106 protein-coding genes and 1 tRNA gene (1 of these 107 only partly in view) are annotated in these 113,169 nt (G+C 71.3%); 50 read left to right on the forward strand and 57 right to left on the reverse strand.

Annotated features, from left to right (window positions below):
- The 4 genes from ACZ56V_RS00005 to glgB all read left to right on the forward strand — a co-directional run.
- On the forward strand, positions 1-1,090 hold a 1,090-nt coding region (locus ACZ56V_RS00005), incomplete at its 5' end, for an alpha-amylase family glycosyl hydrolase (RefSeq protein ID WP_468937983.1).
- Complete coding sequence (treS, locus tag ACZ56V_RS00010; RefSeq protein WP_468937986.1) at positions 1,087-2,787, forward strand: maltose alpha-D-glucosyltransferase; 1,701 nt, start codon at positions 1,087-1,089, stop codon at positions 2,785-2,787. The genes ACZ56V_RS00005 and treS, both read left to right, overlap by 4 nt.
- A 97-nt stretch (positions 2,788-2,884) precedes the next feature.
- Positions 2,885-4,303 carry a maltokinase N-terminal cap-like domain-containing protein gene (locus ACZ56V_RS00015; RefSeq protein ID WP_467381538.1) on the forward strand — a complete coding sequence of 473 codons (1,419 nt, stop codon included), beginning with the start codon at positions 2,885-2,887 and terminating at the stop codon, positions 4,301-4,303.
- 40 nt (positions 4,304-4,343) lie between these two features.
- Positions 4,344-6,755, forward strand: a complete 2,412-nt coding sequence (glgB, locus tag ACZ56V_RS00020) for a 1,4-alpha-glucan branching enzyme (protein ID WP_468937989.1) — start codon at positions 4,344-4,346, stop codon at positions 6,753-6,755.
- A 3-nt stretch (positions 6,756-6,758) separates the two neighbouring features.
- Here the strand turns inward: glgB and ACZ56V_RS00025 are convergent, their stop codons facing one another.
- From ACZ56V_RS00025 to ACZ56V_RS00040, 4 genes are all read right to left on the reverse strand, one after another.
- Positions 6,759-9,035, reverse strand: a complete 2,277-nt coding sequence (locus ACZ56V_RS00025) for a HelD family protein (protein ID WP_468937992.1) — start codon at positions 9,033-9,035, stop codon at positions 6,759-6,761.
- 143 nt (positions 9,036-9,178) lie between these two features.
- Entirely contained in the window at positions 9,179-9,493 is a 315-nt protein-coding gene (locus ACZ56V_RS00030) for a thioredoxin (protein WP_104631750.1), read from the reverse strand.
- A gap of 11 nt (positions 9,494-9,504) precedes the next feature.
- Positions 9,505-9,903 carry a MerR family transcriptional regulator gene (locus tag ACZ56V_RS00035; RefSeq protein WP_398917008.1) on the reverse strand — a complete coding sequence of 133 codons (399 nt, stop codon included), beginning with the start codon at positions 9,901-9,903 and terminating at the stop codon, positions 9,505-9,507.
- Positions 9,904-10,048: 145 nt separating this feature from the next.
- Positions 10,049-11,446, reverse strand: coding sequence for a cation:dicarboxylate symporter family transporter (locus ACZ56V_RS00040; RefSeq protein WP_468937996.1), 1,398 nt, complete (start codon positions 11,444-11,446; stop codon positions 10,049-10,051).
- 155 nt (positions 11,447-11,601) lie between these two features.
- Here ACZ56V_RS00040 and ACZ56V_RS00045 point away from each other — a divergent pair, with 155 nt between their 5' ends.
- Positions 11,602-13,272 carry a sensor histidine kinase gene (locus ACZ56V_RS00045; RefSeq protein ID WP_468937998.1) on the forward strand — a complete coding sequence of 557 codons (1,671 nt, stop codon included), beginning with the start codon at positions 11,602-11,604 and terminating at the stop codon, positions 13,270-13,272.
- Positions 13,269-13,958 (forward strand): response regulator, encoded by a 690-nt coding sequence (locus ACZ56V_RS00050; protein ID WP_468938000.1) that lies wholly within the window; start codon positions 13,269-13,271, stop codon positions 13,956-13,958. Before ACZ56V_RS00045 ends, ACZ56V_RS00050 begins: the two co-directional genes overlap by 4 nt.
- Before the next feature lie 126 nt (positions 13,959-14,084).
- Here ACZ56V_RS00050 and ACZ56V_RS00055 read toward each other — a convergent pair whose 3' ends face one another.
- Entirely contained in the window at positions 14,085-14,624 is a 540-nt protein-coding gene (locus tag ACZ56V_RS00055) for a hypothetical protein (RefSeq protein WP_468938003.1), read from the reverse strand.
- Between the two features lie 268 nt (positions 14,625-14,892).
- On the opposite strand from ACZ56V_RS00055, the gene ACZ56V_RS00060 reads away from it, so the two are divergent.
- The 6 genes from ACZ56V_RS00060 (at position 14,893) to ACZ56V_RS00085 (ending at position 20,942) form a co-directional block, all read left to right on the forward strand.
- A complete protein-coding gene (locus ACZ56V_RS00060) occupies positions 14,893-15,297 on the forward strand; it encodes an effector-associated constant component EACC1 (RefSeq protein ID WP_399942993.1) in 405 nt (134 codons plus the stop codon).
- Positions 15,294-16,748, forward strand: coding sequence for a caspase family protein (locus ACZ56V_RS00065; protein ID WP_468938007.1), 1,455 nt, complete (start codon positions 15,294-15,296; stop codon positions 16,746-16,748). The genes ACZ56V_RS00060 and ACZ56V_RS00065 overlap by 4 nt, the downstream gene beginning before the upstream one ends.
- Before the next feature lie 208 nt (positions 16,749-16,956).
- A complete protein-coding gene (locus tag ACZ56V_RS00070) occupies positions 16,957-18,339 on the forward strand; it encodes an extracellular solute-binding protein (RefSeq protein ID WP_468938010.1) in 1,383 nt (460 codons plus the stop codon).
- Positions 18,336-19,280 (forward strand): carbohydrate ABC transporter permease, encoded by a 945-nt coding sequence (locus tag ACZ56V_RS00075; protein WP_398917024.1) that lies wholly within the window; start codon positions 18,336-18,338, stop codon positions 19,278-19,280. The genes ACZ56V_RS00070 and ACZ56V_RS00075 overlap by 4 nt, the downstream gene beginning before the upstream one ends.
- A 1-nt stretch (position 19,281) precedes the next feature.
- Positions 19,282-20,148 carry a carbohydrate ABC transporter permease gene (locus ACZ56V_RS00080; RefSeq protein WP_467381557.1) on the forward strand — a complete coding sequence of 289 codons (867 nt, stop codon included), beginning with the start codon at positions 19,282-19,284 and terminating at the stop codon, positions 20,146-20,148.
- Between the two features lie 80 nt (positions 20,149-20,228).
- On the forward strand, positions 20,229-20,942 hold the full coding sequence (locus tag ACZ56V_RS00085) for a helix-turn-helix domain-containing protein (RefSeq protein ID WP_468938015.1): 714 nt from the start codon (positions 20,229-20,231) through the stop codon (positions 20,940-20,942).
- A gap of 38 nt (positions 20,943-20,980) precedes the next feature.
- Here the strand turns inward: ACZ56V_RS00085 and ACZ56V_RS00090 are convergent, their stop codons facing one another.
- Entirely contained in the window at positions 20,981-22,006 is a 1,026-nt protein-coding gene (locus ACZ56V_RS00090) for an ATP-dependent 6-phosphofructokinase (protein WP_398917030.1), read from the reverse strand.
- A 177-nt stretch (positions 22,007-22,183) separates the two neighbouring features.
- Here ACZ56V_RS00090 and pta point away from each other — a divergent pair, with 177 nt between their 5' ends.
- The 3 genes from pta (at position 22,184) to pyk (ending at position 26,999) form a co-directional block, all read left to right on the forward strand.
- The gene (gene pta, locus ACZ56V_RS00095) at positions 22,184-24,277 is read left to right on the forward strand and encodes a phosphate acetyltransferase (protein ID WP_467381559.1); all 2,094 of its coding nucleotides are present in this window, start codon (positions 22,184-22,186) and stop codon (positions 24,275-24,277) included.
- Positions 24,274-25,494: an acetate kinase gene (locus ACZ56V_RS00100; protein WP_398917033.1), complete on the forward strand. Its 1,221-nt coding sequence runs from the start codon at positions 24,274-24,276 to the stop codon at positions 25,492-25,494. Before pta ends, ACZ56V_RS00100 begins: the two co-directional genes overlap by 4 nt.
- Before the next feature lie 74 nt (positions 25,495-25,568).
- Positions 25,569-26,999 carry a pyruvate kinase gene (pyk, locus tag ACZ56V_RS00105; protein ID WP_356360602.1) on the forward strand — a complete coding sequence of 477 codons (1,431 nt, stop codon included), beginning with the start codon at positions 25,569-25,571 and terminating at the stop codon, positions 26,997-26,999.
- A gap of 76 nt (positions 27,000-27,075) precedes the next feature.
- Here the strand turns inward: pyk and ACZ56V_RS00110 are convergent, their stop codons facing one another.
- The 4 genes from ACZ56V_RS00110 to ACZ56V_RS00125 form a co-directional block, all read right to left on the reverse strand.
- Entirely contained in the window at positions 27,076-28,494 is a 1,419-nt protein-coding gene (locus tag ACZ56V_RS00110; protein ID WP_468938019.1) for a hypothetical protein, read from the reverse strand.
- On the reverse strand, positions 28,484-29,137 hold the full coding sequence (locus ACZ56V_RS00115) for a DUF6114 domain-containing protein (protein ID WP_467381563.1): 654 nt from the start codon (positions 29,135-29,137) through the stop codon (positions 28,484-28,486). The genes ACZ56V_RS00110 and ACZ56V_RS00115 overlap by 11 nt, the downstream gene beginning before the upstream one ends.
- A 117-nt stretch (positions 29,138-29,254) precedes the next feature.
- Positions 29,255-29,887 carry a DUF6230 family protein gene (locus ACZ56V_RS00120; protein WP_398917039.1) on the reverse strand — a complete coding sequence of 211 codons (633 nt, stop codon included), beginning with the start codon at positions 29,885-29,887 and terminating at the stop codon, positions 29,255-29,257.
- Between the two features lie 651 nt (positions 29,888-30,538).
- A complete protein-coding gene (locus ACZ56V_RS00125) occupies positions 30,539-31,516 on the reverse strand; it encodes a tetratricopeptide repeat protein (RefSeq protein ID WP_468938023.1) in 978 nt (325 codons plus the stop codon).
- Between the two features lie 253 nt (positions 31,517-31,769).
- Between ACZ56V_RS00125 and ACZ56V_RS00130 the strand changes: the two genes are divergently transcribed.
- Entirely contained in the window at positions 31,770-32,426 is a 657-nt protein-coding gene (locus tag ACZ56V_RS00130) for a TetR/AcrR family transcriptional regulator (RefSeq protein ID WP_468938026.1), read from the forward strand.
- A gap of 92 nt (positions 32,427-32,518) precedes the next feature.
- On the opposite strand, the gene ACZ56V_RS00135 is transcribed toward ACZ56V_RS00130, so the two are convergent.
- From ACZ56V_RS00135 to ACZ56V_RS00155, 5 genes are all read right to left on the reverse strand, one after another.
- A complete protein-coding gene (locus tag ACZ56V_RS00135) occupies positions 32,519-34,219 on the reverse strand; it encodes an acyl-CoA mutase large subunit family protein (RefSeq protein ID WP_467381568.1) in 1,701 nt (566 codons plus the stop codon).
- A gap of 93 nt (positions 34,220-34,312) precedes the next feature.
- Entirely contained in the window at positions 34,313-34,654 is a 342-nt protein-coding gene (locus tag ACZ56V_RS00140; RefSeq protein ID WP_059301499.1) for a DUF3817 domain-containing protein, read from the reverse strand.
- 88 nt (positions 34,655-34,742) lie between these two features.
- Positions 34,743-35,252: a MarR family winged helix-turn-helix transcriptional regulator gene (locus tag ACZ56V_RS00145; RefSeq protein ID WP_059301498.1), complete on the reverse strand. Its 510-nt coding sequence runs from the start codon at positions 35,250-35,252 to the stop codon at positions 34,743-34,745.
- An 88-nt stretch (positions 35,253-35,340) separates the two neighbouring features.
- Positions 35,341-35,634 carry an MTH1187 family thiamine-binding protein gene (locus tag ACZ56V_RS00150; RefSeq protein WP_030187368.1) on the reverse strand — a complete coding sequence of 98 codons (294 nt, stop codon included), beginning with the start codon at positions 35,632-35,634 and terminating at the stop codon, positions 35,341-35,343.
- Positions 35,631-35,975, reverse strand: coding sequence for a DUF3817 domain-containing protein (locus ACZ56V_RS00155; protein ID WP_104631658.1), 345 nt, complete (start codon positions 35,973-35,975; stop codon positions 35,631-35,633). Before ACZ56V_RS00155 ends, ACZ56V_RS00150 begins: the two co-directional genes overlap by 4 nt.
- Positions 35,976-36,159: 184 nt before the next feature.
- Between ACZ56V_RS00155 and ACZ56V_RS00160 the strand changes: the two genes are divergently transcribed.
- From ACZ56V_RS00160 to ACZ56V_RS00175, 4 genes are all read left to right on the forward strand, one after another.
- Positions 36,160-36,792 (forward strand): AIM24 family protein, encoded by a 633-nt coding sequence (locus ACZ56V_RS00160; RefSeq protein ID WP_104631659.1) that lies wholly within the window; start codon positions 36,160-36,162, stop codon positions 36,790-36,792.
- A gap of 1 nt (position 36,793) precedes the next feature.
- Positions 36,794-37,444, forward strand: a complete 651-nt coding sequence (locus ACZ56V_RS00165; RefSeq protein ID WP_104631660.1) for an AIM24 family protein — start codon at positions 36,794-36,796, stop codon at positions 37,442-37,444.
- Positions 37,441-38,217, forward strand: coding sequence for an AIM24 family protein (locus tag ACZ56V_RS00170; RefSeq protein ID WP_104631661.1), 777 nt, complete (start codon positions 37,441-37,443; stop codon positions 38,215-38,217). The genes ACZ56V_RS00165 and ACZ56V_RS00170 overlap by 4 nt, the downstream gene beginning before the upstream one ends.
- A gap of 101 nt (positions 38,218-38,318) precedes the next feature.
- Positions 38,319-38,795, forward strand: coding sequence for a MarR family winged helix-turn-helix transcriptional regulator (locus ACZ56V_RS00175; RefSeq protein ID WP_003973592.1), 477 nt, complete (start codon positions 38,319-38,321; stop codon positions 38,793-38,795).
- 25 nt (positions 38,796-38,820) lie between these two features.
- On the opposite strand, the gene ACZ56V_RS00180 is transcribed toward ACZ56V_RS00175, so the two are convergent.
- Both ACZ56V_RS00180 and ACZ56V_RS00185 read right to left on the reverse strand, forming a co-directional pair.
- Entirely contained in the window at positions 38,821-40,236 is a 1,416-nt protein-coding gene (locus ACZ56V_RS00180; protein ID WP_468938033.1) for an ATP-binding protein, read from the reverse strand.
- Positions 40,233-40,901 carry a response regulator transcription factor gene (locus tag ACZ56V_RS00185; protein ID WP_121702465.1) on the reverse strand — a complete coding sequence of 223 codons (669 nt, stop codon included), beginning with the start codon at positions 40,899-40,901 and terminating at the stop codon, positions 40,233-40,235. Before ACZ56V_RS00185 ends, ACZ56V_RS00180 begins: the two co-directional genes overlap by 4 nt.
- Positions 40,902-41,025: 124 nt before the next feature.
- On the opposite strand from ACZ56V_RS00185, the gene ACZ56V_RS00190 reads away from it, so the two are divergent.
- Positions 41,026-41,742, forward strand: a complete 717-nt coding sequence (locus ACZ56V_RS00190; RefSeq protein WP_468938036.1) for a PepSY domain-containing protein — start codon at positions 41,026-41,028, stop codon at positions 41,740-41,742.
- On the opposite strand, the gene ACZ56V_RS00195 is transcribed toward ACZ56V_RS00190, so the two are convergent.
- From ACZ56V_RS00195 to ACZ56V_RS00205, 3 genes are all read right to left on the reverse strand, one after another.
- Positions 41,678-42,970: an MFS transporter gene (locus ACZ56V_RS00195; protein WP_468938039.1), complete on the reverse strand. Its 1,293-nt coding sequence runs from the start codon at positions 42,968-42,970 to the stop codon at positions 41,678-41,680. The two genes, ACZ56V_RS00190 and ACZ56V_RS00195, sit on opposite strands and share 65 nt — an antisense overlap.
- A 240-nt stretch (positions 42,971-43,210) precedes the next feature.
- On the reverse strand, positions 43,211-44,167 hold the full coding sequence (gene meaB, locus ACZ56V_RS00200; protein WP_467381576.1) for a methylmalonyl Co-A mutase-associated GTPase MeaB: 957 nt from the start codon (positions 44,165-44,167) through the stop codon (positions 43,211-43,213).
- Positions 44,168-44,210: 43 nt separating this feature from the next.
- Positions 44,211-45,416 carry an acetyl-CoA C-acetyltransferase gene (locus ACZ56V_RS00205; RefSeq protein WP_356360575.1) on the reverse strand — a complete coding sequence of 402 codons (1,206 nt, stop codon included), beginning with the start codon at positions 45,414-45,416 and terminating at the stop codon, positions 44,211-44,213.
- Positions 45,417-45,565: 149 nt separating this feature from the next.
- Between ACZ56V_RS00205 and mce the strand changes: the two genes are divergently transcribed.
- The 7 genes from mce (at position 45,566) to ACZ56V_RS00240 (ending at position 55,490) form a co-directional block, all read left to right on the forward strand.
- The gene (gene mce / locus ACZ56V_RS00210; RefSeq protein WP_030187341.1) at positions 45,566-46,006 is read left to right on the forward strand and encodes a methylmalonyl-CoA epimerase; all 441 of its coding nucleotides are present in this window, start codon (positions 45,566-45,568) and stop codon (positions 46,004-46,006) included.
- Positions 46,007-46,240: 234 nt separating this feature from the next.
- Complete coding sequence (scy, locus tag ACZ56V_RS00215) at positions 46,241-50,221, forward strand: polarized growth protein Scy (protein ID WP_467381578.1); 3,981 nt, start codon at positions 46,241-46,243, stop codon at positions 50,219-50,221.
- Between the two features lie 207 nt (positions 50,222-50,428).
- Positions 50,429-51,361, forward strand: a complete 933-nt coding sequence (locus ACZ56V_RS00220) for a coiled-coil domain-containing protein (protein WP_052840645.1) — start codon at positions 50,429-50,431, stop codon at positions 51,359-51,361.
- A gap of 109 nt (positions 51,362-51,470) precedes the next feature.
- On the forward strand, positions 51,471-52,463 hold the full coding sequence (locus tag ACZ56V_RS00225) for an ABC transporter ATP-binding protein (RefSeq protein WP_398912900.1): 993 nt from the start codon (positions 51,471-51,473) through the stop codon (positions 52,461-52,463).
- A gap of 2 nt (positions 52,464-52,465) precedes the next feature.
- Positions 52,466-53,236, forward strand: coding sequence for an ABC transporter permease (locus tag ACZ56V_RS00230; RefSeq protein ID WP_198601372.1), 771 nt, complete (start codon positions 52,466-52,468; stop codon positions 53,234-53,236).
- A 134-nt stretch (positions 53,237-53,370) separates the two neighbouring features.
- On the forward strand, positions 53,371-54,624 hold the full coding sequence (locus tag ACZ56V_RS00235; RefSeq protein WP_467381582.1) for an ABC transporter ATP-binding protein: 1,254 nt from the start codon (positions 53,371-53,373) through the stop codon (positions 54,622-54,624).
- A complete protein-coding gene (locus ACZ56V_RS00240) occupies positions 54,621-55,490 on the forward strand; it encodes an ABC transporter permease (protein WP_356360565.1) in 870 nt (289 codons plus the stop codon). The genes ACZ56V_RS00235 and ACZ56V_RS00240 overlap by 4 nt, the downstream gene beginning before the upstream one ends.
- 8 nt (positions 55,491-55,498) lie before the next feature.
- Here ACZ56V_RS00240 and ACZ56V_RS00245 read toward each other — a convergent pair whose 3' ends face one another.
- The gene (locus ACZ56V_RS00245) at positions 55,499-55,831 is read right to left on the reverse strand and encodes an ATP/GTP-binding protein (RefSeq protein WP_104631672.1); all 333 of its coding nucleotides are present in this window, start codon (positions 55,829-55,831) and stop codon (positions 55,499-55,501) included.
- Between the two features lie 255 nt (positions 55,832-56,086).
- On the opposite strand from ACZ56V_RS00245, the gene ACZ56V_RS00250 reads away from it, so the two are divergent.
- Positions 56,087-57,115: an LLM class flavin-dependent oxidoreductase gene (locus tag ACZ56V_RS00250; RefSeq protein ID WP_398912905.1), complete on the forward strand. Its 1,029-nt coding sequence runs from the start codon at positions 56,087-56,089 to the stop codon at positions 57,113-57,115.
- An 82-nt stretch (positions 57,116-57,197) separates the two neighbouring features.
- Here the strand turns inward: ACZ56V_RS00250 and ACZ56V_RS00255 are convergent, their stop codons facing one another.
- Positions 57,198-57,590: an SCO5389 family protein gene (locus ACZ56V_RS00255; protein WP_030402715.1), complete on the reverse strand. Its 393-nt coding sequence runs from the start codon at positions 57,588-57,590 to the stop codon at positions 57,198-57,200.
- A gap of 277 nt (positions 57,591-57,867) precedes the next feature.
- On the opposite strand from ACZ56V_RS00255, the gene nucS reads away from it, so the two are divergent.
- Positions 57,868-58,539, forward strand: coding sequence for an endonuclease NucS (nucS, locus tag ACZ56V_RS00260; RefSeq protein ID WP_059301477.1), 672 nt, complete (start codon positions 57,868-57,870; stop codon positions 58,537-58,539).
- 82 nt (positions 58,540-58,621) lie between these two features.
- Here nucS and ACZ56V_RS00265 read toward each other — a convergent pair whose 3' ends face one another.
- The 4 genes from ACZ56V_RS00265 to ACZ56V_RS00280 form a co-directional block, all read right to left on the reverse strand.
- Positions 58,622-61,246 carry an ATP-binding protein gene (locus ACZ56V_RS00265; protein ID WP_398912907.1) on the reverse strand — a complete coding sequence of 875 codons (2,625 nt, stop codon included), beginning with the start codon at positions 61,244-61,246 and terminating at the stop codon, positions 58,622-58,624.
- A 233-nt stretch (positions 61,247-61,479) separates the two neighbouring features.
- Positions 61,480-61,803: an STAS domain-containing protein gene (locus tag ACZ56V_RS00270; protein ID WP_030187305.1), complete on the reverse strand. Its 324-nt coding sequence runs from the start codon at positions 61,801-61,803 to the stop codon at positions 61,480-61,482.
- A 187-nt stretch (positions 61,804-61,990) separates the two neighbouring features.
- Entirely contained in the window at positions 61,991-62,839 is an 849-nt protein-coding gene (locus ACZ56V_RS00275; RefSeq protein WP_467381585.1) for a 3-hydroxyacyl-CoA dehydrogenase family protein, read from the reverse strand.
- A gap of 136 nt (positions 62,840-62,975) precedes the next feature.
- Positions 62,976-63,617 carry a TetR/AcrR family transcriptional regulator gene (locus ACZ56V_RS00280; protein WP_468938052.1) on the reverse strand — a complete coding sequence of 214 codons (642 nt, stop codon included), beginning with the start codon at positions 63,615-63,617 and terminating at the stop codon, positions 62,976-62,978.
- A 94-nt stretch (positions 63,618-63,711) separates the two neighbouring features.
- On the opposite strand from ACZ56V_RS00280, the gene ACZ56V_RS00285 reads away from it, so the two are divergent.
- The 3 genes from ACZ56V_RS00285 to ACZ56V_RS00295 are packed head-to-tail and all read left to right on the forward strand — an operon-like array spanning position 63,712 to position 65,847.
- Complete coding sequence (locus ACZ56V_RS00285) at positions 63,712-64,494, forward strand: ABC transporter ATP-binding protein (protein ID WP_398912914.1); 783 nt, start codon at positions 63,712-63,714, stop codon at positions 64,492-64,494.
- A 17-nt stretch (positions 64,495-64,511) separates the two neighbouring features.
- The gene (locus ACZ56V_RS00290) at positions 64,512-65,261 is read left to right on the forward strand and encodes an ABC transporter permease (RefSeq protein WP_356360551.1); all 750 of its coding nucleotides are present in this window, start codon (positions 64,512-64,514) and stop codon (positions 65,259-65,261) included.
- A gap of 13 nt (positions 65,262-65,274) precedes the next feature.
- Positions 65,275-65,847, forward strand: coding sequence for a cob(I)yrinic acid a,c-diamide adenosyltransferase (locus tag ACZ56V_RS00295; protein WP_468938056.1), 573 nt, complete (start codon positions 65,275-65,277; stop codon positions 65,845-65,847).
- Here ACZ56V_RS00295 and ACZ56V_RS00300 read toward each other — a convergent pair.
- Positions 65,844-66,524, reverse strand: coding sequence for a hypothetical protein (locus tag ACZ56V_RS00300; protein ID WP_468938059.1), 681 nt, complete (start codon positions 66,522-66,524; stop codon positions 65,844-65,846). The genes ACZ56V_RS00295 and ACZ56V_RS00300 overlap by 4 nt on opposite strands.
- 152 nt (positions 66,525-66,676) lie before the next feature.
- On the opposite strand from ACZ56V_RS00300, the gene ACZ56V_RS00305 reads away from it, so the two are divergent.
- From ACZ56V_RS00305 to ACZ56V_RS00315, 3 genes are all read left to right on the forward strand, one after another.
- Positions 66,677-67,873, forward strand: a complete 1,197-nt coding sequence (locus ACZ56V_RS00305) for a sensor histidine kinase (RefSeq protein WP_398912919.1) — start codon at positions 66,677-66,679, stop codon at positions 67,871-67,873.
- A complete protein-coding gene (locus tag ACZ56V_RS00310) occupies positions 67,870-68,511 on the forward strand; it encodes a response regulator (protein WP_468938063.1) in 642 nt (213 codons plus the stop codon). The genes ACZ56V_RS00305 and ACZ56V_RS00310 overlap by 4 nt, the downstream gene beginning before the upstream one ends.
- A 147-nt stretch (positions 68,512-68,658) precedes the next feature.
- Positions 68,659-70,485: a glycoside hydrolase family 18 chitinase gene (locus tag ACZ56V_RS00315; protein ID WP_398912923.1), complete on the forward strand. Its 1,827-nt coding sequence runs from the start codon at positions 68,659-68,661 to the stop codon at positions 70,483-70,485.
- Between the two features lie 92 nt (positions 70,486-70,577).
- Here the strand turns inward: ACZ56V_RS00315 and ACZ56V_RS00320 are convergent, their stop codons facing one another.
- From ACZ56V_RS00320 to ACZ56V_RS00445, 26 genes are all read right to left on the reverse strand, one after another.
- A complete protein-coding gene (locus ACZ56V_RS00320) occupies positions 70,578-71,027 on the reverse strand; it encodes a DUF2550 domain-containing protein (protein ID WP_467381597.1) in 450 nt (149 codons plus the stop codon).
- Between the two features lie 142 nt (positions 71,028-71,169).
- Positions 71,170-71,544: a F0F1 ATP synthase subunit epsilon gene (locus ACZ56V_RS00325; protein ID WP_030187277.1), complete on the reverse strand. Its 375-nt coding sequence runs from the start codon at positions 71,542-71,544 to the stop codon at positions 71,170-71,172.
- Between the two features lie 131 nt (positions 71,545-71,675).
- On the reverse strand, positions 71,676-73,112 hold the full coding sequence (gene atpD, locus ACZ56V_RS00330; protein WP_398912927.1) for a F0F1 ATP synthase subunit beta: 1,437 nt from the start codon (positions 73,110-73,112) through the stop codon (positions 71,676-71,678).
- Positions 73,112-74,029: a F0F1 ATP synthase subunit gamma gene (locus ACZ56V_RS00335; RefSeq protein WP_356360536.1), complete on the reverse strand. Its 918-nt coding sequence runs from the start codon at positions 74,027-74,029 to the stop codon at positions 73,112-73,114. The genes atpD and ACZ56V_RS00335 overlap by 1 nt, the downstream gene beginning before the upstream one ends.
- A gap of 21 nt (positions 74,030-74,050) precedes the next feature.
- Positions 74,051-75,640 (reverse strand): F0F1 ATP synthase subunit alpha, encoded by a 1,590-nt coding sequence (atpA, locus tag ACZ56V_RS00340; protein WP_398912930.1) that lies wholly within the window; start codon positions 75,638-75,640, stop codon positions 74,051-74,053.
- Positions 75,641-75,809: 169 nt separating this feature from the next.
- Entirely contained in the window at positions 75,810-76,625 is an 816-nt protein-coding gene (locus tag ACZ56V_RS00345; RefSeq protein ID WP_468939326.1) for a F0F1 ATP synthase subunit delta, read from the reverse strand.
- A 5-nt stretch (positions 76,626-76,630) separates the two neighbouring features.
- Entirely contained in the window at positions 76,631-77,173 is a 543-nt protein-coding gene (locus ACZ56V_RS00350) for a F0F1 ATP synthase subunit B (RefSeq protein ID WP_398912932.1), read from the reverse strand.
- 50 nt (positions 77,174-77,223) lie between these two features.
- Positions 77,224-77,463, reverse strand: coding sequence for an ATP synthase subunit c family protein (locus ACZ56V_RS00355; protein WP_005311859.1), 240 nt, complete (start codon positions 77,461-77,463; stop codon positions 77,224-77,226).
- Between the two features lie 74 nt (positions 77,464-77,537).
- Positions 77,538-78,359 (reverse strand): F0F1 ATP synthase subunit A, encoded by an 822-nt coding sequence (atpB, locus tag ACZ56V_RS00360; protein WP_104631692.1) that lies wholly within the window; start codon positions 78,357-78,359, stop codon positions 77,538-77,540.
- Between the two features lie 225 nt (positions 78,360-78,584).
- Positions 78,585-79,019, reverse strand: a complete 435-nt coding sequence (locus tag ACZ56V_RS00365) for a hypothetical protein (RefSeq protein WP_030187255.1) — start codon at positions 79,017-79,019, stop codon at positions 78,585-78,587.
- 261 nt (positions 79,020-79,280) lie between these two features.
- On the reverse strand, positions 79,281-80,582 hold the full coding sequence (locus ACZ56V_RS00370) for an MraY family glycosyltransferase (protein ID WP_467381601.1): 1,302 nt from the start codon (positions 80,580-80,582) through the stop codon (positions 79,281-79,283).
- 130 nt (positions 80,583-80,712) lie between these two features.
- Entirely contained in the window at positions 80,713-81,969 is a 1,257-nt protein-coding gene (locus tag ACZ56V_RS00375) for a serine hydroxymethyltransferase (protein ID WP_467381603.1), read from the reverse strand.
- Between the two features lie 66 nt (positions 81,970-82,035).
- Entirely contained in the window at positions 82,036-82,716 is a 681-nt protein-coding gene (locus tag ACZ56V_RS00380; protein WP_358742204.1) for an arsenate reductase/protein-tyrosine-phosphatase family protein, read from the reverse strand.
- Entirely contained in the window at positions 82,713-83,360 is a 648-nt protein-coding gene (locus ACZ56V_RS00385) for an L-threonylcarbamoyladenylate synthase (protein ID WP_059301456.1), read from the reverse strand. The genes ACZ56V_RS00380 and ACZ56V_RS00385 overlap by 4 nt, the downstream gene beginning before the upstream one ends.
- A 56-nt stretch (positions 83,361-83,416) precedes the next feature.
- Positions 83,417-84,262, reverse strand: coding sequence for a peptide chain release factor N(5)-glutamine methyltransferase (gene prmC / locus ACZ56V_RS00390; protein ID WP_104631696.1), 846 nt, complete (start codon positions 84,260-84,262; stop codon positions 83,417-83,419).
- Positions 84,263-84,313: 51 nt separating this feature from the next.
- The gene (gene prfA / locus ACZ56V_RS00395) at positions 84,314-85,390 is read right to left on the reverse strand and encodes a peptide chain release factor 1 (protein ID WP_398912939.1); all 1,077 of its coding nucleotides are present in this window, start codon (positions 85,388-85,390) and stop codon (positions 84,314-84,316) included.
- Positions 85,391-85,499: 109 nt separating this feature from the next.
- Positions 85,500-85,721, reverse strand: a complete 222-nt coding sequence (gene rpmE, locus ACZ56V_RS00400) for a 50S ribosomal protein L31 (RefSeq protein ID WP_015657814.1) — start codon at positions 85,719-85,721, stop codon at positions 85,500-85,502.
- A gap of 173 nt (positions 85,722-85,894) precedes the next feature.
- Entirely contained in the window at positions 85,895-87,043 is a 1,149-nt protein-coding gene (locus tag ACZ56V_RS00405; protein WP_468938073.1) for an LCP family protein, read from the reverse strand.
- Positions 87,044-87,389: 346 nt separating this feature from the next.
- The gene (locus ACZ56V_RS00410) at positions 87,390-89,180 is read right to left on the reverse strand and encodes a trypsin-like serine protease (RefSeq protein ID WP_468938074.1); all 1,791 of its coding nucleotides are present in this window, start codon (positions 89,178-89,180) and stop codon (positions 87,390-87,392) included.
- 214 nt (positions 89,181-89,394) lie between these two features.
- The gene (rho, locus tag ACZ56V_RS00415) at positions 89,395-91,467 is read right to left on the reverse strand and encodes a transcription termination factor Rho (RefSeq protein WP_468938077.1); all 2,073 of its coding nucleotides are present in this window, start codon (positions 91,465-91,467) and stop codon (positions 89,395-89,397) included.
- A 429-nt stretch (positions 91,468-91,896) separates the two neighbouring features.
- Entirely contained in the window at positions 91,897-92,826 is a 930-nt protein-coding gene (gene thrB / locus ACZ56V_RS00420) for a homoserine kinase (protein WP_398912946.1), read from the reverse strand.
- Between the two features lie 316 nt (positions 92,827-93,142).
- Positions 93,143-94,201 (reverse strand): threonine synthase, encoded by a 1,059-nt coding sequence (gene thrC / locus ACZ56V_RS00425; RefSeq protein WP_059301448.1) that lies wholly within the window; start codon positions 94,199-94,201, stop codon positions 93,143-93,145.
- 6 nt (positions 94,202-94,207) lie between these two features.
- Positions 94,208-95,500 carry a homoserine dehydrogenase gene (locus ACZ56V_RS00430; protein ID WP_198601373.1) on the reverse strand — a complete coding sequence of 431 codons (1,293 nt, stop codon included), beginning with the start codon at positions 95,498-95,500 and terminating at the stop codon, positions 94,208-94,210.
- A 170-nt stretch (positions 95,501-95,670) separates the two neighbouring features.
- The gene (gene lysA / locus ACZ56V_RS00435; RefSeq protein WP_356360503.1) at positions 95,671-97,062 is read right to left on the reverse strand and encodes a diaminopimelate decarboxylase; all 1,392 of its coding nucleotides are present in this window, start codon (positions 97,060-97,062) and stop codon (positions 95,671-95,673) included.
- A gap of 18 nt (positions 97,063-97,080) precedes the next feature.
- Positions 97,081-98,133, reverse strand: a complete 1,053-nt coding sequence (gene nrtL, locus ACZ56V_RS00440) for an ArgS-related anticodon-binding protein NrtL (RefSeq protein WP_398912949.1) — start codon at positions 98,131-98,133, stop codon at positions 97,081-97,083.
- Between the two features lie 124 nt (positions 98,134-98,257).
- Positions 98,258-98,773 (reverse strand): response regulator, encoded by a 516-nt coding sequence (locus tag ACZ56V_RS00445; protein WP_398912951.1) that lies wholly within the window; start codon positions 98,771-98,773, stop codon positions 98,258-98,260.
- Between the two features lie 131 nt (positions 98,774-98,904).
- Between ACZ56V_RS00445 and ACZ56V_RS00450 the strand changes: the two genes are divergently transcribed.
- A tRNA-Arg gene (locus ACZ56V_RS00450) sits at positions 98,905-98,976 on the forward strand.
- A gap of 222 nt (positions 98,977-99,198) precedes the next feature.
- Here ACZ56V_RS00450 and ACZ56V_RS00455 read toward each other — a convergent pair.
- The gene (locus ACZ56V_RS00455) at positions 99,199-99,630 is read right to left on the reverse strand and encodes a nitroreductase family protein (protein ID WP_468938082.1); all 432 of its coding nucleotides are present in this window, start codon (positions 99,628-99,630) and stop codon (positions 99,199-99,201) included.
- A gap of 38 nt (positions 99,631-99,668) precedes the next feature.
- Here ACZ56V_RS00455 and ACZ56V_RS00460 point away from each other — a divergent pair, with 38 nt between their 5' ends.
- Entirely contained in the window at positions 99,669-99,989 is a 321-nt protein-coding gene (locus ACZ56V_RS00460) for an Lrp/AsnC family transcriptional regulator (protein WP_468938085.1), read from the forward strand.
- An 8-nt stretch (positions 99,990-99,997) separates the two neighbouring features.
- On the opposite strand, the gene ACZ56V_RS00465 is transcribed toward ACZ56V_RS00460, so the two are convergent.
- Together ACZ56V_RS00465 and ACZ56V_RS00470 are read right to left on the reverse strand one after the other, a co-directional pair.
- On the reverse strand, positions 99,998-100,837 hold the full coding sequence (locus ACZ56V_RS00465) for a patatin-like phospholipase family protein (RefSeq protein WP_468938087.1): 840 nt from the start codon (positions 100,835-100,837) through the stop codon (positions 99,998-100,000).
- A gap of 101 nt (positions 100,838-100,938) precedes the next feature.
- Positions 100,939-102,762, reverse strand: a complete 1,824-nt coding sequence (locus ACZ56V_RS00470) for an FAD-dependent oxidoreductase (protein ID WP_468938089.1) — start codon at positions 102,760-102,762, stop codon at positions 100,939-100,941.
- 276 nt (positions 102,763-103,038) lie between these two features.
- Here ACZ56V_RS00470 and ACZ56V_RS00475 point away from each other — a divergent pair, with 276 nt between their 5' ends.
- The 11 genes from ACZ56V_RS00475 to ACZ56V_RS00525 all read left to right on the forward strand — a co-directional run bounded on the left by ACZ56V_RS00475 (position 103,039) and on the right by ACZ56V_RS00525 (position 111,934).
- Positions 103,039-104,241: a SchA/CurD-like domain-containing protein gene (locus ACZ56V_RS00475; protein ID WP_467381621.1), complete on the forward strand. Its 1,203-nt coding sequence runs from the start codon at positions 103,039-103,041 to the stop codon at positions 104,239-104,241.
- A 149-nt stretch (positions 104,242-104,390) separates the two neighbouring features.
- Complete coding sequence (locus tag ACZ56V_RS00480) at positions 104,391-104,861, forward strand: cupin domain-containing protein (RefSeq protein WP_030190098.1); 471 nt, start codon at positions 104,391-104,393, stop codon at positions 104,859-104,861.
- On the forward strand, positions 104,858-106,129 hold the full coding sequence (locus tag ACZ56V_RS00485; RefSeq protein ID WP_398912962.1) for a beta-ketoacyl-[acyl-carrier-protein] synthase family protein: 1,272 nt from the start codon (positions 104,858-104,860) through the stop codon (positions 106,127-106,129). Before ACZ56V_RS00480 ends, ACZ56V_RS00485 begins: the two co-directional genes overlap by 4 nt.
- Positions 106,126-107,400 carry a ketosynthase chain-length factor gene (locus ACZ56V_RS00490; RefSeq protein WP_468938093.1) on the forward strand — a complete coding sequence of 425 codons (1,275 nt, stop codon included), beginning with the start codon at positions 106,126-106,128 and terminating at the stop codon, positions 107,398-107,400. The genes ACZ56V_RS00485 and ACZ56V_RS00490 overlap by 4 nt, the downstream gene beginning before the upstream one ends.
- A gap of 68 nt (positions 107,401-107,468) precedes the next feature.
- A complete protein-coding gene (locus ACZ56V_RS00495; protein ID WP_356360487.1) occupies positions 107,469-107,738 on the forward strand; it encodes an acyl carrier protein in 270 nt (89 codons plus the stop codon).
- A gap of 1 nt (position 107,739) precedes the next feature.
- Positions 107,740-108,219 carry an SRPBCC family protein gene (locus ACZ56V_RS00500; protein ID WP_468938096.1) on the forward strand — a complete coding sequence of 160 codons (480 nt, stop codon included), beginning with the start codon at positions 107,740-107,742 and terminating at the stop codon, positions 108,217-108,219.
- Positions 108,220-108,251: 32 nt separating this feature from the next.
- Positions 108,252-108,587, forward strand: coding sequence for a TcmI family type II polyketide cyclase (locus ACZ56V_RS00505; RefSeq protein WP_011030169.1), 336 nt, complete (start codon positions 108,252-108,254; stop codon positions 108,585-108,587).
- A gap of 254 nt (positions 108,588-108,841) precedes the next feature.
- Positions 108,842-109,741 (forward strand): DUF3152 domain-containing protein, encoded by a 900-nt coding sequence (locus tag ACZ56V_RS00510; RefSeq protein WP_468938099.1) that lies wholly within the window; start codon positions 108,842-108,844, stop codon positions 109,739-109,741.
- Between the two features lie 72 nt (positions 109,742-109,813).
- Entirely contained in the window at positions 109,814-110,248 is a 435-nt protein-coding gene (locus ACZ56V_RS00515; RefSeq protein ID WP_104631726.1) for a PPOX class F420-dependent oxidoreductase, read from the forward strand.
- A gap of 154 nt (positions 110,249-110,402) precedes the next feature.
- A complete protein-coding gene (locus ACZ56V_RS00520) occupies positions 110,403-111,149 on the forward strand; it encodes a DUF4142 domain-containing protein (RefSeq protein ID WP_356360477.1) in 747 nt (248 codons plus the stop codon).
- Between the two features lie 200 nt (positions 111,150-111,349).
- Positions 111,350-111,934 carry a hypothetical protein gene (locus ACZ56V_RS00525; protein WP_468938103.1) on the forward strand — a complete coding sequence of 195 codons (585 nt, stop codon included), beginning with the start codon at positions 111,350-111,352 and terminating at the stop codon, positions 111,932-111,934.
- Between the two features lie 57 nt (positions 111,935-111,991).
- On the opposite strand, the gene ku is transcribed toward ACZ56V_RS00525, so the two are convergent.
- Positions 111,992-113,077 (reverse strand): non-homologous end joining protein Ku, encoded by a 1,086-nt coding sequence (ku, locus tag ACZ56V_RS00530; RefSeq protein WP_468938105.1) that lies wholly within the window; start codon positions 113,075-113,077, stop codon positions 111,992-111,994.
- Positions 113,078-113,142: 65 nt separating this feature from the next.
- Here ku and ligD point away from each other — a divergent pair, with 65 nt between their 5' ends.
- Positions 113,143-113,169, forward strand: the 5' end (the start) of a protein-coding gene (gene ligD, locus ACZ56V_RS00535; RefSeq protein WP_398912976.1) for a non-homologous end-joining DNA ligase. It continues 855 nt past the right edge of the window; 27 of the gene's 882 nt are visible here — the first part of the coding sequence; it begins with the start codon at positions 113,143-113,145; its stop codon lies beyond the right edge, outside the window.

Consider the following 113,169-nt stretch of genomic DNA (forward strand, 5'->3'; position numbering starts at 1 on the left):
CGGCCTGGAGATCGCCCTCGACTTCGCCCTCCAGTGCTCCCCCGACCACCCCTGGGTCCACAAACACCCCGACTGGTTCCACCACCGCCCCGACGGCTCGATCGCCCACGCCGAGAACCCGCCCAAGAAGTACCAGGACATCTACCCCATCGCCTTCGACGCCGACCCCGAAGGACTCCACGCCGAAACCGTGCGCATCCTGCGCCTGTGGATGGACCACGGCGTGCGGATCTTCCGCGTCGACAACCCCCACACCAAACCCGTCGCCTTCTGGGAACGCGTCATCGCCGACGTCAACGGCTCCGACCCCGACGTCATCTTCCTGGCCGAGGCCTTCACCCGCCCCGCGATGATGCACACCCTCGCCCAGATCGGCTTCCAGCAGTCCTACACCTACTTCACCTGGCGCAACACCAAGCAGGAACTCACCGAGTACCTCACCGAACTGTCGGGGGAGGCCGCCGCCTACATGCGGCCCAACCTCTTCACCAACACCCCCGACATCCTGCACGCCTACCTCCAGCACGGCCACCGCCCCGCCTTCGAGGTCCGCGCCGTCCTCGCCGCCACCCTCTCCCCCACCTGGGGCATCTACAGCGGCTACGAACTCTGCGAGAACACCCCCCTGCGCGAAGGCAGCGAGGAATACCTCGACTCGGAGAAGTACCAGCTCAAACCCCGCGACTGGGCCACCGCCGCCCGCGAGGGCACCACCATCGCCCCCCTCATCACCCGCCTCAACACCATCCGGCGCGAGAACCCGGCTCTCCGCCAGCTGCGCGATCTGCACTTCCACCCCACGGACAAGGAGGAGGTGATCGCCTACTCGAAGCGGCAGGGATCGAACACGGTTCTGGTGGTCGTGAACCTCGACCCCCGCCACACCCAGGAGGCCACGGTCTCGTTGGACATGCCGCAACTCGGCCTGGACTGGCACGAGTCGGTGCCGGTGCGCGACGAGCTGACCGGCGAGACCTACCACTGGGGCAGGGCCAACTATGTGCGCCTGGAGCCGGGCCGTACGCCCGCGCACGTCTGCACGGTTCTGCGACCGTCCCACCCGCAGATCGGAGGGTCACCCATCACATGATCGTCAACGAGCCCGTGCCGGACACCTTCGAGGACACCCCCGCCAAGGACCGCGACCCGGACTGGTTCAAACGAGCCGTCTTCTACGAGGTCCTCGTCCGCTCCTTCCAGGACAGCAACGGCGACGGCGTCGGCGACCTCAAGGGCCTGACCGCCAAGCTGGACTACCTGCAATGGCTGGGCGTGGACTGCCTGTGGCTCCCGCCCTTCTTCAAGTCGCCGCTGCGCGACGGCGGCTACGACGTCTCCGACTACACCGCCGTCCTGCCCGAGTTCGGCGACCTGGCCGACTTCGTGGAGTTCGTGGACGCCGCCCACCAGCGCGGCATGCGCGTGATCATCGACTTCGTCATGAACCACACCAGCGACCAGCACCCGTGGTTCCAGGAGTCCCGCACCAACCCGGACGGCCCCTACGGCGACTACTACGTCTGGGCCGACGACGACAAGCAGTTCCAGGACGCGCGGATCATCTTCGTCGACACCGAGGCGTCCAACTGGACCTACGACCCGGTGCGCAAGCAGTACTACTGGCACCGCTTCTTCTCCCACCAGCCGGACCTCAACTACGAGAACCCGGCCGTGCAGGAGGAGATGATCTCCGCGCTGAAGTTCTGGCTGGACCTGGGCATCGACGGGTTCCGCCTGGACGCGGTGCCGTACCTCTACCAGGAGGAGGGCACCAACTGCGAGAACCTCCCGGCCACGCACGCCTTCCTGAAGCGGGTGCGCAAGGAGATCGACGCGCAGTATCCGGACACGGTGGTACTGGCGGAGGCCAACCAGTGGCCGGAGGACGTGGTCGACTACTTCGGCGACTTCGCGGCCGGCGGCGACGAGTGCCACATGGCCTTCCACTTCCCGGTCATGCCCCGCATCTTCATGGCGGTCAGAAGGGAGTCGCGCTACCCGGTCTCCGAGATCCTCGCCAAGACCCCCGCGATCCCGTCCGGCTGCCAGTGGGGCATCTTCCTGCGCAACCACGACGAGCTGACCCTGGAAATGGTCACCGACGAAGAGCGCGACTACATGTACGCGGAGTACGCCAAGGACCCGCGCATGCGCGCCAACATCGGCATCCGCCGGCGCCTGGCCCCGCTGCTCGACAACGACCGCAACCAGATCGAGCTGTTCACCGCCCTGCTGCTGTCCCTGCCGGGCTCGCCGATCCTCTACTACGGTGACGAGATCGGCATGGGGGACAACATCTGGCTCGGCGACCGCGACGCGGTCCGCACCCCGATGCAGTGGACGCCCGACCGCAACGCGGGCTTCTCCTCGTCCGATCCGGGGCGCCTGTTCCTGCCCACGATCATGGACCCGGTCTACGGCTTCCAGGTGACGAACGTCGAGGCGTCCATGGCCTCGCCCTCGTCCCTGCTGCACTGGACCCGCCGCATGATCGAGATCCGCAAGCAGAACGTGGCCTTCGGCCTGGGCACCTACACCGAGCTGCCCTCCTCCAACCCGGCGGTCCTTGCCTTCCTGCGGGAGTACGGGGACGACCTGGTGCTGTGCGTCCACAACTTCTCCCGGTTCGCACAGCCCACGGAGCTGGACCTCAGCGCCTTCGGCGGACGCCATCCGGTCGAGCTGTTCGGCGGGGTCCGCTTCCCGGCCGTCGGTGACCTGCCGTACCTGCTGACCCTGGGCGGTCACGGCTTCTACTGGTTCCGGCTGCGCAAGGACGCCGTCTAGATACCGGCCCCGTCCCCGGGCGAGGCGGTTTCCACCGTTCCGCCCGGGGCACGCATCAGTAACCACCCCGACGATCCCGGGGAAAGGACGCGACGCCATGTCGGAAGCCGTCATACGCACCGATACGAGCCCTCCGGGCCTCCTTGCGTCACTTGATCCGCTGCTGCGGGAGTGGCTGCCGCGGCAGCGCTGGTTCGCCGGCAAGGGGCGCCCGGTCACCGGCTTCTCGCTGGTCGCGGCCACCGAACTGCTCCCGGCCGACTCTCGCCTCGGCCTCCACCACGTGCTGGTCCGCGCCCACCAGCCGCACACGCCCGCCGGTGGCGCGGCCGAGGAGCCCGGCGATTGCTACCAGCTCCTGATCGGCACGCGCGAGGCGTTGCCGCCCCGGCTCGCGCCCGCGCTGATCGGGCATGTGACCGAGGGCCCGGCGGCCGGACGCACCGCCTACGACGCCCTGTACGACACCCGCCCCGCCGAGGTGCTGCTGGAGGCGCTGCGCACGCGGGCCCGTATCGGCGCTCTGCGCTTCGAGCGCGGGGAGCCGGAGCCGGGACAGGAGATGCGCACGGGCGGGATACGCGGCGGGCTGGTGCCGCGGCTGATGACCGCCGAGCAGTCCAACTCGTCGGTCGTGTACGGAGATACGTTCATTCTCAAGCTGCTGCGGCGGATCGTGCCCGGCGTCAATCCCGACCTGGAGCTGCCGCTGGCCCTGGCCCGGGAGGGCTGCCCCCGGGTGCCGGCCCCGGCGGGATGGATGATGGCCGACCTGGCCGACGGGTCCTGGGTGCTGGGCGTGCTCCAGCCCTATCTGCAGGGTGCGACCGACGGCTGGGAGCTGGCGCTGCGCGAGCTGGCCAAGGGCGAGGACTTCGTCGCCGAGGCCCGGGCGCTGGGGCGGGCCACCGCCGAGGTGCACACCGCGCTGGCCCGCGCGCTGCCGACCGTCACCCTCGGCCACACCCAGGCGCGGCAGCTCTCCGACGGCATGATCGAGCGGCTGGAGGAGGCCGCGCAGGCGGTACCCCTGCTGCGGTCGTACGCACCCGCGCTGCGGACGGCGTTCACCGCGCTGGCCGACCTGGCCGCGGAGGGCCGCACCTGGACCGCGCAGCGCGTCCACGGCGACCTGCACCTCGGCCAGTGCCTGCGCTCGCCCGACGGGGAGTGGTCGCTGATCGACTTCGAGGGCGAGCCGGCGAAACCCCTGGCCGAGCGCCGGCTGCCGCAGCCGGCGGCGCGGGACGTCGCCGGGATGCTGCGCTCCTTCGACTACGCCGCCCACTCGGCCGAGGTACGCGTGCCGGGCTGGGCCGAGTCCTGCCGGGCCGCGTACTGCACCGGGTACGCGGAGGCCGGCGGCCGGGACCCGCGCACCGATCCGGTGCTGCTGCGCGCCTACGAGACGGACAAGGCGGTCTACGAGGTCCTGTACGAGGCCCGGCACCGTCCCGACTGGCTCCCCGTGCCCCTGGCGGCGGTGCGCCGCCTGTCCGTGCCCGAGCCCGCATGACGCCCACGCCCGCTCCCACTTCGCCCAGGAGGCCCCGCCCGTGACCCCCCGCCCCTCGTCCAGCGGCCCCGACCCGAAGAAGACGACCGGGAAGAAGACAGCCGGGAAGGAGACGGCCAAGGCCGCGAAGAAGGCAGTCACCAAGAAGGCAGTCACGAAGAAGGCCGTCGCCAAGAAGACGGCCCTCAAGAAGGCGGCCCCGACGAAGACCGCGCCCGGGGCGGGGTCGGCAGCCGCCGTCGCCTCCCCCGAGACCGAGGGCGCCGTCTCCCCCGCGCTGGACGCCGGCGACCGGGAGCGGCTGCTCTCCGGCACGCACCACGATCCGCACGCGGTGCTCGGCGCCCACCGGGTGCCCGGCGGGGTCGCGTTCCGCGCGTTCCGGCCGTACGCCCTGGCGGTGACCGTGCTGTCCGGGGAGCTGCGGGTCGAGCTGCACGACGACGGTGACGGGTTCTTCTCCGGTCTCGTGCCGCTGGACGAGGTCCCGGTCCACCGGCTGCTCGTGACGTACGAGGGGACGGTCCAGGAGGCCGAGGACCCGTACCGCTTCCTGCCCACCCTGGGCGAGCTGGACCTGCACCTGATCGGCGAGGGGCGGCACGAGCAGCTGTGGCGGGCGCTCGGCGCGCACCCGACGACGCGGGACGGGGTGGCGGGCACCCGGTTCGCGGTGTGGGCACCGAACGCGCGCGGGGTCCGGGTGGCCGGCGGCTTCAACTTCTGGGACGGTACCGGCCACCCGATGCGCTCCCTCGGCCCGACCGGGGTGTGGGAGCTGTTCCTGCCCGGCGTCGGCGCGGGCGAGCTGTACAAGTTCGAGATCACCCGGCCCGACGGCTCCCGCACCTTCCGCGCGGACCCGCTGGCCCGCCGTACGGAGGTGCCGCCCGCCACGTCCTCCGTCGTGCACGCCTCGGACTACACGTGGGGCGACGAGGAGTGGCTGGCCCACCGCGCGGACGCGCCCGCGCACGAGGCGCCGATGTCGGTGTACGAGGTCCACCTGCCGTCCTGGCGTCCCGGCCTGACCTACCGCGAGCTGGCGGAGCAGCTCCCCGCCTACGTCGCGGACCTGGGCTTCACCCACGTCGAGCTGATGCCGGTCGCCGAGCACCCCTTCGGCGGCTCCTGGGGCTACCAGGTCACCGGCTTCTACGCGCCCACGGCCCGGCTCGGCGACCCCGACGACTTCAAGTACCTGGTCGACCGGCTGCACCGGGCCGGGATCGGTGTGCTGATGGACTGGGTGCCGGCGCACTTCCCGCGCGACGACTGGGCGCTGGCCCAGTTCGACGGGCGCCCGCTGTACGAGCACTCCGACCCGCTGCGGGCGGCGCATCCGGACTGGGGAACGCTGGAGTTCGACTTCGGCCGCCGGGAGGTGCGCAACTTCCTGGTGGCCAACGCCGTGTACTGGTGCGAGGAGTTCCACATCGACGGCCTCCGCGTGGACGCCGTCGCCTCGATGCTGTACCTGGACTACTCGCGCGAGCCGGGCCAGTGGACGCCGAACGAGCACGGCGGCCGGGAGAACCTGGACGCGGTGGCGTTCCTCCAGGAGATGAACGCGACGCTGTACCGGCGGGTGCCCGGCGTCGTGACGGTGGCGGAGGAGTCGACGGCCTGGGACGGGGTCACGCGGGCCACGCACCACCAGGGGCCGAGCGGCTTCGGCGGACTGGGCTTCGGGCTGAAGTGGAACATGGGGTGGATGCACGACTCGCTCGAGTACATGAGCCGCGAGCCGGTGCACCGCAAGTACCACCACGGCGAGCTGACCTTCTCCATGGTGTACGCGTACAGCGAGAACTACGTGCTGCCGATATCGCACGACGAGGTGGTGCACGGCAAGAAGTCGCTGGTGTCGAAGATGCCCGGTGACTGGTGGCAGCAGCGTGCCAACGAACGGGCGTACCTGGGCTACATGTGGGCCCACCCCGGCAAGCAACTGCTGTTCATGGGACAGGAGTTCGCCCAGGGCGCGGAGTGGTCGGAGGCGCACGGCCCCGACTGGTGGCTGCTGGACCCGGAGTACGGGGCGGCGGCGGACCACCGGGGCGTGCGCGACCTGGTGCGGGACCTGAACACCGTCTACCGGGCCACGCCCGCGCTGTGGCGGCGCGACACCCATCCCTCCGGGTTCGCCTGGGTGGCCGGGGACGCCGCCGAGGACGACGTACTGGCCTTCCTGCGCCTGGACGCCGACGGCACCCCGCTGCTCGCGGTGTCGAACTTCGCCCCGGTGGTCCGCTCCGGCTACCGCCTCGGCGTTCCCGACGACGTCCCGGCCTGGCACGAGGTGCTCAACACCGACGCCGCCCGGTACGGCGGCGGCGACGTGGTCAACCCGGACCCGGTCAAGCCGGAGGCGCAGGGGTGGCACGGCCGCCCGGCGAGCATCCGCCTGACCCTGCCGCCCCTGGCGACGGTGTGGCTGCGCCCGGCCTGACCGTCAGCCCGCGTCGCCCGCGTCCACCAGCCCCTTCGGCAGCGGCTCGCTGTGCAGGACGGCGAGGCGCTGGGTGGCGCGGGTGAGGGCGACGTACAGGTCGCTGGTGCCGTAGCGGCCGGGCTCGACGACCAGGACGGAGTCGAACTCCAGGCCCTTGGACTGGCGCGGGTCCAGGAGGACCGTCTTCCGCGTCAGATCCGGCTCGGCGCCCGCCGTCACGCCGTCGAGCCGGGACGCGAGAGCCCGGTGCAGCTCGCGCGGGGCGATGACGGCGAGGCGACCCTCCTCAGGGGCCAGTTCCCGGGCCGCCTCGGCGACGGCGGCCGGGAGGTCGCCGGTGGCCCGGACCCAGGGGCGTACGCCCGTCGAGCGCACCGAACTCGGCGGCGTGAACTCCGGGTCCTCGGCACGGACCACGGCCGCCGCCAGGTCCATGATCTCGGCCGGGGTGCGGTAGTTGACGCCCAGGCGGGTGTGCTCCCAGCGGTCCTCGACGTAGGGGGCGAGGATCTTCGACCAGGAGCCGACACCGGCGGCCTCCGCGGTCTGCGCCGGGTCGCCGACCAGGGTCATGGAGCGGGTCGGGCAGCGGCGCATCAGCAGCCGCCAGGCCATCGGGGACAGCTCCTGCGCCTCGTCCACGATGATGTGCCCGAAGGCCCAGGTGCGGTCGGCCGCCGCGCGCTCGGCGGCGCTGCGGTGGTCGTCCTCCTCCTGGCGCTCGGCGAACCGCTCGGCGTCGATGATGTCGTGCGCGGACAGGACCTCGGCGTCCTCCTCGTCCTTGTCCTCGAACTCGTAGGTCCGGGACGCGTACGACACGTCCAGCACGCCCTGCGCGTAGGCGATCTGCTCCTCGCGCTCGCGTTCGGCGCGGGAGCGGGCGATCCGGTCGTCCACGCCGAGCAGTTCGGCCGCCTCGTCCAGCAGGGGCACGTCGGCGACGGTCCAGCGCCGGGTGACCGGGCGGCGGACGGCGGCGGCGTCCTCGGCGGGAAGGAATGCCTCGGGGGCGGCGAGGAGGTCGGCGACCAGGCGCTGCGGGGTGAGCCTGGGCCACAGCCGGTCGATGGCGGACCAGACCTCGGGGTTCTCGGCGAGTTCGTCGCGGATCTGGGTGATGTCGCTGGGGTCGAGGAGATTGCCGCCGTCGTAGGGGTCGGTGCCGATGCGCTCGGCGACCATGTCGGTCAGGGTGTTGAGGATGTGGCCCTCGAAGTGCTCGCGGGCCGCGTTGTGCGGCAGCTTCGCGGCCCGGGTGCGCTCGCGGGCGACGTTGACCAGGTCGTCGTCCAGCATGAGGATCTCGCGGTCGTGCTCGATCGCGATGACCGGGTCGGGCAGCGCCTGCCGGTCGCGGACCGCCTCGGCGAGCACGTCGGCCATGCCGGCCCGGCCCTTCACGGCCGCCGCCTCGGGGGTGTCCGCGGCGGTGGCCTTCACGCCGGGGAACAGCTCGCCGACGGTGGCGAGGAGCACGCCGGTCTCGCCGAGCGAGGGCAGCACCTCGCCGATGTAGCCGAGGAAGGCCGGGTTGGGGCCGACGATGAGGACGGCGCGCTTGGCGAGCAGTTCACGGTGCTCGTAGAGGAGGTAGGCGGCGCGGTGCAGGGCGACGGCGGTCTTGCCGGTGCCGGGGCCGCCCTCGACGACCAGGACGCCGCGGTGCGGGGCGCGGATGATGCGGTCCTGGTCGGCCTGGATGGTCTGCACGATGTCGCCCATGCGGCCGGTGCGCGCGGAGTTCAGCGCGGCGAGCAGCACGGCGTCGCCGGAGGGGTCCTCGTGGCCGGTGCGCCTCTCGTCGCCGAGGTCGAGGATCTCGTCGTGCAGCGCGGTGACCGTACGGCCCTCGCTGGTGATGTGCCGGCGGCGGCGCAGCCCCATCGGGGTGTGGCCGGTGGCCAGGTAGAAGGGGCGGGCGACACCGGCCCGCCAGTCGATGAGGACCGGGGTGCGTTCGGCGTCGTCGGCGCGGAGTCCGATGCGGCCGATGTGGTGGGCCTGCCCGGAGGTGAGGTCGATCCGGCCGAAGCAGAGGGAGCCGTCCACCGCGTTGAGCGCGGCGAGCAGCCCGGAGCGCTCGGCGACCAGGATGTCCCGCTCCAGGCGGGCCTGCTGGGGGGTGTTGCCCTGCGCGAGCGCGTCGGTGACGGAGTCCTCGGCGTCGCCGCGCAGCGCGTCCACGCGCGCGTACAGTCCGTCGATGAATTCCTGCTCGTGCAGCAATTCATCGTCCGGAAATTCGGTGTTTGACAATTCCACTCCCGGCCGCATATACTGTGCCTACTGAACTTCTTCGCGACCTCATTTTTCTGAAGTCACGAATCAATGAATATACGCAGAGAAATCCCCCGAGCGCAATTGCTCGGGGGATTTTTTCGTGTGCCGACGGGTGCCGACCGGTCTGCCGGGCCCGGTCAGAGCACGTCGGCCAGTTCCTCCAGGAGCCGCCGCTTGGGCCGGGAGCCGACCATCGACTTCACCGGCTCGCCTCCGCGGAACACCATGAACGTCGGCATCGACAGCACCTTGTACGCGTTCGTGGTCGCCGGGTTCCGGTCGACGTTCAGCTGCACCACCCTCAGCCGGTCGCCCTCCTCCTCGGCCAGCGCGCCGAGCACCGGCGCCATCTGCCGGCAGGGCGGGCACCAGTCGGCGGTGAACTCCACCAGCACGGGCAGGTCCGACCCGATCACCTCCGTCGCGAAGTCCGCGTCCGTCACCTCGGGCACCCCGCTGGTCTTCATCCGTGTCCTCCCAGTTCGCACTTGGGCTCCGGACCCCCCGGAGCCGCCGCCTCGGCCCGCGTCAGCTGCGCGGCGACCTGCGCGCGCACCGACGTGAGCTGCTCGATCAGCGTGTCCAGCTCGCCCAGCTTGCGCCGGTAGACCACCAGGGACGCCGGGCAGGAGTCGCCCTCGGGGTGCCCGGCGCGCAGGCACTCCACGAAGGGGCGGGTCTCCTCCAGGTCGAACCCGAAGTCCTGGAGGGTCCTGATCTGCCGCAGCAGCTTCAGGTCGTCCTCGTCGTAGGTGCGGTAGCCGTTGTCGCCCCGCCGCGCGGGCAGCAGGCCCCGCGACTCGTAGTACCGCAGCGTCCGCGTGGTGGTCCCGGCCCGTGCGGCCAGCTCGCCGATTCGCATGCCGACGAACGTAAGCCTTGACCCGGACGTCAAGGCAAGAAGCCCCGCGCCGGGGGGAGGGCGCGGGGCTTCTTCGGGGGGCCGGGCGGCTGAGCAACGGGGGGAGCACCTCAGCCGCCCGGCGTACGGGGGCGTCGTACGGACGTCAGGCCTTCGCCAGCTCCTTCTCGCCGCCCTGCTCGGGCAGGTGGTCCGGCGCGTCCTCGCCGCCGGCGGTGCCGTGGCCGTCGTCGAGCAGCGTCTTCTCGTCGAACGGGGCCCGGCCGGCGAGCACCTCGTTCACCCGGTCCTTGTCGATCTCCTTGGTCCAGGTGCCGATGAGGACGGTGGCGACGGCGTTGCCGCCGAAGTTGGTCAGGGCGCGGGCCTCGCTCATGAAGCGGTCGATGCCGACGATCAGGCCGATGCCGTCCACCAGGGCGGGCTTGTGCGACTGCAGGCCGCCGGCCAGCGTGGCGAGACCGGCGCCGGAGACACCGGCGGCGCCCTTGGAGGCCACCAGCAGGAAGAGCAGCAGCGGGATCTGCTCGCCGATCGACATCGGCGTACCCATGGCGTCCGAGATGAACAGCGAGGCCATGGTCATGTAGATCATGGTGCCGTCGAGGTTGAACGAGTAGCCGGTCGGGACGGTGATGCCGACCACCGGCTTGCTGACACCCAGGTGCTCCATCTTCGCGATGAGGCGCGGCAGCGCCGACTCCGACGAGGAGGTGGACAGGATCAGCAGGAACTCGCGGCCCAGGTACTTGAAGAGCGAGAAGACGTTGATCCCGGCCACGACGCGCAGCACCGTGCCCAGCACCAGGAAGAGGAAGAGGAAACAGGTGACGTAGAAGCCGAGCATCAGCACGGCCAGGCTCTTGAGCGCGTCGACGCCGGCCGAGCCGGTGACGGCGGCGATGGCGCCGAAGGCACCGACCGGGGCCGCCCACATGATCATCGCCAGGACGCGGAAGACCAGCCGCTGGATGTGCTCGATGCCGCGCAGCACGGGCTGGCCGGCGTTGCCCATGGCCTGCAGCGCGAAGCCGCAGAGCAGGGCGACCAGCAGGGTCTGCAGGACCTCGCCCGCGGTGAACGCCGAGACGATCGTCGTCGGGATGATGCCGATCAGGAAGTCGACGGTGCCCTTGGCCTCCGCGTCGACCTGTGCCTGGCCGGTCTCCTTGACGGCGTCGGTGACCGCGAGGCCCGTGCCGGGGTCCAGGATGTTGCCGACGATCAGGCCGATGGCGAGCGCCACCAGCGACATCACCAGGAAGTAGACGAGGGCGATGCCCCCGACCGCGCCGACCTTGGCGGCCTTGCGGACCGAGCCGATGCCCAGCACGATCGTGCAGAAGATGATCGGCGAGATCATCATCTTGATCAGGTTCACGAAGCCGGTGCCGAGCGGCTTCAGCTCGGTGGCGAAGTCCGGGGCGATCAGACCGACGGCGATACCGAGGGCGACCGCGATGATCACGGCGATGTAGAGATAGTGCGTGCGGTCGCGCTTGGCTTTGGGTGCGGCAGGTGCCGTAGCGGCGTTGCTGGTCACGGCTGCCCTCCTTGACGGCGTCGTCGGTACTCACCGGCGTGCGGCTCACGTCCGGGGGTTTGTATCGGGGATGCGGTGACTATCTCCCGGCGTGTGAGCGCGGTCACCCTTGCGTTCATTTAGTTCACAATCCAGCCACGAGGGAGACTGGCGGCATGCACCTCCGTGTCCCGAGACCCCGGAGCCTGGCCGGGCAGCTCTTCGCCATGCAGGCCGTACTGATAGCGGTCGTCGTGGTCGGCTACGCGCTGTTCAGCTACATCAGCGACCGGGGGCAGGCGGAGGAGGCGGCCGGGCGCCAGGCCAGGGCGGTGTCGCTGGCGATCGCCGACTCGCCGTCCGTGGCGGAGGCGATCCGCACCCCGGACCCGACGGCGCGTCTCCAGCCGTACGCGGTGCGGGTCATGCGGGACACCGACGTGGACTTCGTGACGATCATGAACCCGCAGGGCATCCGCTGGACCCACCCCAAGCCGAACCAAATCGGCCATCCCTTCCAGGGCCACATCGAGCGCGCGCAGCGGGGCGAGACCTTCACCGAGACCTACACGGGCACGCTCGGCCCCTCGGTACGGGCGGTCGCACCGATCACGGACGACGGCCGGATCGTCGGCCTCGTCTCCGCCGGGATCAAGGTCGAGGAGATCAGCAAGCGGGCGCGGGAGCAGCTCACGGCCCTGACGGGGGTGGCGGCCGGGGCGCTGCTGCTCGGGGCGGTCGGTACGTACGTGATCAACGCGCGGCTGCGCCGGCACACGCACGGGATGAACGCGGACGAGCTGAGCCGGATGCACGACTACCATCAGGCGGCGCTGCACGCGGTGCGGGAGGGGCTGCTGATGCTGGACGGGCAGTACCGGGTCGCGCTGATCAACGACGGCGGACGGGAGTTGCTCGGCGTGCGCGGTGACGTGGTCGGCGCCTCGGTCGCGGACCTGGGGCTGCCCTCGCAGCTGACGGGGGCGCTGCTGGCGTCGGAGCCGCGGGTGGACGAGGTGCACCTGGCGGCGGAGCGGGTGCTGGTGGTGAACACCTCGCCGGTCTCCGGCGGTGAGCACCGGGGCACGGTGGTGACGCTGCGGGACGTGACCGAGCTGCAGTCGCTGACGGGCGAGCTGAACTCGGAGCGCGGTTTCACGCAGGCGTTGCGGTCCCAGGCGCACGAGGCGGCGAACCGGCTGCACACGGTCGTCTCGCTGATCGAGCTGGGGCGGGCGGAGGAGGCCGTGGAGTTCGCGACGGCGGAGCTGGAGCTGGCGCAGGCCCTCACCGACCAGGTGGTGGCGGCGGTGAGCGAGCCGGTGCTCGCGGCGCTGCTGCTGGGCAAGACGGCGCAGGCCAACGAGCGGGGAGTGGAGCTGGTGGTGTCGCAGGACAGCCGACTGGACGACGGACTGCTGCCGCCGTCGCTGCCCGCCCGGGACCTGGTGACGATCCTGGGCAACCTGGTGGACAACGCGGTGGACGCGGCGCAGGGGGCGGCGCCGTCGCGGGTGACGGTGGCGGCGTACACGGAGGCCTCCGGTGCCGGCGGCTCCGAGCTGGTGCTGCGGGTGTCGGACACCGGCGCCGGGGTCGATCCCGCCCATGCCGACCTGGTCTTCCAGCGGGGCTTCTCGACCAAGCCGGCCGGCGAGGGCGGACGCGGCCTGGGCCTCGCGCTGGTCCGGCAGGCGGTACGGCGGCACGGCGGCAGCCTGACCGTGGCGGAGGCGGAGGCCGGCGGCGCTCGCTTCGAGGCACGGCTGCCGCTGGGCGACGCCGGGGGGCGCGGGGCGACACCGGCCACCACGGCGGGCAGACCGGGCGCCGGGGGCGCCGTATGAGCACCGCCGAGCAGCCCATCCGGGTCCTGGTCGTCGAGGACGACCCGGTCGCCGCGGACGCGCACGTCATGTACGTCGGCCGGGTGCCCGGGTTCATCGCCGTCGGCAAGGCCCACACGGGCGCGGAGGCCCGGCGGATGCTGGACCGTACGCCGGTGGACCTGCTCCTGCTCGACCTGCACCTGCCGGACGTGCACGGTCTCCAGCTTGCCCGTTCGCTGCGGGCGGCGGGGCATCACACCGACGTGATAGCGGTGACGTCGGCGCGGGACCTGACGATGGTGCGCGAGGGGGTGTCGCTGGGCGTCGTCCAGTACGTGCTGAAGCCGTTCACCTTCGCCACCCTGCGCGACCGGCTGGTGCGCTACGCGGAGTTCCGGGGCACGGCCGGAGAGGCCAGCGGCCAGGACGAGGTGGACCGCGCCCTGGCCACCCTGCGCGCCCCCGGCCCGGCGGCCCTGCCCAAGGGCCTGAGCGGCCCGACCCTGGAACGGGTGACGGGCGCGCTGCGCGGCTCGGCCGAGGGCCTCACGGCGGCCGGGGTCGCCGAGGTGGTGGGCATCTCCCGCATCACGGCCCGCCGTTACCTGGAGCACCTGGTCGACGCGGGCCGGGCGGGCCGGAGCCCGCAGTACGGGCAGGTGGGGCGCCCGGAGCTGGTGTACCGGTGGGCGCGGGGCCGGTGAGCCGTGCCGCCCTGCGGGCCTGCGGGCCTGCTCGGCGTCTCCGGCCGGGTCGGGTACGGCCCCGTCACGGCTTCCACCCCTTCCACCGTGCCACCCCGTGCGTACGGCCTCCCGCCTGCGGGGCGCTCACGCCGCCTTCGCGTACCACACGACCTGCGCGGCGAGCCCCGCCACGGCGAGCGCCTCCAGCACCGAGAGTGCGACGAGCAGGGCACCGGCGTCCCCGTTCGCCCAGAAGACGGCCAACGCCGCCAGCGGTACCGCGCAGAACGCCGTCAGGTCGATCACGGTCTGGATCGTCTTCCGGGACCGGCGCCGGGTGTCGGTCCGGTGGTACGCCTCCCACCCGAAGGTCGCGAACCCGCCGCCGTGCGCCGCGAGTTCGGCCAGCTTGGGCCCCAGGTCGTCCCGGACGTAGAGCCCGATCGCCGAGATCTTCTCGTCGTTGACGAGGTAGGTCCACCCGAGGACGAGGCACACCGGCGGCAGCGCGAGGAGCATCGAGGGCTGCTCGGCCTGTGCCGTGGCCGCGATGACGGCGGCCACGACGGCGAGCGTCACGTAGAGGAGGTTGTCCCGGAACCCGATCCTCGCCCTCTGCTCGCTCTTCACGCTCTCGTACTCGGCGAGCAGCAACTGCCCGACCGTGACGTCCCGTTCCGGCACTCGAATCCCTTCTCCCAGCGGTGGCTCATGACTATGCCGGGCACCCGCGTCGAGAAGGGCCGGCTCCCCGGCAGTCCCTCGGTCCGAGCCGGCCGACTGGACGCCCTGGTGGTCCCGGGCATGCTTGCAAAACAGTCATGTCGGCCAAGCGCGGCCCCCTACCCTGTCCCTGATGACACGGGGTATGCAGATGAACGGACCAACCACACGAGCGTCATGCCACTCGCCTTCTCTCTCGCAACCCCGGTAGGGACAGTAGGGAGCCGTCATGCACATCGAGATCGCGGTCGCAGCGAACGACAGTACGGTCATTCATGACTTGTACTACTGGTTCCGTCAAGACGACGATATTTGGCGTCACGCGGAGATGCGGCTGCGGCCGTCGCAGACGAGCGGCACCATGGGAGCGGCCGAGACCATCGACATGGTCCTCAGCCACGGCTTTGACTTGGCGACTCTAGTACTGAGCTATGCCACATGGCGTGCCGGACGTCCGGCGGCCCCTCCGACAACGATCACCGTTGATGATGTGTCGGTAACGACGCAAAGCTCTTCGGAGGAGGAAGTGCGCCGTATCGTGAGTCTGCTGCGGTCTGCATCGCCCGCGACGTCTACGGACGACGGCAGCGCTGGACAGCAACAGGGACAGTCCGCGTCCGGGGATGCCGGATGAGTCTGCCGGACCCCACCAGATCTCGGGCGGTACTGATCGGAGTGGACAGCTATCGTCACCTCGACGATTTACCCGCGGTGAGTAACAACCTCAAGAGACTTGCCGCGCTGTTGAGGAAACCCGAGGTCTGGGGCCTGCCAAAGGATCACTGCGTTCTGCTTCACAATCCTCCCTCGTCCGAGAGGGTTCTCGACGCGGTCCACGAGGCAGCCTCCGAGGCCCGTGAGGCTTTTGTCGTGTACTTTGCGGGCCACGGACTGCTGTCCCAGAACTTGGAGCTGCAGCTTGCCCTGTCGGGGTCCGAGCCAGGTAGACGGATGTACCGGGGCGTTGCCTACGACGCTCTTCGCTCGGAGGTCCTGGAGTGCCGCGCATGGAGCAAGGTCGTCATTCTGGACTGCTGCAACAGTGGGAACGCACTGGCCGGCATGGGCACCCAAGACACTGTCGCGGATCAGACGGCAGTGGACGGGACGTATGTGATCACCGCGTCCCCCAAGGGAAAACCGGCCATGGCCCCGGTCGGGGAGAAGTTCACGACCTTCACCGGCGAGTTGGTGAAGGCTATCGATGAAGGCGTCCCCGACGCCGACAGCCTGCTGGACATGGAGTCCCTTTTCCGGCATGTCCGCCACGAACTGATCGCAAGAGGGCTGCCAAAGCCGCAGAAGCGTGCGGGAAACGACGGGCATCGGATCACCCTGTTCCGCAACCGCTGGGCCGGTCGCCCACGTCCTGCGGCGGATACGGGACCGAGGGGCGGATCACTGCGAACAGTCCCGCGGTCCGGTGTCACGGCCGGGTCGGGCGCCCTGGCGGGCGTCACCTCCTTCCGTGCTGACGACGGAAGTCTTCGCCGGGAAGATCTACAGCAGGACCGAAAGCCGGAAGCACCTTCCGACACCTCTCAGAGATCCCCGCGCAGGGGATTGGCGGCATGGATCGAAAAGCCGGTGGGCACTGCGGTACTCGGGGGCGGGGTGATTCTTCTTCTCGCAGGCCTTCTCGTGGCCGCGATGCTCATGCCGGGCAAAAGCTATGGAGACCTTCGATACCAAGGGGGCGACAAACCGGAGGGTGACGAGGGCGGATGCTATGGCATCAGCTACGGTGGCGGCACCGGAGAGCAATGCCACAAGGCCACTTGGGCTTGGCAACTGCCCCCCGGCAAGTCGATAAGGGCGACGTTTAGATTCGAATCGCCTAAGTCCGATCGAGACCTCGTGGGGAAGATTCAACTAAAGGACAGTTGCGGGGCTGCCGTAGAGTGGTCTCTTTCCGCTGATTCGACCCGGGTGGCCGCGGACGATCGGACCATTGAGGACACCCCGGTAGAACACTCTGCCCCTTTGCCGGAAAAGACCAAGCAGGTGGTGCTCGCCGCACGACGCGTCGACACCGACTCCTGTACCGCCACACTTGAGTGGAAAGGGGTGTACCTGGATTCGTAACACCGTATCGCCGTCGCCGGACAGGAGGACCGCTGCCTCACCGACACGGGCGGAGCGCTCCACGCCCTCGTCCGGGACGTCCTGGCCGGCAGGCCGATCACCCCCTCCGGGGGCAATCCTGCGCACACGCATTGACCTGACTAGACCACTCCTCTTACGTTCGCCACGCAGCCGTCCAGGCCACAGCGTCGTGTGCCCGTAGGAGGTCATGCCCGTGCGCCCCACCGTCCGGTTCACCGCCCTGTTCACCCTCACCGCGCTCGCCTCCACCTCGCTCGCCGCCTGCGGGAGCGGCTCCGGCAGTGATCCGGACACGGTGAAGGTCTCTTTCAAGCAGTCGACGGACAACTCCATCAAGGTGATGGACACCTACCTCGGCGACATCAAGAAGCAGTTCGAGAAGGCCAACCCGGGGAAGAAGGTCGAGCTGGTGCCGATCAAGGCGCCGGACTCGGAGTACTACACCAAGCTCCAGCAGATGCTCCGCTCCCCCAAGACCGCCCCCGACCTGGTCTACGAGGACACGTTCCTCATCAACTCGGACATCACCAGCGGGTACTTGAAACCGCTCGACGACTACCTGGCCGAGTGGAAGGACTGGGACCAGTTCATCGGCACGGCGAAGGCCGCCGCGAAGGGCGAGGACGGGAAGACGTACGGCGTTCCGGACGGGACGGACACCCGGGGCCTGTGGTTCAGCAAGGAAGTGTTCGCCAAGGCCGGGCTGCCCGCCGACTGGCAGCCGAAGACCTGGGACGAGGTCCTCGACGCCGCCCGCACCATCAAGGAGAAGGTGCCGGGCGTCACGCCGATCAACGTCTACACGGGCAAGCCCGCCGGCGAGGCGGCCACCATGCAGGGCTTCGAGATGCTGCTGTACGGCACGGGCGCGGGGGACGGCGGCTCCGATCCGCTGTACGACAAGGGGAGCAAGAAGTGGATCACGGCGGGGCAGGGGTTCGAGGACTCCCTCTCCTTCGTCGAGACCGTGTACAAGGAGAAGCTCGGTCCCGAGGTCTCCGACGCACTCGACCCCAACTTCGGCACCAAGGTGCGCGGTGAGCTGCTGCCGCAGGGCAAGCTCGGGATCGCGCTCGACGGCTCCTGGCTGCCGCAGGACTGGCTGGAGGGCAGCGGGCACGAGTGGCCCGAGTGGTCGAAAGAGCTGGGTCTCGCCGCCATGCCCACGCAGAACGGGCAGGCTCCCGGCAGGGTGAGCATGTCCGGCGGGTGGACCTGGTCCATCCCGGCCAAGGCGGGCAACCCCGACCTGGCCTTCGACTTCATCAAGACGATGCAGACCAAGGCCAACGCCCAGAAGTGGTACGTCGCCAACTCCGGCATCTCGGTCCGTGCGGACGTCGCGAAGGATCCCGCGTACGTCGACGCCCAGCCCGGCATCAAGTTCTTCACCGACCTCGTCGCCGACACCCACTACCGGCCCGCCTACCCGGCGTACCCGAAGGTGTCCGTCGCCATCCAGGAGGCGATGGAGGGCGTGACGACCGGCGACATGTCGGTCGAGGAGGCGGCGCGCGGTTACGACGAGGCGCTCAAGGAGGCCACCGACAACCAGGTGGTGAGCAAGTGACGGCGGCCCCGCCGGAGCAGGCGGAGCGCGGGGTCCGCAAGGCCCCGGTGTCCCCGGCCGTCTCCGGCGGCCGGTCCGGCGGCGTCCGCCGTTCCCTCTTCCGCGCCCTGCCCCTCTCCCCCGCCGTCGTCCTGCTGCTGCTCTTCCTCGCCGGCCCGATCGTCTACTGCGTGGTCATCGCCTTCACCGACCTCCAGCTCACCGGTCAGGCCCAGGAGTCCTTCGTCGGGTTCGACAACTTCACCCGTGCCTTCAAGGACGAGGCGTTCCTCAACGCCGTATGGCTGACCCTGGTGTTCACCGTGCTGTCCTCGCTGATCGGGCAGAACACCCTGGGGCTCGCCCTGGCCTCGCTGATGCAGCGGGCCTCGAAGCCGGTCCGCACGCTCACCGGTGGCATCGTTGTCACGGCCTGGGTGCTGCCGGAGGTGGTGGCGGGCTTCCTGCTCTACGCCTTCTTCCGGCGCGAGGGCACCCTCAACGCCATCCTGGACTGGCTCCATCTGCCCTCGCAGAACTGGCTGTTCACGCTGCCGATCCTGGCGGTGTCCTTCGCCAACGTGTGGCGGGGCACGGCGTTCTCGATGCTGGTGTACTCGGCCGCGCTGAACGAGATCCCCAAGGAGGTCACCGAGGCCGCCGAGGTCGACGGCGCGAGCGGCTGGCGCCGGATGTGGCACATCACGCTGCCGATGATCCGGCGCTCCATCGGCACCAACCTCATGCTCAACACCCTGCAGACCCTGTCGGTCTTCGGGCTGATCTGGGTGATGACGCGGGGCGGGCCGAGCGGCAAGAGCCAGACGCTGCCGCTGTTCATGTACGAGCAGGCCTTCCAGAACAGCCTGATCGGGTACGGCACGGCGGTGGCGCTGCTGCTGTTGCTGATCGGCTCGCTGTTCTCGGTCGTGTACCTGCGCCTGCTGCGCACGGAGGTCTGACATGGCGTCCACGGTCACGTCCCGTACATCCCGCCGCACCCCCTCCTCCCGGCGCAACCGGCGGCGGGCGGCCGCCGACGCCGGGCTGCTGGTGGTGGCCGCGGCCTTCGTGCTGCCGCTGGCCTGGGTGGTGCTGTCCGCCCTCGACCCGCACGCGAGCCTGCGCGTGAAGGTGCCCGACGGGGTGACGCTGGAGAACTTCGACGCGATCCTCACCCCGGAGATCACCTTCACCCCGCTGCTCAACAGCCTGATCCTGTGCGGCGGCGCGACCCTGCTGACGGTGGTGTGCGCGGCGCTCGCGGCGTATCCGCTCTCCCGTTTCCGGTCCCGGCTGAACCGGCCGTTCCTGCTCGGCATCCTGTTCGCGACCAGCCTCCCCATCACGGCGATCATGGTGCCCGTCTACGCCCTGTTCGTGCGGGTCAACATGATCGACACCATGCAGGGGACGATCTTCTTCTTCGCCGCCTCGCAACTGCCGTTCGCCATCTGGCTCATGAAGAACTTCATGGACGGCGTGCCAAAGGAACTGGAGGAGGCGGCGTGGACGGACGGGGCGTCGTCGTTCCAGTCGCTGCTGCGGATCGTGCTGCCGCTGATGGGGCCCGGGGTGGCGGTGGTGACGGTGTTCTCGTTCGTGATGATGTGGGGGAACTTCTTCGTCCCCTTCATGCTGCTGCTCTCCCCGGACCAGATGCCGGCCTCGGTCAGTATCAACGACTTCTTCGGCAACCGGGGCATGGTGGCGTACGGGCAGCTGGCGGCGTTCTCGATCGTCTACTCGACGCCGGTCGTGCTGCTCTACGTGCTGATCTCCCGGCGGCTGGGCGGCGGCTTCGCGCTGGGCGGGGCGGTGAAGGGGTGAGCGCTCCCCGGTCCGTACGTTCCTACAATCCGTATCGCTGGCCGAACAGCCCGTAGTCAGCACCGCCTCGGCCCCCTACGGTGTGGCGCGTGCGCCGACCCTCACCCGGCCCGAGCCAGTCGGGCCCCCCGTTCAACGCCCTCGCCGCCCGTCGGCTGCGTGCCGCCCTCAACATGGGGCCCGAGCACGTCGCCCACGGCATACGGGTCTCGTACGGCCTGCCGTACGTCGGCCCCGACCTCGTCATCGCCTGGGAGCGGGGGACGGCGTCCCCCGAAGGCCCCGAGCTGACCGCGCTCGCCGGGGTGCTGTGGTGCTCGCCCGGTGAGCTGATCGGCCGGCCGCAGTCCCTGCGCGAGCACCGCGTGGCCCGCGGCCTGGCGCCCGAGGACGTGGCACGTGCGGTCGGGCTCGGGCTCCCGGCCTACCTGCGGATGGAGGATGCGGACGACTGGCGCGGCACCGACCGTCAGTCGGCCCAGCTCGCCGACGTGCTCGGTCTGACGCTGCCCGACTTCGTGACCGTCACCGGGCGCGAGGAGAAGCTGGCCGACCTGCTGACGAGTGCGGTGACCACCCGCTGGCAGGGCTGTGTGCGCCCGATCGCCAAGCTGGCGCCACTGGACCGGCGCGTCCTGGAGAACGTCCTCCAGGTGCTGCACCAGGACTACCAGGGGCGCATGACCGCCACCCTCAGCTGGGGCGGCGGCGCCCCCGACTCGAGTGCCGGGGGCCGGGACTTCCTGGACCGGATCGTGGAGCACTTCTGGTCGGCGGTCGAGAGACACCCGTAGGCACCCGAAGGCACGGCCGGCGGGAGGACGGCCGGGGTCTAGAAGACCGACTCCGCCTCGTCCATCCGGTCCTTCGGGACCGTCTTCAGCTCGGTGACCGCCTCCGCCAGCGGCACCATCACGACCTCCGTGCCGCGCAGCGCCGTCATCCGGCCGAAGTCGCCCCGGTGCGCGGCCTCCACCGCGTGCCAGCCGAAACGGGTGGCGAGCACCCTGTCGTACGCGGTGGGCACGCCGCCGCGCTGGACGTGGCCGAGGATGACCGGCTTGGCCTCCTTGCCGAGCCTGCGCTCCAGTTCGAAGGCGAGCGCGGTGCCGATGCCCTGGAAGCGCTCGTGGCCGAACTTGTCGATGGCGCCCTTGCCGTAGTCCATGGAGCCCTCGGCGGGGTGAGCGCCCTCGGCGACGCAGACGACGGCGAACTTCTTGCCGCGGGCGAAGCGCTCCTCGACCATCTTGACCAGGTCGGCGGGGTCGAAGGGGCGCTCGGGCAGGCAGATGCCGTGGGCGCCGGCCGCCATGCCGGACTCCAGGGCGATCCAGCCGGCGTGCCGGCCCATGACCTCGACGACCATCACGCGCTGGTGGGACTCGGCGGTGGTCTTGAGGCGGTCCATCGCCTCGGTCGCGACGCCGACCGCCGTGTCGAAGCCGAAGGTGCGGTCGGTGGAGGAGATGTCGTTGTCGATGGTCTTCGGCACGCCGACGACGGGGAGGCCGGCGTCGGACAGCATCCGGGCGGCCGTGAGCGTGCCCTCGCCGCCGATCGGGATCAGGGCGTCGATGCCGAAGTTCTGGATCATGTCCGAGGCGTTCTCGCAGGCCTCGCGGAGCCGGTCGCGCTCCAGGCGGGAGGAGCCGAGGATGGTGCCGCCGCGGGCCAGGATGCCGCTGACCGCGTTGAGGTCCAGGGTGCGGTACCGGCCGTCCAGCAGTCCGGCGTAGCCGTCCTCGAAGCCGATGACCTCGTCGCCGTAGTTGTCGACCGCTCGGTGCACGACCGACCGGATCACTGCGTTCAGGCCGGGGCAGTCGCCGCCTGCGGTGAGAACTCCGATACGCATCGTGCTGTGTCTCCTGCTCGCTGTTGACACCGGTGAGCCGATTCAATTGTTTCACGGCCCGGACGGCGGTGGACGCTGACGGGCGCCTTAACCGTCGCCAGAGGTACTGTCAAGAGGGTTCCGCCCACCCGCTCAGCCCGACGAAAAACGCTCACCCCGACGAAACGGAGAGCACGCGTGACGCGCAGCGTGTACGTGACCGGTATCGACCGCGGCGACGGCCGCCAGGTCGTCGAGCTGGGGGTCATGGAGCTCCTGACCCGGCAGGTCGACCGGGTCGGCGTCTTCCGTCCCCTGGTGCACGACGGGCCCGACCGGCTCTTCGAGCTGCTGCGCGCCCGCTACCGGCTCGCGCAGGACCCCGCCACGGTCTACGGCATGGACTACCAGGAGGCCTCCCTCCTCCAGGCCGAACAGGGCGTGGACGAGCTGGTGTCCGCGCTGGTCGACCGCTTCCACCTGGTCGCGCGGGACTACGACGTCGTGCTCGTGCTCGGCACCGACTACGCCGACACCCAGTTCCCGGACGAGCTGTCGCTGAACGCGCGGCTCGCCAACGAGTTCGGCGCCTCGGTCCTCCCCGTCGTCGGCGGCCGCAAGCAGAGCGCCGAGTCCGTGCTCGCGGAGACCCACAACGCCTTCCGCGCCTACGACGGCCTCGGCTGCGACGTGCTGGCCATGGTGACCAACCGGGTGGCGCGCGAGGACCGGGACGAGATCGCCGAGCGGCTGGCGCACCGGCTGCCGGTGCCGTGCTGGGTGGTGCCGGACGAGCCCGCCCTGTCCGCGCCGACGGTCTCCCAGATCGCGCACGCCCTGGGCGCCCGGGTGGTCCTCGGCGACGACTCCGGGCTCGCCCGCGACGCGCTGGACTTCGTCTTCGGCGGGGCCATGCTGCCCAACCTGCTCGGCGCCCTGACCCCGGGCTGCCTGGTCATCACCCCCGGCGACCGCGCCGACCTGGTGATCGGCACGCTGGCCGCGCACAGCGCCGGCACCCCGCCGATAGCCGGCGTCCTGCTGACCCTGAACGAGGTGCCGGGGGAGGGCATCCTCACCCTCGCCGCCCGGCTGGCCCCCGGCACGCCGGTGCTGTCGGTGACCGGCAACAGCTTCCCCACCGCCGAGCGGCTGTTCTCCCTGGAGGGCAAGCTGAGCGCGGCCTCCCCGCGCAAGGCGGAGACCGCCCTCGGCCTCTTCGAGCGGTATGTGGACACCGCCGAGCTGAACCGGCGGGTCTCCGCCCCGAGCAGCGACCGCGTCACGCCGATGATGTTCGAGCACAAGCTGCTCGAACAGGCCCGCTCCGACCTGCGCCGGGTCGTCCTGCCGGAGGGCACCGAGGAGCGGGTGCTGCACGCGGCGGAGGTGCTGCTGCGCCGGGGCGTGTGCGAGCTGACGCTGCTCGGCCCGGTCGAGCAGATCCGCAAGAAGGCCGCCGACCTCGGCATCGACCTCGGCGGCGCCCAGCTGATCGACCCGGCCGCCAGCGAGTTGCGCGACTCCTTCGCCGAGAAGTACGCCGCCCTGCGCGCCCACAAGGGCGTGACCGTGGAGCTGGCCTACGACGTGGTCTCCGACGTGAACTACTTCGGGACGCTGATGGTGCAGGAAGGGTTCGCCGACGGCATGGTGTCGGGGTCCGTGCACTCGACGGCGGCGACCATCCGCCCGGCCTTCGAGATCATCAAGACCAAGCCGGACGCCGCCATCGTGTCCTCCGTCTTCTTCATGTGCCTGGCCGACAAGGTGCTGGTCTACGGCGACTGCGCGGTCAATCCGGACCCGGACGCGGAACAGCTCGCGGACATCGCCGCCCAGTCCGCGTCGACGGCGGCGCAGTTCGGCGTGGAGCCCCGGATCGCGATGCTGTCGTACTCGACGGGCACGTCCGGTTCCGGCGCGGACGTCGACAAGGTGCGCGAGGCCACCGAGCTGGTCCGCTCGCGCCGCCCGGACCTCAGCATCGAGGGCCCGATCCAGTACGACGCCGCGGTCGAGCCGTCGGTGGCCGCGACCAAGCTGCCCGGCTCGGCGGTCGCCGGGCAGGCCAGCGTGCTGATCTTCCCCGACCTGAACACCGGCAACAACACCTACAAGGCGGTGCAGCGCTCGGCCGGCGCCATCGCGGTCGGCCCGGTCCTCCAGGGCCTGCGCAAGCCGGTCAACGACCTGTCCCGGGGCGCGCTCGTGCAGGACATCGTCAACACCGTCGCCATCACGGCGATCCAGGCCCAGCAGTCCCCCAGTGAGAAGGCGTCCGACCAGTGACCGGCACCCGTGTCCTCGTTCTCAACTCCGGCTCGTCGTCGGTGAAGTACCAGCTGATCGACATGCGCGGCGGCGAGCGCCTCGCCGTGGGCCTCGTCGAGCGGATCGGCGAGGAGACCTCGCGGCTGAAGCACACGCCGGCCGCCGGCGGCGGCCGTGAGTGGAGCGGGGCCGTCCCGGACCACGAGGCGGCGCTGAAGGCCGTGGCGGCCGAGCTGGCCAAGGACGGCCTCGGCCTGGACTCGCCGGAGCTGGCCGCGATCGGACACCGGGTGGTGCACGGCGGACTGAAGTTCACCGAGCCGACCGTCGTGGACGACGCCGTGCTCGCCGAGATCGAGCGGCTGGTGCCGGTCGCCCCGCTGCACAACCCGGCCAACCTCACCGGCATCCGGACCGCGCAGGCGCTGCGCCCCGACCTGCCGCAGGTCGCCGTCTTCGACACGGCCTTCCACACGACGATGCCGGAGTCCGCGGCCCGCTACGCGATCGACGTCGAGACCGCCGACGCGCACCGCATCAGGCGCTACGGCTTCCACGGCACCTCGCACGCGTACGTCTCCCGCGAGACCGCGCGGCTGCTGGGCAAGGCACCCGAGGACGTGAACGTCATCGTGCTGCACCTGGGCAACGGGGCGTCCGCCTCGGCGGTGCGGGGCGGGCGGTGCGTGGACACCTCCATGGGACTGACGCCTTTGGAGGGGCTCGTGATGGGTACGCGCTCGGGAGACATGGACCCGGCCGTCATCTTCCATTTGATGCGTGTTGGGGGAATGTCCGCCGACGAGATCGACACTCTCCTCAACAAGAGGAGCGGTCTGATCGGACTGTGCGGCGACAACGACATGCGGGAGATCCGCCGCCGTGTCGACGCCGGCGACGAACGGGCGCGGCTGGCCTTCGACATCTACATTCACCGGCTCAAGAAGTACATCGGCGCCTATTACGCCGTTCTCGGACGCGTGGACGCCGTGGCGTTCACGGCCGGGGTCGGGGAGAACTCGGCGCCGGTGCGGGAGGCGGCCGTGGCGGGCCTGGAGGGGCTGGGTTTGGCGGTCGACGGCGGGCTGAACGCCGTACGCGGCGACGAGGCCCGGCTGATCTCGCCCGCGGGGGCGCGGGTGGCGGTGGCGGTGGTACCGACGGACGAGGAAATGGAGATCGCGACACAGACCTACGCGCTGGTAAATGAATCGGGGAATCCCCATCTCACCTGAGCGGCATCCCGCCCTTTTGTATTTTCCGCCAGACGGAATATTCCGCGCCGAAACAAACCGATAGGATGGCACCCATGCGCCGTTCGAAAATCGTCTGTACCCTCGGCCCCGCGGTCGACTCCCACGAGCAGCTCGTCACGCTGATCGAAGCCGGCATGAACGTGGCCCGCTTCAACTTCAGCCACGGCACCCACGCCGAGCACCAGGGTCGTTACGACCGGGTGCGGGCCGCCGCCAAGGAGACGGGCCGGGCCATCGGTGTCCTCGCCGACCTCCAGGGCCCGAAGATCCGCCTGGAGACCTTCGCGGAGGGCCCCGTCGAGCTGGTGCGCGGTGACGAGTTCACCATCACCACCGACGACGTCCCCGGCGACCGGACGATCTGCGGCACGACGTACAAGGGCCTGCCCGGTGACGTCACCAAGGGCGACCAGGTGCTCATCAACGACGGCAACGTCGAGCTGAAGGTCACCGAGGTCGAGGGCCCCCGGGTGAAGACGATCGTCATCGAGGGCGGCGTCATCTCCGACCACAAGGGCATCAACCTGCCCGGCACGGCGGTCAACGTCCCCGCGCTGAGCGAGAAGGACGTCGAGGACCTCCGCTTCGCGCTGCGCATGGGCTGCGACATGGTCGCCCTCTCCTTCGTCCGGGACGCCAAGGACGTCGCCGACGTGCACCGCGTCATGGACGAGGAGGGCCGCCGCGTCCCCGTGATCGCCAAGGTGGAGAAGCCCCAGGCGGTCGAGAACATGGAGGACGTCGTGATGGCGTTCGACGGCGTGATGGTCGCCCGTGGCGACCTGGCCGTCGAGTACCCGCTCGAGAAGGTCCCCATGGTGCAGAAGCGCCTCATCGAGCTGTGCCGGCGCAACGCCAAGCCGGTGATCGTGGCGACCCAGATGATGGAGTCGATGATCACCAACTCCCGTCCGACCCGCGCCGAGGCCTCCGACGTGGCCAACGCGATCCTGGACGGCGCCGACGCGGTCATGCTGTCCGCCGAGTCGAGCGTGGGCGCGTACCCGATCGAGACCGTCAAGACGATGTCGAAGATCGTCACCGCCGCCGAGCAGGAGCTGCTCTCCAAGGGCCTCCAGCCGCTGGTGCCGGGCAAGAAGCCGCGTACGCAGGGCGGTTCGGTGGCCCGGGCCGCCGCCGAGATCGCCGACTTCCTCGGCGGCAAGGGCCTGGTGGCCTTCACCCAGTCCGGTGACACCGCCCGCCGGCTCTCGCGCTACCGCGCCTGCCAGCCGATCCTCGCCTTCACCACCGACGAGTCCACCCGCAACCAGCTGGCGCTCAGCTGGGGCGTGGAGCCGCACGTGGTGCCGTTCGTGAACACCACCGACGAGATGGTCGACCTGGTGGACCAGGAGACGGCCCGCCTGGGCCGGTTCAACGACGGCGACGTCGTCGTGATCACCGCCGGTTCGCCCCCCGGCGTGCCCGGCACCACCAACATGGTCCGGGTCCTGCACCTGGGCGAGACGCGGCGCGGCTGACCGCCCCCTCACCCGTCGTACGCGCCGAGGGCGCCCCCTGCGACAGGGGGCGCCCTCGGGCGTGGTGCGGGCGTGCTCAGTCGGTCGTGTACTGGTGCAGCCCCGGGACGTGCAGCGTGCCGCCGAACTGGCCGGCCTGGACGACCGTCACCTTGGTGAAGTAGATCAGCGGGATGTCCAGCGGCGGCGGGTTCTCCGGGTCGAAGGTGATCGGGATCAGCCCGAGCAGGTTGCCCGAGATGCTCTCGGTGTACATCACCGTCTCGCCGTCGCGGATCGTGGACGTGGAGCCCTTGGCCGCCTGCACGTGGTAGGTCTTGCCGGCCTGCTCGTCCTTCACCGTCTGGTGGAGGTCGCCGATGTCGGTGCCGTTGGAGATGACGTACTTCAGCACCTTCTTGGTGGTGCCGTTGGCCGTCCTCACCTCGACGACGCCCTTGTAGGAGGCGCCCTTCAGCAGCAGCGAGCTGGCGTTGAGGTACCACGGGTCGTCGGGCAGCGGCGCCTTGTTGTCGACTCCGCCCTCCTCGTCGGTGGCGACCGGGCAGTCCTCGGCGTCCTTGCCGGCCTCGTCGGCGCTCTCGGAGGCGCTGGGGTCGGGCGTGGCGGTCGCGTCCTCCTTGGCCTTCTCCGCGTCCTCCTTGGCCTTCTCCGCGTCCTCCTTGGCCTTGTCCGCCGCCTTCTTGGCCGCCTCGGCCGCCTTGTCCACCGTGTCCGCGGTGTCCTCGGCCGCCTTCGACGCCGTGTCGGTCACACCCTCGACGGCGTCCTTCGCGGTGTCGGTGACCGTGTCGGTCGTGTCCTTCAGCGCGTCGGACGCGTCGCCCGCGCCCTGGGACGCCGACGGGGTCGGCGTGGGGCTCGGGCTCTCCTCGGCCTTCTTGCCGCCGGTGAAGATGCCCTCGATGGCGTCGCCGAGGCCGTCCAGCAGCCCGCCCTTGTCCTCCGACTCGGAGGGGGACGGCTCGGTGCCGTCCGAACCGGACGCCTCCTGGCTCTGCGCCGCGGAGGGGCTCGGGGCGGGGGCGTCCTGCTCGTCCTTGGCGCCCTTGTCGTCGGAACCTGAATCCGGCGAAGAGGAGTCGTCCTTGTCCGAACCGGCGTCCGTGCCCCGGTCCCCGGTGGAGGCCGCGGGGTCGGGCTCCTTCGTGTCGTCCTTGCCGTCGTCGGCCCCGTCGGTCGCCGAGGGCGAGGGGGTGGGCGAGGCCGACGGGTCCTTCTCGGCGTCCTCCAGGGCCGCCACGCAGTCCTTGTACTCGTCGGCCGTCAGGCTGTTGGAGGGCGGCGCCGCGTCGTTGCCGTCGGCGAGGGCGAGCGTCGGCGTGAACCCCATCCCCATGAGGACGGCCGTGGGCATCGCCGCGATGGCTATCGCCTTGCCGGCCGGCATGTGAAACCTGGTGAACAACGGCTTCTTGGGTGCCGCGTGGCGCGGCCCGGTTCTCACACGGGACGACTCCACGTCAGTCCCGCGGGTCACCTCGTCAGCCGGCACTGTGCCTCCCGTTCGCCCCGTTGGCCGGGCTCGTTCCTGACAGATCGTGCGCCCCCGGTGCCCTGAAGGCCTGGGAGGGCTCCCCGTCGTCCATCCCGCCCCGCGGCCCCGGCACCGCGGGGCCGGACGCCTGGGTTCCGGGCCCCGGGAAGCCGGGGAACGCGGTGTCGTCGGCCGCGGTACCCGGGACCGCGCCCTCGGGGGCGCCGTCCGTGCCCTTGCCCTCCAGCGGCGGCTCGGCCTGGGGCGGTTCGCCCGGCACCCACGACACGGCCATCGCTCCGCCGACCAGCGCGAGCAGGAAGCCGATGAGGAAGCCGCCGAGGTTGGACACGGGGATGGAGACCAGCGCCAGCAGAATCGCCGCCACACCCGCGAAGACGCGGATGTGCTTCTGGAACCACAGGCTGACGCCCAGGACGACCAGCAGCACACCGATGATCAGGGACCCGGAGCCCGCGGTGGTGGCCATCGCGAGGGTCAGGTGACCGATCTGGAGGTTGGCGTACGGGAAGTAGGCGATGGGGAGTCCGCCGAGCGCGATGAACAGGCCGGCCCAGAACGGCCGCCCGCCTCGCCAGGCACGGAACTGCAGCCTACGGCGGGTGAACTGGCCGGCTGCTGCAGGAGTCTCGGCGCTCATGGAAAACAGCTCCCTGGTACGGCTTTGCTGTGGTGGAGATGTGGGCCGCACGTGAAGGCACGGCCGGAGAGTGGACGGGCGGGGGCGCCACCGGCTCCCCCGCCCGTCAGCGAGTGCTTAGTAGCACTCCTTGACACCCTTGGACAGCGACATCTTCAGACCGCTGAGCTTGAAGGTTCCGGCGGTGGTCGCCCACGCCGTCTGCTTCACGTTCTTCAGCGTGGCCGAGTCGGCCTGCTGCGCGAACCCGTACGGGTTCGCCGTGTCGCCCTTCTTGATGCCGGGACCCTTGCTGGCGTCCTTGGCCGCCACACCGATGTCGATGCCGCGGAACGTGGCATCGGCCGAGAGGTCCTCGACGTCGATGTACAGGTTCTCGGCCTCGACCGGCTTCTCACCGCCGCCCGCCTTCAGCATGAGGCTGACCGAGCCGATGAGCGGGATGTCCGGGGTGACCACGGACTGGCACATGTTCCTGATCGACGCGGACTTGAACGCCGAGACGGCGACGGGGTGAGCCGTCTTCTCGCCCTTCAGCGTGTAGCCCGAATCGATCGCCCCGTACTGGGAGAAGCCCGTGCCGTCGAGCTGGTCCGCCGTCACCTTGAACGACTGGCCGGAAACGCTGAACGACGCCGCGAGAGCGCCCTGCGCGAGGGCGACACCTATCGCAGCCGTGGCGGCAACGCTGGGCACCATGACCACAGCGAACCGCTTCCATCTGGTCCCGCCACGCACCTGGGACTCCATATTTCCTCCTTCTCGGACGTACATCTCCTGGCCTCGGCCGGCCGCCGGTTCGGCGGCGCGGTCTGGCAGGGATGGGAGAAGTGCTACGTCCTCGGGAAGGAGAGCGCCCGCACTCGGCGGCACGTACAACGCGCCCGAATAACCGGCGATCACCCCCGAGCGACAACCACTGGTCGCGCCTGACACGCATCACGCACAACCCTGCTGGACAGGCTTCGCCGGATGAGCGAAGACCCCCCTGCCCAAGGGCCGGCGTCACTGTCGCCGACCCTGCTCGGTGGGGACCCAGGAACCCCCGCCACCCGACCGGCTGTCGGGGTACGGGAATGGACCGAGCGTCGCCGATCGTGGTGCATTCTCGCCGTCGACACAAGGGGGTTCGTTACTGGCTAGTAGCGGCCGGGTAACGGCGGGACGACACACCGGTCCCGAACGGCGACGCTGGGTGTGCCATGAGGGCAGAACAAAACTGTTGATCGATGGACAGAGTCCGACAGATCGACGCTGCTGACTTACTGGCAGTAACAGCGGTCGCGATTACCAAGTTTTGGTAAAGCGCGGCCGCAGTGACGCCCCTTCGACAGGTCCTTCACACCCGCCACACGTCGATGGCGTTTAGAACGCAGACCCCGACGCGGACTGGAACGCGGACTAGAACAGGGCGCGGGCGAGTGCCCGGCGCGCCGCGGTCACCCGCGGGTCGTCGGCACCGACCACCTCGAACAGCTCCAGCAGCCGCAGCCGTACGGCGTCCCGGTCGTCGCCGGCCGTGACGCGCACCGTGTCGATGAGGCGACCGAAGGCGTCCTCCACGTGACCGCCCACCAGATCCAGGTCGGCGGCGGCGATCTGCGCCTGGGCGTCGCCCGGCTTGTCGGCCGCTTCCCGACGGACCTTCTGAGGATCGGCGTCCTGCACCCGCTGGAGCAACTCGGCCTGGGCCAGGCCCAGTTTGGCCTCGGTGTTGCCCGGCTCCTCGGCCAGCACGTTCTTGTACGCCCGGACGGCACCGCCCAGGTCACCCGCGTCCATCGCCTGCACGGCGGCGTCGAGAGCCGCGTCGTGCGGTCCGGCGGGGCGCTCCGGGGCGGCGGGCCGCTCGGCGCCCGGCTCCGCCTCGGGGTCGACGACGAGACCGGTCAGGCCGAAGCGCTCCTCGCCGACCTGCACCAGCTGGTCCAGGGTCTGGCGGATCTGCGCCTCACCGGCGGCCCCCTGGAAGAGCGGCAGCGCCTGTCCGGCGACGACCGCGAACACGGCGGGGATGCCCTGGACGCCGAACTGCTGCATCAACATCTGGTTGGCGTCGACGTCGATCTTGGCGAGGAGGAAGCGCCCGTTGTACTCGACGGCGAGCCGTTCCAGGACCGGGCTCAACTGCTTGCAGGGCTCGCACCACTCGGCCCAGAAGTCGATGACGACCGGGACCTCGGTGGACCGCTGCAGGACCTCGCTCTCGAAACCGGCCTCGTCGACGTCGATGACGAGGTCGGCCGGGGAGACGGCTCCCGTACCGCCCTGACGGGCCGCCTGGGCGCGCGCCTGCTCCGCCTTCGCCTTGGCCTCCTGGGCCTGCTTCACCGCGGCGAGGTCGACGACCCCGCTCATGGACATGTTCCGTGGCTGCATGGGTCTATCCTCCCCCGTACGGCGCGCGCGTGTGAAAACCGGGTCGAAAGCCCGCCCGGATGTGTGCTGTTCGGTGTGTGGCCTGTTCGGCGCCGGGTCCCCACCCCACGCCCGTGGTCGTCGCTGGGGCGCGGGCGGACCCGCGCTTTCGCTACGACTCGTAGCGTAATGCCAGGACGGCCCGCCGGAACACCCCGCCGCGGTGATCTGTCTCACCACCGACCGCGTGTTACCCGCCGGTTAAGGTCGGGGGATGCAGAGCAGCACCCCCGCCGGCCGTGCCGGGCGCCCGCGCAGTGCCGCGGCGGACACCGCGATCCTGGCCGCGACGCGGGCCGCGCTGGTCGACCTCGGCTGGTCGAAGCTCACCCTGGGAGACGTCGCCACGCGGGCCGGGGTTGCCAAGACGACGCTCTACCGCCGCTGGGCGGGCAAGAACGAACTGGTCGTGGACGCGGTGGCGGAGCTCTTCGACGAGCTGGAACTGCCCGACCGCGGCTCCCTCGCCGCCGACATCGAGGGCGTGGTGCTCCAGTTCGCGGCGATCCTGGCGCGCCCGGAGGCCAGGAGCGGTCTGATGGCGGTGGTCGCGGAGTCCACGCGGGACGACGCGCTGCGCGAGCGCATCCGCACCTCGATCGTCGAGCGGCAGAAGCGCCTGGTGCTGGAGGGCAGGGCGCGGGCCCAGACCCGGGGCGAGCTGCCGCCGGAGCCGGACGCCGCGGAGGCGGCCCGTACCGTGGACCTGATCTTCGACATGGTCGCGGGAGCGGTGGTGCACCGCACCCTGGTCAGCGCGCAGGCCGCCAACGCGGACTGGGTACGCGGCTTCACCCAGGTGTTGCTGTGGGGGCTCGCCTCCCGGCCGCCGGAGTCGGACGACGGGGAGCGGGTGACGGGTGGCGGGTGACCTCTAGACCGACCGAGTCGGGTGGTGGGTGGGCATAGGCCCGGGGGTCCAGGGGGCGGAGCCCCCTGGAACGGCCACTACGGCGCCGGCGCCTAGAACCCCGCCGGCTCGGTGTACACCCCCCACTCGTCCCGCAGCACCCCGCAGATCTCCCCCAGCGTCGCCTCCGCCCGCACCGCGTCCAGCATCGGCTCGATCATGTTCCCCCCGGACCGCGCCGCGGCGAGCATCGCGTCCAGCGCCCCGCGCACGGCCGCGTCGTCGCGGGCGGCCTTGCGCTCACCCAGGACCCGCACCTGCTCGCGCTCGACCTCGTGACTGACCCGCAGGATCTCCAGGTCGCCGGTGACGGAGCCGGTGTGGACGTTGACGCCGACCACCTTCTTGTCGCCCTTCTCCAGAGCCTGCTGGTAGCGGAAGGCCGACTCGGCGATCTCCCCGGTGAACCAGCCGTCCTCGATACCGCGCAGGAGGCCGGAGGTGATCGGGCCGACGGGGTGCTGCCCGTCCGGGTGGGCCCGCAGCCCCCGCTCCTTGATCTGCTCGAAGATCTTCTCCGCGTCGGCCTCGATGCGGTCCGTCAACTGCTCGATGAACCAGGAACCGCCCAGCGGGTCGGCGACGTTGGCGACGCCGGTCTCCTCCATCAGCACCTGCTGGGTGCGCAGGGCGATCTCGGCGGCCTGCTCGCTGGGCAGGGCGAGGGTCTCGTCGAGCGCGTTGGTGTGCAGCGAGTTGGTCCCGCCGAGCACGGCGGCCAACGCCTCCACGGCGGTCCGTACGACGTTGTTGTACGGCTGCTGCGCGGTCAGCGAGACCCCGGCGGTCTGGGTGTGGAACCGCAGCCACTGCGCCTTGTCGGTCTGCGCCCCGTACACGTCCCGCATCCAGCGGGCCCAGATCCTGCGCGCGGCGCGGAACTTGGCGATCTCCTCGAAGAAGTCGAGGTGCGCGTCGAAGAAGAAGGAGAGGCCGGGGGCGAAGACGTCGACGTCCAGCCCCCGCGACAGCCCCAGCTCCACGTACCCGAAGCCGTCGGCCAGCGTGTACGCCAGCTCCTGCGCGGCCGTCGCCCCGGCCTCGCGGATGTGGTAGCCGGAGACCGACAGCGGCTTGTACGCGGGGATGCCGGCCGCGCAGTACTCCATCAGGTCGCCGATCAGGCGCAGGTGGGGCTCCGGCTGGAAGAGCCACTCCTTCTGCGCGATGTACTCCTTGAAGATGTCGGTCTGCAGCGTGCCGTTGAGCACGGACGCGTCGACGCCCTGCCGCTCGGCGGCGACCAGGTACATGCAGAACACGGGCACGGCGGGCCCGCTGATCGTCATGGAGGTCGTCACGTCGCCGAGCGGGATGTCCTTGAACAGGACCTCCATGTCGGCGGCCGAGTCGATGGCCACCCCGCAGTGCCCGACCTCGCCCAGCGAGCGCGGGTCGTCGGAGTCGCGGCCCATCAGCGTCGGCATGTCGAAGGCGACCGAGAGCCCGCCGCCGCCGTTGCGGAGGATCATCTTGTAGCGCTCGTTGGTCTGCTCGGCATTGCCGAACCCGGCGAACTGCCGGATGGTCCACGTACGCCCCCGGTACCCGGTCGGATACAGGCCGCGGGTGAAGGGGTACTCACCCGGCCAGCCGATCCGCTCGAAGCCCTCGTACTCGTCCCCCGGCCGGGGCCCGTACACCGGCTCCACGGGGTCTCCGGAGAGCGTGGTGAAGTCCGCGTCGCGCTTGCGCGCCGCGTCGTACCGGGCCTGCCAGCGAAGGCGGCCCTCTTCTATGGCGTGAGCGTCCATACCCTCGAATTTACTAGGACGTCCAAGTACATGTCGATGGGGTACCGCCGTACGGGTGTCCGTACGGCGGTGGGACGGCTCGTGAGGAGCCGGTTACGCCTTGACGGGGGCGGGCGCCTCGGTGGCGGCGACCTTCGCGTCCAGCTCCCGGCTGATCCGCCGCTCCACGAAGAAGGCGGCCGTCGGCACGGTCCCCGCGAGCAGCACCCAGAGCTGCTTCTTCACCGGCCACTTCGCCTTGGACCCCAGGTCGAAGGCGAAGACGAGGTAGATGACGTACAGCCAGCCGTGGGCGATGCTGACGACCTGGGTGAAGTCGGCGGCGCCGCCCAGATCCAGGACGTACTTCGCGATCATGCCGAGGCACAGCGCGATCAGCAGCACTCCGGTGACGTACGCCATGACCCGGTAGCGGGTCAGCACGCTCTTTTTCATGGCTCCGAGCGTAACCGCCCGTTTCGCGCGATCTTCGACCGGGTCGGGCGACTCGCCGGGCTCGGCCGACCCGCCCGGCCCCCCTCGCTCAGTCCTCCTTGAAGTCGCCCGCGGCGACCCGCAGCGGGCGGAGCATCGCGAAGATCTCGCCGCACTCCTCGGCGTCGTACGCGCCCAGGCCGAAGTCCATCGCCATCAGGTCGCGGGTGGCCGCCTCGACGACCTCGCGGCCCTTGTCGGTGATGGTGGCCAGCGTGCCGCGGCCGTCGTTGGGGTTGGGGCGCTTGGCCACCAGTCCGGAGCGCACCAGCCGGTCGACGGTGTTCGTCACGGAGGTGGGGTGCACCATCAGACGCTCGCCGATCTTGGACATCGGCAGTTCGCCCGACTTGGAGAAGGTGAGCAGCACCAGCGCCTCGTACCGCGCGAACGTCAGCCCGTACGGCTTGACCACGGCGTCGACCTCGCCCAGCAGGATCTGCTGGGCCCGCATGATCGAGGTGATCGCGGCCATCGAGGGCACACCGCCCCAGCGCTGTGCCCAGAGTTCGTCGGCTCGGGCGATGGGATCGAAGGAGAGACTGAGGGGCTTCGGCACGGCAAGAGACCTTACCGGCCGGTCACATGCCGGTCAGCCCCGTCTCGCCTTTCGATACCACCGCCCGCGCGAGGGTGCTCGCCGGGGCTCATCCGGCGAGGTGGCGCTCGACCGTCTCGACCTTCGACGTGAGGCCGTCCGTCACACCGGGGCGGATGTCCGCCTTGAGGACCAGGGAGACCCGCGGCGCCCGGGCCTCGACGGCGGCCACGGCCCGCCGGACGACGTCCATGACCTCGTCCCACTCGCCCTCGACGGAGGTGAACATGGCGTCGGTGCGGTTCGGCAGCCCGGACTCGCGGACCACCCGGACGGCGTCGGCGACGTACTCCCCCACGTCCTCGCCGACGCCGAGCGGCGTCACGGAGAAGGCGACGATCATGCGTTGACGATCCCTTCCTGGCGGGCGCGGGAGGCGATGACCGCGGTCTCGGCCTCGCGCTTGAGCTTGCGCTCGGCGAAGAAGCCGCCGGTCGGCAGGACCGAGAGGACGAAGTAGAGGGCGGCGGTCTTCAGCGGCCACTTGGCGCGGTTCCAGGCGTCCGCCCAGAAGATCACGTACAGCACGAAGAGGACACCGTGGATCATGCCCATCGCCGGCACCGCGTTGAAGTCGGTGGTCCGCTTCAGGACGGAGCAGACGAGCAGGAGGAGGAACGAGATCGCCTCGGGGGCCGAGACCAGGCGGAGGCGGCGGAGGGCGGTGGCGGTCTTGAGGTCCACGGGTCACCTTCGGGAGGGAGAGAGTCGCTGACGGCGCGGGCGGCGTGCGCTCCGCCTTGTGAACGGAAGCACAATCGTTCGCCCATTGTGGCAAACAATGCCCCAAGGGATGGACTCAGGGTCGGTCTCCACCCGTGGGCCCTGTTCTGTCCACCCGTGGCGGGGCTACTTTCGCAGCGTGGCGATGTTCCGACTTCAAAGCAGCAAGGTCCTCGCCGTCGACATGACCTCGGACGCCGTCAAGGCGAAGAACGGCTCGATGGTCGCGTACGACGGGGAGATGGCCTTCAAGAAGCTGAGCGGCGGCGGTGAGGGCATCCGGGGGATGGTGACCCGGCGGATCACCGGCGAGCAGATGACGGTGATGGAGGTGAGGGGGCAGGGGACCTGCTGGTTCGCGGACCGGGCCTCGGAGATCACCCTGGTGGGTCTCCGGGGCGACAAGCTGTACGTCGAGTCGAGCAACTTCCTGGCGGCCGACGCCGGGCTGCGCACCGGCACCAGTTTCACGGGCACCCGCGGCGCCTCCCAGGGCAACGGGCTGTTCACCACCACGATCGAGGGGCACGGGCAGGCGGCGATCATGTCCGACGGCCCCGCGGTGGTGCTGCGGGTCAGCGCGCAGTACCCGCTGACCGTCGACCCGGGGGCGTACGTGGCGCACCAGGGGAACCTGCGGCAGTCCTTCCAGTCGGGTGTGACCTTCCGCACGCTGCTCGGGGAGGGCGGCGGGGAGGCCTTCCAGATCCGCTTCGAGGGCGACGGTCTGGTGTACGTGCAGCCGAGCGAGCGGAACACGATCGCGGGGGATGTCTGAGATGGCCTTCCAGGAGATCAACTCCAAGATGGTCCAGGCGACCGTCGCACCCGGGCAGCGGCTGTTCAGTCAGCGCGGCGCCATGCTCGCCTACCGGGGCGAGGTGTCCTTCACCCCGAATCTCCGCGGCGGCCAGGGCGGGGTCATGTCGATGATCGGACGCCGGGTGGCCAACGAGGACACGCCGCTGATGACCGTCGAGGGCAGCGGCACCGTGTTCTTCGGGCACGGCGGCCACCACGTCCAGGTGATCAACCTCGCGGGCGACACCCTGTACGTCGAGGCGGACCGCCTCCTCGCCTTCGAGGGCACCCTGGAGCAGAGCACGGTCTTCCTCGGCTCGCAGGGCGGCGTCATGGGCATGGTGCGGGGTCAGGTGAGCGGGCAGGGGCTGTTCACCACGTCCCTCAAGGGCCACGGCTCGGTGGCGGTGATGGCCCACGGCGGGGTCTTCGAGGTGCCCATCACCCCGCAGCGCCCGGTGCGCGTCGACCCGCAGGCCTACGTCGCCCACCACGGCGACGTGCGCAACAAACTGTCCACGGCGCTGGGCTGGCGGGACATGGTGGGACGCGGCTCCGGCGAGGCGTTCCAGCTGGAGCTGAGCGGCAGCGGCACGGTGTTCGTCCAGGCGTCGGAGGAGAAGCTGTGAGCACGGTCCACCACGACCCGGCGTCGCTGCCGGCCGACGACAACGTCAACGCGTACACCTTCTGCGTGGAGCTCAAGGGGAGCCAGTGGTTCCTGCAGAAGGGGAAGATGATCGCCTACTACGGGACGATCGATTTCAACGGCATCGGGCACGGCCGGCTGGACCGTCTGGTGCGGACGTCGTTCCATTCGCCTCTGCACGCGAGCGACTGGGTCGTGGCGGAGGGCTCGGGCAAGATGCTCCTCGCCGACCGGGCCTTCGACGTGAATTCATACGATCTGGAAGACGGCAACCTGACCATTCGCTCGGGCAACCTGCTCGCTTTTCAGCCAAGCCTCGCGCTCAAGCAGTCGATCGTGCCGGGCTTCCTGACGCTGATCGGAACCGGAAAGTTCGTGGCCGCGTCGAACGGTCCGGTGGTGTTCGTCGAACCGCCGGTCCGGGTCGACCCGCAGGCCCTGGTCGGCTGGGCCGACTGCCCGTCCCCGTGCCACCACTACGACCACGGGTACATGACCGGCCTACTGGGCGGTCTACGTGCGATGACGGGGCTCGGCGGGGCCTCCGGCGAGGAGCACCAGTTCGAGTTCGTGGGGGCCGGCACGGTGCTGCTGCAGTCGAGCGAGGCGCTGATGGCGGAGCAGGCCGTGGGGGCTCCTCCGCAGCAGGCGGGGGTGCCCGGCGGCGGCGCCTCCGGAGCGCCGGGAGGCCGGTCGGGGGTACCGGGGCTTCCCGGACAGCTGGGGGACCTCCAGCGCCGCTTCGGGCTGTGAGCGGTAATCTGCGGAGTGTGACATCGAACGCGTGCGCACCGTCACCGTCACGGACAACCCCTCACTAGTTCGCCTTTCAACCTTTTAGGTAGACTTCATTCATGGAGACCGAGACGGCCACTCGCTGGCTGACCGATACGGAGCAGTGTGCTTGGCGCACCCACCTGGAGGTCAACAGGCTGTTGACGCACCAGCTCGAGAAGGACCTGCAGCCGTTCGGCCTGACAATGAACGACTACGAGATCCTGGTGAACCTCTCCGAGTCGGAGGGCGACCGCATGCGGATGAGCGACCTGGCCACCGCCACGATGCAGTCCAAGAGCCGCCTCTCCCACCAGATCACCCGCATGGAGAACGCGAACCTGGTCCGGCGGGAGAACTGCGAGTCCGACCGGCGCGGGCTCTTCGCCGTCCTCACCGAGCACGGCCTGGAGACGATGCGGAAGGTCGCGCCGCACCACGTGGCCTCCGTCCGCAGGCACTTCATCGACCTGCTGGCCCCGGAGGACCTGACGGAGCTGGACAAGGCCCTCAAGCCCATCGCGGAACACCTGCGCGGGCAGCGGGGGCGTCCCTGATCGCGTTCTCGGCGGCCGCGACGGCCTAGGCACCCGGCAGGCGGAGCTCGAACAGGGCGCCGCCTGCCGGTGCGTCGTGCACCGTGAGCGTGCCGCCGTGCCGTACGGCGACGTCACGGGCGATGGCCAGCCCGAGACCGGCGCCCCCGTCGTCACGGCTGCGGGCGGCGTCGAGCCGTACGAAGCGCTCGAAGATCCGCTCCCGGTCGGCCGCCGGCACGCCCTCGCCGTCGTCGGCCACGGCGACCACCACCGCGTCCCCGTCCCGCCGCACGGACACCTCCACCGCCACGCGGGCGTGCCGCTGGGCGTTGTCCAGCAGATTGGCCAGTACCCGCCCCAGCTGCCCCCGTGATCCGGCCACCCGCACCGCGCCCTCGCCCCGCACGCTCACCCCGGTCCGGCCCTCGGCCGCCTCCCGCGCGAGCGCCGCAAGGTCGACCCGGGCTTCCGCGGGCCGCTCCCCCGCGTCCAGCCTGGCCAGCAGCAACAGATCGGCGGCGAGCCGCTGGAGCCGTACGGTGTCCGCCACGGCGCCGTCCAGGTCCAGCAGTTCCGGATGGGCGGCGGCCACCTCCAGCTGGGTGCGCAGCGACGCGATCGGGCTGCGCAGCTCGTGCGAGGCGTCCGCGACGAAGCCGCGCTGCCGCTCCACCGAGGACTCCAGCGCGGCCAGCGTCTCGTTGGTGGTCGAGGCGAGCCTGGCCACCTCGTCGTGGGTGTCCGGCACCGGGACGCGGCGGGCCAGGTCCTCGCTGGCGGTGATCGCGGCCATCTCGCGCCGGATGCCCTCCACCGGGCGCAGCGCGCGCCGGGTGACCAGCCAGGTCACCCACGCCACGACCGCGAGCAGCAGCGGGAAGCCGATCAGCATCACGGTCAGCGCGGTGTTCACGGCGCCGTGTTCGGCGGAGAGCGGGGCGCCGGCGTAGACGGTGAGCGTGCCCCGGTCGTCGGTCTTCACCGGGACGGCGGCGAAGCGGTAGTCCTCCGTGTCCCCGTCGATGGTCGCCGAGCCGTCGCTGACGGTGATCCGTCCGCCGATCTCCCCGGGGTCGAGGGACTCGCCGGAGTCGTCATCGTCGTCGGTGTCCTGGTCCTCCCCGCCCGGGGATGCGGCGGGCCGCGGCTTCACCGTGTCGACGCCGGTGCCGCTGATCCGTTCCAGGTCCTCGCTCGCGGCGACCAGCGCACCGTCGTCGTCGACGACCTGCACCGGCCGGTCGTCCACGTCCAGCGACAGGTCCGCGTACGGCGTCCCGACGGCCAGCTCCGTCGCCACCTCCCGTGCCGAGCGCTCCGCCTGGGTGCCCGCCTCGCCGAGCAGGTTGGAGCGCAGGGACAGCAGGACGGCCGTGCCGGCCGCGACGAGGGCGACGGCGACCACGAGGGTCGCGGCGAGTGTGGCGCGGGCCCGCACCGAGCCGAAGAGGCGGCTCACCGCCCGGTCTCCAGCCGGTAGCCGGCGCCGCGCACGGTCCGGATGAGCCCGGCGCGCAGCTTGCGCCGCAGCGCGCTGACGTACACCTCGACGATGTTCGGGTCGCCGTCGTAGGCGAAGTCCCAGACGTGCTCCAGGATCTCCGCCTTGGACACCACCTCTCCGGCCCGCACCACGAGCTGCTCCAGGACGGCGAACTCCTTGGCGGTGAGGGTGACCTCGTCCTCGCCGAGGAAGACCCTGCGGGCGGCGGTGTCGACCCTGAGGTCGCCGTGGACGTGCACGGGAGAGGCGCCGGCGCCCTGTCCCCGGCGCCGCAGCAGGGCCTTCACGCGGGCGACCAGGACGACGTACGAGAAGGGCTTGGTGAGGTAGTCGTCCGCGCCGGTGTCCAGTCCCTCGGCCTCGTCGTACTCGCCGTCCTTGGCGGTGAGCATCAGGATCGGCACGTCGTGCCCGGCGGCGCGCAGGGCGGCGCAGACCCGGTAGCCGTTGAGGCCGGGCAGCATGATGTCGAGGATGACGAGGTCGTACACGCCCTCGCCCGCCCTGTGCAGTCCCTCCAGGCCGTCGTGGACGACGTCCACGGCGTATCCCTCCGCGGTGAGGCCCTTGGCGAGCGACACGGCGAGGCGCTTCTCGTCCTCCACGATCAACAGGCGCATGCGTAAAGAGTGGCAAAGCCGAGCTGAAGATCCCTTCAGGCGGCTTCAGCCTGGCCTCAGCGTCGGTCCGCGACAGTGAAGTCACCGAATTCCGCTGGACTCTGGACGACTCGGAGGAAACCTCATGAAGCGCAACATCGTGATCGCCGCCGTCACCGCCGCCGCACTGGTCGGGGGCGGTACGGCGACGGCCCTGGCGACGACGGGGGACGACGACCGGGACACGGCGCCCCGCGCGGACGTGAGCGTGTCGGACGACGGCGGGGTACGGGACGAGGCCGACGACCGCGACGACGACCGGCGCGAGGACGCCGGCGCCGCCTCCGCGAAGGTGACGGCGGCCGACGCCGTCGCCTCCGCCCTCGCGGACACTCCGGGCACCGCCGTCTCCGCCGAACTGGACGACGAGGACGACGACGGGGACGACTCCGGGGACGACGGCGACGACCGCCGGGAGCGCGCGGCCTGGGAGGTCGACGTCCTCTCCGGCGACGGCACCTGGTACAGCGTCCGGGTCGACCCGGCCACCGGCAAGGTGCTGGGCTCGGAGCGGGACGACGACGAGGACGACACCGCCGAGGTGCGCACGGCCCTCAAGGGGACCTCCGTCGACGCCGCCGAGGCCGCGAAGGCGGCGGCGGGCCGCGGGACCGTCACCTCCGTCGAACTGGACGAGGACGGCTACCGCGGTGACGGCAAGCCCGCCTGGGAGGTCGAGACGCACGCCTCCGGCAAGGGCGGGCAGGACTGGCGGGTCGACCCGAAGACCGGCAAGGTCACGGCCGACCGCTCGCACGACTCGGACGACGCCGACGACTCGCGCGACTCCGACGACGGCTGATCGGCCCCGCCCGCCGGGCGGAACCACCGCGGCGGTACCCCGGCACCAGGGCCGCCGCCGCGGCGACCGCGCCGGACACCGCGAAGCACACCGGCAGCGGCAGCCGTTCCACCAGCAGCCCCACCGCGGCGGCGCCGACCGACATCCCGGCGTTCACGGCGGTGTTGCACCAGGCGCCCGCCCGGACCCGGAACCCGGGCGCCGCGCTCTCGTCGGCGATCAGGTACGCCGTGGTGAGCGCCGGGGCCACGAACAGCCCCGCGCACATGACGGCCGGGACCAGCGTGCCGAGTCCGGGCGCGAGGCCCGCGGCGGCGAGGCAGAGGCCGACACCGGCCGTGAAGAACGGGAGCCGCGCCCGGGTGGGCGAGCCCCAGGCGACGGCGCCGTTGACGAGACCGCCGACCGCGCTCCCCACCGACAGCGCCGCGAGCACCCAGGCGACCGCGCCGTCCCCGAGGCCGTGCTCCCCCGCGAAGGCCACGACGAGGAGGTCGACGGCGCTCACCGAGACGCCGACGGCCGCCGCGACGACGACGGGCTGCAGCAGGGCCCGGGCCTGTCCCGTGGCGCCGTCCCCGGGTGCGGGGCCGGCCTTCTTCTCCCGTCCCGTCGGACGCGGCGCGGCGGTCGCCGGTGAGGTGACGAAGGCGAGGGTGCCGACCGCCACCAGCACCGCGCTGAGCACGACGCCGACCACCGGCGGGGCGACGGCGACGATGCCGCCGACCAGGAGCGGGCCGGAGACGAAGAGCAGTTCCTCGGCGACGCCGTCCAGGCTGTAGGCGCGCTGCAAAAGGGCCCGGTCGGGCAGCAGTTGGGCCCACACCGCGCGCATCGTGGGGCCGAGCGGGGGCGTGCAGGCGCCCGCGAACGCGGCGGTCACCGCGAGGACGGCCTCGGAGGTGCCCGGGCGCCGGCAGACCGCCGCCAGCACACAGAGCAGGACGGCGTAGAGCAGAGCCATGGGCAGCAGGGCCCGGCGCGGACCGTGCCGGTCGACGAGGGAGGCACGGTAGGGGGACAGGAAGACACCCGTGGCGCCGAAGAGCGCCATGACCAGCCCGGCCACGGCGTACGACCCGGTGGCCCGGGTCAGGGAGAGCATCAGCGCGAGGGAGACCGTGCCGTACGACAGCCGCCCGACGAGGGCGGCGGCGAAGGTGCGGCGGGCATGGGGGACGCGGAGTACGGCGGCGTACGAGGGCCGCGGAAGAGGCGTGGACACGCGAAGGGTTCCTCAGCAGGAAGGCAACGAGGGGACGCCGATGCGCGCGACGGCCGGATGCGGCGGTCGCGCGCGGGGCGGGCCCTAGGCCAAGAGGAGGAACACGCGGGGGATTCTAGCCCGTCCGGCGTTTGAGGACGAGGCCGTTCAGGCCGGAAAAGAGGGGGGTCTGGGGGGCGCAGCCCCCAGGGAAGGGGCGGCGGGGGCGAAAGAAGCCCCAGGTAAGCCGCCCCGCACCGCTCAGCCCTGGGTCAGCCCCGCCACCAGTTCGTCCGCCGCCCGGTACGGATCCAGCTCCCCCGCGACGATGCGCTCCGCGAGCGCCCCGAGCCGCCGGTCGCCGTGCAGGTCCCCGATGCGTTCGCGCAGGGTCGTGACGGCGATCGTCTCGACCTCGCGGGCGGCGCGGGCGCGACGGCGTTCGCCGAGGACGTCCCGCTCCTCCATCCACGCGCGGTGCTTCTCCAGCGCCTCGACGACCTCGTCGACGCCCTCGCCGCGCGCGGCGACCGTCTTGACGATGGGCGGGCGCCAGTCTCCGGCGGCGCGGGCCTCGCCGAGGCCCAGCATGTGGTTCAGCTCGCGGGCGGTCGCGTCGGCGCCGTCGCGGTCGGCCTTGTTGACGACGTAGACGTCGCCGATCTCCAGGATCCCGGCCTTGGCCGCCTGGATGCCGTCGCCCATGCCGGGGGCGAGCAGGACGACGGAGGTGTCGGCCTGGGAGGCGATCTCGACCTCCGACTGGCCGACGCCCACCGTCTCGACCAGGATCACGTCGCAGCCGGCCGCGTCCAGCACCCGGATGGCCTGCGGCGCGGCCCAGGCGAGGCCGCCGAGGTGGCCGCGGGTCGCCATCGAGCGGATGTAGACGCCCGGGTCGGAGGCGTGCTCCGACATCCGCACCCGGTCACCGAGCAGGGCGCCGCCGGAGAAGGGAGAGGACGGGTCGACGGCGAGCACGCCGACCCGCTTGCCCTGCTTGCGGTACGCCGTCACCAGCGCCGAGGTGGACGTCGACTTGCCGACGCCCGGGGAGCCGGTCAGACCGACCACGTAGGCGTTGCCCGTGAGCGGCGCGAGCGCCGCCATGACCTCCCTGAGCTGCGGGGACGCCCCCTCCACCAGGGAGATCAGCCGGGCCACGGCCCGCGGCCGGCCTTCTCGGGCCTGGGCCACCAGTGAGGAGACGTCCTGCATCACAGCTCCGTTCAGCTCCGTTCGGAAGGTCGTGGCCGCGGGGTCAGGCCCCGGGCACCCGCACGATCAGCGCGTCGCCCTGACCGCCGCCGCCGCACAGCGCCGCCGCGCCGATCCCGCCGCCGCGCCGCTTCAGTTCCAGGGCGAGGTGCAGCACCAGCCGGGCGCCGGACATGCCGATCGGGTGCCCCAGGGCGATGGCACCACCGTTGACGTTCACCTTTTCGGTGGACACACCGAGGTCCTTCATTGACTGGACGGCGACGGCCGCGAAGGCCTCGTTGATCTCGATGAGGTCCAGGTCGCCGACCTCCAGGCCCTCCTTCTTCAGGGCGTGCCGGATCGCGTTCGACGGCTGCGACTGCAAAGAGTTGTCCGGGCCCGCGACATTGCCGTGGGCGCCGATCTCCGCGATCCACTCCAGGCCCAGCTCCTCGGCCTTGGCCCGGCTCATGACGACCACGGCCGCCGCGCCGTCGGAGATCTGCGAGGAGGAGCCGGCGGTGATGGTGCCGTCCTTGGCGAAGGCCGGACGGAGCTTGCCGAGCGACTCGGCGGTGGTGTCGCCGCGGATGCCCTCGTCCTTGCCGAACAGCACCGGGTCGCCCTTGCGCTGCGGGATCTCGACCGGGGTGATCTCGGCGTCGAAGACGCCGTTCTTCTGGGCGGCGGCGGCGCGCTGGTGGGACAGGGCGGCGATCTCGTCCTGGGCGGCGCGCTCGATGCCGAGCCGGGTGTTGTGCTTCTCCGTGGACTCGCCCATGGCGATGTTCTCGAAGGAGTCGGTCAGACCGTCGTAGGCCATGGCGTCGATCATCTGGACCGCGCCGTACTTGTAGCCCTCGCGGGACTTGGGCAGCAGGTGCGGGGCGTTGGTCATGGACTCCTGGCCGCCGGCGACGATCACGTCGAATTCACCCGCGCGAATGAGCTGGTCGGCGAGTGCGATGGCGTCGAGGCCGGAGAGGCAGACCTTGTTGACCGTGAGCGCCGGGACGCTCATGGGGATGCCGGCCTTGACGGCGGCCTGGCGGGCGGGGATCTGCCCGGCGCCGGCCTGGAGCACCTGCCCCATGATCACGTACTGGACCTGGTCGCCGCCGATCCCCGCGCGGTCGAGGGCGGCCTTGATCGCGAATCCGCCGAGGTCGGCCCCGGAGAAGGACTTCAGGGAGCCGAGCAGCCGCCCCATCGGGGTGCGGGCACCCGCGACGATGACGGAAGTCGTGCCGTTCGATGCAGAAGACATGGGCTGCGATCCCCTTTTCCGGCCCGCACAGGCCGAGGAGTGAACGAGGGTTTACTCGAATGTACTGAGCGGTATCCCGCCCGTCACCGGGCTGTCGGTGTGATCGCGCGCACGTTGCGTAACCACCTCCGGAGCGCTGCACTGAAACCATGCTGACGCGAATCGACCACATCGGAATCGCCTGCCACGACCTCGACGCGACCGTCGACTTCTACCGTGCCACCTACGGCTTCGAGGTGTTCCACACCGAGGTCAACGAGGAACAGGGGGTGCGCGAGGCCATGCTCAAGATCAACGATACGTCGGACGGGGGCGCCTCGTACCTCCAGCTCCTGGAGCCCACTCGCGAGGACTCCGCGGTCGGCAAGTGGCTCGCCAAGAACGGCGAGGGCGTCCACCACATCGCCTTCGGCACGGCGGACGTGGACGCGGACGCCGCGGACATCCGGGGCAAGGGCGTACGCGTGCTGTACGACGAGCCCCGGCGCGGGAGCATGGGGTCGCGGATCACCTTCTTGCACCCCAAGGACTGCCATGGCGTACTGACAGAACTGGTCACATCGGCGGCCGTTGAGTCACCTGAGCACTGACCCTCGTACATAGGGGCCGGTAGGGTTGGGTGCGGTCGCCGCTCAGTCCAGGGTGACCCGGTCCTGTCATCGTGCGACGACGGGACCGCCGGGGTCGTGTTTCGGGGGGTCGGCGACGGGGCAGCAGCACATGCTCCGCCGTTGATCTGACACCATTCCCCGGGGGCCCCGTCCGGCGGACGGACGGAGCCCGTTCGGGAAGATTTGCGACCAGGGGACGGATGGGACCGCGCAGTGCGGGGCTACGAGAGCCAGGAGCGAGAGCCGGCGGCTGACGTCGACCACCTCTCTCGGTTCGAGGCCGAGATGAAGCGGCTGAAGACCGAGCGGGAAAAGGCGATCCAGCACGCCGAGGACCTCGGCTACCAGGTCGAGGTGCTGCGCGCCAAGCTGCACGAGGCGCGGCGCACCATCATGTCCCGGCCCGCCTTCGACGGCGGCGACATCGGGTACCAGGCCGAGCAGTTGCTGCGCAACGCGCAGACGCAGGCCGACCAGCTGCGCGCCGACGCGGAGCGGGAGCTGAGCCAGGCGCGGGCGCAGACCCAGCGGATCCTCCAGGAGCACGCCGAGCAGGCCGCCCGGCTCCAGGCGGAGCTGCACCAGGAGGCGGTGACCCGCCGCCAGCAGCTGGACCAGGAGCTGGCCGAGCGCCGGCAGACCGTCGAGTCGCACGTCAACGAGAACGTGGCCTGGGCCGAGCAGCTGCGCGCCCGCACCGAGCAGCAGGCCCGGCGCCTGCTCGACGAGTCCCGTGCCGAGGCCGAGCAGGCGATGGCCGCGGCCCGCGCGGAGGCGGAGCGGCTGACCGCCGAGGCCCGTCAGCGGCTGCGCAGCGACGCGGAGAGCGCGCGTGCCGAGGCCGATCAAATCCTGCGCCGGGCCCGTACCGACGCCGAGCGGCTGCTGAACGCCGCCTCCACGCAGGCGCAGGAGGCCACCGACCACGCCGAGCAGCTGCGCAGCTCCACCGCCAGCGAGTCGGAGTCCACCCGCCGCGAGGTCCAGGAGCTGAGCCGGGCCGCCGAGCAGCGCATGTCGCAGGCCGAGGAGGCGCTGCGCAAGGCCCAGGCCGAGGCCGAGAAGGTGGTCGCCGAGGCCCAGGAGGCCGCGGCCAAGGCGCTGTCGAGCGCCGAGGCCACCAACGAGCAGCGCACCCGCACCGCCAAGGAGCAGGTCGCCCGGCTGGTCGGCGAGGCCACCAAGGACGCGGAGAACACCAGGTCCGAGGCCGAGCAGGTGGTCGCGGACGCCCGTGCCGAGGCCGAGCGGATCGTCGCCGAGGCGGCCGAGAAGGCCCGCACGATCACCGCCGAGGAGTCGGCCACCCAGCTGTCCAAGGCGGCCAAGACCGCCGAGGACGTGCTGAACAAGGCGTCCGAGGACGCCAAGCGCACCACGAAGGCCGCCACCGAGGAGGCCGAGCGGATCCGCACCGAGGCCGAGGCCGAGGCGGACCGGCTGCGCGCCGAGGCGCACGACATCGCCGAGCAGCTCAAGGGCGCGGCGAAGGACGACACCAAGGAGTACCGCGCCAAGACCGTCGAGCTGCAGGAGGAGGCGCGCCGGCTGCGCGGCGAGGCCGAGCAGCTGCGGGCGGACGCGGTCGCCGAGGGCGAGAAGATCCGCGCCGAGGCCCGCAAGGAGGCCGTGGCGCAGATCGAGGAGGCGGCGAAGACCGCCGAGGAGCTGCTCGCCAAGGCCAAGGCGGACGCGGACGAGCTGCGGCAGTCCGCGACGGCGGACAGCGAGAAGGTCCGCACCGAGGCCATCGAGCGGGCGACGACCCTGCGCCGGCAGGCCGAGGAGACCCTGGAGCGCACCCGCGCGGAGGCCGAGCGGCACCGCGCGGAGGCCGCCGAGCGGGTGGCGGAGCTCCAGGCGGAGGCCGAGCGGGCCGCCCGCGAGCTGCGCGAGGAGACCGAGCGCGCTGTCGAGGCCCGGCAGGCGGAGGCCGCCGAGGAGCTGACGCGGCTGCACACCGAGGCCGAGGAGCGCCGCACCGCCGCCGAGGAGGCGCTGAGCGAGGCCCGCGAGGAGGGCGAGCGGATCCGCCGCGAGGCCGCCGAGGAGAGCGAGCGGCTGCGCACCGAGGCCGCGGAGCGTATCCGTACGCTCCAGCAGCAGGCCGAGACGGAGGCCGAGCGGCTGCGCACCGAGGCCGCCGCGGACGCGTCCGCCTCCCGCGCGGAGGGCGAGGCCGTCGCCGTACGGCTGCGCGCCGAGGCCGCGAGCGAGGCGGAGCGGCTGAAGTCGGAGGCGCAGGAGAGCGCCGACCGGGTGCGGGCGGAGGCGCAGAGTGCCGCCGAGCGCATCGCGGCCGAGGCGTCGGAGGCGCTGGCCGCCGCTCAGGAGGAGGCCGCCCGGCGCCGCCGCGAGGCGGAGGAGCTGCTCGGCTCGGCCCGGCAGGAGGCCGACCAGGAGCGCGAGCGGGCCCGCGAGCAGAGCGAGGAGCTGCTGGCCTCGGCGCGCAACCGGGTGGAGGAGGCGCAGGCCGAGGCGGTGCGGCTGGTCGAGGAGGCCGACCGGCGCGCCACCGAGATGGTGTCGGCCGCCGAGCAGCACGCGACGCAGGTGCGCGAGTCGGTCGCCGGGCTGCACGAGCAGGCCCAGGAGGAGATCACCGGGCTGCGCAGCGCCGCCGAGCACGCCGCGGAGCGCACCCGGCACGAGGCCCAGGAGGAGGCGGACCGGGTCCGCGCCGACGCCTACGCCGAGCGGGAGCGGGCCAGCGAGGACGCCGGACGGCTGCGGCGCGAGGCGCAGGAGGAGACCGAGGCCGCCAAGACGCTGGCCGAGCGGACCGTGTCCGAGGCCATCACGGAGGCCGACCGGATCCGCGCGGACGTCTCCGAGCACGCCCAGCGGGTGCGCACCGAGGCCTCCGACGCCATCGCCGAGGCCGAGCAGTCCGCGTCCCGCACCCGGGCGGACGCCCGCGAGGACGCCAACCGCATCCGGTCCGACGCGGCGACGCAGGCGGACACCCTGATCACCGAGGCACGTTCCGAGGCGGAGCGGCTCACCACCGAGACGGCGGCCGAGACCGACCGGATCCGGACCCAGACGCTCGCGGAGGCGGAGCGCGTCACCGTCGAGGCGGCGAGCGAGGCCGAGCGGGTCAGGACCGAGGCGGCCACCGAGGCGGAGCGGCTGCGCACCGAGACGATCGCCGAGGCCGAGCGGGTACGGGCCGAGGCGAGTGCACGGGCCGAGCAGTTGGTCTCGGACGCCACCGGGGAGGCGGAGCGGCTGCGGGCCGAGGCCGCCGACACCGTCGGGTCCGCGCAGCAGCACGCCGAGCGGATCCGCACCGAGGCGGACCGGGTCCGCCGCGAGGCGGCCGCGGAGGCCGAGCGGGTCACCACGGCGGCCCGCGAGGAGGCCGAGCGGACCCTCGACGAGGCCCGCAAGGACGCCAACAAGCGGCGCTCGGAGGCCGCCGAGCAGGTCGACACGCTCATCACGGAGACCACCGCCGAGGCCGACAAGCTGCTCACCGAGGCGCAGCAGCAGGCGCAGAAGACCACCGCGGACGCCGAGTCGCAGGCCGACACGATGGTCGGCGCGGCCCGCACGGAGGCCGACCGGATCGTCCAGGAGGCGACGGTCGAGGGCAACACCCGGGTGGAGAAGGCCCGTACGGACGCGGACGAGCTGCTGGTCGGCGCCCGTCGGGACGCGACCGCCATCAGGGAGCGCGCGGAGGAGCTGCGCGAGCGTCTCACGTCCGAGATCGAGGAGCTGCACGAGCGGGCCCGCCGCGAGGCCGCCGAAACGATGAAGTCGGCCGGCGACCGCTGCGACGCGCTCATCAAGGCCGCCGAGGAGCAGCTGGCCAAGGCGGAGGCGAAGGCCAAGGAGCTGGTGTCGGAGGCCAACTCCGAGGCGGGCAAGGTGCGCATCGCCGCCGTCAAGAAGGCCGAGGGGCTGCTCAAGGAGGCCGAGCAGAAGAAGGCCACCCTGGTCCGCGAGGCCGAGGAGCTGAAGGCCGAGGCGGTCCGCGAGGCCCGGGCCACGGTCGACGAGGGCAAGCGCGAGCTGGAGGTGCTGGTCCGGCGCCGCGAGGACATCAACGCGGAGATCTCCCGGGTGCAGGACGTGCTGGAGGCACTGGAGTCGTTCGAGGCGCCCGGGGGCGCGAAGGACAACGGCGTGAAGGCCGGTGCGACGGTGGGCGCCCCACGTTCGGGTGGCAAGTCGTCAGACGGCTAGCATTCGGGGTGATTTGGGTGTCTGCTGGAGATCTTTGGCCGAGTCCCGACGGGACCCCTGCCCGAGGCTTTGGCAAGCCATCCGAGGGTCAGCCACTCAAAAGAGGTGTCATTCTCCGTATCAAACGTGCATCCGCTCGATGACACACCGCATTGGCGCCTAGGATTCCCTCTATCACCTCACCCGGTCTCTTTCGACAGGAACCCCATGAGCGACACTTCCCCCTACGGCTTCGAGCTTGTGCGGCGTGGGTACGACCGCGCTCAGGTGGACGAACGTATCTCCAAGCTCGTCTCCGACCGTGACAGTGCTCTCGCCCGCATCACCGCTCTGGAAAAGCGCATCGAGGAGCTCCACCTCGAGACCCAGAACGCCCAGGCCCAGGTCAACGACGCCGAGCCGTCGTACGCCGGTCTCGGTGCCCGGGTCGAGAAGATCCTGCGGCTCGCCGAGGAAGAGGCGAAGGACCTGCGCGAGGAGGCCCGGCGCGCGGCCGAGCAGCACCGCGAGCTGGCCGAGTCGGCCGCCCAGCAGGTGCGCAACGACGCGGAGTCGTACGCCGCCGAGCGCAAGGCCAAGGCCGAGGACGAGGGCGTCCGGATCGTCGAGAAGGCCAAGAGCGACGCCTCCCAGCTGCGCTCCGAGGCGCAGAAGGACGCGCAGTCCAAGCGCGACGAGGCCGACGCCCTCTTCGAGGAGACCCGCGCCAAGGCCGCGCAGGCCGCCGCCGACTTCGAGACGAACCTCGCCAAGCGCCGCGAGCAGTCCGAGCGGGACCTGGCCTCCCGTCAGGCCAAGGCCGAGAAGCGGCTCGCGGAGATCGAGCACCGCGCGGAGCAGCTGCGCCTGGAGGCGGAGAAGCTGCGCACGGACGCCGAGCGCCGGGCCCGCCAGACCGTGGAGACGGCGCAGCGCCAGTCCGAGGACATCGTGGCCGACGCCAACGCCAAGGCCGACCGGATCCGTTCGGAGTCGGAGCGCGAGCTGGCCGCCCTCACCAACCGCCGCGACTCCATCAACGCGCAGCTGACCAACGTGCGCGAGATGCTGGCGTCCCTCACGGGTGCCGCGGTGGCCGCCGCGCCGTCGGTCGAGGACGAGTCGGTCTCCCGCGGGGTGCCGGCCCAGCAGTCCCGCTGAGGCGGCTCGGCCCGCACGGGGGCGCGCACCTGCTGAATACGTACGAACAAGACGAGGCCTTCTGTCACTGGGGTGGCAGTGGGCCTCGTCCCGTTCTAGCGTGGGCGCCATGATCGAGCTCGAGGGGCTGACCAAGCGGTACGGCGAGAAGGTGGCGGTCAACAATCTCTCATTCACCGTCAGACCCGGCATCATCACGGGCTTCCTCGGCCCCAACGGCGCGGGCAAGTCGACGACCATGCGGATGGTGCTGGGCCTGGACCGGCCGACCGCCGGGGACGTGCGGATCGACGGCAAGCACTACGAGCAGCTGAAGGACCCGCTGACGTACATCGGCGCGCTCCTCGAGGCCAAGGCCTGGCACGGCGGGCGCAGCGCCTACAACCACCTGCTGTGCCTCGCGCAGAGCAACGGCATCCCGGCGAGCCGGGTGCGTGAGGTCCTGGACACGGTCGGGCTCTCGGCGGTCGCCAGGAAGAAGACCAAGGGCTTCTCCCTCGGCATGGGGCAGCGGCTGGGCATCGCCGGCGCGCTGCTCGGCGACCCGCGGATCCTGATGTTCGACGAGCCGGTCAACGGTCTGGACCCCGAGGGCATCCACTGGATCCGCAATCTGATGAAGACCCTGGCCTCCCAGGGCCGTACGGTCTTCGTCTCCTCCCACCTGATGAGCGAGATGGCGCTGACCGCCGACCACCTGGTGGTCATCGGCCAGGGCAGGCTGCTTGCGGACACCTCGATGGCCGAGTTCATCGCGGAGAACTCGCGCAGCTACGTGCGGATCCGCACCCCGCAGCGCGAGCAGCTGCTCGACGCGCTGCACGGTGCCGGGGTCACGGTCGTCGAGGCGGCCGACGGGGTCCTGGAGGTGGACGGCGACAAGTCGGAGGCGGTCGGCGAGCTGGCGGCGCGGCAGCAGATCGTGCTGCACGAGCTGAGCCCGCAGCGGGCCTCGCTGGAGGAGGCGTTCATGCAGCTGACCGCGGAGTCCGTGGAGTACCACGCGCACGACGGGCAGCCGCCCGGCGCGGTTCCGCAGCAGCAACAGCCATCGGGGCAGCCTCCGCAGCAGCCGTGGGGCAGCGACTGGAAGAGGGGTTGAGCATGGCGGCGACACAGGTCGTCCGGTCCGAGTGGACCAAGATCCGGTCGGTCGCGTCCACGGTGTGGACGCTGGGCCTCGCCGTGGTCGTCACCATCGCCCTCGGCATGCTGATCTCGGCCCTGTCGAAGAACGAGTTCGGCGACATGAGCCGGCGGGACCAGCTCTCCTTCGACCCGACCTTCATCAGCTTCGCCGGCACCAGCCTCGGCCAGCTGGCGATGATCGTGTTCGGGGTGCTGGTCGTGGGCAACGAGTACAGCTCCGGGATGATCCGCACCTCGCTGGCCGCCGTGCCGCGGCGCGGCACCTTCCTGTTCAGCAAGATCGCGGTGGCCACCGCCCTCGCACTCGTGGTGGCCATGGTCACCAGTTTCGCCACGTTCTTCCTGGGCCAGGCGATGCTCGGCGACCTCAAGGCGTCGATCGGCGACCCGGGCGTGCTGCGCGCGGTGTTCGGCGGCGGCCTCTACATGACCCTCATCGCGATGTTCTCGATGGGCGTCGCGGCGATGCTGCGCTCACCGATGCTGTCGCTGGGCATCCTGATGCCGTTCTTCTTCCTCATCTCCAACATCCTGGGCAACGTCCCCGCGACGGAGAAGGTCGGCCGGTTCCTGCCGGACCAGGCCGGCAGCAAGATCATGCAGGTGGTCACGCCGATCGACGACGACGTCCCGTACGGACCCTGGGGCGGCCTCGGGATCATGGCACTGTGGGTGATCGCGGCGCTCGTGGGCGGGTACGCGGTGCTGAAGCGGAGGGACGCCTGACCCCCTCCGTCCGGTCTTCGTACGGCGTCGGATTTTGCCCGCGCTTGAACGGAACCGTCAGCGCCTGGATATCCTCCTAACCCTTACGGGGGCGTGTGCCCTGCTGTCCCTGAACCTTCCGATGGGTGCGGAGCATGATCGAGGCTGTCGGCCTGACCAAGCGATACGGCGACAAGACCGCCGTGTACAACCTCTCCTTCCAGGTGCGGCCCGGTGCCGTCACCGGCTTCCTGGGGCCGAACGGCTCCGGCAAGTCGACGACGATGCGGATGATCCTCGGCCTGGACAACCCCACCGCGGGGCACGTGACGATCGGCGGCCACCCGTACCGCAGGCTGCCGAACGCCGCGCGGCACGTCGGCGCGCTGCTCGACGCCAAGGCGGTGCACGGCGGCCGGGCCGCCCGCAACCATCTGCTGAGCCTCGCCCAGCTGTCCGGGATCCCGGCCCGCCGGGTGGACGAGGTGCTCGGCGTGGTGGGCCTCCAGGACGTGGCCAAGCGGCGTTCCAAGGGCTTCTCGCTCGGCATGGGCCAGCGGCTCGGCATCGCCGCCGCGCTCCTCGGCGACCCCCAGGTGCTGCTCTTCGACGAGCCGGTCAACGGCCTCGACCCGGAGGGCATCCACTGGGTGCGCAACCTGATGAAGGCGCTCGCGGCGGAGGGCCGCACCGTCTTCGTCTCCTCGCACCTGATGAGCGAGATGGCGCTGACCGCCGACCACCTGATCGTCATCGGACGGGGCCAGCTGCTCGCCGACATGAGCGTGACGGACTTCATCTCGGCCAACTCCGCCGACTTCGCCCGCGTGCGGACGCCGGACACCGATCCGCAGCTGCGCGAGAAGCTGACCTCGGCGCTGACCGAGGCGGGCGGGCACGTGCTGCCCGAGCAGGACGGCGCGCTGCGCGTGACCGGGCTCGCCCTCCCCCGGATCAGCGACATCGCGCACGACACCGACGTACGGCTGTGGGAGCTGTCGCCGCACCAGGCCTCGCTGGAGGAGGCGTACATGCGGATGACGCAGGGCGCCGTGGACTACCGGTCGACCGCCGACCAGAAGGCCGGGCTCCAGCAGCCCCTGCCGCCCGGCGCGCAGCCGCCGATGCCGGTACCGGGACAGGGCCAGCCCGGCTGGTACGCCCCGCCGCCGCCCCAGCAGGGCGGCCAGCCCTTCGCCGCGCCGCAGGGCGCGCCGGGTCAGGCCGCCGCGGGCCCGTACGGCGCACCGGTGGCGCCCGGGACGGTGCCGGGCGGTCCGCCGGCCAACCCGTACGCGGCGCGGCAGGCGCCCCAGGCCCCGCCGATGCCCCAGGCGCCCGCCGCGGCACCGGCGCCGCCCGCGGCCGCGCCCGTCACCGACCCGACCAAGCCCGAGGACGCCCGATGAGCACGCCCCAGCCCCCGACGCAGCAGGCCGCGCCCGACTGGCACGCGGCGCCCGGTTCGCCGTACCCGACCTACACGTCGCCGATCCCGGTGGTGCGCACGACCCTCGTGCACGCGCTGGCCTCGGAGTGGACGAAGATCAAGTCGGTGCGTTCGACGATGTGGACGCTGGGCGTGTTCGTCCTGCTGGTCCTCGGCATCGGGCTGCTGACCGGCGCGGTGGTGGCGAGCTCGGACTCCGACCTGGCCGGCGAGAGCGCGCTGAGCCTCGGTTTCTTCGGGCTGCTGCTCGGCAGCATGTGCGTGATCACGCTCGGCGTGCTGACCACCGCCTCGGAGTACGGCACGGGCATGATCCGCACGACCATGACCGCCTGCCCCAGCCGCGGCCGGGTGCTGGCGGCCAAGGGCATCGTGTTCTTCCTGGTGGCGTTCGTGGTGACGCTGGTCTCCGCGACGCTGGTCGGGCTGGCCCACGTGTCCATGCTGGAGGGCAACGGCGCGCAGAACCCGACCGGCGCGGAGTGGCTGAAGGGCACCGTCGGCGTCTCGCTCTACGTCGCGCTGCTGGGGCTGCTCTCGCTGGCCATGGGCTCGATCATCCGGCACTCGGCGGGCGCCATCACCATCATGATCGGCATCCTGCTCGCGCCCCTGGTGATCGCGCTGTTCATGTTCTCGGAGTCGCTCAAGGACGTGCAGCAGGCGCTGTTCGAGTACTCGATCCCGAACCAGATGAGCATTTTCTACGCCAACTCGCTCTCCGAGTCCGGGCCCTCGGGCTGGGACCCGCTGTGGATCGTGCTCGGTGTGACGGCGGCCGCGCTCGCCGCCGCCTTCACCCTGCTGGAGAAGCGGGACGTGTAGAGCGGCGGTCAGAACCTCGGCGCGTTACGGGACCGCTGCACCCGCGTGGTGCGGCGGTCCTTCGCGTTCCAGCACGCCTTGTGCCAGTGCCGGCGGTCGTCGACGCCCGAGTGGGCGGGCCAGGACACCACGTGCGGGACGCCGTCGGGGATGAGCTGGTCGCATCCCGGGCAGCGGTACGACTTGCCCTGCGCGCTCGCGCCCGCCACGTGCCGTACGCTCCACTCCTCGCCCTGCCAGCTCTCCGAGGACTGCCAGCCGCCGTAACGGCCGGAGCCGTCCTCCTCGGCGCTCCGGCCGGACGGGCCGGCTCCCTTGGGTCGGTTGCGACGCGGGGACACGGGACACCTCACGGAGCTATACAGGAAGCAGGGCGGCATCCAGCCTACGCGGCACGGACACGGGTACGCGTACGGCGCGGAACACCGCAAGTCCCCCGCTCGGGGTTCCCGTCCGGGCCCGTGCGCCGTCCCACAACGGCCGATTCTGCAGACAATCCGCAAATCCCTTAGTCCTGCCGTGTCCTCGGCACGTGTCAGGCGGTTATGCCGTGCAGGGGGAGCTCCACGTCGGGGCCGAGGAAGCAGGAAAAGGCAATGCGCGTAGGAAGTTTCGTGTTGGGGGCCCAGTTCCCGGGCCAGGGCCAGGGGGAAGCGCTGCACCGCGCGGTCCGCTCGGCCGAGGTCGCCGAGGAGGCCGGGCTCGACACCGTCTGGCTGGCCGAACACCACTTCGTGCCGTACGGCACGTGTCCGTCGGCCGTGACCCTGGCCGCCCTGCTGCTGGGCCGCACCCGGCGCCTGAGGGTCGGCACCGCGGTCAGTGTGCTGCCCACCGTCCATCCCGTGGCGCTCGCCGAGCAGGCCGCGCTGCTGCACGTCACAAGCGGCGGCCGCTTCTCGCTGGGCGTGGGGCGCGGCGGTCCGTGGGTGGACCTGGAGGTGTTCGGCGCGGGTCTGGAGGCGTACGAGAAGGGTTTTCCGGAGTCGCTCGACCTGCTGCTGCGCTGGCTGCGCGAACCGTCCGTCGGCGCCTCGGGGGACCGCTACCGCTTCCGCGAGGTGCCGGTCGTGCCGCGGCCGTCGGAGTCCCTCTCCGAGGAGCCGGGTCCGGAGGTCGTCGTCGCCTGCACCTCGCCGTCGAGCGTGCGCCTGGCGGCCGAGCGGGGGCTGCCGATGCTCCTCGGGATGCACGTCGGCGACGAGGAGAAGGCGGAGATGGTCGCCCTGTGGCGCCGTCACGCCCGCGCGGCCGGCCGGCCGGCCGCGGAGGTCCACGGCGCGGCGCACGTCTCGGCCGGCGTCTGCCAGATCGCGGACCGGCGCACGGACGCGGCGGAGACCCTGCTCAAGGCGATGCCGGGGTGGCTGCGGCAGGGGCTGGGCGCCCATGTCACGGTGGACGGCCGGGCCCGGCAGATGCGCGACCCGCACGCGTACACCGAACTGCTCTGCGGGCTGCACCCGGTGGGCACGCCCCGGCTGTGCGCGGACCGGCTCGCGGCGACCGGCGAGCGGACCGGCATCTCCCGCTTCGCGCTGCTCGTCGAGGGCTCCGGAGACCTGGCGGCGACCGAGGAGAACGTACGCCGGCTCGGGGCCGAGGTACTCCCCCAGCTCCGCTGAGCCGGCGGGCGGGGAGCTTGCCGCTCCGGTACAGAACTGCACCTCCCGCGTACGGAGCGGCAAGCGGGCGCTCTAGGGGCCGTCAGCAGTCGCGCAGTTCCGGCGACTGGTTCAGCAACTGGCTGCGCACCGACGTGAACTTGGTCAGCGTCTCGTCGACAGAGGAGTCCAACGGGAACACCGCCACCCGGTGGCAGTTCTGGAAGGCCAGCCGCACCCCGAAGTGCCGCTGCAGTGCACCGCGTATGGCGTCACTCGCGAGCGCACGCAGGAGCTGACCGCGCGCCTGCTCGTCCGGCGGGGGCGTCTGGTTGTCGGCGAACGCTCCGCCGTCGACCTTCAGCTGTGCCACCAGGGAGCTGATCATCTCCCATGCGTAGGGCAGGGAGGTCCGGACGCAGTCGACGAAGTCTGCTTCGTCGACCTCGCCTCGCTCGGCCTGTTCGAGTAGGGCCGGTGAGACGTCGAGCGACATGGGTTCTCCTCTCGCACCCCCGACCAGCAGGGGTTGCCGGACAGTGAAGGGAGTACGCGATTCCGAACACGCTGCGTACACAGTTCGCGACCTCCCGTTCAATACCGTAAGCAACCGATCGTGACCGCACCAGGAGAATGCCCAGATGGACACCATCCGGTAGGCCCACAATCGGCCAGTGCGCAAGACGGGGCCAATGGGAGAAGTGGGACAGCGCGCGGCGACCGGGTCCGGGCGAATCGCGTCGGGCCGGGCCCGTCGAGTAGCGTTGCCGACCATGCGTCTCGTCATTGCCCGCTGCTCCGTCGACTACGCCGGACGGCTCACCGCCCACCTGCCCTCGGCCCCCCGGCTGATCCTGGTCAAGGCGGACGGCAGCGTCTCGATCCACGCCGACGACCGGGCCTACAAGCCCCTCAACTGGATGTCGCCGCCCTGCACCCTGAAGGAGGGCACGGGCGAGGAGGAGGGCGTCTGGACCGTCGTCAACAAGGCGGGCGAGAAGCTCATCATCACGATGGAGGAGATCCTCCACGACTCCTCGCACGAACTGGGCGTCGATCCGGGCCTGATCAAGGACGGCGTGGAAGCACACCTCCAGGAGCTGCTGGCCGACCGCATCGACACCCTGGGCGAGGGCTACACCCTGATCCGCCGTGAGTACATGACCGCCATCGGCCCGGTCGACATCCTGTGCCGGGACGCCCAGGGCGGGACCGTCGCGGTCGAGATCAAGCGGCGCGGCGAGATCGACGGCGTGGAGCAACTCACGCGCTATCTGGAGCTGTTGAATCGCGACCCGCATCTCGCCCCGGTGCGCGGCGTGTTCGCCGCCCAGGAGATCAAGCCGCAGGCCCGCGTGCTGGCCACGGACCGCGGCATCGGCTGCCAGGTGCTGGACTACAACGCACTGCGGGGCATCGAGGACGACAAGCTGCGGCTGTTCTAAGAGGGCGTCGGGTACGACGCGGAGGAGGGCCGGGTCCGTGCGGCGGACCCGGCCCTCCCGCACTGTCGCCCGTCCCGCGGGGTCAGATGACCGGGCCCGTCACCGTGCCCGGTCCACCGGTCGCCGCGCCGCTCTGCGTGGCGGTCGCGGTGTCCGCGGGGGAACCGGCGGCGGTGGGGGTCGACTCGCGGCTCGCCGTGTCGGAGGTCTCCGGAGTCGAGGGCGGCGGCGTGTCCGTGTCGGTGGGGGCGGGTGTGGTGGGGTCGTCGGACTCGGTGGGCGTCCCGGGGTCCGTCGGCTCGGTGTCCGTCGGCTTCGGCGACGTCGGCTTCGTCGTCGGCGCGCTCGGCGACTTGCTCGGCTCGTCCGGCGACCCGGGGTCGTCCGGGCTCTCGTCGTCACCGGGGTCGGTGGCGTCGCCGGTGCTGCTGGGCCCGCCGGAGGGCCGCCCCGACTCCGTCGGTGTCGGGTCGTCCGACGTGCCCGGGGTGCCGTCCGGGCCCGAGTCGGTCGGGCCGCCGGGCGTCTCCTGGTCCTTGCCGTCGTCCGAGGGCCGGTCCGCGTCCAGACTGCCGTCGTCGATGCCCTGGCTCGCCGACGGGTTGACGCCGACCTCGTTGGAGGGGTCACCGGGGTCGTTCTCCGACGTGGCCCCCAGGGTCACCACCGTGCCGAGCACGGCGACGAGCAGCGCGCCGGCTCCGGCGGCCACCAGGTTCCGCCGGGCGAAGCCCTTGATGCCGCCCGCGACCGTGCGGGACGGCTCCTCCTCGGGTTCGCGGCGGGTGACGAGGGTCGGGGACTGGGGAGGCGGCTGGAGCGGCGGGAAGGGCGCGGGGACACCCGCGGACGGCGACACCGACTCCTCGTTGCGGGCGTCGGGCACCTCCTCCCCCACCGTCGGACCGAGCCCGGCGCCGACGACGCCGAACCCGGCGACGGGCGCCGCCGCGCCGAACGCGCCCGCGCCGCTGCCCAGGCCCGGGGTGTCCCCGGTGCGGTCGGCGACCAGCGCGAGGGCGCGGCGGCCCGCCACGGCGCCGCGCTTGTCGGAGAGCGCGCCGCGCAGCCCGATGGAGGCCTCCAGCTCGGCGCGCGCCCGGTCCAGCTGGTCCTCGCACAGCGCGAGGACGCCCAGCTCGTGGTGGAAGTAGGCCTGTTCGGCGACGTCACCGGCGAGCCGGGAGGCCTCGGTGCCGGAGCGCAGCGCCCGCTGCCAGGCGCTCCAGTGCAGTCCGGCGGCGAACGCGGGCGCCGCGGTGCGGGCCAACTGGACGGCGGGGCTGTCCGCGTCGCCCGCGGGCGGGGTCGTCGTCGGCACCAGCACGGCAAGGGCGGCCAGGACGGCGTCGGCCTCGGCGCAGACCCGCTCCGGGGTGACCGAGGGGTGCCCGGCCCACCAGGCGTAGTGCTGGGCGGCGGCCAGTGCCCGCTCCCGTACGGCGTCGGCGTAGCCGGCGCTCTCCAGCTGGGTGAGCACCCCGGCGGCCAGCCGGTAGCGGGAGCCGACCGGGGAGACCAGTCCGCAGTCGGTCAGCTCGCCGAGGGCGGCGTCCGCGTGGGTGTCGCCGACCAGGGCGGGCAGGTGCGCCTGGTGCGGCACCTCGCCGCCGAGCGCGACGGCGAACTCCAGGGTGGCGCGGGCGGAGGCGCTCAGCCGGGAGGCGAGCAGCGGTGCGGGCGCGGCGGCCTCGCCGAGGGACGGCAGGGGTACGTCGTCGGCCTCGGTGGCCTCGTAGGGGGTGTCGTCGGCCGGGCGGGCGTCGGCGAAGACGCCGAACTCGTCGACGGCGTCGGCACCGGCCCGCTCCCGGTCCCGGCGGCGCAGCAGGGCACCGGCCTGGACGAAGCGCAGCGGCAGGCCCTCGGACTCGAACCAGAGGTCGCCGGCCCAGTTGGCCTCCTCCTCGGTGAGGGGGCGCCCGGCGGCGCGCTCCAGCAGCTCCACGCCGTCCGAGCGGTCCAGGCCGGTGAGGAAGACCTCCTCGACGGCCGAGTCGGCGGAGGGTGCGGCCACCTCCGGGGTCGCGCCGAAGAGGTAGGCGCACTCGGGGGTGGCGTCGAGGAGCTCGTCGAGGGCGGTGCCGCCGAACTCGACATCGTCCAGGACGACGACCGCGCCCACCTCGCGGAGGTACCCGAGGAGCTCCGTGCGGCCCGGACGGTGCAGGGGCGCGCGGTGGACGGCGTAGAAGAGGTCGTGGAGCAGGTCGTCGGCGGTGCGGTGGTGGCCGTTGAGCCGGACGACGCCGTCGGGCGCGAGGCCCGCGCAGTCCTCGGCGACGAGGTCGAGGAGGCTGGTGCGGCCGGAGCCGGCGGGGCCGGTGAGGCGGACGGAGCGGCCGCGGGCGAGCAGCCGCACCAGGCGTTCGCGTTCGTCCTCGCGGGCCAGCAGGCCCAGGACGGTGCGGACCGGTCCCGGGGGTACGGACGGCCGCGCGGCGCGCTCCGCCTCGGCGCGTTCGGCCGCGGTGAGCTTCTCGGGCCGGGCGGGCCGCTCCGCGGGCGGGCAGACCTCGATCTCGCTGCCGTCGACGGGGTTGACGGTGAGCAGGAAGTCGCCGGACACCAGCTGCACCGTGCGGGCGAGGGCGGGCGCGTGCTGTCCGAAGTCGGAGGTGAGGGGGTCCCTGTGCGGGCGCGGGCGCGGCGCCTGGTGGTCGCCGTCCTGGCCGTACTCCTCAGGGCCCCGGTTGGTCGGGTCCATTGGTTCAAGCCCCCCAAAAGCGTCGTGTGCAGGGCCCCGGTCGGGACCATCCTCCCGGCCTTGCCGCACACCGCGCTGTCGCTTCTGGTCCGGGCCCGCCGGCGGGTTTGCTAAGGCAGCGGGCAGCCAGACCCTAAACCTTCGCCCAGTATCGCCGACAGTCCGGGGTGCCGGACGGCCCGAGAGGTCACGGTCTCGTGAGGATTGCGTGTGTCGGAGGTGTGAACCTTCACTTACACGCGGGGCAGGGTCTCCACACCGATGCCGCCCTCGATGGCGAGGATCCGGTGCAGCCGGGTGGCCACCAGCAGGCGCTGCATCTGCGGCGGTACGTCGCGCAGCACCAGTCGCCGCCCGCAGCGCCCGGCCCGCCGGTGGGCTCCCATGATGACGCCGAGTCCGGTGGCGTCCCAGGAGTCCAGTTCGGACAGGTCCAGCACCAGGTCGCCGACTCCGTCGTCGACGGCCGAGTGCAGGACCGTACGGGCGTCCGCCGCGCTGCGGACGTCGAGGCGGCCCCCGACGACCAGCTCGACGTGGTCGCCCCTGATGTGCATATGCGCTCCCCGGCGTGCGTCTTCTTCGTCGTCTTCTTCGTCTTGGCGTTGCGTTCCGTGCGTGGTCTCTCGGCGATATCAGGCGTTGCACCCTCTGACTGGCCGAAACGACCGGAGGTTGCCGCCTGTAAGCGAACCGATACCGAATTCACCCCGGCGTGTGACGTCTGCCGCGGCTGATGTGACCTCAGTGCTTGTAGAAGCCCTGCCCGCTCTTGCGGCCGATGTCACCGGCGTCCACCATCCGGCGCATCAGCTCCGGCGGGGCGAACTTCTCGTCCTGGGACTCGGTGTAGATGTTGCCCGTGGCGTGCAGCAGGATGTCGACGCCCGTCAGGTCGGCGGTGGCCAGCGGTCCCATGGCGTGGCCGAAGCCCAGCTTGCAGGCGAGGTCGATGTCCTCGGCGGTGGCGACGCCCGACTCGTACAGCTTCGCGGCCTCGACGACGAGGGCGGAGATGAGCCGGGTGGTCACGAAGCCGGCGACGTCGCGGTTGACGACGATGCAGGTCTTGCCGGTGGACTCGGCGAACTCCCGTGCGGTGGCGAGCGTTTCGTCACTGGTCTTGTAGCCCCGCACCAGCTCGCACAGCTGCATCATCGGGACCGGCGAGAAGAAGTGCGTGCCGACGACCCGCTCGGGGCGCTCCGTCACGGCCGCGATCTTGGTGATCGGGATGGCGGAGGTGTTGGACGCGAGGATCGCCCCGTCCTTCACCAGCTTGTCCAGGGTACGGAAGATCTCGTGCTTGACTTCCAGTTTCTCGAAGACGGCCTCGACGACGACGTCCGCGTCGGCGGCGGCGTCCAGGTCGGTGGTCGCGGTGATGTGCCCGAGGGCGGCCTCGGCGTCGTCGGCGGTGAGCTTCCCCTTGGCGACGAACTTGTCGTAGGAGGCCCTGATGCCGTCGGTGCCGCGCCGCAGCGCCTCGTCGGTGACGTCGCGCAGGACGACGTCCCAGCCCGCCTGCGCGGAGACCTGGGCGATGCCGGACCCCATGAGACCGGCTCCGATGACGGCGAGCTTCCGTGCCACTGTGCGACTCCCCTGATACGCGCTGATTCTCGTCTCTCGGCCGGAGATTAGCGGGCGTGAGGCGCTGTGTGACCGGTTAGTAACGCGCGTCACGTCTCAAATGACGGACGTCACACCGAGGGGTGCCGTCCGGGTGTCACTCGGCGCCCCGTACGGCGTAGTTGAGAACCTTCTCGCTCAACAGGTCCTCCATCTCGTCCAGCAGCAGGAGCACCTCGCGGGAGACCTCGGAGGGCTTGCCGCCTGCGAGCATGCGCTGCCCGATGGCCGCGAGGACGGTGCCGTGCAGCCAGTTGATCTGACCGGCCATCAGGGCGGACGTCGTGTCGTCGGCCGCGCCTCCGGTCTCCTCGCGCAGGGTCTGCTCCAGGTTCAGGAGCACCTCCTGGCCGATCGCCCACATCCGTGAGCGCAGGGCGGGCGAGTCCTGGATGACCCTCATGAACTTCGCGTAGCCGTCCATCAGACCGACGCGGGGCGAGACGGTCTCGACCTCCTCGCGCAGTTCGCGCAGGACGGCCCGCGCCGCCGACTCCCCGTCACGCCGGCCCCGCACCCAGCGCGACAGCCGGTCGATCACCCCCTTGGAGCGGTCGAGGAAGAGGTCCTCCTTGGCCGGGAAGTAGTTGTAGACCGTGTTGACGGAGACGTTCGCGGCGTCCGCGACCTCCGCCACCGTCACGGCCTCGAAGCCGCGCTCCAGGAACAGCCCCGTGGCGACATCCGAGATGTACTGCCGGGTCTGCCGCTTCTTCCGTTCCCTGAGTCCCTCGGCCATGTCCGCAATCCTAGCCGCGCCGACGTCACTCCCTGGGGCCGTTGAAAACTTGGGGTCATTGCAAAATTTCAGTGACTCTGTTTTTCTGGAGCGCATGGCAATCATCAGTGCGGCCCGGCTGGCCCGGACCTTCACCACGAAGCGCGGTCCGGTCGAGGCGGTGCGCGGCATCGACCTCACCGTCCGCGAGGGGGAAATCCTCGGCTTTCTCGGCCCCAACGGCGCCGGCAAGACCACCACGCTGCGGATGCTCACGACCCTGCTCGCCCCCACCGGCGGCGCGGCCACCGTCGCCGGCCACGACCTGGCGACCGACCCGGCCGGGGTGCGCGCGGCCTGCGGGTACGTGGCGCAGTCGGGCGGGGTGGACACCCAGATCACCGTGCGGGAGGAGCTGGTCACCCAGGGCCGCCTGTACCGGCTGACCAGGGCGCGGGCCGTCGAGCGCGCCGACGAGCTGGCCCGCGACCTGGGCCTCACCGAGCTGCTCGACCGCAAGTGCGGCGCGCTGTCCGGCGGGCAGCGGCGCCGGCTGGACATCGCGATGGCGCTGACGCACCGCCCGAAGGTGCTCTTCCTGGACGAGCCGACCACCGGCCTGGACCCGGGCGCCCGCGCCGACCTGTGGGACCTGGTCCGCCGCCTGCGCGACGAGCACGGCACCACGGTCTTCCTGACCACCCACTACCTCGACGAGGCCGACGCCCTCTCCGACCGTCTGGTGGTCGTGGACGGCGGTGTGGTGGTCGCCGAGGGCACCCCGGCCGCCCTGAAGCTCGAGTTCGGCGGCGCGCCCGACGCCTCGCTCCAGGACACCTTCCTGGCCGTCACCGGCCGCAGCGCCGCTCCGGCCGACACCACCCCCGTAGCCGTCTGACACCCCAGGGAACACCGATGCTGCTCCACGACACCGGCCTCGTCTACGGCCGCTATCTGCGCCAGTCGCTGCGCTCCCGCTTCGCGCTGCTGTTCGGCGTGCTGATGCCGCTGCTGTACCTGCTCTTCTTCGGCCCGCTGCTGACCGACCTGCCGCTTGGCGGGCAGGGCAGCTCCTGGCAGGTGCTGGTCCCCGGCCTGCTGCTGCAACTGGGCCTGTTCGGCGCCTCCTTCGCCGGGTTCTCGATCATCATCGAGAACGGTCAGGGGGTGGTCGAGCGGATGCGCGTCACACCCGTCAGCCGCCTGGCGCTGCTCCTGGGGCGGGTGCTGCGGGACGCGACGGTCTTCGCCTTCCAGGCGGTGCTGCTGGTACTGGCGGCCGTGGTGATGGGCCTGCGCGCGCCGCTGCCCGGCGTGCTGATCGGCTTCGCCTTCGTCGCCCTGCTGACGGTCTCGCTGGCCTCACTGTCGTACGCGCTGGCGATGAAGGTGCGGACGCCGCAGGAGTTCGGGCCCACGATCAACGCCCTCACCATGCCCTCGATGCTGCTGTCCGGCCTGATGCTGCCGATGACCCTGGGCCCGGCGTGGCTGGACGTGCTGTCGCACCTGATGCCGTTCCGCTATCTGGTGGACGCGGTGCGCGACGCGTACGTCGGCTCCTACGCGACGGCGCACATGCTGTACGGCGTCCTGGTCGCCCTGGCCTTCACCGCGCTGGCCGTGACAGTGGGCACACGCGTCTTCCGGACCGCCGGGGCGTAACTACGCTGGCCCCATGGTCAACCTGACGCGCATCTACACCCGGACCGGCGACCAGGGCACCACCGCCCTCGGTGACATGAGCCGGGTCCCCAAGACCGACCTCAGGATCTCCGCGTACGCCGACGCAAACGAGGCGAACGCGGTGATCGGCTCCGCCATCGCCCTGGGCGGTCTGCCCGAGGAGGTCGTCAAGGTCCTCGTCCGCGTCCAGAACGACCTGTTCGACGTGGGCGCGGACCTGTCGACGCCGGTGGTGGAGAACCCGGAGTACCCGCCGCTGAGGGTCGAGCAGTTCTACGTCGACAAGCTGGAGGCGGACTGCGACCGCTTCCTGGCCGAGGTGGAGAAGCTCCGCTCCTTCATCCTCCCCGGCGGCACCCCCGGCGCGGCGCTGCTGCACCAGGCGTGCACGGTGGTCCGCCGGGCCGAGCGCTCCACGTGGGCGGCGCTGGAGGCATACGGCGAGACGATGAACCCGCTCACCGCGACCTATTTGAACCGGCTCTCCGACCTCCTGTTCATCCTGGCCCGGGTGGCCAACAAGGAGGTCGGCGACGTGCTGTGGGTGCCGGGCGGGGAACGCTAAACGCTCCGCCGGGTACTCCGCAGATCAGTGCCGTCGTACGTCTGCGGCTCCGTCGTGGCTGGTCGCGCAGTTCCCCGCGCCCCTTCGAGGCGCTTCCCAGCCGACGCCTGCCTCCATCCATCAGCCTCGGTCGGCGACGTACCCGCCGGGGCCTTCTTCGGCCAGATCAGGTACGTGAGGGCGATCAGGCCGTGGATGCCGAGGACCCGGATCGCCGTCCACTGGAAGGCGCGCAGCGACGAGATGTCGCCCTCGTCGCCGACGTACCAGACCGCGCCCTGGAGCAGTGCGCAGGCCACGACCACGCCCAGCAGGGTGCGCAGCCACAGCCGGACCTCGTGGCGCGCCCGGGGCATGCCGTGGCGCGGGGGCCTGGCCGGGGGCGGGCCGCCGGCCAGGCGGTGGGCGGCGTGGCCGTCGAGCCGGCGGATCGTGTAGTGGCCGTAGGCGACGGTGTAGCCGATGTACAGCGCGGCCAGGCCGTGTTCCCAGCCGGGCTCGGCGCCGTTCTTCAGGTCCCACGCCGTCACGGCGAACAGCACCAGTTCCAGCACCGGCTCGCACAGCAGCAGGAACACGCTGGTGCGCCGCCACTTCACCAGGTAGCGGGCGCCGAGCCCGAGGACCAGCAGCACCCAGAAGCCGACCTCGCAGGCGATGATCAAAGCGACGACCACGGCACACTCCCTTCGTTCACCCTTCCAGGCTCCCGTGGGAATCCGCCGCGTTCGTCGTCGGCGGTGACGAACCTCCGGTACATCGAAGGATGCAGTGCGGGACCCTTCCCGGGGATCAGGCGGGCGGGGCGCGAGCCGTGTTGGATGGTGGCATGGCCGCACGACTCCCCCGCCCGCGCCGCTTCGACGTGTACGCCGCGTCGGCCGGTCTGCTCGGCGGGCTGCTGCTGTGGGGCATCGGCCTGGGCGTGCGGCCGGCCGACGAGCCGATCGTGCTGTTCGACGGCCGCTGGCCGCTGCTGGTCCCGCTCACCGTCATGGCGGGCTGCGAGCTGCTGCGCCGGTCCGCGCCGCGCACCGGCCTGCTGACCGGCACCGCCGCGCTGGTCGCGGACACGCTCACCCAGGGCAGCCTGGTCACGGTGATCATGTACACCGACCTGATGTACGCCGCCGTGCTGTACGGCCCGCCCGCCTCGGCCCGGCGCATCCCGTGGATCACCGGGCTGCTCACGGTGGCGGGAACCGTCGTGCCGTTCGCGCTGTGGCGGGTGCCCGAGGCGCTGCTCATCGGTGTCGCCGTCGGCGTCGTGTCCTTCGCGCCTGCCTCCACCGGGCTCATCGTCCGCAACCACCGCGAGGCCGCCGACGCCGCCCTGCTGCGGGCCGAGCAGACCGCGCTGCTCGCCGAGATGGACCGGGTCCAGGCGGTGACGGCGGAACGTTCCCGGATGGCCCGCGAGCTGCACGACATGGTCGCCAACCACCTCTCCGCGATCGCCATCCACTCCACGGCCGCGCTCTCCCTGGACGACGCGGCGACCACCCGGCAGGCGCTCGGTGTGATCCGCGAGAACAGCGTGGCGGGACTGGCCGAGATGCGCCGCCTCATCGGCATCCTGCGGGACAGCGGCGGGGACACCGAACCGGCCCCCGCCCCCACCCTCGGCGGGCTCGGCGCGCTGGTCGACGGCGCCCGCGCCAACGGCCTCGACGTCGCCCTGGATGCGGCACCCGGCGACCACCTGCCCGCGCCGGTCGAGCTGGCCGCGTACCGGATCGTGCAGGAGTCGCTCACCAACGCGCTCAAGCACGCCTCGCGGGGCACCGTCCGGGTCCGGCTCACCCGGCACGACGACGCCCTGCGGGTCGAGGTGACCAGCCCGTACGGCGACCGGGACACCCCGCGCGTCCCCGGTTCCGGTGCCGGTCTGGTCGGGATGCGGGAGCGGACCGCGCTGCTGCACGGCGCGTTCGAGGCCGGGGCGGTGGCGGACCCCGGCTCGGCGGGCGGCAAGATCTGGGCCGTGCGCGCCATCCTGCCCCTGACCGAAGGAGACCTCGCATGATCCGCGTCCTGATCGCCGAGGACCAGTCCGCCGTCCGCGCGGGACTGGTGCTGATCCTGGGCAGCGCACCGGACATCGAGGTGGCCGGCGAGGCCGCGGACGGCGAGCAGGCGGTGGCGCTGGCCCGCGAGCTCCGTCCCGACCTGGTGCTGATGGACGTGCAGATGCCGCGCCTGGACGGCGTGACGGCGACCCGGATCGTGGTCGGGGAAGGTCTCGCCGACGTGCTGGTGCTGACCACCTTCGACCTGGACGAGTACGTCTTCGGGGCGCTGCGGGCGGGCGCCGCCGGGTTTCTGCTGAAGAACACCGAGGCCAAGGACCTGATCGCGGCCGTGCGCACGGTGGCGGGCGGCGAGGGCATCGTGGCCCCGGCCGTCACCCGGCGGCTGATCGCCGAGTTCGCCGCGAGTCCGGTGCGGGAGCCTGCCGCGGACCCCGCGGTGCTGCGGGACCTGACCCGGCGTGAGCGCGAGGTGCTGTCCTGTCTCGGCGAGGGCCTGTCCAACGCGGCGGTCGCCGAGCGTCTTGAGATGGCGGAGGCCACGGTGAAGACGCACGTGAGCCGGCTGCTGGGGAAGCTGGGGCTGCGCAGCCGGGTGCAAGCGGCGGTGCTGGCGCAGGAGTTGGGCATCTAGTTTTCCCTCTCCATCACGGGCTCAACCACCGGCCGCCGCATTGGTCCAGACCTATTGACCTATGGTCCAGACCTTTCTATTCTCGCGGCACTGCGGGCATGAGGCTCAGTCATGCCCACAACGACAACCCCATATAAGGAGGCGCACATGCGCTTCAGACACAAAGCCGCGGCACTCGCAGCGACCCTGGCGCTTCCCCTCGCCGGCCTGGTCGGCCTCGCGAGCCCGGCCCAGGCCGCGTCGAGCGCGACGGCCACCTTCGCCAAGACCTCGGACTGGGGCACGGGCTTCGGCGGCAGCTGGACGGTGAAGAACACCGGCACCACCTCCCTCAGCTCCTGGACCGTCGAGTGGGACTTCCCCACCGGCACGAAGGTCACCTCCGCCTGGGACGCCACCGTCACCAACTCCGGCGACCACTGGACCGCCAAGAACGTCGGCTGGAACGGGACGCTCGCCCCCGGCGCCTCGGTCTCCTTCGGCTTCAACGGCAGCGGCCCCGGCTCCCCGTCCAACTGCAAGCTCAACGGCGGCAGCTGCGACGGCACGTCCGTCCCCGGCGACGCGGCCCCCTCCGCGCCCGGCACGCCCACCGCCTCGAACATCACCGACACCTCGGTGAAGCTGTCCTGGTCGGCGGCCACCGACGACAAGGGCGTCAAGAACTACGACGTCCTGCGGGACGGCGCGAAGGTCGCCACCGTCACCGGCACCACCTACACGGACAACGGCCTCACCAAGGGCACCGCCTACTCGTACAGCGTCAAGGCACGCGACACCGCCGACCAGACCGGACCGGCCAGCGGCTCCGTGAAGGTCACCACCACCGGCGGGGACGGCGGCAACCCCGGCACCGGTGACGAGGTCAAGATGGGCTACTTCACCAACTGGGGCGTCTACGGGCGCAACTACCACGTGAAGAACCTGGTCACCTCCGGCTCCGCCGCCAAGATCACGCACATCAACTACGCCTTCGGCAACGTCCAGGGCGGCAAGTGCACGATCGGCGACTCCTACGCCGACTACGACAAGGCGTACACCGCCGACCAGTCCGTCGACGGCGTCGCCGACACCTGGGACCAGCCGCTGCGCGGCAACTTCAACCAGCTGCGCAAGCTGAAGGCCAAGTACCCGAACATCAAGATCCTCTACTCCTTCGGCGGCTGGACCTGGTCCGGCGGCTTCCCGGACGCCGTGAAGAACCCGGCCGCGTTCGCCAAGTCCTGTCACGACCTGGTCGAGGACCCGCGCTGGGCCGACGTCTTCGACGGCATCGACCTGGACTGGGAGTACCCGAACGCCTGCGGTCTCAGCTGTGACGAGACCAGCGCCCCGAACGCCTTCAGCAGCATGATGAAGGCCATGCGCGCCGAGTTCGGCCAGGACTACCTGATCACCGCGGCCGTCACCGCCGACGGATCGGACGGCGGCAAGATCGACGCCGCCGACTACGGCGAGGCCTCGAAGTACATCGACTGGTACAACGTGATGACGTACGACTTCTTCGGCGCCTGGGCGAAGAACGGCCCGACCGCTCCGCACTCGCCGCTGACCGCGTACGACGGCATCCCGCAGCAGGGCTTCAACACCGCCGACGCGATGGCGAAGTTCAAGTCCAAGGGCGTCCCGGCCGACAAGCTGCTGATCGGCATCGGCTTCTACGGCCGCGGCTGGACCGGCGTCACCCAGTCCGCGCCCGGCGGCACCGCCACCGGACCGGCGACCGGCACGTACGAGGCGGGCATCGAGGACTACAAGGTCCTCAAGAACAGCTGCCCGGCCACCGGCACCGTCGCGGGCACCGCGTACGCCCACTGCGGCTCCAACTGGTGGTCCTACGACACCCCGGCCACCATCAAGTCGAAGATGGACTGGGCCGAGCAGCAGGGCCTCGGCGGCGCCTTCTTCTGGGAGTTCAGCGGCGACACCACGAACGGCGAACTGGTGAGCGCCATCGACAGCGGCCTGAAGTAGTCCTCAACGGCCCTGGGTCACCAGGGCCCTAAGCGACGTTGACGCTCCCCCAGACTTCGTCCGGGGGACCCCCACCCAGCGAGTGGACGTGGCTACGCCACGTTCACTCGCTGACCGGGCGGGGCTGCTTCCAGCCACGCGAGGAATCCGGTCAGCGCGTCATCGCTCATCGCCAGTTCAAGCCGTGTGCCCCGGTGCAGACAGGCCAGGACCACGGCGTCGGAGAGCAACGCCAGCTCCTCCTCCCCGTCCGGTACCCGGCGGCCGGCCACCTCGATCGCGGAGCGCTCCAGCACGCGGCGCGGGCGGGGGGAGTACGAGAAGACGCGGTACCACTCGACCCGGTCGCCGTTGTAGCGGGCCACCCCGTAGGCCCAGCCCTTGCCGTCGGCGTGGTCGCCCTCCTTGGGGGCGTCCCAGCGCAGGGAGCAGTCGAAGGTGCCGCCCGAGCGCTGGATCAGCCGGCGGCGCAGACCGAAGACGAAGAGGCCGATCACCACCACGGCCACGACGATTCCGCACACAGTCAGAGCGAGGGCCATCGACACCGACCTCCTCGTCTCCTAGGTAACGGAACGGAAAAAACACCCGGATCTGCCTCAGCCGCGGCCGGGTCCGGATGGCTCCGGTCCCAGCCGCGGCTGAGTGACGTCATGGCACGACGCTATCGCACTGTGCTGTGGATCAGCGTCCCGCCGCCGCGCGCAGTCGGACGTCCGCGCGACGCTCGGCGTGGGCGTCGCCCTCCGCCTTCGCCTGTTCGAGCTTCCGCTCGGCGCGGTGGACGTCGATCTCGTCCGACAGCTCGGCGATCTCGGCCAGCAGCGACAGCTTGTTGTCGGCGAACGAGATGAAACCGCCGTGCACCGCGGCGACGACCGTCCCGCCGTCACTCGTACGAATGGTCACCGGGCCCGACTCCAGCACACCGAGCAGCGGCTGGTGACCGGGCATGACGCCGATGTCGCCGGACGTGGTGCGCGCGACGACCAGGGTGGCCTCGCCGGACCAGACCTCTCGGTCGGCCGCGACCAGCGCGACGTGCAGCTCAGCAGCCAAGGTGGCTCCTCGGGTCACCACCCGGCGGGAGAGCCGGGTGTTGGTTACAAGTCTAAGGGGCGTGCCGGAGGGGACGGGACGCGCCCGCCCCCTCCGGGTGGTGAACCGTGCGGCTCACCGCGAGCCGGGGCTCAGGAGACGCCCAGCTCCTTGGCGTTGTTCTTCAGGTCCTCGATGCCACCGCACATGAAGAACGCCTGCTCCGGGAAGTGGTCGTACTCGCCGTCGCAGATCGCGTTGAAGGCCGCGATCGACTCGTCCAGCGGGACGTCCGACCCGTCGACGCCGGTGAACTGCTTGGCGACGTGGGTGTTCTGGGACAGGAAGCGCTCCACACGACGGGCGCGGTGGACGACGAGCTTGTCCTCTTCGCCCAGCTCGTCGATACCGAGGATCGCGATGATGTCCTGCAGGTCCTTGTACTTCTGCAGGATGCTCTTCACGCGCATCGCGGCCTGGTAGTGGTCCGCCGCGATGTACCGCGGGTCGAGGATGCGGGACGTCGAGTCCAGCGGGTCCACGGCCGGGTAGATGCCCTTCTCGGAGATCGGACGGGAGAGCACCGTCGTCGCGTCGAGGTGGGCGAAGGTGGTGGCCGGGGCCGGGTCGGTCAGGTCGTCCGCGGGGACGTAGATCGCCTGCATCGAGGTGATCGAGTGACCACGGGTCGAGGTGATGCGCTCCTGGAGGAGACCCATCTCGTCGGCCAGGTTCGGCTGGTAGCCCACCGCGGAGGGCATGCGGCCGAGCAGGGTCGACACCTCGGAGCCCGCCTGGGTGAAGCGGAAAATGTTGTCGATGAAGAACAGCACGTCCTGCTTCTGGACGTCGCGGAAGTACTCGGCCATGGTCAGGCCGGCCAGCGCGACGCGCAGACGGGTGCCCGGCGGCTCGTCCATCTGACCGAAGACGAGCGCGGTCTTGTCGATGACGCCGGACTCGCTCATCTCGTCGATGAGGTCGTTGCCCTCACGGGTGCGCTCACCGACACCGGCGAACACGGAGACACCGTCGTGGTTGTTGGCGACGCGGTAGATCATCTCCTGGATGAGCACCGTCTTGCCGACGCCGGCACCGCCGAACAGACCGATCTTGCCGCCCTTGACGTACGGGGTCAGCAGGTCGATGACCTTGACGCCGGTCTCGAACATCTCGGTCTTCGACTCGAGCTCGTCGAAGTTCGGGGCCTTGCGGTGGATCGGCCAGCGCTCACCGGTGTACTGCTCGTCGACGTTCAGCACCTCGCCGAGGGTGTTGAACACCTTGCCCTTGGTGAAGTCGCCGACGGGGACGGAGATGGCCGCGCCCGTGTCGGTCACCGGGGCCTGGCGGACCAGGCCGTCGGTGGGCTGCATGGAGATGGTGCGGACCAGGCCGTCACCCAGGTGCTGGGCGACCTCCAGGGTCAGCGTCTTCAGCTCGCCCGCCTGCGCCGGGTCGGCGACCTCGACGTGGAGGGCGTTGTAGATCTCCGGCATCGCGTCGACGGGGAACTCCACGTCGACGACCGGGCCGATGACCCGGGCGACGCGGCCCGTGGCCGTCGCGGTCTCAACAGTGGTGGTCATTAGTTGTCACTCCCCGCGTTCGCGTCGGCCAGGGCACTGGCGCCACCGACGATCTCGCTGATTTCCTGGGTGATTTCGGCCTGGCGGGCCGCGTTGGCAAGACGGGAGAGCGTGTTGATCAGCTCGCCCGCGTTGTCGGTGGCCGACTTCATCGCGCGCCGGGTGGCGGCGTGCTTGGAAGCGGCCGACTGCAGCAGCGCGTTGTAGATGCGGCTTTCGACGTAGCGAGGCAGCAGGGCGTCGAGGACGTCCTCCGCCGACGGCTCGAAGTCGTACAGCGGAAGGATCTCGTCCTTCGCGCCCGACTCGGCGGCCACCTCGTCGAGGCTCAGCGGCAGCAGCCGGGAGCCGACCGCCGTCTGCGTCATCATCGAGACGAACTCGGTGTAGACGATGTGGAGCTCGTCCACGCCGCCCTCGGCCGTGTCCTTCTCGATGGCCTCGATGAGCGGCGCCGCGACCTTCTTGGCGTCCGCGTACGTCGGCTCGTCGGTGAAGCCCGAGAACGACTCCACGACCTTGCGCTCGCGGAAGTTGTAGTGGGCCAGACCGCGCCGGCCGACGATGTACGTGTCGACCTGGCGGCCCTCACGCTCGAGGCGCTCGGTCAGCTGCTCCGCCGCCTTGATGGCGTTGGAGTTGAAGGCACCGGCCAGACCGCGGTCGCTCGTGAGGAGCAGGACCGCGGCACGGCTCGGGCTGTCCGCCTCCGTGGTGAGCGGGTGCTTGGTGTTCGACCCGGTACCGACCGCCGTGACCGCGCGGGTGAGCTCCTGCGCGTACGGCGTGGAGGCCGCCACCTTGCGCTGCGCCTTGACGACGCGCGAGGCGGCGATCATCTCCATCGCCTTGGTGATCTTCTTGGTCGCGGTGACGGATCGGATGCGACGCTTGTAGACCCGGAGCTGGGCTCCCATGAGTCAGGTCCCTTCCTTACGTCACTTGGCGACGGACGGGGCGTCCTCGCCGAGCAGCTTGCCGTCCGAGGTCTCGAACTGCTTCTTGAACGCCGCGATCGCGTCGGCGACGGCCTGCAGGGTGTCGTCGGACATCTTGCCGCCCTCGCGGATGGAGGTCATGAGGCCCTGCTCCTGGCGGTGCAGGTACTCGAGCAGCTCCTTCTCGAAGCGGCGGATGTCGGTGACGGGCACCTCGTCCATCTTGCCGGTGGTGCCGGCCCAGACGGAGACGACCTGGTCCTCGGTGGCCATCGGCTGGTACTGGTTCTGCTTCAGCAGCTCGACCATGCGCTGACCGCGCTCCAGCTGCGACTTCGACGCGGCGTCCAGGTCGGAACCGAAGGCGGCGAACGCCTCCAGCTCGCGGAACTGGGCCAGGTCGACGCGGAGGCGGCCGGAGACCTGCTTCATGGCCTTGTGCTGGGCGGAGCCACCGACGCGGGAGACCGAGATACCGACGTTCAGGGCCGGACGCTGACCGGCGTTGAACAGGTCGGACTCCAGGAAGCACTGGCCGTCGGTGATGGAGATGACGTTGGTCGGGATGAACGCCGACACGTCGTTGGCCTTGGTCTCGACGATCGGCAGACCGGTCATCGAGCCGGCGCCCTCGGCGTCGGAGAGCTTCGCGCAACGCTCCAGCAGACGGGAGTGCAGGTAGAAGACGTCACCCGGGTAGGCCTCGCGGCCCGGCGGGCGGCGCAGCAGCAGCGACACGGCGCGGTAGGCGTCGGCCTGCTTCGACAGGTCGTCGAAGATGATCAGGACGTGCTTGCCCTCGTACATCCACTGCTGGCCGATGGCCGAGCCGGTGTACGGCGCCAGGTACTTGAAGCCGGCCGGGTCGGACGCCGGGGCGGCCACGATGGTCGTGTACTCCAGCGCGCCGTTCTCCTCCAGCGCGCCGCGCACGGACGCGATGGTGGAGCCCTTCTGGCCGATGGCGACGTAGATGCAGCGGACCTGCTTGTTCGGGTCGCCGGTGCGCCAGTTGTCGCGCTGGTTGATGATCGTGTCGACGGCCAGGGCGGTCTTGCCGGTCTGGCGGTCGCCGATGATCAGCTGGCGCTGGCCGCGGCCGATCGGGGTCATGGCGTCGACGGCCTTGTAGCCCGTCTCCATCGGCTCGTGCACCGACTTGCGCTGCATGACCGTGGGGGCCTGCAGTTCGAGGGCGCGGCGACCGCTGGTCTCGATCTCGCCGAGGCCGTCGATCGGGTTGCCGAGGGGGTCGACGACGCGGCCGAGGTAGCCCTCGCCGACGGCCACGGAGAGGACCTCACCGGTACGCGAGACCGGCTGCCCCTCCTCGATGCCGCTGAACTCACCGAGGACGACGCAACCGATCTCGCGCTCCTCGAGGTTGAGGGCGAGGCCGAGGGTGCCGTCCTCGAACTTCAGCAGTTCGTTGGCCATGGCCGAGGGCAGGCCCTCGACCTTCGCGATGCCGTCGCCGGCAAGGGTGACCGTACCGACCTCCTCGCGCGAGGCCGCGTCCGGCTTGTACGACTGGACGAAGTTCTCCAGTGCGTCCCGGATCTCCTCCGGCCGGATCGTGAGCTCCGCCATCTGAGTTCCCTGCTCTCCTTGTTGGGCCCGAAGTTTCACTTGGGGGGTATTCCACGAGTCGGGACTCCCCCCAATGAGAGGTGAATCCTCTGCACGGCCCAACCAGGGCCGTCGTAAGTACGTACTGCTACTGCTCTGTTACTGCTTTTGCTGTTGTCGCGCGTGGGCGTCAGCTCGCCAGTCGGCGGCCGGCGTCCTCCAGGCGGTCCGCGATGGAGCCGTTGATGACCTCGTCACCGACCTGCACCCGGATCCCGCCGAGGACCTCGGGGTCCACGTCGAGGTTGAGGTGCATCGGACGGCCGTAGACCTTCGCGAGGGCCGCGCCGAGGCGCTGCTTCTGCGTGTCGCTCAGCGGCACCGCCGAGGTGACCACGGCGACCATCCGGTCCCGCCGGTCGGCGGCGAGCTTGGACAGGGACTCAAGTCCCGACTCCAGGCTACGTCCCCGCGGTGCGGTGACAAGGCGCGTCACCAGACGCTCGGTGGTCCGCTCCGCCCGGCCGCCGAGCAGGTCGCGCAGCAGCTCGCCCTTGGCCGCGGTGGTGGCCGACCGGTTGGTGAGCGCGGCGCGCAGCTCGGTGTTGGAGGAGATGATCCGGCCGAACCGGAACAGCTCGTCCTCGACGTTGTCGAGCCGGCCCTGCTTCTGGGCGGCGGTGAGGTCGGCGGTGTTCGCCAGCTCCTCCAGCGCGTCCACCAGGTCGCGGGACTGCGACCAGCGGGAGCGCACCATGCCGGCCACCAGGTCGACGGCCGGGCCGCTGACCTGGGTGCCGAGGAGACGCTGGGCGAGTTCGGCCTTGGCCTCGCCGGCCTGCGCCGGGTCGGTGAGGACCCGACGCAGCGACACCTCGCGGTGGAGCAGCGCGGTGACGGAGGCCAGCTCGTCGGCGAGCGAGCCGGCGTCCACGGACGTGGAGTCCGTCAGCGCGTCGAGACGCTCGCGTGCGGCGGCCAGGGCCTCGCGGCTCGCTCCGTGCATCCCACTCATCGGGCTGCCTCTGCCGTCGTCGCCTTGTCGTCCAGCTCGTCCAGGAAGCGGTCGATCACCCGGCTCTGGCGGGCGTGGTCCTCGAGGGACTCGCCGACCAGCTTGCCGGCCAGCTCGGTGGCCAGCTTGCCGACGTCCTGGCGCAGCGCGGACGCGGCGGCCTTGCGGTCGGCCTGGATCTGGGCGTGACCGGCGGCGATGATCTCCTCACGCTGCCGCTGGCCTTCCGCGCGCATCTCGGCGATGAGCGTGGCGCCCTGCTCCTGCGCCTCCTGACGCAGTCGCGCGGCCTCGTGCCGGGCCTCGGCGAGCTGGGCCTTGTACTGCTCGAGGACGCTCTGGGCCTCGGTCTGCGCGGCCTCGGCCTTCTCGATACCGCCCTCGATGGCCTCGCGGCGCTCTTCCAGAACCTTGTTGATGTTCGGGAGGAGCTTCCAGGCGAGGAAGCCGAAGACGATGACGAAGGCGATCAGACCGATGATGAGCTCGGGGATCGGCGGAACGAGAGGGTTCTCCGTCTCCGCCGCGAGCTGAACCATGGGGTTCACATCAGTGCCTTTCGTCTAAGTGGCTTGTGGTCTGCCTGAGATCAGGAGCCGTAAACGAACGGCATGACCAGACCGATCAGGGCGAGCGCCTCACAGAAGGCGAAGCCGAGGATCTGGTTGGCGCGGATCAGGCCGGCCGCCTCGGGCTGACGGGCGAGGGCCTGGGTGCCGTTACCGAAGATGATGCCGACGCCGACGCCGGGGCCGATGGCAGCGAGGCCGTAACCGATGGAGCCGAGGGCCTTCAGGTCACCGGTGACAGCGGCAAGGGTCTGGGACATGCCAGTTCTTCCTTTTCTTTACGGACCGGTGGGGGTTGGCCACCGGACGACCAGGTGTTGGGGGTGCGGGACGCTCAGTGGTGCTCGGCGAGGGCGCCCTGGATGTAGGTGCAGGTCAGGAGAACGAAGACGTAGGCCTGCAGTGCCTGGATGAAGAGCTCGAAGGCCGTCATCACGATCGTCATGATGAACGAGACACCGGCGTAGGCGAAGCCGATGCCGTTCAGCAGGTACCAGCTGGCGATCGTGAAGAGCAGCAGCAGCGTGTGGCCTGCGAACATGTTGGCGAACAGCCGCACGGCGTGCGTGAACGGACGGACCAGCAGGTTCGAGAAGAACTCGATGGTCATGGAGAGCGGCAGCACGGCGCCGAGCGACTTGTCGTAGCCCGTGACGTTCTTGAAGAAGCCGACGAATCCGTGACGCTTGAAGGTGAGCGAGACCCACAGGATGTAGACGATCAGGGCCAGCACCAGCGGATACGAAATGATGCCGGTGACCGGGAACTGGGCGACCGGGATGATCGACCAGAGATTCATCATCCAGACGAAGAAGAAGAGCGCGACGACCAGCGGGACGTACTTCTCACCCTCCTTCTTGCCGATGGTCTCGTACACGACACCACGTCGGATGAAGTCGTAGCCGGCCTCGGCGACCATCTGGAGCTTGCCCGGGACAACCTTCGGCTTGCGGAAGGCCGCCCAGAAGAACGCGACGATGACGATCGAGCCGAGCAGCGCCAGCAGCATCGTCTTGTTGAAGTAGACGCTGCTGTCCGCGTCACCCCAGAGGGGTTCGAACAGGAACGAGTGCAGGCCGGGAGCCGGGAAGCCACAGCCGTCGAAGATGTGGCAGTCGGTCTCGAAGGCGAGCACCTGCGTCGGGTCAGCACTCACCGCGGGCTCCTTCAGCGTGGCGCATGGATACGGCAACCTCGTTGTGTCGGCGCGGCGCAGGGCCGCTGTTCGGCACGGGACTGGTGTTACGGGTGTGGGGGCGGCTGTGGGGCATCTCGCCTCGCGATTCAGCAGGCGTCAGCCGAGATGCCCGCGCCCGCGATGCCGCAGTTGGCACCGGACGATAGCAGGACTTCACATGCCTCTTTATCCCGGCCCTACCCCTCACGACGAGTGGCCCGTCTTTTCGGGCTTTTCGCCCTTCGGTTCGGGCTCGACGTAGAGGATCTTGGCCTTCATGTGCGCCCGCGTCTGCGCGGCGATCCACGCGAGCGTGACGGCGACCAGAGTGATCGCGAAGGACCGGGGGTTGAACAGCGTCGTGTTCTTGAACGCGGCGAGGAAGACGAACAGCAGCAGGATCTGTGCCGCGTAGAGCATCAGGCCCATCGCCTGGAAAAGGTGCGGAAGCGATTTGGCGGTGCGCTGCAGGACGTAGAGGCCGATCCCCATGAAGAGCATCGCAACCACGGTCGCGACGACGGCTCCGACCGCGCCCTTGCCACCGGCGACCACGGCGCTGACGACGGCGGCTACAGCGCCGACGGCAGCCGTGGGCACGGCAGCCTGAAGCAGGATCCGGACGTCATTGGACGGCATGGCGGCAACTCCGCTTTCAACACACAGGGGGCAGGTGTCGTCATGGACGAGCGTAGCCCCGAGCCGGACGAGGTCCTGACTTACAAGAGACCGTCGCACTACGGTCCTTGGGCTCTACCCGGGGGATACTCGTGAACCGTATCACAAACTATTTGATGAGGTCTTTACCTCTGGGTGTGCTTGCTGTCACACGTGAGAGTGACCGTGCGCGTCTGTGCAGTTACGAGGCCAACTTGTCTGGTAATGCGGCATTTTTCACGCTCACCTTGTACGCGTGCGAGACCCGACGGCGGTCGCTCCGTTGACGCCCGAGACGCCCACGGTGACGGGAACGCGTTCCTCGTCCGCGGCGCCCTCGGCCCCGTCCTCGCCCTCGCCCGCGTTGGCGGCGGCCGTCCGGCGACGCCGCCGGTAGCGCGGCGGCACGAAGCCCTCGGCCCAGCGGGGGGCGCGCGGCGTGAAGCGCGGCAGCAGGAGCAGGACCAGACCGATCGCGCTGAGGAAGACGACGCCCAGCACGATCCACATCGACGCCGCGTTCACCGAGTAGGCGAGCGCGCCGAACGCGATCAGCGCCGAGAAGAAGTACATGATCAGCACCGCGCGGCTGTGCGAGTGGCCGATCTCCAGCAGGCGGTGGTGCAGGTGCCCCCGGTCCGCGGCGAACGGCGACTGGCCGCGCCAGGTGCGCCGCACGATCGCCAGGATCAGGTCGGCGGCCGGGATGGCGATGATGGTCAGCGGCATCAGCAGCGGGATGTAGACCGGCACCATCTGGTGCACGGTGTTGCGCTCGGAACCGCCGAAGAGGCTGTCCGGGTCCACCTGGCCGGTGATGGAGATCGCGCTCGCCGCCAGCACCAGGCCGATCAGCATCGAGCCCGAGTCGCCCATGAAGATGCGCGCGGGGTGGATGTTGTGCGGCAGGAAGCCCAGGCACATGCCCATCAGGATGGCCGCGAACAGCGAGGCGGGCGCCGCGGCCTCGATTCCGTACGAGTACCAGATCCGGTAGGCGTACATGAAGAACGCGGCCGCCGCGATGCACACCACGCCGGCCGCGAGACCGTCGAGGCCGTCCACGAAGTTGACCGCGTTGATGGTCACGACGACCAGCGCCACCGTGAGGAGCGTTCCCTGCCACTGGGTCAGCGCGACCGTGCCCACGGTCGGGATGGGAAGCCACAGGATCGTCAGACCCTGCACCACCATCACACCGGCGGCGATCATCTGACTGCCCAGCTTGATCAGGGCGTCGATCTCGAACTTGTCGTCCAGGACGCCGATCAGCCAGATCAGGGCGGCGCCGGAGAGCAGCGCCCGCGGTTCGTTGGACTTCTCGAAGACCTGGTGGAGATTGGTCAGGTGGTCGGCGACCAGCAGACCCGCGCACAGCCCGAAGAACATGGCGATCCCGCCGAGCCGCGGGGTGGGTTCCCGGTGCACGTCACGTGCCCGGATCTCCGGCATCGCTCCCGCCACGATCGCGAACTTCCGTACCGGCCCGGTCAGCAGATACGTCACCGCGGCCGTGACGCAGAGCGTCAGCAGGTATTCACGCACGGGCTTCCCCACAGGTCTCGCTGGCCATTCCCGGCCTCACAGCCTAGCGATGCAGGCATATGGATGAGGACTTCCGGGTAGCGACGATGGTTGCACGTGCGGCTGTGCACGCGTGTGCGCCTACCCTGCCTCATTCCGGATACGGGGGAAACTCCGTGACCAGATCCCGTACGTCGTCCCGTGCCGCGGCGGCCTCGGTGTCGCCCCTGAGCACCCCGGCGAGCAGCGTGGCCACCGCCCGCATCTCCCGCTCCCCCATGCCCTGCGTGGTCACCGCCGCCGTGCCCAGGCGCAGCCCACGGGCGTCGCCGTGCGGCAGCGCGCAGCAGTCCAGGACGATCCCGGCCGCCGCCAGCCGTCCCCGCGCCGCCTTCCCGTCGACGCCGAGCGGGGCGGGGTCGACGGTGAGCAGGTGGGTGTCCGTACCGCCGGTGGTGACGAGCAGTCCCTCGGCGGCCAGGTGGGCCGCGAGGGTCCGCGCGTTGGCGACCACCTGGTGGGCGTACGCGGCGAAGGCGGGGGTGGCGGCCTCCCCGAAGGCGACGGCCTTGGCGGCGATGGTGTGCATCTGGGCGCCGCCCTGGGTGAAGGGGAAGACGGCCCGGTCGACCCGCTCGGACAGTTCGCTTCCGCACAGGATCATGCCGCCGCGAGGTCCGCGCAGCACCTTGTGCGTGGTGGCGCACACGATGTCGGCGTACGGCACCGGGCTGGGCGCCGCTCCCCCGGCGACCAGGCCGATCGGGTGCGCGGCGTCCGCGATGAGGTAGGCGCCCACCTCGTCGGCGATGGCGCGGAAGGCGGCGTGGTCGAGGTGGCGGGGGTAGGCGATGGAGCCGCACACGATCGCCTTGGGGCGGTGGCTGCGGGCCAGGGTGCGCACCTGGTCGTAGTCGATCAGCCCGGTCTCCGCGTCCACGCCGTAGCCGACGAAGTCGAACCAGCGGCCGGAGAAGTTCCCCGGCGAGCCGTGGGTGAGGTGGCCGCCGTACGGCAGGCCCAGGGCGAGCACGGTGTCGCCGGGGCGCAGCAGTGCGGCGTAGGCGGCCAGCACGGCGGAGGAGCCGGAGTGCGGCTGCACGTTGGCGTGGTCGGCGCCGAACAGCGCCTGGGCCCGCTCCGCGGCGAGCCGCTCGGCGACGTCGACGATCTCGCAGCCGCCGTGGTGGCGGGCGCCCGGGTAGCCCTCGGCGTACTTGTTGGCCAGCGGCGAGCCGAGGGCGGCCAGCACGGCGGGGGACGTGAAGTTCTCGGCGGCGATCAGCTGGAGGGTCGTCGACTGCCGGCGGCCTTCGGCGAACAGGATCTCGGCCAGCTCGGGGTCCTGGCGCAGCAGGACGCCGAGCGAGCTGTCATCGGCCTCGAGGATGTCGTGGGTGACCGACATGGTGCGCTCCGGGCATGCGTCGACGGTGACGTACGACCAATGTAGGCCCGCAAGCCCCACCCCGCCTCACGCCCGCGCCGGAACCCCCGTCAGAGCCGTCACCACGGGTTCGAGTGCCTGGTGTATCTCCTCGCCGATCGACCGGAAGAAGGGCAGCGGGGCGCCGTACGGGTCGTACACCTCGTCCGCCTCCACCGTGGGGGCCAGGAGCCACCCGCGCAGCGCGGCGGCCGCGCGGACCAGGGCGCGGGCGCGGGTGACCACGCCGTCCTCCAGGGGAGGGAGCGTCGCCGGGTCGATGGCGTTCACCAGACGGGTGAACTCCTTCAGGGTGAAGGTGCGCAGGCCCGCCGAGTGGCCCATGGAGATGACCTGGGCCCGGTGGTCGCGGGTCGCGGTGAGCACCAGGTCGGCGCGGATCACGTGCTCGTCGAGCAGCTCGCGGCCGGTGAAGCCGGCGGGGTCGGCGCCGAAGTCCGTGAGGACCGTCTCGGCGTTCGCCTCCATGGGGGCGCCTTCGTGGCCCCAGGTGCCGGCGCTCTCCACGATCAGGCCGCCGCCCAGCACGCCGAGCCGCTCCTGCACCGCGTGCCGGGTCAGCCGCTCGGTGATGGGCGAGCGGCAGACGTTTCCGGTGCTGACGTGGAGGATGCGGAAGCTGTCGCGCGGGAGTCCGACGAACGTGGTCGTGATCTCCGCGGCGCGTTCCCCGTTGCCTATGCCACGCCCCGTCTCAGGGGCCGTCAATTCGCCACCTCGAGGTCGGGTACCACCTTGCGCAGCTCCTCCGCCGACAGCGCGCCCGCACGCAGCAGGACGGGCACCTCGCGGGTGACGTCGACGATGGACGACGGGACGATGCCGGGCGTGGGCCCGCCGTCGAGGTAGACGGAGACGGAGTCGCCGAGCATCTGCTGGGCGGCGTCGCAGTCCTCGGGGGCCGGGTGGCCGGTCAGGTTGGCGGAGGAGACGGCCATCGGGCCGACCTCGGTGAGCAGCTCGATGGCGACGGGGTGCAGCGGCATCCGCACGGCGACCGTGCCGCGGGTCTCGCCGAGGTCCCACTGCAGCGACGGCTGGTGCTTGGCGACCAGGGTCAGCGCGCCGGGCCAGAAGGCGTCGACCAGTTCCCAGGCCATCTCGGAGAAGTCAGTGACCAGGCCGTGCAGGGTGTTCGGCGAGCCGATGAGGACGGGCGAGGGCATGTTGCGTCCGCGGCCCTTGGCCTCCAGCAGGTCGCCGACGGCCTCCGGGGCGAAGGCGTCCGCGCCGATGCCGTACACGGTGTCCGTCGGCAGCACCACGAGCTCGCCACGGCGGACGGCGGACGCTGCCTCGCGCAGACCGGTCACTCGGTCGGTCGAGTCGTTGGTGTCGTATCGCCGTGCCATTTAGCGGGCCTCCTCGTACACGTACTGCGGGATCGAAGTCAGCGGGGTGCGGTCGCTCACGGCAGTGCCTTGCGGGCGGTCGCGAACCTGGGCCGGTTGTTGAGGTCGGGGTGGTCGGCCGCGTCGGCCCAGCCCCGCTCCTCGGTGAAGATCCACGGCACCTGGCCGCCCTGGGTGTCGGCGTGCTCGACGACGACCACGCCGCCGGGGCGCAGCAGGCGGTGCGCGGTGCGTTCCAGGCCGCGGATCAGGTCGAGGCCGTCCTCGCCGGAGAACAGGGCCAGCTCGGGATCGTGGTCGCGGGCCTCGGGGGCGACGTACTCCCACTCGGTGAGCGGGATGTACGGCGGGTTGGAGACGACCAGGTCGACCTGGCCGTCGAGGTCGGGGAAGGCGGTCAGGGCGTCTCCCTGGCGCAGGTCGACCCTGGACCCCTCCATGTTCTTGCGCGTCCATCTGAGGGCGTCCTCGGACAGCTCCACGGCGTGCACGCGGGAGCGCGGCACCTCCTGGGCGAGCGCGAGCGCGATGGCGCCGGAGCCGGTGCACAGGTCGACGATGCACGGCTCGACGACGTCCATGGCGCGCACCGCGTCTATGGCCCAGCCGACGACCGACTCGGTCTCGGGGCGGGGCACGAAGACGCCGGGGCCGACCTGGAGTTCCAGGTAGCGGAAGTAGGCGCGGCCGGTGATGTGCTGGAGGGGCTCACGCGCCTCACGCCGGGCGACGACCTCCCAGTACCGGGCGTCGAACTCCGCGTCCGGCACGGTGTGCAGCTCGCCCCGCTTGACGCCGTGCAGATACGCGGCGAGTTCCTCCGCGTCGGTGCGCGGCGAGGGCACGCCGGCGTCGGCCAGCCGCTGGGTGGCCTGGGCCACCTCCATGAGCAGCAGGTTCACGCTGGTCCTCCGGGGCTGAGCTGTGGTCCGGTGCGGGTGGTGCGGCGACGCTCAGGCGGCGGCGAGCTTGGCCGCCGAGTCCGCGTCGACGCAGGCCTGGATCACCGAGTCGAGGTCGCCGTCCAGGACCTGGTCCAGGTTGTACGCCTTGAAGCCGACGCGGTGGTCCGAGATGCGGTTCTCCGGGAAGTTGTACGTGCGGATCTTCTCGGAGCGGTCGACGGTGCGGACCTGGCTGCGCCGGGCGTCCGCGGCCTCCTTCTCCGCCTCCTCCTGCGCCGCCGCGAGCAGCCTGGAGCGCAGGATACGCATCGCCTGCTCCTTGTTCTGCAGCTGGCTCTTCTCGTTCTGGCAGGAGGCGACGACTCCGGTCGGGATGTGCGTGATGCGCACGGCGGAGTCGGTGGTGTTGACGGACTGGCCGCCGGGCCCCGACGACCGGTAGACGTCGATGCGGAGGTCGTTGGGGTTGATCTCGACGTCGATCTCCTCGGCCTCGGGGGTCACGAGGACACCCGCCGCGGAGGTGTGGATGCGGCCCTGTGACTCGGTGGCCGGCACCCGCTGCACGCGGTGCACGCCGCCCTCGTACTTCAGCCGCGCCCAGACGCCCTGGCCGGGCTCGGTGGCGCCCTGGCCGCCCTTGGTCTTCACGGCGACCTGGACGTCCTTGTAGCCGCCCAGCTCGGACTCGGTGGAGTCGATGATCTCGGTCTTCCAGCCGACCCGCTCGGCGTACCGCAGGTACATGCGCAGCAGGTCGCCGGCGAAGAGCGCCGACTCGTCGCCGCCGGCGCCGGCCTTGATCTCGAGGATGACGTCCTTGTCGTCGCTGGGGTCGCGCGGGACCAGCAGCAGGCGCAGCTTCTCGGTGAGTTCCTCGCGCTGCTTGTCCAGCTCCTTGACCTCGGCGGCGAAGTCGGGGTCGTCGGCGGCGAACTCGCGCGCGGTCTCGATGTCGTCGCCGGTCTGCTTCCAGGAGCGGAACGTGGCGACGATCGGGGTCAGCTCGGCGTACCGCTTGTTCAGCTTGCGCGCGTTGGCCTGGTCGGAGTGGACCGACGGGTCGGCGAGCTTCTTCTCCAGGTCGGCGTGCTCGGCGACGAGATCCTCGACGGCCTCGAACATCTTGGGCTCCTGCTTACTGCTTGGGAAGGGGAAGGCGGGCGACCAAAAACGCCGGTCCCGGCGCTCCCCGCGGAGGGGATGCGGCCGTGGACCGGCGGTTGGAGGCTCGCTACTTCTTGGAGCCGGCAGCCTTGCCGAAGCGGGCCTCGAAGCGGGCCACGCGGCCACCGGTGTCGAGGATCTTCTGCTTGCCCGTGTAGAACGGGTGGCACTCGGAGCAGACCTCGGCCCGGATGGTGCCGGACTCGATGGTGCTGCGGGTGGTGAACGACGCGCCACAGGTGCAGCTGACCTGCGTCTCGACGTACTCGGGGTGGATGTCGCGCTTCAAGGTGTCTCCTACTGTTCCGGGAGGGCGCCGGGTCGCAGCCGCGGGATGCGGAAGCGTGAACCGGAGCCGACGTACCAGTCTGCCAGGACTGGCGCCATCCCCCAAAACCGGGGGTTGCGGTTGTCTATTCCCCGCGGGCCGGTGGGGGCTGGTCGCGCAGTTCCCCGCGCCCCTTACGGGGCGCTGTTCACCACGCCCTTCGCTTCACCCGTGGCCGTGCCCTCCGTGGCCGACTTCGGGATCGGGCGGTCGTTCCGCAGGGCCGTCCAGACCTGCTGGGCCTTGTCCTTCTCGACCAGGACGCGGTTGGCGTCGGCGGGGTCGTAGATCACCGGCATGGTGACCATGTGCATCTTGTCCGGGCCGATGCCCTTCAGGCCGCTCGCGAAGGACATCAGGGAGTTCACCGAGCCCAGGTCGGAGTCGGTGGTGACGGTCTTGGTGGCGGTGTCGGCGATGTCGTACAGCTTCTTGGGGTTGCCGAGCAGGCCGATGTCCTTGACCTGGTGGACGAGGGCCTTGACGAAGGCCTGCTGGAGCTGGATGCGGCCGAGGTCGGAGCCGTCGCCGACGCCGTGCCGGGTGCGGACCAGGCCGAGGGCCTGCTCGCCGTCGAGCCGGTGGGTGCCGGCCGTGAGGTCGAGGTGGCTGTCGGGGTCCTTGATGTCCGCGGTGGTGGTGACCTGGACGCCGCCGAGGTCGTCGATGAGGTTCTGGAAGCCGCTGAAGTCGACCTCCAGGTAGTGGTCCATGCGCAGGCCGCTGATCGACTCGACGGTCTTGACGGCGCAGGCGGCGCCGCCGGTGGAGTAGGCGGAGTTGAACATCACGCCGTCGGCGGCGGGGTGCTCGGCGCCGTCGGTGTCGGTGCAGTCGGGCCGGTCGATGAGGGTGTCGCGCGGGATGGAGACCACGCTGGCCTTCTTGTGGCCCTTGTAGACGTGCACGATCATCGCCGTGTCCGAGCGGGCGGTGCCGTCGTCGGTGCCGCCGCCGAGCTTCTTGTTGCCGCCGGAACGGGTGTCGGAGCCCAGGACCAGGATGTTCTCCGAGCCGTTGTCGGCCTTCTCGGGCCGGTCGGCGCCGAGCGCCTGGTCGATGTCGACGCTCGTGAGGTTGCCGTTGAGCTTGAAGTACAGGACTCCGGCTCCGGTGCCGCCCAGGACCACGATGCCCGCGGCGCTCCAGGCCGCGACGAGCAGGGCCTTGCGCCGCTTGGCCGTGGGCTTGCGGCGGCGGCCCTTGCCCCGGCGGCCGTGGCCGGGGGTGCGGGACTGGCCGGGGCCGGGTATCGCGGGATCCGGCGTGCTCTCGGCGGACATGGGCTCCTCGGTGTTCGTCCGGTCGGTTACCCCCTGCGCTCAGGGTCGGGTCGGTCGGCTCCGCGGATTCGGCGCCGGTACCTCACCATGGTCCCTCCGTAGCTCAGACGGCGGAACTCGGGACAGGGTTGCACAACGGTCTGTGGCGACCCGGTGGGGAAACGGTGACGGAGCGTGTCCGGTGCTCCGGGGCCCGCAGCGCTGACCTGGGATTCCGCGGGCACCGGTCCGTACTGCCGGGGACGGGCTCCGGGCCGGCGCGTGTGGCGAAGGTCGCAGCCGCGGCCCGGCCGAACGGCGAAGGGGCCGCCCCCGGAGGGGAGGCGGCCCCGCGGGGATCGTCCGCTCAGCCGAAGAGGTTGAACGCGTTCCAGCCGCCGCCGACCCGGACCCGGGTCTTGAACGTGGCCGTGCCCGAGGCGCCGGTGCCCTTGTACAGCCACATCACACCGGAGCTGTCGCGGGCCAGCAGGTCGGGCCTGCCGTCCCCGGTGGTGTCACCGGCGGTGGCGAGGGCACTGTAGGCGCTCCAGCCGCCGCCGACCTTGACCCGGCTGCCGAGCGCCGGCGCGGCCTTCCCGGTGCCCGGGTACAGCCACAGGACGCCCGAGCCGTCCCGCGCCAGCAGGTCGGACCTGCCGTCGCGGTTGTAGTCGCCCTTGCCGGTGATCGTGAACGAGGCCCAGCCGCCGCCGATCCGGACACGGCTGCCGAAGGTGCCGTCGCCCTTGCCGGGGTAGAGCCACAGGACGCCGTCCTTGTCCTTGGCGACCAGGTCGGGCAGGGCGTCGCCGGAGAGGTCGCCCGGGACGCGGAGGTCCTTCATCGCGTTCCAGCCGCCGCCGACCCGGATCGACTCGTAGCTGTCGACCCCGTCGAAGGCGAGGGTGTACAGCACGCCGTCCGAGGCGCGGTACACGTAGTCCTGGTAGAAGTCGCGGTCCAGGTCGCCCTGGCGCACCAGGTTCACCCCGCCCCAGTCGCCGAGCGAGAGTCGGTTGGCCAGGTAGGGCGCTCCGTCGCCGACGGAGTAGTACTCGTACGCCTCCCCGCCGGGGGTGCGTGCGAACAGGTCCGCCAGGCCGTCGAAGTCGAGGTCGGTGTCGTCGACGCGGGAGTTGACCTCGCCGACGTAGGAGCTGACCTTGGCGTAGACGGCGTAGGCGCCCGATGCGACGCAGTCCTCGACGCCCCAGGACACCACTCCGGCGATCCGGCCGTTGACCACGAGCGGGCCGCCGGAGTCGCCGTTGCACGGGGAGACCGTACCGGCGTCCTGCCCCGAGGCCGCGTCACCGGCGCAGGCCATCTGGCCGGGCACGAAGTCGGAGCCCCAGAACGAGGTGCAGGAGGCGTCCGGGCGCATCGGCACGGTCGCCTTCCTCAGCGTCGGCGAGATGTCCTGGCTGGTGGAGCTGGTGCGCCCCCAGCCGTAGACCGTCGCCGGGGTGCCGTTGGCGTAGGAGGCGGTGTCGCCGCTCGTCGTGGGCCGCAGAGTCTTGTACGGCAGCGCCTCGGTCAGCGTGAGCACCGCCAGGTCGCCGCCCGAGGTGGTGCTCGGCCGGTACGTGGGGTTGACCCATTGGCGCCATACGCCGACGGGCCGGCCGCCGTGCAGGCCCGTGTCGTCGGGGAGCTGGGCGGTGCCGGCGACGATGGTCCCGTTTTCCGTCCAGTCCAGGCCGTACACGCAGTGCGCGGCGGTCAGGACCTTCGCCGGGGCCACCAGGGTGCCGCCGCAGAAGTAGCCCTCGTCGTCGGCGGGGTCGTCGTTGCCCTTGTCGTCGTAGTAGTGCAGCTGCACCATCCACGGCGCCTCGGAGATCGACGCGTCCTTGCCGCCGATGATCTTCGGGTCGACCCGGCCGGACGGGGCCCCGGTGCTCGCGGTGGCCTCCGGCTGCGCGCCGGGAGCGGTCGCGGTGCCGTTCTTGAGGGCGGCCCCGGAGTCCATGGCGCGCTGCGCCAGCTCGGCGGGGGACGCGGTGGCGGGCCGTTCGGTGACGGCCGGCCGGGGCGGGACGGGGGTCCCGCCGGACGCCTGGGCGGGGACGGCCGCGAGGACCGCGCCCGACAGGGCGAGTGCGGCGGTGGCCGCGGGAAGAGCCAGCCGGGCTCTTCGAGGGGTAGATGTCACTCAGGTCTCCTGTCGCGGTAGACGCAGGCAGGAGAGAACGGCCCCCGGGTGCGGGCGCGTGAAGGCAGCACTGATCACCCTGTGGGCGTATCCGAAAATACGTTCCCCCCCCACTGCAGTGCGCTGATCCTACAAGCCCGACAAGCCGGAAGTCCCGCCCCGTCACCGGTGTGACGAAGCGGGACTTCCGTACGGCTGTCGGGCCGGCGGTGACTCAGTCGCCGTTGCCGGGCGTCGGAGTCGTCTTCTGGATCTGCATCAGGAACTCGGCGTTCGACTTCGTCTGCTTCATCTTGTCGAGGAGCAGCTCGATCGCCTGCTGCTGGTCCAGGGCGTGCAGCACCCGGCGCAGCTTCCAGGTGATGGCGAGTTCGTCGCTGCCGAGCAGGATCTCTTCCTTACGGGTACCGGACGCGTCCACGTCCACCGCGGGGAAGATGCGCTTGTCGGCGAGCTTCCGGTCGAGCTTGAGCTCGGCGTTGCCGGTGCCCTTGAACTCCTCGAAGATGACCTCGTCCATGCGGGACCCGGTGTCCACCAGCGCGGTGGCGAGGATGGTCAGCGAACCGCCGTCCTCGATGTTGCGGGCCGCACCGAAGAAGCGCTTCGGCGGGTACAGGGCGGTCGAGTCGACACCACCGGACAGGATACGGCCGGAGGCCGGGGCGGCGAGGTTGTACGCACGGCCCAGACGCGTGATCGAGTCGAGCAGCACGACGACGTCGTGACCCAGCTCCACCAGGCGCTTGGCGCGCTCGATGGCCAGCTCGGCGACCGTGGTGTGGTCCTCGGCCGGGCGGTCGAAGGTCGAGGAGATGACCTCGCCCTTCACCGACCGCTGCATGTCGGTGACCTCTTCCGGACGCTCGTCGACCAGGACGACCATCAGGTGGCACTCGGGGTTGTTGTGCGTGATCGCGTTGGCGATCGCCTGCATGATCATGGTCTTGCCGGTCTTCGGCGGGGCCACGATCAGACCGCGCTGGCCCTTGCCGATCGGCGCGACCAGGTCGATGATGCGGGTGGTGAGGACGCCCGGGTCCGTCTCCAGGCGGAGGCGGTCCTGCGGGTACAGCGGCGTCAGCTTGTTGAACTCCGGCCGGCCGCGGCCGTGTTCGGGGGCCATGCCGTTGACGGAGTCCAGGCGCACCAGCGCGTTGAACTTCTCGCGGCGCTCGCCCTCCTTGGGCTGGCGCACGGCACCGGTGAGGTGGTCGCCCTTGCGCAGGCCGTTCTTGCGGACCTGGGCGAGGGAGACGTACACGTCGTTGGGACCGGGCAGGTAGCCGGAGGTCCGGATGAACGCGTAGTTGTCGAGGATGTCGAGGATGCCGGCGACCGGGATGAGGACGTCGTCCTCGTTGATCTGCGGCTCCTGCTGGATGTCGTCGCGTCCACGACGGCCCCGGCGGTCCCGGTAGCGCCCGCGGCGTCCGCGGCGGCCGCTGCCGTCGTCGTCGTAACCGTCGTCGTGCTGCTGGCGGTCCTGGCGTCCGCCGCCGCCCTGCTGCTGACGGTCCTGGCGGCCGCCGCCCTGGTTCTGCTGGTCGTCGCCCTTGTTGCGCCGGTCGCGGCCGCCGCGGTCGCCACGCTCACCGCGGTCACGGCGGTCGCGACGGCGGCCCTCGCCGCCCTCGCCGTCGGAACGGGCGTCGCCCTGGCCCTGGTGGCCCTGCGTCTGCTGCTGCGCGGCGGAGGCGTCGGCCTTCGGCTCGGCGCGGGTCTCGACGGCCACCGTGTCGGTGCCGCCGGACGGGCTGCCCGCGTCGGCAGTGGCCCGGCGACGACGGCGCTCGGAGGGGGCGTCGTCGGCGGGGGCGGCCTGCTCGGCCGAGGCGTTGACCTTGGGGGACGGCTGACCGGGGATGTCGATCTGCTGCTGGGCGGCCTTGTCGGCGGCCGCCTTGTCCGCCTTCTTGTCGGCCTTGCCGGCCTTCTCCGCCTTCTCGGCGGGTGCCTCGTCGCCCGTACGGGTCCGGGAGGTGCTGCGGCGCTTCGGCTTGGTCTCGCCGGCGGTGTCCGCGGCGGGCGCGGCCTTGGCGGGGGCTCCCCCCGCGGCCTGCGCCTCCTTGATGACCTCGATCAGCTGGCTCTTGCGCATACGCGCGGTGCCCCTGATGCCGAGGCCGGATGCGACCTGCTGCAGCTCGGCCAGCACCATGCCCTCGAGGCCGGTACCGCGGCGCCGCCGGGAGCCGGCACCGGTGGCAGGCGCGGAGGCGTCCGTGGCGGGCGCGGCAGCGGTCTCCTCGACACGTGCGCCCATCAGATCGGTGGTGTCGCTCACGAAGGGTCCTTCCCTGGAGCGGACGTCGGCCTGTCTGGCTCGGCGACCGGTTGTGCTGTCCGGCTTCGGTCCTTGCTGTGCGAACCGTGCCGGGGCGGTGGTCCGCCTGAACGGCGGAAGAGATATCTGGTGATGGCGCTTCCCCTAGCCGTGGCACCCGGTGTCTGTGTCAGGCGGCGTGGTCGCACCGGTTCCGAAACTCCCCCAGAGGGGGTAACCCCCTCTGACGGGCCGCTCAATGCCCGTGATGGCCGTACTGATCACGTACGACATCCACTGCACAATGCGGCTTGGGGGGCTCCCGGAAGAATGTCTGTCCCGGACGGGGACACGAGGCACCTCGCCATGGTGGGGTCGGGTGCAGACTTGAGGTTAACACTACCGGATCCAACAAACATTCCCCCTCTCGAAATCCGGCAACCGTCCGCGTCAGGTGTCACTGGCGGTCGCCAGGGGCAGGACGATCGCGCCCTGCTGGTCCAGGCCGAGCCGGTTGGCCGCCCAGTCCGTTCCGGCCAGCGCCTCGACCTTGTCGGCCGTGTCGGCGTCGGCCAGTGCCATCACCGTGGGTCCGGCGCCCGAGATCACCGCGGGGATGCCGTCACCACGCAGCCTTTCCACCAGCGCCGCGCTCTCCGGCATGGCCGGTGCCCGGTACTCCTGGTGCAGGCGGTCCTCGGTGGCCGGCAGCAGCAGCTCGGGGCGCCGGGTGAGGGCCTCGACGAGCAGCGCGGCGCGGCCGGCGTTGGCGGCGGCGTCGACGTGCGGGACGCTGCGCGGGAGCAGTCCGCGCGCGGTCTGGGTCAGGACCGGCTTCCCGGGCACGAAAACCACCGGAACGATGGAATCGGCGGGCTCCATCCTGATCGCCCGGGCGGCGCCGGACTCCATCCAGGACAGGGTGAAACCGCCCAGCAGACAGGCCGCCACGTTGTCGGGGTGGCCCTCGATCTCGGTGGCGAGGTCGAGCAGCGCGGCGTCGTCGAGGCGGGCCTCGCCGCCTATGGTCACCGCGCGCGCGGCGACGATGCCGGCGCAGATGGCCGCGGAGGAGGAACCGAGGCCGCGGCCGTGCGGGATGCGGTTGGCGCAGACGATCTCCAGGCCGCGCGGCTGTCCGCCGAGCAGGTCGAAGGCGGTGCGCAGGGAGCGGACGAGGAGGTGCTTCTCGTCGCGCGGGAGGGTCTCGCTGCCCTCACCGGCGATGTCGATGTGCAGCCCGGAGTCGGCCACCCGGACGACCACGTCGTCGTAGAGACCCAGCGCGAGGCCGAGGGCGTCGAAGCCCGGGCCGAGATTGGCGCTGGTGGCGGGGACGCGCACCCTGACGGCGGCGGCGCGGAAGGCTGGACCGGCCATCGCTCGATGACTCTCCTTGAGCTGCGTGACTGTCGAGAACTGGCGTGACTGTCGAATGACATTCGATGACGGTGACGTACCGAACCCTGGGCGCGACGTGGGGACGGCGCGGCACCGCGGCATATGCGGCAGGCGGGTTAGGTACAGCCTATCGAAGGAAGGTTCTGTGGCGACATAGGGCGCACAGGAGGCGCACGATGCGTGTCGTAAGCCCCCTGTGCACCCCCTGTCGGTGGCATTCCCGGCCGGGCGTCGCTTACGCCCTCTTACGCCGGTCGCGTCGCACGGGTACGGCGCTCGGAGCGGGCCGAACCGCTCAGACCAGGCCGAGCCGCTCGGCCGCGGTCGCCGCGTCGACCGGGACGGTGACCGGCTGCGGGGCGCCCGCGACGGCCCAGTCCGGGTCCTTCAGCCCGTTGCCGGTGACGGTGCACACGATGCGCTGCCCCGGGTCGACCTTGCCCTGCTCGGCGGCCTTCAGCAGACCGGCCACCGACGCGGCGGACGCGGGCTCCACGAAGACGCCCTCCTGGGAGGCCAACAGCCGGTAGGCGCGCAGGATCTCACGGTCCGTCACCTCGTCGATGGCGCCGCCCGACTCGTCGCGCGCGGCGAGCGCGAAGTCCCACGAGGCGGGGTTGCCGATCCGGATGGCGGTGGCGATGGTCGACGGGTCCTTGACGACCTCGCCGCGCACGATCGGGGCACTGCCGGAGGCCTGGAACCCCCACATGCGGGGCCGCTTCGTGCTGACCTTGTCGGCGGCGTACTCCTGGTAACCCTTCCAGTACGCGGTGATGTTGCCCGCGTTGCCCACCGGCAGGACGTGGATGTCGGGCGCGTCGCCGAGCATGTCCACGATCTCGAAGGCGGCCGTCTTCTGCCCCTCGATACGCACCGGGTTGACCGAATTGACCAGTGCCACCGGGTAGTTGTCGCTGAGCGCACGGGCCAGCGTGAGGCAGTCGTCGAAGTTGCCGTCGACCTGGAGGATCTTCGCACCGTGCACGAGGGCCTGGCCCATCTTGCCGAGCGCGATCTTGCCCTGCGGTACGAGCACGGCGGAGACCATGCCCGCGCGCACGCCGTAGGCGGCGGCGGAGGCGGAGGTGTTGCCGGTGGAGGCGCAGATGACGGCCTGCGCACCCTCCTCCTTGGCCTTGCTGATGGCCATGGTCATGCCGCGGTCCTTGAAGGACCCGGTCGGGTTCGCCCCCTCGACCTTGAGGTGGACCTCGCAGCCCGTGCGCTCGGAGAGCACCTGCGCGGGCACGAGCGGGGTGCCGCCCTCGCGGAGCGTCACGACGGGCGTGCTGTCGGAGACGGGCAGCCGGTCCCGGTACTCCTCGATGATTCCGCGCCACTGGTGGGTCATTGCTGGTTACTCTCCTTCAACCCGCATGATGCTGGCGACACCCCGCACGGTGTCGAGCTTGCGCAGCGCCTCGACCGTACCGCCGAGGGCGGCGTCGGACGCGCGATGGGTGACGACGACGAGGGATGCCTCGCCGTCCTTGCCGGACTGCCGCACGGTGTCGATGGAGACACCGTGCTCCGCGAACACGGTCGCGACCTGGGCGAGCACGCCCGGTTTGTCGGCCACGTCGAGGCTGATGTGGTAGCGCGTGACGACATCGCCCATCGGGGAGACGGGCAGCGCCGCGTACGCGGACTCGCCGGGTCCGGTGGCTCCGCCGATCCGGTTGCGGCACACGGCGACGAGGTCGCCGAGCACGGCGGAGGCGGTCGGGGAGCCGCCGGCGCCGGGCCCGTAGAACATGAGCTGTCCGGCGGCCTCGGACTCCACGAACACGGCGTTGTAGGCCTCGCGCACGTTGGCCAGCGGGTGGCTGAGCGGGATCATCGCGGGATGCACGCGCGCGGTGACCGATCCCCCGTCCGCCGCCCGCTCGCAGATGGCGAGCAGCTTGATGGTGCAGCCCATCTCCCTGGCGGAGGCGAAGTCGGCCGCGGTGACCTCGGTCATGCCCTCGCGGTAGACGTCGTCGAGGCGCACGCGCGTGTGGAAGGCGATCCCGGCGAGGATGGCGGCCTTGGCGGCGGCGTCGAAGCCCTCGACGTCGGCGGTCGGGTCGGCCTCCGCGTACCCGAGGGCGGTGGCCTCGTCGAGGGCCTCCTGATAACCCGCCCCGGTCGTGTCCATGGCGTCGAGGATGAAGTTGGTCGTCCCGTTCACGATGCCGAGCACCCGGTTGACCTTGTCGCCGGCGAGGGACTCGCGCAGCGGCCGGATCAGCGGGATGGCACCGGCGACGGCGGCCTCGTAGTACAGGTCCCTGCCGTGCTCGTCGGCGGCGGCGTGCAGGGCGGCGCCGTCCTGGGCGATGAGCGCCTTGTTGGCGGAGACCACGGAGGCGCCGTGGGCGAAGGCGGTGGTGATGAGCGTCCGCGCGGGCTCGATCCCGCCGATGACCTCGACGACGACGTCGATGTCCCCCCGCTTGACGAGGGCGGTGGCGTCGGTGGTCACGAGGGCCGGGTCGATGCCCTCGCGCACCTTGTCGGGCCGCCGTACGGCGACACCCGCGAGCTCCACCGGGGCCCCGATCCGGGCGGCGAGGTCGGCGGCGTGCGTCGTCATGATGCGCGCCACCTCTGAGCCGACCACTCCACAGCCCAGCAGCGCCACCTTCAGCGGACGCGTACGCATCATCCGACCTCGTTTCCTCTTACCGTCTACGGTGGGACCAGTCTCACGCACCGGACGGGATTTTCTGCCTTTCGTCCGGATCGTGAGACGTTTATTTCATTTTCGGAGGGGTCGCGGACCGGAAGATCTTCACCCGCCCCCTCCTCCCTCAGGGGCTCCTCCACCGCGGGGCGTCACCCGACGTCGAGACGCAGCAGATCCTCCTCGGTCTCCCGCCGCACGATGACCCGGGCCGCGCCGTCCCGCACGGAGACGACCGGCGGGCGCAGCGCGTGGTTGTAGTTGCTGGCCATGGAGCGGCAGTACGCCCCCGTCGCCGGTACGGCGACCAGGTCACCGGGTGCCAGGTCCCCCGGCAGGAAGGCGTCCTTGACCACGATGTCCCCGCTCTCGCAGTGCTTGCCGACCACGCGCACGAGCATCGGCTCGGCGTCCGAGGTGCGGGAGACGAGGGCGACGCTGTACTCGGCGTCGTAGAGCGCGGTGCGGATGTTGTCCGACATCCCGCCGTCCACGGAGACGTACGTCCGCAGCCCGTCGAGCGGCTTGACGGTGCCGACCTCGTACAGCGTGAAGGCGGTGGGCCCGACGATGGCCCGGCCGGGCTCGACGGAGATGCGAGGGGTGGCGAGCCGGGCGGACTCGCACTCCCTCGTCACGATCTCGGTGAGCGCCTTGGCGATCTCGTGCGGCTCGCGGGGGTCGTCGTCACTGGTGTACGCGATCCCGAGGCCGCCCCCGAGATCGATCTCGGGCAGTTCGACCCCGTGCTCGTCCCGGATGTCCTTGAGCAGCCCCACGACCCGGTGCGCGGCGACCTCGAACCCCGACATGTCGAAGATCTGCGACCCGATGTGCGAGTGGATCCCGATCACCTCGAGCCCGTCGAGCTGCAGGGCCCGCCGCACGGCTTCGGCGGCCTGCCCGCCGGCCAGCGGAATCCCGAACTTCTGGTCCTCGTGGGCGGTGGCGATGAACTCGTGCGTGTGCGCCTCGACCCCGACGGTGATCCGGATCTGCACCCGCTGCCGCTTGCCGAGGGACTGGGCGGTGTGCGCGACCCGCACGATCTCCTGGAAGGAGTCGAGCACGATCCGCCCGACCCCGGCGCGGACGGCGCGCTCGATCTCCTCCGGCGACTTGTTGTTGCCGTGGAAGGCGATCCGCTCGGCGGGCATCCCGGCGGCGAGCGCGGTGGCCAGCTCGCCCCCGGAACACACGTCGAGGTTGAGCCCTTCTTCGTGCAACCACCGCACGACGGCGCGCGACAGGAAGGCCTTCCCGGCGTAGAAGACGTCGGCGTCGGCCCCGAAGGCGGTGCGCCAGGCCCGCGCCCGGTCCCGGAAGTCGGCCTCGTCGAGGATGTAGGCGGGCGTGCCGTACTCCTCGGCGAGCTGGGTGACGGGCAGTCCGCCGACGGTGACGACACCGTCCGCGTCCCGCCCCACGGTGTGGGCCCAGACCTTGGGATCGAGGGCGTTCAGATCGTCCGCGGGAGCGGAGTAGTGCCCTTCGGGCAGAACATCGGCGTGACGGGGCCCGGCGGGGTGTGCGGAACGGCTCATGGCGTCTTCGGTGCTCTCTCAGAGGTGGTCGGGTGCGTCGATACCGAGGAGGGCCAGGCCGCCGGCCAGCACCGCCCCGACGGCTTCGGCGAGCGCCAGCCGGGCACGGTGGGCGGCCGAGGGTTTCTCCCCGCCGCGCGGCAGCACGGTGGGCAGGAACGGCAGCGCGGCGTCGGCGACGGTGACGAGATGCCGGGCGAGCCGGTCGGGGGCGCGGTGGTCCGCGGAGGCGGCGAGGACACGGGGGTGGTCGGCGAGAGCGGCGAGGATTTCCTGCTCGGTGCTCTCGCCGAGGGGGCCCGGTGCGGCGGTGAACCCGAGGTCGGCGGCGTTGCGGCCGGCGGCACGGGCGCGGGCGTGGGCGTACCGCACGCGGAAGAGGGGGTTGCTCTCACGCTGGACGAGGTGCTCGTCACCGGTCCGGGGCCGGTCGTGGGCCGCGGGGTGGAGCAGGGCCCAGCGACCGGCGTCGCGGCCGAGGGACATCGGGTCGGCGGTCTCGGAGGCGGGGACGGGCCGGACGTTGACGGGGAGCTCTGCGGGGGCGTGACCGACGGCGTCGACGCTGACCCCGAGGACGGAGGCCCACGCGGGCTCGAATCCCTCGGCGCTCACCCGCACCAGCGCCCCCTGGGCCCGCAGCAGCCGCGCGGATACTTCAGCGACGACGACGGCACGCAGGTCGTGCGGACAGTGCAGCTGCACGACGCGCCCGTCGGCGTGGTCGGCGTACCCGTACCGCTCCCCGCGGCGCAGGACCTCACCGACGATCCCGGCGACGGAGGAGGCACCGTCGAGGCTGATGTTGATGAATCCAGGCCCGGTGAGGACGACGTCGGTGATCCCGTCGGCCCCGAGGAGGTGGGGCCGCAGCACCTCGGCGACCTTCAAGGGCGGCTGTCCGGCCGGCCGGGCCAGCTGGAGGGCGATGCCGGTGGCGTAGTCCCCGCACCCTCCGGGCCCCGGCGGCGTGACCACGGCACGCGTCGGCACGGCCACGCTCAGCTCCCCCGCGTCGACGGCGCGACGTACCGCGTGCAGCACGGTGCGGGAGAGTTCGACGGGGGTCACGGGACAAGCGTATGGGAGGAGGGGGGTGAGGAGGCGAACCGATGTGCGGCAGTCCCGGGATATGGACGCGGGCCGGGGGCGGCCCAGCGGCACCCGCCCTTCCACTCACGCCGGAGCGGACGCCTCACTCTCCCCCGGCGAGCCCGCGCACCCGCGGCACGGAGGCCCCGGCCCCGGAGCCCGGCCCGGACGCCCGGTTGACGACGGACCCACTGACCTTCCGCTCGGCCAACTGCCGTACGAGACCGACCAGCTCGGCGGGCTCGAAGGGCTTGGACAGAAAGGCGTCGGCCCCCGCGGCGAACCCGGCGTCGACCTCGTACTGCGTACAGGCACTGACGATCGCGATCGGCAGGTCCCGGGTACGCGGATCGGCACGCAGGCGGGCAGCGGTCCTGAGCCCGTCCAGCCGGGGCATGACCACGTCCAGTGTCACGGCGTCGGGCCGCACCTGATGGACGACTTCCAGACACTCGACACCATCGCCCGCGGTCACGACCTCGAAGCCCTCCAGCTCGAGGTTGACCCTGATCAGCTGCCGGATGACCTTGTTGTCGTCCACAACAAGAATCCGGCCGGACGCCCTAGGCACCACTCGAGAGTAGGTCGCCCCCGGCCACCGCGTCCGGGTTTTGCCCACTTCCACCCCCCGCGGGGGACAACACCCTGCACGGGCACCGTCCCGACCCGCCAAAACCCGTTCATGACCACCCCGGGCGAGCTGGTAGTGTTCTACCCGTCGCCGCGAGCAACACCGAACGCGACGGACACGCCCCCGTAGCTCAGGGGATAGAGCAACGGCCTCCGGAGCCGTGTGCGCAGGTTCGAATCCTGCCGGGGGCACCCATCATGAGGTGCCCAAAGACCCCGTCACCAGCGGAAACGCTGAGGCCGGGGTCTTCGTGTATGGGTAGGTGGATGCCATTCGTAGTGGCTGTCGGGGTCCGTGGGCTATTCGTGGACAGGATCTCGGGCTGTCTCCCGGTTCGATCCACTGATGCGCCGCGGGCACCCGTTCCGTCCGGGAGCGTCAGCGCCCGTGCGGGGGCTCGGTGAGTGCCTCTGTCAGGGGCTTGCGGGCAGGGCCGGGACCTCGCAGTCGGGGGACGCGTAGCCGACGGGGAGGAGGATGTAGGGGCGTTCGTTGGCGGGGCGTTCGCAGATTCTGGTGAGGAACGCCATGGGGTTGGGGGTGTGGGTGAGGGTGCTCAGGCCCATCGTGTGCAGGGCGGTGATGAAGAGGCCGCAGGCGATGCCGACGCTCTCGTTCACGTAGTAGTTCTTGCGCAGCGAACCTTCCAGCATCGCGGTGCTCTTCTCGGCGAAGCAGGCCACGATCCACGGTACGGCGTCGAGGAAGCCCTTGTCTGAGTCCGTTTCGAGGCGGGCGAGCGCGGCGCGCCACTCGGGCGGGATGCGTCCGCCGTCGTAGTTGACCCGTTCCTCCTCCTCGGCGGCGACCCGGATGCGGTGTTTGGTCTCGGCGTCGCCGATCACGGCGAACTTCCACGGCTGGGCCTCACGGATCTCCTGGCGTGGTGACCGGTTACGGGCCGGACATGGACGTCGCCGCCCTCGGGCACGTGGTCCAGGCGTTCACGACGTTCGAGGTGGACCGGCCGGCCCGCGCGGCCATCGCCGCGCGGCTGCGGGCCGTGCCGCAGATCCGGGAGGCGCACGTCGTGACCGGCCCCGGTGACATCTGGTGCCGTATCGCGGGTACGAGCAACCAGCATGTGCAGCAGGTGCCGGGGGTGCGGCGCAGTGCGACGGTCATCGCGCTGAGCGCGGTCGTCCCCTACCGCGTCCAGCCCCTGGTCGGCGAGGTGTCCGGTCTGTCGGAGCCCCGGGGCTGACTCCCCGCTCAGCCCCGCCAGATCTCCCCGATGCGTTCCGCGTGGGCCGTGCCCTGGCGTCGTCCCTCGCGCGCCGCCCCGGGGATGCGGGAGGCGTCCAGGGGGTTGCGGCCGAAGGCGCGGCGGGCCTCCCGGTCGGGGGTCAGCAGGGCGACCCGGGCACCGCGCGAGGAGAGGGTCTCGGCCTGGCTCCGTGCGCTCGGGCTCGCTCCCGCCCCCTTGGGGATCGGGGCCAGCACGACGACGCGCGCGCAGTCGTCGACCAGGTCGGCGTTGGTCGTGGAGCGGACGCCGCCGTCCATCCAGCGGCCCGGACCGATGCTGATCGGCGGGAAGAGGGGCGGCAGTGCGCAGGTGGCCGACATGGCGTGCAGCAGGTCGGTCCCACTGCCGGCGTCGAAGGCGGCCGGTTCGCCGGTGAGCGCGTCGACGGCGAACATCCGGACGGTTCGGTCGGGCCAGTCGCGTACGGGGAGTTGGGGGCCGATGGCGTCGAAGACCGCGGACTCCGGCACGTCGCGCACGGAGAGCGCGAGGCGGCAGAGGCGCTTGACCACCCTCTCCGGATCCCGGGAACCGAGCGCGGCCCACAGGTACCTGACCGTCATGCCGAAGGTGAAGTCCACCTCCAGCATGGCGCGTTCGCCGTTGAGCTGCTCCTTGTAGAGGTCGGCCGGGGCCGATCCCCTGGCCAGGTCAAGAGCCAGCAGGGAACCCGCCGACGTGCCCGCCAGAACGTCGGCGTCCGTGAGGTCCACCCCGGCCTCGGCGAGTCCGGCCAGGACGCCGATCTGCCATCCGTACGCGGTCAGGCCGCCCCCGCCCAGCACCAGTGCCGTATCCGCCACGTCCACCCCTCTCCATACCGGGGAGCACTCCCCGTTTACCGCTGGAGCGAGACGCTAGCAGGTAAGCGGGGAGTGGTCCACGGTTGGGGTGCTCGGTCGCCTCAGGTGCGGGCCAGTACCGAACCCACCACCTGGCGCAGCATCGCCGCCGGGTCGGGAGCGGGCCCCGGGGAGCGCCAGGCCACGAAGCCGTCGGGGCGGACCAGGACCGCGCCGCCGCGGGTCACGCCGTGGGCGCGCGCCCAGTCGGTCTCCTCGTCGTCCGGGGTCAGGTCGGCCCCGGGCGTCCCGCCCACGCGGTACGCCTTCAGCGGGACCCGCATCCCGGCGGCCACCTCGGCGGCAGCCTCGTGCCAGCCGGTGGGCTGGGCCGCGTCGCTGAGCAGGACGAGGGAGTCCTCGTAGAGGTCCAGGGTCGACAGGCGCTCCTCGCCTCGGCGGAGCCAGAGGTGGGGGGCCCGGCTGCCGGGCGCGCCGGTGAGGTCGAGGCCCTCGGGGACCACCGGGGTCGCCGGGTCGGCGCCGACCACCGCGCCCCGGGGGTAGCGGTAGCCGAGGGCGACGTTGAGGATGCCGCGCTGCGGGCCCCCACCGGGACCGCCGCCACCGGGCGCACCACCGGGACGGCCCGGACCGCCCGTACCGTCCGTACCGCCGGAACCTCCGGGCACGCCTCCCGGTCCACCGGGCGCGCCTCCCGGGCCACCGGAACCGCCGGGGCCGCCCGCCCCGCCACCGCCCATGACCGGCGGCGGCGCGAACCCCGGGTGGCTGTGCTCGACCGAGCGGTGGGCGGCCCGCGCGCTGGTGGCCTCCGCGACCGGGCGCCGTTCCATGTCGTAGGTGTCCAGGAGGCCCTCGCCCGCCCAGCCCTCGAGGACCGCGGCCAGCTTCCAGGCGAGGTTGTGGGCGTCCTGGATGCCGGTGTTGGAGCCGAAGGCGCCGGTGGGGGACATCTCGTGGGCCGAGTCGCCGGCCAGCAGGACGCGGCCGGAGCGGTAGCTGCGGGCGACGCGCTGGGCGGCGTGCCAGGGAGCCTTGCCGGTGATCTCGACGTCCAGGTCCGGGTCGCCGATCGCGCGGCGGATGTGGGCGGCGCAGCGCTCGTCGGTGAAGTCCTCGACGGTTTCGCCCTGATCGGGATGCCAGGGGGCGTGGAAGACCCAGTTCTCGCGGTTGTCGACGGGCAGGAGGGCGCCGTCGGCGTTCTCGTCCGTCAGGTAGCAGACAATGAAGCGGCGGTCGCCCACCACGTCGGCGAGGCGACGGGAGCGGAAGGTGATGCTGACGTTGTGGAAGAGGTCACCGGGTCCGCTCTGGCCGATGCCGAGCTGCTCGCGGACGGGGCTGCGGGGGCCGTCGGCGGCGACCAGGTAGTCCGCGCGGATGGTGGTGTGCTCGCCGGTCTCCCGGCTCTTCACGATCGCCGTGACGCCCTCGGTGTCGGCCTCGAAGGAGAGCATTTCGGTGCCGAAGCGCAGGTCGCCGCCGAGGTTCGCGGCGTGGGTGAGGAGTTCGGGCTCCAGGTCGTTCTGGCTGCACAGGCACCATGAGCTGGGGCTGAAGCGGGCCAGCCCGTTGCCGGGGTCGATCTGCTTGAACAGCCACTCCCCCGCGTCGCCGACCAGGGTGGGCGCCTGCAGGATGCCGTGGTTGTCGGCCAGGGTGGCGGCGGCCCGGCGGATGTCCGGCTCGGCGCCCGCCACCCGGAAGATCTCCATCGTGCGCACGTTGTTGCCGCGCCCGCGGGGATGGATGGAGGTGCCCGCGTGCCGCTCCACCAGGGTGTGCCGGACGCCCAGCCGTCCCAGGAACACCGACGTCGACAGGCCCACCAGGGAGCCGCCGACGACGAGGACCGGGACGCGGTGGGTCCGGTCGCCCCCGGGGGCGGCGCCGCCGGACCGGTCGGCTCTTTCGTTCATGGTTCGTCCTCCGTTGTGCGACAGGGGTGCGACTGACGTGCGACAGACGTGCGAGTGGGTCCGACAGGGGTGCGCCGGGGCCTTCATGCATGCCCCGTACGGCCCGGCGAGGCCCGCGGCGGCGCAGGCTTCACCCGCTTAACCCTCCTGGTTCGCGGACCCCGCGGGCACGGCCCACGATCGTGCTTACGCGACCGTCGCACCCCGCCTGCCTGGCGGGCGCCGCCGACGATCGCCCCAGTCCACGAGGAAGTTCCCGGAGAAGAGGTGGGCCGGATGACGGTCTCTCCCGTCGTAGCGACGGATGCCCCGAGCACGGACGCGACGGATGCCACTGCGGCGTCGGGCACGGCGTCGTCGCCCGCCGTGGCGACGGACGCGGGTGGCGTGTCGATATCCGCGTTCGACGGATCCCGCGTGCGGGTCGTCCTGATGCTGGACGTCCACGACGGAATGCAGCAGGAGTTCCTGGACGCCTACGAGCGCATCCGCGACCGGGTCGCCGCCGTTCCGGGCCACGTCAGCGACCAGCTGTGCCAGTCCCTGGAGAACCCGACCCAGTGGCTGCTGACCAGCGAGTGGGAGAGCGCCGCGCCCTTCCTGGCCTGGGTCAACAGCGACGAGCACCTGGACACCGTCGAACCGCTGGCGACCTGCGTCCGTGACACCCACTCGCTGCGCTACAGCGTCCTGCGGGAGACCGACGGCGCCCGGCCCGCACCCGGTGAGCCGCGCTCGGCGCCCCGGATCGGGGGCAACGTCGTACGCCACGCCCTGACCTTCACCGTGCGGCCCGGCACCGAGGCCGAGACCGCCCGGCTGCTGTCCGAGTACGTGTCGCCCGACGCGCACGTGGACGGCTCCACGCGGCTGCTGCGCACCTCGCTGTTCATGTCCGGCAACCGGATCGTGCGGGCCGTGGAGGTGCGCGGCGACCTGCAGACCGCGCTGCGCCACGTGGCCCGGCAGCCCGGGGTGCGGGCCGTGGAGGAGGCCCTCAACCCGTACCTGGAGCAGGACCGGGACCTCGCCGACCCGCAGTCGGCCCGGCGCTTCTTCACCCGGGCCGCCATGCCGGCCGTCCACCACGCCTCCTCCCCCGGCCGGGCCGGCGCGCGCATCGAGCGGCTCGCGCTGCTCTACCCGGTGCGCGCCGGCGCCGGTGGCGAACTGGCCCGGCTGCTGGCCCGCCAGGACGCGGCCACCGCGCAGGCCCCGGACAGCCCGGTGCTCGCGGCCACCGTCTTCCACCGCGACGACCTCGTCGTACGGCTCGTCGACGTGGACGGCGATCCCGGGGCCGCGCCCGCCGCCGTCCTGGGCCTGCACGGGTCCGAGGGTGCCGAGGCCGCCGAGCGGCTGCTCGACACCGCCGCGGTCGGCGTCGAAGGGCCGCCGGCCGAGGCCGGCACGCTGGCCCGGCTGCTGACCCGGGTCCGGATGACGCCCCTGACCGACCGGCGTTCGGCCGGTTCCTGAACCCCGCTCCCCGCGACCGCGCGACCGGCCGGGCCCGACGGCGTGCCCGCCCACCGGTCCGCGTGAACCCGCACCGCTTCACCCCGTTCCCCCGTTTCACCTGCTCACCCGCTTCTCCCCCTTCCTCCCGTCACCCCGGAGTGAACGACATGACAGACCAGCAGGTACGCATCGTCTCCCTCGGCGACATCGCCCCGAACCGCCGCCGCGGCGGAGACCTCCGCGCCCTTCTCACGCCCACCACCGCCGGGTCGACCAGCGGTTTCATGGGCGTGGCCATCGTGCAGCCCGGCGACCGCATCGCCGAGCACTACCACCCGTACTCCGAGGAGTTCGTGTACGTCACGGAGGGCGCCCTCGAAGTGGACCTGGACGGGGTGCCGCACTCGCTCGCCACCGGCCAGGGGCTGCTGATCCCGCAGGACATGCGCCACCGCTTCCGCAACGCGGGGGACGTCGAGGCGCGGCTGGTGTTCCACCTGGGGCCGCTGGCCCCGCGCCCGGAACTGGGCCACGTCGACACCGAGGACGCCGAGGGCAACGCGCTCCCGTGCGACGGGGCGCACGCGGGTCACGCCGGGCACGAGCGGCCCGCCGCGGCGGCCGAGGTGGTGTCATGACCCGGCGCCGGGTCGCCGTCACGGGCATAGGCGTCGTCGCCCCGGGCGGGATCGGCGCGCCCCAGTTCTGGGGACTGCTGTCCGAAGGCCGTACGGCGACGCGCCGGATCTCCCTGTTCGACCCGGCCGGGCTGCGCTCGCAGATCGCCGCCGAGTGCGACTTCGAGCCCTCCGACCACGGGCTCGGCCTCGCCACCGCCCAGCGCTGCGACCGGTACGTGCAGTTCGCGCTGGTGGCCGCCTCGGAGGCGGTGCGGGACGCGAACCTCGACATGAACCGCGAGGACCCCTGGCGGGCCGGTGCCACCCTCGGCACGGCGGTCGGCGGCACCACCCGGCTGGAGCACGACTACGTCCTGGTCAGCGAGCGCGGCACGCGCTGGGACGTCGACGACCGGCGGGCCGAGCCGCACCTGGAGCGCGCCTTCACCCCCGCCACCCTCTCCTCCGCGGTCGCCGAGGAGTTCGGGGTGCGCGGGCCGGTGCAGACGGTCTCCACCGGGTGCACCTCGGGCCTCGACGCCGTCGGGTACGCCTATCACGCGGTCGCCGAGGGGCGGGTCGACGTGTGCCTGGCGGGCGCGGCGGACTCGCCGATATCGCCGATCACGATGGCCTGCTTCGACGCCATCAAGGCGACCTCGCCGAACAACGACGACCCGGCGCACGCCTCCCGCCCCTTCGACGCCGACCGCAACGGCTTCGTCATGGGCGAGGGCGCGGCGGTGCTGGTCCTGGAGGACCTGGAGCACGCCCGGGCCCGGGGCGCGGACGTGTACTGCGAGATCTCCGGCTACGCCACCTTCGGCAACGCGTACCACATGACCGGGCTCACCAAGGAGGGCCTGGAGATGGCGCGGGCCATCGACACGGCCCTGGACATGGCCCGCCTCGACGGCTCCGCGATCGACTACGTCAACGCGCACGGCTCCGGCACCCAGCAGAACGACCGGCACGAGACCGCGGCCGTCAAGCGCTCGCTGGGCGAGCACGCCTACGCGACGCCGATGAGCTCCATCAAGTCCATGGTGGGCCACTCGCTCGGCGCCATCGGCTCGATCGAACTGGCCGCGTGCGTGCTGGCGATGGCCCACCAGGTGGTGCCGCCCACGGCCAACTACACCACCCCCGACCCCGAGTGCGACCTGGACTACGTGCCGCGCGAGGCACGCGAGCGGACGCTGCGGCACGTGCTGTCGGTGGGCAGCGGCTTCGGCGGCTTCCAGTCCGCGGTCGTACTGAGCGGCAGTGAAGGAGGGCTGCGATGAGCGGACCCCAACGGACCGGCACCGGCGGTGGGAGCCGGCGCGCGGTCGTCACCGGCCTCGGCGTGGTGTCGCCGCACGGCACCGGTGTCGAGGCGCACTGGAAGGCGGTCGCCGACGGCACCAGCAGCCTCGGGCCCGTCACCCGGGAGGGCTGCGTGGACCTGCCGCTGCGGGTCGCGGGCGAGGTGCGCGGCTTCGACGCGGCCGAGACGGTCGAGGACCGCTTCCTGGTCCAGACCGACCGGTTCACGCACTTCGCGCTGGCCGCCACCCAGCACGCGCTGGCCGACGCCCGGTTCGGCCGGGCCGACATCGCCTCGCCGTACTCGGTCGGCGTGGTCACCGCGGCCGGCTCCGGCGGCGGCGAGTTCGGGCAGCGGGAGCTGCAGAACCTGTGGGGCCAGAGCTCGCGCCATGTCGGCCCCTACCAGTCGATCGCCTGGTTCTACGCGGCCAGCACCGGCCAGGTCTCCATACGCAACGACTTCAAGGGCCCCTGCGGAGTCGTGGCCGCCGACGAGGCGGGCGGCCTGGACGCCCTGGCGCACGCGGCACTGGCCGTGCGCAACGGCACCGACACGGTGGTCTGCGGCGCGACGGAGGCGCCGCTGGCCCCGTACTCGATCGTCTGCCAGCTGGGCTACCCCGAGCTGAGCCGGGCCGCCGAACCCGACCGCGCCTACCGCCCGTTCACCGACGCGGCCTGCGGGTTCGCACCGGCCGAGGGCGGTGCCGTACTCGTCGTGGAGGAGGAGGCGGCGGCCCGGGAGCGCGGGGCGGACGTGCGGGCGACGGTGGCCGGGCACGCGGCGACCTTCACCGGGCCCGGCCGCTGGGCCGAGTCCCGGGAGGGCCTGGCCCGCGCGATCGGGGGCGCCCTGGCCGAGGCGGGCTGCCGGCCCGAGGACGTCGACGTGGTCTTCGCGGACGCCCTCGGGGTCCCGGAGGCCGACCGGGCCGAGGCGCTGGCCCTTGCCGACGCGCTGGGCCCGCACGCCGCGCGGGTGCCGGTCACCGCGCCCAAGACCGGGACCGGGCGGGCGTACTGCGCGGCGCCGGTGCTGGACGTGGCGACGGCGGTGCTCGCGATGGAGCACGGGCTGCTCCCGCCGACCCCGCACGTCTTCGACGTGTGCCACGACCTGGACCTGGTGACCGGGCGGGCCCGCCCCGCCGAGCCGCGCACCGCCCTGGTCCTCGCGCGCGGGCTCATGGGGTCCAACTCGGCGCTCGTCCTGCGACGGGGCGCCGTCCCGGCCGAGGACCGCTGACCGACGACCTACGACCGACGGCCACGGGGACACCCGTGACCGACCAACCCGAGTCAAGGAGCACACCCATGACCGACCAGCTGGACTACCAGGTGACCGTCGAGGAGCTGTCGGAGCTGATGAAGCGCACCGCCGGCGTGCACGTCGACCCGATCACCCTCCGGCAGCAGGCCGACGACGGTTTCGACACCTTCGGCCTGGACTCCCTCGGCCTGCTGGGCATCGTGGCCGAGCTGGAGAAGCGGTACGGACTCGGCCTGCCCGAGCAGGCGGAGCGCTGCAAGACGCCCGCGGATTTCCTCGCGCTGGTCAACGGCGCCCTGAAGACGGGAGTGTGACATGACAGGGCACACCGACAACGAGATCACCATCGCCGCCCCGATGGAGCTGGTCTGGAACATGACCAACGACATCGAGAACTGGCCCCGGCTGTTCAGCGAGTACGCCTCCGTCGAGGTGCTCGACCGCGACGAGGACCGCGTCACGTTCCGGCTCACCATGCACCCGGACGCCGACGGCAAGGTGTGGAGCTGGGTCTCCGAGCGGGTCGCGGACCCCGTCACCCGCACGGTCCGCGCCCAGCGGGTGGAGACCGGCCCCTTCCAGTACATGAACATCGTCTGGGAGTACGCGGAGACCGCCGAGGGAGTCGTCATGCGCTGGACGCAGGACTTCGCGATGAAGCCGGACGCGCCCGTGGACGACGCCTGGATGACGGACAACATCAACCGCAACTCCCGTACGCAGATGGCGCTGATCCGGGACCGGATCGAGCAGGCGGCGGGCGAGCGGCGGACCGCTTCGGTGCTCGCCGACTGACACCCACCGACCTCGGCGAAGGGCAGCACCCCATGCACCACACACTGATCGTCGCCCGGATGGCACCCGGCGCGGCACCGGACATCGCGAAGGTGTTCGCGGAGTCCGACAGCGGCGAACTGCCGCACCTGGTCGGCGTCAACCGGCGCAGCCTCTTCGAGTTCGGTGACGGCGTGTACCTGCACCTCATCGAGAGCGACGAGGACCCGGCCCCCACCATCGGCAGGCTGACCGGACATCCGGAGTTCCGCCAGGTCAGCGAGCGGCTCGAGCCGTACGTCTCGGCGTACGACCCGGCGACCTGGCGCGGTCCGAAGGACGCGATGGCGCGCTGCTTCTACCGCTGGGAGCGGACCCCCGCCGGCTGACGGCACCCCGTCCTCGAAGAGCCCCATGCGTCGGGGTCGCCCGGTCTCCGCCGGGCGGCCCCGACGTGAACGTTCTGGACGAAGACGTTGCCGTGCGTCGAACGGTTGCACGCACGGGCCGGATGTCCGCGTGAGAAGGGACACTGCGGAAACCGTGACGTTTTCGCGCGTCCGTCCGCTTGGATCTTGGGGGTGCGACAGCACACCGGAGTCCGCTGTGCGCGCCCCGACGACCAGCAGAGAGGACGCCCGACGTGGGCCGAACCACCGCCCGCCGGTCCGGCCGGAGACCCGGGCCGGACGGTGCCGGGGACAGATCCCGCTCCCGCAGACTCAGACGCCGCGGTCCCGCCCGCGCGGTCCTGGCCTTCGTCGCCCTCGGGGCCGTCCTGCTCACCGCGGGCGCCGCCGTCGCGTACTGGCGGGAGATCCGGCCGCCGGTGACGGACGACCAGGTGGCCGACGTCAAGGACGCCCTGGACGCCTCCACCCGCACGCCGTCCCCGTCCCGCTCCGCTTCGGCGTCACCGTCCCCGAAGACCTCCCCGTCGCCCTCGGCCTCGCCCTCCCCCGGCACCATCGCCATTCCGGCGACCGGACCCGGCACCTTCGTCACCGCCCGGGCCGACGGCTCGACCGTGGGCACCGGCAGCCGCGTACGCCGCTACAAGGTCCTGGTCGAGGAGGGCGTCGACGTCCGGCCGAGCGCCGCCGCCGCCGAGATATCCGCAGTGCTCGCCGACCGCCGCGGCTGGACCCGGGACGGCACCGACTCCTTCCGGCTGGTCAGCAGCGGTTCGTACGACTTCGTGGTGAAGATCGCCACGCCGGGCACCGTCGACGAGATCTGCGGCGCAGCGGGCCTGCTCACCCGGGGCGAGGTCAACTGCAGCGTCGGCACGGACGTCGTGGTGAACCTCAAGCGCTGGGTGCTGGGCTCCCCGGAGTTCGACGGCCCGATCCACGAGTACCGGGCGCTGATCGTCAACCACGAGGTCGGGCACCGCATCGGCCACGGCCACGAGACCTGCCCCGGCGCCGGCCGGCCCGCTCCGGCGATGATGCAGCAGATCAAGGGCCTCAAGGGGTGTGTGGCCAACGCCTGGCCCTACGACGAGGACGGCGCCTACCTGGGCGGCCCCTCGGTGCCCTGAGCGCCCCTGGCACGGCACGTTCGGCGGACGGTTCGCGGGACAGGACGCGGGGCGGGGGGTGAGGATCGGACCATGACCACCACACCTGGCTTCGACCCCCGTGCCCTGCTGGCCGAGAGCCGGCTCGGCGTACTGGCGACGATCAAGTCGGACGGCCGCCCGCAGCTCTCGCCCGTCATGCCCGCCTACGACCCCGACGCGGGCGTCATCCGCGTGTCCACCCGCGAGGGCCTCGCCAAGACGGCGAACCTGCGCCGGGACCCGCGGGCCGCGCTGGAGGTGACCGCCCCGGACGGCAGGTCCTGGGCCACCGCCGAGGGCGTCGCCACCCTCACCGGGCCGGGCACCGACCCGCACGGACCGGAGGTCGACGCGCTGGTGGAGTACTACCGCGCCGCGGCCGGGGAGCACCCGGACTGGGACGAGTACCGGTCGACGATGGTGTCCGACCGCCGGGTGCTGCTCACCCTCACGGTCGAGCGGGTGTACGGCGCCGACATCGGCTGAAGCGGAGCGCGCGGGTGCGGGCCCCCGCGCGCTCCGCAAGTTGGGTGCCGGAGCGGTGAAGGATCCGCCCGCCGTTCGCGTATCTCCTGGCGTACCCGTACGAGCACGCACGTGGCCACGCGTGCGCGTAGCCCGCGTCGCCCCTGGAGGCATCATGCGCCTGTCCCGCAGCAGGATCGGAGTCGTCGTCCTGTTCGGTGCGATGACCCTGACCCTCACCGCGCTGGCCTTCCCGGCCGTGCTCGGTCTGGACAAGGCCGACGGCAACCAGAACCGGGTGGTGGCCAGTACCAAGTTCGGTCCGCTCACCGAGGCCGACCGCGACTTCGTGGTCAAGGTCCGCGCCGCCGGGCTGTGGGAGTACCCGCTGGGCGAGATGGTGATGGAACGCGGTACGACGAAGGCGATGAAGACGGCCGGTGAGCACCTGGTCGTCGGGCACGCCGGACTCGACGCGATGTGCCGCGAGATCTCCCCGGAGTTGGGCATCACGCTGCCCAACCGGGCCTCCCCGCAGCAGGAGGGCTTCGTGGCCACGGTGGACGCGAAGACCGGCAGGGAGTTCGACTCGTCGGCGGTCAACATCATGCGGGTGACCCACGGTCAGATCTTCCCGGCGATCGCCAAGATCCGGGCCTCCACCAAGAACACCCTCGTGCGGCAGCTGGCGGACCTGGCCAACGACACCGTCCTCGACCACATCACGGTGCTGGAGAAGACCGGGCTGGTCGAGTACGACCAGGTCACCTTCCAGCAGACCGGCCCGGCGAAGCTGCCGAGGGAGAAGGTGACCCCGCCCCCGCCGCAGCCGGGCGAGCAGGTGCTGGTGCTCAAGCCGCGCCCCGACCTGAACGTGAACACCGCCTCCCCGACGCCCACTCCGTCCCCGGCGGCCCCCTGAGCGCCGGGGCGCGGCACGATCACGACCTCGTCACGACCGGGGGCGCGGGGAACGGGCCGCCGGTCGCGCACGTTCTCAGGGAGTGGCGGCCGACGGAGTCCGCCGGGCCATGACCATCCGGTGCCGGACCCGGTGGTGGGCGGGCCGACCCTCCCTCCCGCCCGCGTCCGTCCGGGGCCGACGACGAGAAGAGCGGGACCATGACCGCTTCCGGGCCGGGCAGCGGCGACACACCGGGTGAGCCGGACGGTGCGCCGGTCGTGCCCGAGTACGTCTGGCGGCTGTTCCTGGAGGACGACGAGCGCGCCATCCGCGCCTCCGCCCCCAGGGAGCCCTCCGCACGCGACCGGACCCCCGGATGGCGACCGGAGGAGCCCCCCGCCGATCACTCCGATCTCCCCGATCAGTCCGGGACGTCCGACCGCGCGCGCGGCACGGTCGGCGAGGCGTGGCGCCGGGAGGAGACCTGGGCCGGACCGGCCTGGCGCGAGCTGGACGGCCGGGCCCGGCTGCGGCGGATGGGCCGGGTGGCCGGGACGGCCGCCGCGGTGGCCCTCGCCCTGACCGCGTGGTCGCACCTGTCCACCGGTCCGGCCACCCCGGGCGGCGGACCGGCCGAGACCATCGGGCGGCGCCTGGAGGAGAGCCCCGCCCTGCCCACACCGGCCTCCCTCGCGCCGGCCTCTCTCGCGCCGGCGGAGTCCGCCGCGGCGGGCCCCGCCGTCTTCGAGCCCGCGCCGTCCGCGATACCCCGGGCGTCCGCGTCCGCCTGGACGGTCGACTGAACGCCTGCGCGCCCCTGGAGCGCACCCGCCGACCGGGGTGAGCGCCCGCGCCGCCCGTCAGGCGCTGCGCCTGCGGGACGCCGTCTTCTTGGCGGTGCTCTTGGCGGTGCTCTTGGCCGAGGCCTTGTCGCCGCTCCTGGTGGTGCTCTTCGCCGTGGCCTTCTTGGCGGCACTCTTGGCCGCCGTCTTCTTCGCGGACCCGGCGGACGACCTCGCCGTCGACTTCTTCGGCTCCGCCTTCTTGGCCGCCGCCTTCTTCGCCGCCGTCGACGTCGACTTCTTGCCGCCGGTCTCCTTGGGGGCCCGCCGGGCGGAGGACTCGCGCTGCGGCAGGGATCTGACCTCCGCGTCCTCGGCCTCCTCGCCGTGCCGGGACTCCCGCGCCGCCCGCACGCTGCTCTCCAGCGCGGCCATCAGGTCCAGCACCTTCCCCGGCGCCGCCTCCGCGGGAGCCTCCGGGGGCCGCTCACCGGCGGCCTTGGCGGCGATGACCTCCTCGACGGCCTCCTGGTACTCGTCGTGCAGGTCGTCCAGGTCGATCTCGCCGAGGGTGTCCATGAGCGCGTCCGCGAGGTCCAGTTCCTGCTCGCGCACGGTGACACCGCCCTCCGGGGCGACGCCCTCGGGAGCGCGCACCTCGTCCGGCCACAGCAGGCCGTGCATCGCGATGGCGTCGCCGACGACCCGGAGCATGCCGAGGCGCTCGCGGCCGCGCAGCGCGAACTTGGCGATCGCGACCCGGTTGCTGCGCTTGAGCGCCTCGCGCAGCAGGGTGTACGGCTTGGCGGCCGGGGCGCCGCTCGCCACGAGGTAGTAGGCCGAGCCCATCTGGAGCGGATCGATGCGGTCCTCCGGGACGAAGGCCACGATCTCGATCGTGCGGGCCGTCGGGATCGGCAGCTGGGACAGGTCCTCGTCGGTGATCGGGATCATCGAGCCGTCGGCGTCCTCGTAGGCCTTGCCGATCTCGGCCTGGGTGACCTCGCGGTCCTCCAGTTCGCACACCTTGCGGTAGCGGATCCGGCCGCCGTCCTCCGTGTGGATCTGGCGGAAGGAGACCGAGTGGCTCTCGGTCGCGTTCACCAGTTTGATCGGGATGCTGACCAGGCCGAAGGAGATGGCGCCGTTCCAGATGGATCGCACGTGCAGCACCGTTCCTTTCGGGCGCTTTCAAGTGTTTTGCCCATTTTCTATGAGATTCTCATGGTATGGCGCCGATGACGGAAGTGGAGGGG

This window comes from Streptomyces sp. NPDC034099, assembly GCF_055575415.1.

Excerpts from the sequence above, each read along its gene's own strand:
- treS (WP_468937986.1), top strand. The coding sequence starts at position 1,087 with ATGATCGTCAACGAGCCCGTGCCGGACACCTTCGAGGACACCCCCGCC.
- ACZ56V_RS00015 (WP_467381538.1), top strand. The coding sequence starts at position 2,885 with ATGTCGGAAGCCGTCATACGCACCGATACGAGCCCTCCGGGCCTCCTT.
- ACZ56V_RS00025 (WP_468937992.1), bottom strand. The coding sequence starts at position 9,035 with ATGCGGCCGGGAGTGGAATTGTCAAACACCGAATTTCCGGACGATGAA.
- ACZ56V_RS00035 (WP_398917008.1), bottom strand. The coding sequence starts at position 9,903 with ATGCGAATCGGCGAGCTGGCCGCACGGGCCGGGACCACCACGCGGACG.
- ACZ56V_RS00045 (WP_468937998.1), top strand. The coding sequence starts at position 11,602 with ATGCACCTCCGTGTCCCGAGACCCCGGAGCCTGGCCGGGCAGCTCTTC.
- ACZ56V_RS00050 (WP_468938000.1), top strand. The coding sequence starts at position 13,269 with ATGAGCACCGCCGAGCAGCCCATCCGGGTCCTGGTCGTCGAGGACGAC.
- ACZ56V_RS00060 (WP_399942993.1), top strand. The coding sequence starts at position 14,893 with ATGCACATCGAGATCGCGGTCGCAGCGAACGACAGTACGGTCATTCAT.
- ACZ56V_RS00065 (WP_468938007.1), top strand. The coding sequence starts at position 15,294 with ATGAGTCTGCCGGACCCCACCAGATCTCGGGCGGTACTGATCGGAGTG.
- ACZ56V_RS00070 (WP_468938010.1), top strand. The coding sequence starts at position 16,957 with ATGCCCGTGCGCCCCACCGTCCGGTTCACCGCCCTGTTCACCCTCACC.
- ACZ56V_RS00080 (WP_467381557.1), top strand. The coding sequence starts at position 19,282 with ATGGCGTCCACGGTCACGTCCCGTACATCCCGCCGCACCCCCTCCTCC.
- ACZ56V_RS00090 (WP_398917030.1), bottom strand. The coding sequence starts at position 22,006 with ATGCGTATCGGAGTTCTCACCGCAGGCGGCGACTGCCCCGGCCTGAAC.
- pyk (WP_356360602.1), top strand. The coding sequence starts at position 25,569 with ATGCGCCGTTCGAAAATCGTCTGTACCCTCGGCCCCGCGGTCGACTCC.
- ACZ56V_RS00115 (WP_467381563.1), bottom strand. The coding sequence starts at position 29,137 with ATGAGCGCCGAGACTCCTGCAGCAGCCGGCCAGTTCACCCGCCGTAGG.
- ACZ56V_RS00120 (WP_398917039.1), bottom strand. The coding sequence starts at position 29,887 with ATGGAGTCCCAGGTGCGTGGCGGGACCAGATGGAAGCGGTTCGCTGTG.
- ACZ56V_RS00125 (WP_468938023.1), bottom strand. The coding sequence starts at position 31,516 with ATGCAGCCACGGAACATGTCCATGAGCGGGGTCGTCGACCTCGCCGCG.
- ACZ56V_RS00130 (WP_468938026.1), top strand. The coding sequence starts at position 31,770 with ATGCAGAGCAGCACCCCCGCCGGCCGTGCCGGGCGCCCGCGCAGTGCC.
- ACZ56V_RS00135 (WP_467381568.1), bottom strand. The coding sequence starts at position 34,219 with ATGGACGCTCACGCCATAGAAGAGGGCCGCCTTCGCTGGCAGGCCCGG.
- ACZ56V_RS00140 (WP_059301499.1), bottom strand. The coding sequence starts at position 34,654 with ATGAAAAAGAGCGTGCTGACCCGCTACCGGGTCATGGCGTACGTCACC.
- ACZ56V_RS00150 (WP_030187368.1), bottom strand. The coding sequence starts at position 35,634 with ATGATCGTCGCCTTCTCCGTGACGCCGCTCGGCGTCGGCGAGGACGTG.
- ACZ56V_RS00160 (WP_104631659.1), top strand. The coding sequence starts at position 36,160 with ATGTTCCGACTTCAAAGCAGCAAGGTCCTCGCCGTCGACATGACCTCG.
- ACZ56V_RS00165 (WP_104631660.1), top strand. The coding sequence starts at position 36,794 with ATGGCCTTCCAGGAGATCAACTCCAAGATGGTCCAGGCGACCGTCGCA.
- ACZ56V_RS00175 (WP_003973592.1), top strand. The coding sequence starts at position 38,319 with ATGGAGACCGAGACGGCCACTCGCTGGCTGACCGATACGGAGCAGTGT.
- ACZ56V_RS00185 (WP_121702465.1), bottom strand. The coding sequence starts at position 40,901 with ATGCGCCTGTTGATCGTGGAGGACGAGAAGCGCCTCGCCGTGTCGCTC.
- ACZ56V_RS00190 (WP_468938036.1), top strand. The coding sequence starts at position 41,026 with ATGAAGCGCAACATCGTGATCGCCGCCGTCACCGCCGCCGCACTGGTC.
- meaB (WP_467381576.1), bottom strand. The coding sequence starts at position 44,167 with ATGCAGGACGTCTCCTCACTGGTGGCCCAGGCCCGAGAAGGCCGGCCG.
- ACZ56V_RS00205 (WP_356360575.1), bottom strand. The coding sequence starts at position 45,416 with ATGTCTTCTGCATCGAACGGCACGACTTCCGTCATCGTCGCGGGTGCC.
- mce (WP_030187341.1), top strand. The coding sequence starts at position 45,566 with ATGCTGACGCGAATCGACCACATCGGAATCGCCTGCCACGACCTCGAC.
- ACZ56V_RS00220 (WP_052840645.1), top strand. The coding sequence starts at position 50,429 with ATGAGCGACACTTCCCCCTACGGCTTCGAGCTTGTGCGGCGTGGGTAC.
- ACZ56V_RS00225 (WP_398912900.1), top strand. The coding sequence starts at position 51,471 with ATGATCGAGCTCGAGGGGCTGACCAAGCGGTACGGCGAGAAGGTGGCG.
- ACZ56V_RS00230 (WP_198601372.1), top strand. The coding sequence starts at position 52,466 with ATGGCGGCGACACAGGTCGTCCGGTCCGAGTGGACCAAGATCCGGTCG.
- ACZ56V_RS00235 (WP_467381582.1), top strand. The coding sequence starts at position 53,371 with ATGATCGAGGCTGTCGGCCTGACCAAGCGATACGGCGACAAGACCGCC.
- ACZ56V_RS00240 (WP_356360565.1), top strand. The coding sequence starts at position 54,621 with ATGAGCACGCCCCAGCCCCCGACGCAGCAGGCCGCGCCCGACTGGCAC.
- ACZ56V_RS00250 (WP_398912905.1), top strand. The coding sequence starts at position 56,087 with ATGCGCGTAGGAAGTTTCGTGTTGGGGGCCCAGTTCCCGGGCCAGGGC.
- ACZ56V_RS00255 (WP_030402715.1), bottom strand. The coding sequence starts at position 57,590 with ATGTCGCTCGACGTCTCACCGGCCCTACTCGAACAGGCCGAGCGAGGC.
- nucS (WP_059301477.1), top strand. The coding sequence starts at position 57,868 with ATGCGTCTCGTCATTGCCCGCTGCTCCGTCGACTACGCCGGACGGCTC.
- ACZ56V_RS00265 (WP_398912907.1), bottom strand. The coding sequence starts at position 61,246 with ATGGACCCGACCAACCGGGGCCCTGAGGAGTACGGCCAGGACGGCGAC.
- ACZ56V_RS00270 (WP_030187305.1), bottom strand. The coding sequence starts at position 61,803 with ATGCACATCAGGGGCGACCACGTCGAGCTGGTCGTCGGGGGCCGCCTC.
- ACZ56V_RS00280 (WP_468938052.1), bottom strand. The coding sequence starts at position 63,617 with ATGGCCGAGGGACTCAGGGAACGGAAGAAGCGGCAGACCCGGCAGTAC.
- ACZ56V_RS00285 (WP_398912914.1), top strand. The coding sequence starts at position 63,712 with ATGGCAATCATCAGTGCGGCCCGGCTGGCCCGGACCTTCACCACGAAG.
- ACZ56V_RS00290 (WP_356360551.1), top strand. The coding sequence starts at position 64,512 with ATGCTGCTCCACGACACCGGCCTCGTCTACGGCCGCTATCTGCGCCAG.
- ACZ56V_RS00295 (WP_468938056.1), top strand. The coding sequence starts at position 65,275 with ATGGTCAACCTGACGCGCATCTACACCCGGACCGGCGACCAGGGCACC.
- ACZ56V_RS00305 (WP_398912919.1), top strand. The coding sequence starts at position 66,677 with ATGGCCGCACGACTCCCCCGCCCGCGCCGCTTCGACGTGTACGCCGCG.
- ACZ56V_RS00310 (WP_468938063.1), top strand. The coding sequence starts at position 67,870 with ATGATCCGCGTCCTGATCGCCGAGGACCAGTCCGCCGTCCGCGCGGGA.
- ACZ56V_RS00315 (WP_398912923.1), top strand. The coding sequence starts at position 68,659 with ATGCGCTTCAGACACAAAGCCGCGGCACTCGCAGCGACCCTGGCGCTT.
- ACZ56V_RS00320 (WP_467381597.1), bottom strand. The coding sequence starts at position 71,027 with ATGGCCCTCGCTCTGACTGTGTGCGGAATCGTCGTGGCCGTGGTGGTG.
- atpD (WP_398912927.1), bottom strand. The coding sequence starts at position 73,112 with ATGACCACCACTGTTGAGACCGCGACGGCCACGGGCCGCGTCGCCCGG.
- ACZ56V_RS00335 (WP_356360536.1), bottom strand. The coding sequence starts at position 74,029 with ATGGGAGCCCAGCTCCGGGTCTACAAGCGTCGCATCCGATCCGTCACC.
- atpA (WP_398912930.1), bottom strand. The coding sequence starts at position 75,640 with ATGGCGGAGCTCACGATCCGGCCGGAGGAGATCCGGGACGCACTGGAG.
- ACZ56V_RS00345 (WP_468939326.1), bottom strand. The coding sequence starts at position 76,625 with ATGCACGGAGCGAGCCGCGAGGCCCTGGCCGCCGCACGCGAGCGTCTC.
- ACZ56V_RS00350 (WP_398912932.1), bottom strand. The coding sequence starts at position 77,173 with ATGGTTCAGCTCGCGGCGGAGACGGAGAACCCTCTCGTTCCGCCGATC.
- ACZ56V_RS00355 (WP_005311859.1), bottom strand. The coding sequence starts at position 77,463 with ATGTCCCAGACCCTTGCCGCTGTCACCGGTGACCTGAAGGCCCTCGGC.
- ACZ56V_RS00365 (WP_030187255.1), bottom strand. The coding sequence starts at position 79,019 with ATGCCGTCCAATGACGTCCGGATCCTGCTTCAGGCTGCCGTGCCCACG.
- ACZ56V_RS00375 (WP_467381603.1), bottom strand. The coding sequence starts at position 81,969 with ATGTCGGTCACCCACGACATCCTCGAGGCCGATGACAGCTCGCTCGGC.
- ACZ56V_RS00385 (WP_059301456.1), bottom strand. The coding sequence starts at position 83,360 with ATGGCACGGCGATACGACACCAACGACTCGACCGACCGAGTGACCGGT.
- prfA (WP_398912939.1), bottom strand. The coding sequence starts at position 85,390 with ATGTTCGAGGCCGTCGAGGATCTCGTCGCCGAGCACGCCGACCTGGAG.
- ACZ56V_RS00405 (WP_468938073.1), bottom strand. The coding sequence starts at position 87,043 with ATGTCCGCCGAGAGCACGCCGGATCCCGCGATACCCGGCCCCGGCCAG.
- thrB (WP_398912946.1), bottom strand. The coding sequence starts at position 92,826 with ATGGCCGGTCCAGCCTTCCGCGCCGCCGCCGTCAGGGTGCGCGTCCCC.
- thrC (WP_059301448.1), bottom strand. The coding sequence starts at position 94,201 with ATGACCCACCAGTGGCGCGGAATCATCGAGGAGTACCGGGACCGGCTG.
- ACZ56V_RS00430 (WP_198601373.1), bottom strand. The coding sequence starts at position 95,500 with ATGATGCGTACGCGTCCGCTGAAGGTGGCGCTGCTGGGCTGTGGAGTG.
- lysA (WP_356360503.1), bottom strand. The coding sequence starts at position 97,062 with ATGAGCCGTTCCGCACACCCCGCCGGGCCCCGTCACGCCGATGTTCTG.
- ACZ56V_RS00470 (WP_468938089.1), bottom strand. The coding sequence starts at position 102,762 with ATGAACGAAAGAGCCGACCGGTCCGGCGGCGCCGCCCCCGGGGGCGAC.
- ACZ56V_RS00475 (WP_467381621.1), top strand. The coding sequence starts at position 103,039 with ATGACGGTCTCTCCCGTCGTAGCGACGGATGCCCCGAGCACGGACGCG.
- ACZ56V_RS00480 (WP_030190098.1), top strand. The coding sequence starts at position 104,391 with ATGACAGACCAGCAGGTACGCATCGTCTCCCTCGGCGACATCGCCCCG.
- ACZ56V_RS00485 (WP_398912962.1), top strand. The coding sequence starts at position 104,858 with ATGACCCGGCGCCGGGTCGCCGTCACGGGCATAGGCGTCGTCGCCCCG.
- ACZ56V_RS00490 (WP_468938093.1), top strand. The coding sequence starts at position 106,126 with ATGAGCGGACCCCAACGGACCGGCACCGGCGGTGGGAGCCGGCGCGCG.
- ACZ56V_RS00495 (WP_356360487.1), top strand. The coding sequence starts at position 107,469 with ATGACCGACCAGCTGGACTACCAGGTGACCGTCGAGGAGCTGTCGGAG.
- ACZ56V_RS00500 (WP_468938096.1), top strand. The coding sequence starts at position 107,740 with ATGACAGGGCACACCGACAACGAGATCACCATCGCCGCCCCGATGGAG.
- ACZ56V_RS00505 (WP_011030169.1), top strand. The coding sequence starts at position 108,252 with ATGCACCACACACTGATCGTCGCCCGGATGGCACCCGGCGCGGCACCG.
- ACZ56V_RS00515 (WP_104631726.1), top strand. The coding sequence starts at position 109,814 with ATGACCACCACACCTGGCTTCGACCCCCGTGCCCTGCTGGCCGAGAGC.
- ACZ56V_RS00520 (WP_356360477.1), top strand. The coding sequence starts at position 110,403 with ATGCGCCTGTCCCGCAGCAGGATCGGAGTCGTCGTCCTGTTCGGTGCG.
- ACZ56V_RS00525 (WP_468938103.1), top strand. The coding sequence starts at position 111,350 with ATGACCGCTTCCGGGCCGGGCAGCGGCGACACACCGGGTGAGCCGGAC.